The 114,374-nt window shown below is 73.6% G+C and carries 97 protein-coding genes and 2 pseudogenes (2 of these 99 only partly in view); 44 read left to right on the forward strand and 55 right to left on the reverse strand.

The genetic code is table 11. From position 1 onward, the window contains the following. The 4 genes from OHB09_RS29835 to fxsT all read left to right on the forward strand — a co-directional run. Positions 1–882: the final stretch of an FxsB family cyclophane-forming radical SAM/SPASM peptide maturase gene (locus tag OHB09_RS29835; RefSeq protein ID WP_328922830.1), read on the forward strand. Its footprint begins 1,503 nt before the window's first position; only the last 882 of its 2,385 coding nucleotides appear in the window; its start codon lies beyond the left edge, outside the window; its stop codon occupies positions 880–882. A 176-nt stretch (positions 883–1,058) separates the two neighbouring features. Further along, on the forward strand, positions 1,059–1,718 hold the full coding sequence (locus OHB09_RS29840) for a TIR-like protein FxsC (protein ID WP_006138608.1): 660 nt from the start codon (positions 1,059–1,061) through the stop codon (positions 1,716–1,718). 1 nt (position 1,719) lies between these two features. Then, the gene (gene fsxC / locus OHB09_RS29845) at positions 1,720–2,934 is read left to right on the forward strand and encodes an FxsC protein (protein ID WP_328922831.1); all 1,215 of its coding nucleotides are present in this window, start codon (positions 1,720–1,722) and stop codon (positions 2,932–2,934) included. Then, positions 2,931–6,968 carry an FxSxx-COOH system tetratricopeptide repeat protein gene (gene fxsT / locus OHB09_RS29850; protein ID WP_328922832.1) on the forward strand — a complete coding sequence of 1,346 codons (4,038 nt, stop codon included), beginning with the start codon at positions 2,931–2,933 and terminating at the stop codon, positions 6,966–6,968. Before fsxC ends, fxsT begins: the two co-directional genes overlap by 4 nt. On the opposite strand, the gene OHB09_RS29855 is transcribed toward fxsT, so the two are convergent. Beyond that, positions 6,934–7,932, reverse strand: a complete 999-nt coding sequence (locus OHB09_RS29855; RefSeq protein ID WP_006138611.1) for an alpha/beta fold hydrolase — start codon at positions 7,930–7,932, stop codon at positions 6,934–6,936. The two genes, fxsT and OHB09_RS29855, sit on opposite strands and share 35 nt — an antisense overlap. A 433-nt stretch (positions 7,933–8,365) precedes the next feature. Here OHB09_RS29855 and OHB09_RS29860 point away from each other — a divergent pair, with 433 nt between their 5' ends. The 3 genes from OHB09_RS29860 (at position 8,366) to OHB09_RS29870 (ending at position 15,281) form a co-directional block, all read left to right on the forward strand. Beyond that, the gene (locus OHB09_RS29860; RefSeq protein ID WP_191853503.1) at positions 8,366–11,461 is read left to right on the forward strand and encodes an FAD-binding and (Fe-S)-binding domain-containing protein; all 3,096 of its coding nucleotides are present in this window, start codon (positions 8,366–8,368) and stop codon (positions 11,459–11,461) included. A gap of 123 nt (positions 11,462–11,584) precedes the next feature. Then, on the forward strand, positions 11,585–13,411 hold the full coding sequence (locus OHB09_RS29865; protein WP_006138615.1) for a thiamine pyrophosphate-requiring protein: 1,827 nt from the start codon (positions 11,585–11,587) through the stop codon (positions 13,409–13,411). A gap of 52 nt (positions 13,412–13,463) precedes the next feature. Further along, the gene (locus tag OHB09_RS29870; protein ID WP_328922833.1) at positions 13,464–15,281 is read left to right on the forward strand and encodes a glycoside hydrolase family 15 protein; all 1,818 of its coding nucleotides are present in this window, start codon (positions 13,464–13,466) and stop codon (positions 15,279–15,281) included. 54 nt (positions 15,282–15,335) lie between these two features. Here OHB09_RS29870 and OHB09_RS29875 read toward each other — a convergent pair whose 3' ends face one another. The 3 genes from OHB09_RS29875 to OHB09_RS29885 form a co-directional block, all read right to left on the reverse strand. After that, complete coding sequence (locus OHB09_RS29875) at positions 15,336–16,163, reverse strand: esterase/lipase family protein (protein ID WP_050811099.1); 828 nt, start codon at positions 16,161–16,163, stop codon at positions 15,336–15,338. Between the two features lie 113 nt (positions 16,164–16,276). Beyond that, positions 16,277–17,062 (reverse strand): hypothetical protein, encoded by a 786-nt coding sequence (locus tag OHB09_RS29880; RefSeq protein WP_006138618.1) that lies wholly within the window; start codon positions 17,060–17,062, stop codon positions 16,277–16,279. Positions 17,063–17,225: 163 nt separating this feature from the next. Then, the gene (locus tag OHB09_RS29885) at positions 17,226–17,729 is read right to left on the reverse strand and encodes a hypothetical protein (protein WP_006138619.1); all 504 of its coding nucleotides are present in this window, start codon (positions 17,727–17,729) and stop codon (positions 17,226–17,228) included. Positions 17,730–18,152: 423 nt separating this feature from the next. Between OHB09_RS29885 and OHB09_RS29890 the strand changes: the two genes are divergently transcribed. From OHB09_RS29890 to glgB, 5 genes are all read left to right on the forward strand, one after another. Continuing rightward, positions 18,153–18,545 carry a DUF5133 domain-containing protein gene (locus OHB09_RS29890; protein WP_191853506.1) on the forward strand — a complete coding sequence of 131 codons (393 nt, stop codon included), beginning with the start codon at positions 18,153–18,155 and terminating at the stop codon, positions 18,543–18,545. A gap of 66 nt (positions 18,546–18,611) precedes the next feature. Further along, a complete protein-coding gene (locus OHB09_RS29895) occupies positions 18,612–20,612 on the forward strand; it encodes an alpha-1,4-glucan--maltose-1-phosphate maltosyltransferase (RefSeq protein ID WP_328922834.1) in 2,001 nt (666 codons plus the stop codon). Next, positions 20,609–22,342 (forward strand): maltose alpha-D-glucosyltransferase, encoded by a 1,734-nt coding sequence (treS, locus tag OHB09_RS29900; protein WP_328922835.1) that lies wholly within the window; start codon positions 20,609–20,611, stop codon positions 22,340–22,342. The genes OHB09_RS29895 and treS overlap by 4 nt, the downstream gene beginning before the upstream one ends. A 57-nt stretch (positions 22,343–22,399) precedes the next feature. Next, on the forward strand, positions 22,400–23,785 hold the full coding sequence (locus OHB09_RS29905) for a maltokinase N-terminal cap-like domain-containing protein (RefSeq protein WP_006139332.1): 1,386 nt from the start codon (positions 22,400–22,402) through the stop codon (positions 23,783–23,785). Continuing rightward, complete coding sequence (gene glgB, locus OHB09_RS29910; protein ID WP_191892401.1) at positions 23,782–25,986, forward strand: 1,4-alpha-glucan branching enzyme; 2,205 nt, start codon at positions 23,782–23,784, stop codon at positions 25,984–25,986. The genes OHB09_RS29905 and glgB overlap by 4 nt, the downstream gene beginning before the upstream one ends. 78 nt (positions 25,987–26,064) lie before the next feature. Here the strand turns inward: glgB and OHB09_RS29915 are convergent, their stop codons facing one another. After that, positions 26,065–26,562 (reverse strand): ANTAR domain-containing protein, encoded by a 498-nt coding sequence (locus OHB09_RS29915; RefSeq protein ID WP_308117237.1) that lies wholly within the window; start codon positions 26,560–26,562, stop codon positions 26,065–26,067. Between the two features lie 54 nt (positions 26,563–26,616). Between OHB09_RS29915 and OHB09_RS29920 the strand changes: the two genes are divergently transcribed. Both OHB09_RS29920 and OHB09_RS29925 read left to right on the forward strand, forming a co-directional pair. Next, positions 26,617–26,862, forward strand: coding sequence for a hypothetical protein (locus tag OHB09_RS29920; RefSeq protein WP_006139329.1), 246 nt, complete (start codon positions 26,617–26,619; stop codon positions 26,860–26,862). Between the two features lie 143 nt (positions 26,863–27,005). Next, positions 27,006–27,926 (forward strand): LysR family transcriptional regulator, encoded by a 921-nt coding sequence (locus OHB09_RS29925; protein WP_040894609.1) that lies wholly within the window; start codon positions 27,006–27,008, stop codon positions 27,924–27,926. A 22-nt stretch (positions 27,927–27,948) separates the two neighbouring features. Here the strand turns inward: OHB09_RS29925 and OHB09_RS29930 are convergent, their stop codons facing one another. From OHB09_RS29930 to rhaI, 6 genes are all read right to left on the reverse strand, one after another. Next, a complete protein-coding gene (locus tag OHB09_RS29930; RefSeq protein ID WP_328922836.1) occupies positions 27,949–28,605 on the reverse strand; it encodes a LutC/YkgG family protein in 657 nt (218 codons plus the stop codon). Continuing rightward, positions 28,602–30,101: a LutB/LldF family L-lactate oxidation iron-sulfur protein gene (locus tag OHB09_RS29935; RefSeq protein WP_234527887.1), complete on the reverse strand. Its 1,500-nt coding sequence runs from the start codon at positions 30,099–30,101 to the stop codon at positions 28,602–28,604. Before OHB09_RS29935 ends, OHB09_RS29930 begins: the two co-directional genes overlap by 4 nt. Then, a complete protein-coding gene (locus OHB09_RS29940) occupies positions 30,098–30,853 on the reverse strand; it encodes a (Fe-S)-binding protein (RefSeq protein ID WP_191853510.1) in 756 nt (251 codons plus the stop codon). The genes OHB09_RS29935 and OHB09_RS29940 overlap by 4 nt, the downstream gene beginning before the upstream one ends. Positions 30,854–30,916: 63 nt before the next feature. After that, positions 30,917–32,404, reverse strand: coding sequence for a rhamnulokinase (locus tag OHB09_RS29945; protein ID WP_191892213.1), 1,488 nt, complete (start codon positions 32,402–32,404; stop codon positions 30,917–30,919). An 8-nt stretch (positions 32,405–32,412) separates the two neighbouring features. Beyond that, complete coding sequence (locus OHB09_RS29950; protein WP_328922837.1) at positions 32,413–34,452, reverse strand: bifunctional aldolase/short-chain dehydrogenase; 2,040 nt, start codon at positions 34,450–34,452, stop codon at positions 32,413–32,415. Between the two features lie 180 nt (positions 34,453–34,632). After that, positions 34,633–35,793, reverse strand: coding sequence for an L-rhamnose isomerase (gene rhaI, locus OHB09_RS29955; RefSeq protein WP_006139321.1), 1,161 nt, complete (start codon positions 35,791–35,793; stop codon positions 34,633–34,635). A 293-nt stretch (positions 35,794–36,086) separates the two neighbouring features. Between rhaI and OHB09_RS29960 the strand changes: the two genes are divergently transcribed. From OHB09_RS29960 to OHB09_RS29985, 6 genes are all read left to right on the forward strand, one after another. After that, positions 36,087–37,604, forward strand: coding sequence for a sugar ABC transporter ATP-binding protein (locus tag OHB09_RS29960; protein WP_191892210.1), 1,518 nt, complete (start codon positions 36,087–36,089; stop codon positions 37,602–37,604). Next, entirely contained in the window at positions 37,601–38,638 is a 1,038-nt protein-coding gene (locus OHB09_RS29965) for an ABC transporter permease (RefSeq protein ID WP_006139319.1), read from the forward strand. The genes OHB09_RS29960 and OHB09_RS29965 overlap by 4 nt, the downstream gene beginning before the upstream one ends. Then, positions 38,631–39,671: an ABC transporter permease gene (locus OHB09_RS29970; RefSeq protein ID WP_328922838.1), complete on the forward strand. Its 1,041-nt coding sequence runs from the start codon at positions 38,631–38,633 to the stop codon at positions 39,669–39,671. Before OHB09_RS29965 ends, OHB09_RS29970 begins: the two co-directional genes overlap by 8 nt. A 47-nt stretch (positions 39,672–39,718) precedes the next feature. Next, entirely contained in the window at positions 39,719–40,801 is a 1,083-nt protein-coding gene (gene rhaS, locus OHB09_RS29975) for a rhamnose ABC transporter substrate-binding protein (RefSeq protein ID WP_093598048.1), read from the forward strand. 156 nt (positions 40,802–40,957) lie between these two features. After that, positions 40,958–41,278, forward strand: coding sequence for an L-rhamnose mutarotase (locus tag OHB09_RS29980; protein ID WP_328727847.1), 321 nt, complete (start codon positions 40,958–40,960; stop codon positions 41,276–41,278). Positions 41,279–41,380: 102 nt separating this feature from the next. Then, positions 41,381–42,424: a LacI family DNA-binding transcriptional regulator gene (locus OHB09_RS29985; RefSeq protein ID WP_328922839.1), complete on the forward strand. Its 1,044-nt coding sequence runs from the start codon at positions 41,381–41,383 to the stop codon at positions 42,422–42,424. Between the two features lie 30 nt (positions 42,425–42,454). On the opposite strand, the gene OHB09_RS29990 is transcribed toward OHB09_RS29985, so the two are convergent. From OHB09_RS29990 to OHB09_RS30000, 3 genes and pseudogenes are all read right to left on the reverse strand, one after another. After that, positions 42,455–43,177: a DUF2470 domain-containing protein gene (locus OHB09_RS29990; protein ID WP_328922840.1), complete on the reverse strand. Its 723-nt coding sequence runs from the start codon at positions 43,175–43,177 to the stop codon at positions 42,455–42,457. 100 nt (positions 43,178–43,277) lie between these two features. Next, entirely contained in the window at positions 43,278–43,883 is a 606-nt protein-coding gene (locus tag OHB09_RS29995; RefSeq protein WP_328922841.1) for a TetR/AcrR family transcriptional regulator, read from the reverse strand. A gap of 50 nt (positions 43,884–43,933) precedes the next feature. Continuing rightward, positions 43,934–44,635: pseudogene (locus OHB09_RS30000) on the reverse strand (FAD-dependent monooxygenase); the annotation flags it as partial. A 128-nt stretch (positions 44,636–44,763) separates the two neighbouring features. Here OHB09_RS30000 and OHB09_RS30005 point away from each other — a divergent pair. Beyond that, positions 44,764–46,317: a cytochrome P450 gene (locus OHB09_RS30005; protein WP_191892206.1), complete on the forward strand. Its 1,554-nt coding sequence runs from the start codon at positions 44,764–44,766 to the stop codon at positions 46,315–46,317. Here the strand turns inward: OHB09_RS30005 and OHB09_RS30010 are convergent. From OHB09_RS30010 to OHB09_RS30065, 12 genes are all read right to left on the reverse strand, one after another. Then, positions 46,279–47,106: a pentapeptide repeat-containing protein gene (locus tag OHB09_RS30010; RefSeq protein ID WP_006139305.1), complete on the reverse strand. Its 828-nt coding sequence runs from the start codon at positions 47,104–47,106 to the stop codon at positions 46,279–46,281. The two genes, OHB09_RS30005 and OHB09_RS30010, sit on opposite strands and share 39 nt — an antisense overlap. Positions 47,107–47,169: 63 nt before the next feature. Then, positions 47,170–48,474, reverse strand: a complete 1,305-nt coding sequence (locus OHB09_RS30015) for an alpha/beta fold hydrolase (protein ID WP_328922842.1) — start codon at positions 48,472–48,474, stop codon at positions 47,170–47,172. 123 nt (positions 48,475–48,597) lie between these two features. After that, positions 48,598–49,515, reverse strand: a complete 918-nt coding sequence (locus tag OHB09_RS30020) for an AraC family transcriptional regulator (RefSeq protein WP_234527890.1) — start codon at positions 49,513–49,515, stop codon at positions 48,598–48,600. A 97-nt stretch (positions 49,516–49,612) separates the two neighbouring features. Further along, a complete protein-coding gene (locus tag OHB09_RS30025; protein ID WP_006139302.1) occupies positions 49,613–50,521 on the reverse strand; it encodes a zinc-binding dehydrogenase in 909 nt (302 codons plus the stop codon). A gap of 320 nt (positions 50,522–50,841) precedes the next feature. Next, positions 50,842–51,048: a hypothetical protein gene (locus OHB09_RS30030; protein WP_328922843.1), complete on the reverse strand. Its 207-nt coding sequence runs from the start codon at positions 51,046–51,048 to the stop codon at positions 50,842–50,844. Positions 51,049–51,552: 504 nt separating this feature from the next. Then, positions 51,553–52,593: a hypothetical protein gene (locus tag OHB09_RS30035; protein ID WP_191891643.1), complete on the reverse strand. Its 1,041-nt coding sequence runs from the start codon at positions 52,591–52,593 to the stop codon at positions 51,553–51,555. A 174-nt stretch (positions 52,594–52,767) separates the two neighbouring features. Next, a complete protein-coding gene (locus OHB09_RS30040) occupies positions 52,768–54,042 on the reverse strand; it encodes an FUSC family protein (protein WP_093598075.1) in 1,275 nt (424 codons plus the stop codon). 89 nt (positions 54,043–54,131) lie between these two features. Then, positions 54,132–54,638 (reverse strand): FBP domain-containing protein, encoded by a 507-nt coding sequence (locus OHB09_RS30045; protein WP_191853519.1) that lies wholly within the window; start codon positions 54,636–54,638, stop codon positions 54,132–54,134. Positions 54,639–54,898: 260 nt separating this feature from the next. Beyond that, positions 54,899–56,248 carry a GH1 family beta-glucosidase gene (locus tag OHB09_RS30050; protein WP_093598081.1) on the reverse strand — a complete coding sequence of 450 codons (1,350 nt, stop codon included), beginning with the start codon at positions 56,246–56,248 and terminating at the stop codon, positions 54,899–54,901. Positions 56,249–56,292: 44 nt separating this feature from the next. Next, positions 56,293–57,228, reverse strand: coding sequence for a carbohydrate ABC transporter permease (locus OHB09_RS30055; protein WP_374111836.1), 936 nt, complete (start codon positions 57,226–57,228; stop codon positions 56,293–56,295). Further along, on the reverse strand, positions 57,221–58,252 hold the full coding sequence (locus tag OHB09_RS30060; protein WP_191853521.1) for a carbohydrate ABC transporter permease: 1,032 nt from the start codon (positions 58,250–58,252) through the stop codon (positions 57,221–57,223). Before OHB09_RS30060 ends, OHB09_RS30055 begins: the two co-directional genes overlap by 8 nt. A gap of 5 nt (positions 58,253–58,257) precedes the next feature. Next, positions 58,258–59,574 (reverse strand): ABC transporter substrate-binding protein, encoded by a 1,317-nt coding sequence (locus OHB09_RS30065; RefSeq protein ID WP_328922844.1) that lies wholly within the window; start codon positions 59,572–59,574, stop codon positions 58,258–58,260. A gap of 191 nt (positions 59,575–59,765) precedes the next feature. Here OHB09_RS30065 and OHB09_RS30070 point away from each other — a divergent pair, with 191 nt between their 5' ends. The 3 genes from OHB09_RS30070 to OHB09_RS30080 all read left to right on the forward strand — a co-directional run bounded on the left by OHB09_RS30070 (position 59,766) and on the right by OHB09_RS30080 (position 62,684). Beyond that, positions 59,766–61,094 (forward strand): ROK family transcriptional regulator, encoded by a 1,329-nt coding sequence (locus OHB09_RS30070; protein WP_006139290.1) that lies wholly within the window; start codon positions 59,766–59,768, stop codon positions 61,092–61,094. A gap of 171 nt (positions 61,095–61,265) precedes the next feature. Next, the gene (locus OHB09_RS30075; protein ID WP_328922845.1) at positions 61,266–61,832 is read left to right on the forward strand and encodes a GNAT family N-acetyltransferase; all 567 of its coding nucleotides are present in this window, start codon (positions 61,266–61,268) and stop codon (positions 61,830–61,832) included. 189 nt (positions 61,833–62,021) lie between these two features. Continuing rightward, entirely contained in the window at positions 62,022–62,684 is a 663-nt protein-coding gene (locus OHB09_RS30080) for a formylglycine-generating enzyme family protein (RefSeq protein WP_234527317.1), read from the forward strand. Between the two features lie 217 nt (positions 62,685–62,901). Here OHB09_RS30080 and OHB09_RS30085 read toward each other — a convergent pair whose 3' ends face one another. Together OHB09_RS30085 and OHB09_RS30090 are read right to left on the reverse strand one after the other, a co-directional pair. Continuing rightward, the gene (locus OHB09_RS30085; RefSeq protein WP_328918217.1) at positions 62,902–64,338 is read right to left on the reverse strand and encodes a M1 family metallopeptidase; all 1,437 of its coding nucleotides are present in this window, start codon (positions 64,336–64,338) and stop codon (positions 62,902–62,904) included. Positions 64,339–64,472: 134 nt separating this feature from the next. Beyond that, entirely contained in the window at positions 64,473–65,411 is a 939-nt protein-coding gene (locus OHB09_RS30090; protein WP_006139286.1) for a M20/M25/M40 family metallo-hydrolase, read from the reverse strand. 351 nt (positions 65,412–65,762) lie between these two features. Between OHB09_RS30090 and OHB09_RS30095 the strand changes: the two genes are divergently transcribed. The 4 genes from OHB09_RS30095 to nrfD all read left to right on the forward strand — a co-directional run bounded on the left by OHB09_RS30095 (position 65,763) and on the right by nrfD (position 71,318). Beyond that, on the forward strand, positions 65,763–65,987 hold the full coding sequence (locus OHB09_RS30095; protein ID WP_191853527.1) for a hypothetical protein: 225 nt from the start codon (positions 65,763–65,765) through the stop codon (positions 65,985–65,987). 26 nt (positions 65,988–66,013) lie between these two features. Then, on the forward strand, positions 66,014–69,265 hold the full coding sequence (fdh, locus tag OHB09_RS30100; RefSeq protein ID WP_191891647.1) for a formate dehydrogenase: 3,252 nt from the start codon (positions 66,014–66,016) through the stop codon (positions 69,263–69,265). A gap of 77 nt (positions 69,266–69,342) precedes the next feature. After that, complete coding sequence (locus OHB09_RS30105) at positions 69,343–70,284, forward strand: 4Fe-4S dicluster domain-containing protein (protein WP_328923074.1); 942 nt, start codon at positions 69,343–69,345, stop codon at positions 70,282–70,284. After that, positions 70,281–71,318 (forward strand): NrfD/PsrC family molybdoenzyme membrane anchor subunit, encoded by a 1,038-nt coding sequence (gene nrfD, locus OHB09_RS30110; protein ID WP_328922846.1) that lies wholly within the window; start codon positions 70,281–70,283, stop codon positions 71,316–71,318. Before OHB09_RS30105 ends, nrfD begins: the two co-directional genes overlap by 4 nt. Before the next feature lie 170 nt (positions 71,319–71,488). On the opposite strand, the gene OHB09_RS30115 is transcribed toward nrfD, so the two are convergent. The 4 genes from OHB09_RS30115 to OHB09_RS30130 all read right to left on the reverse strand — a co-directional run bounded on the left by OHB09_RS30115 (position 71,489) and on the right by OHB09_RS30130 (position 75,485). Then, positions 71,489–72,520 (reverse strand): SDR family oxidoreductase, encoded by a 1,032-nt coding sequence (locus tag OHB09_RS30115; RefSeq protein ID WP_191853529.1) that lies wholly within the window; start codon positions 72,518–72,520, stop codon positions 71,489–71,491. Positions 72,521–72,610: 90 nt separating this feature from the next. Continuing rightward, a complete protein-coding gene (locus tag OHB09_RS30120; protein WP_328922847.1) occupies positions 72,611–73,585 on the reverse strand; it encodes an SDR family NAD(P)-dependent oxidoreductase in 975 nt (324 codons plus the stop codon). 55 nt (positions 73,586–73,640) lie between these two features. Beyond that, positions 73,641–74,324, reverse strand: coding sequence for an HAD family hydrolase (locus tag OHB09_RS30125; protein ID WP_006139277.1), 684 nt, complete (start codon positions 74,322–74,324; stop codon positions 73,641–73,643). Between the two features lie 147 nt (positions 74,325–74,471). Continuing rightward, on the reverse strand, positions 74,472–75,485 hold the full coding sequence (locus OHB09_RS30130) for a PHP domain-containing protein (RefSeq protein ID WP_191853808.1): 1,014 nt from the start codon (positions 75,483–75,485) through the stop codon (positions 74,472–74,474). A gap of 197 nt (positions 75,486–75,682) precedes the next feature. On the opposite strand from OHB09_RS30130, the gene OHB09_RS30135 reads away from it, so the two are divergent. The 3 genes and pseudogenes from OHB09_RS30135 to OHB09_RS30145 all read left to right on the forward strand — a co-directional run bounded on the left by OHB09_RS30135 (position 75,683) and on the right by OHB09_RS30145 (position 77,798). Then, positions 75,683–76,501, forward strand: a complete 819-nt coding sequence (locus OHB09_RS30135; RefSeq protein ID WP_191853531.1) for an SDR family oxidoreductase — start codon at positions 75,683–75,685, stop codon at positions 76,499–76,501. Positions 76,502–76,515: 14 nt separating this feature from the next. Further along, positions 76,516–77,534: pseudogene (locus tag OHB09_RS30140) on the forward strand (DNA topoisomerase IB). Between the two features lie 21 nt (positions 77,535–77,555). Continuing rightward, positions 77,556–77,798 carry a hypothetical protein gene (locus OHB09_RS30145; protein ID WP_006139273.1) on the forward strand — a complete coding sequence of 81 codons (243 nt, stop codon included), beginning with the start codon at positions 77,556–77,558 and terminating at the stop codon, positions 77,796–77,798. 18 nt (positions 77,799–77,816) lie between these two features. Here the strand turns inward: OHB09_RS30145 and OHB09_RS30150 are convergent, their stop codons facing one another. The 3 genes from OHB09_RS30150 to OHB09_RS30160 all read right to left on the reverse strand — a co-directional run bounded on the left by OHB09_RS30150 (position 77,817) and on the right by OHB09_RS30160 (position 79,768). Then, positions 77,817–78,458, reverse strand: a complete 642-nt coding sequence (locus tag OHB09_RS30150; protein ID WP_006139272.1) for a VanZ family protein — start codon at positions 78,456–78,458, stop codon at positions 77,817–77,819. A gap of 119 nt (positions 78,459–78,577) precedes the next feature. Beyond that, positions 78,578–79,267, reverse strand: coding sequence for a DUF4230 domain-containing protein (locus OHB09_RS30155; RefSeq protein WP_006139271.1), 690 nt, complete (start codon positions 79,265–79,267; stop codon positions 78,578–78,580). Between the two features lie 120 nt (positions 79,268–79,387). Further along, positions 79,388–79,768 (reverse strand): anti-sigma factor antagonist, encoded by a 381-nt coding sequence (locus tag OHB09_RS30160; protein WP_234527323.1) that lies wholly within the window; start codon positions 79,766–79,768, stop codon positions 79,388–79,390. Positions 79,769–79,954: 186 nt separating this feature from the next. Between OHB09_RS30160 and OHB09_RS30165 the strand changes: the two genes are divergently transcribed. After that, positions 79,955–80,347, forward strand: a complete 393-nt coding sequence (locus tag OHB09_RS30165; RefSeq protein ID WP_006139269.1) for a VOC family protein — start codon at positions 79,955–79,957, stop codon at positions 80,345–80,347. Positions 80,348–80,410: 63 nt separating this feature from the next. Here OHB09_RS30165 and OHB09_RS30170 read toward each other — a convergent pair whose 3' ends face one another. After that, positions 80,411–80,713, reverse strand: coding sequence for a DUF4235 domain-containing protein (locus tag OHB09_RS30170; RefSeq protein WP_006139268.1), 303 nt, complete (start codon positions 80,711–80,713; stop codon positions 80,411–80,413). Positions 80,714–80,745: 32 nt separating this feature from the next. Next, the gene (locus OHB09_RS30175; RefSeq protein WP_093598120.1) at positions 80,746–81,768 is read right to left on the reverse strand and encodes a glutathione S-transferase family protein; all 1,023 of its coding nucleotides are present in this window, start codon (positions 81,766–81,768) and stop codon (positions 80,746–80,748) included. Between the two features lie 134 nt (positions 81,769–81,902). On the opposite strand from OHB09_RS30175, the gene OHB09_RS30180 reads away from it, so the two are divergent. Continuing rightward, positions 81,903–82,889 carry a cation diffusion facilitator family transporter gene (locus OHB09_RS30180; protein WP_234527324.1) on the forward strand — a complete coding sequence of 329 codons (987 nt, stop codon included), beginning with the start codon at positions 81,903–81,905 and terminating at the stop codon, positions 82,887–82,889. A 129-nt stretch (positions 82,890–83,018) separates the two neighbouring features. On the opposite strand, the gene OHB09_RS30185 is transcribed toward OHB09_RS30180, so the two are convergent. The 4 genes from OHB09_RS30185 to OHB09_RS30200 all read right to left on the reverse strand — a co-directional run bounded on the left by OHB09_RS30185 (position 83,019) and on the right by OHB09_RS30200 (position 85,621). Continuing rightward, positions 83,019–83,474, reverse strand: coding sequence for a Crp/Fnr family transcriptional regulator (locus tag OHB09_RS30185; RefSeq protein WP_191891654.1), 456 nt, complete (start codon positions 83,472–83,474; stop codon positions 83,019–83,021). A gap of 88 nt (positions 83,475–83,562) precedes the next feature. Next, positions 83,563–84,372 (reverse strand): SAM-dependent methyltransferase, encoded by an 810-nt coding sequence (locus OHB09_RS30190; protein WP_006139264.1) that lies wholly within the window; start codon positions 84,370–84,372, stop codon positions 83,563–83,565. A 134-nt stretch (positions 84,373–84,506) separates the two neighbouring features. Continuing rightward, positions 84,507–84,752 (reverse strand): DUF397 domain-containing protein, encoded by a 246-nt coding sequence (locus OHB09_RS30195; protein ID WP_040894566.1) that lies wholly within the window; start codon positions 84,750–84,752, stop codon positions 84,507–84,509. A 2-nt stretch (positions 84,753–84,754) separates the two neighbouring features. Continuing rightward, positions 84,755–85,621, reverse strand: a complete 867-nt coding sequence (locus OHB09_RS30200; RefSeq protein WP_006139253.1) for a helix-turn-helix domain-containing protein — start codon at positions 85,619–85,621, stop codon at positions 84,755–84,757. Between the two features lie 502 nt (positions 85,622–86,123). Here OHB09_RS30200 and OHB09_RS30205 point away from each other — a divergent pair. After that, complete coding sequence (locus OHB09_RS30205) at positions 86,124–86,570, forward strand: ATP-binding protein (protein WP_191853544.1); 447 nt, start codon at positions 86,124–86,126, stop codon at positions 86,568–86,570. Continuing rightward, positions 86,567–87,091, forward strand: a complete 525-nt coding sequence (locus OHB09_RS30210; protein ID WP_191853546.1) for a DUF6624 domain-containing protein — start codon at positions 86,567–86,569, stop codon at positions 87,089–87,091. The genes OHB09_RS30205 and OHB09_RS30210 overlap by 4 nt, the downstream gene beginning before the upstream one ends. A gap of 28 nt (positions 87,092–87,119) precedes the next feature. On the opposite strand, the gene OHB09_RS30215 is transcribed toward OHB09_RS30210, so the two are convergent. Together OHB09_RS30215 and OHB09_RS30220 are read right to left on the reverse strand one after the other, a co-directional pair. After that, entirely contained in the window at positions 87,120–87,569 is a 450-nt protein-coding gene (locus tag OHB09_RS30215) for a nitroreductase family deazaflavin-dependent oxidoreductase (protein ID WP_006139250.1), read from the reverse strand. A 22-nt stretch (positions 87,570–87,591) separates the two neighbouring features. Then, positions 87,592–88,743, reverse strand: coding sequence for a GDSL-type esterase/lipase family protein (locus OHB09_RS30220; protein WP_191853548.1), 1,152 nt, complete (start codon positions 88,741–88,743; stop codon positions 87,592–87,594). Between the two features lie 220 nt (positions 88,744–88,963). On the opposite strand from OHB09_RS30220, the gene OHB09_RS30225 reads away from it, so the two are divergent. The 4 genes from OHB09_RS30225 (at position 88,964) to OHB09_RS30240 (ending at position 93,397) form a co-directional block, all read left to right on the forward strand. After that, complete coding sequence (locus tag OHB09_RS30225; protein WP_006139248.1) at positions 88,964–90,199, forward strand: cytochrome P450; 1,236 nt, start codon at positions 88,964–88,966, stop codon at positions 90,197–90,199. 10 nt (positions 90,200–90,209) lie between these two features. Beyond that, positions 90,210–90,440 (forward strand): ferredoxin, encoded by a 231-nt coding sequence (locus OHB09_RS30230; RefSeq protein ID WP_371787810.1) that lies wholly within the window; start codon positions 90,210–90,212, stop codon positions 90,438–90,440. A gap of 32 nt (positions 90,441–90,472) precedes the next feature. Next, positions 90,473–91,036: a flavoprotein gene (locus tag OHB09_RS30235; RefSeq protein WP_328922848.1), complete on the forward strand. Its 564-nt coding sequence runs from the start codon at positions 90,473–90,475 to the stop codon at positions 91,034–91,036. Positions 91,037–91,513: 477 nt separating this feature from the next. Further along, a complete protein-coding gene (locus tag OHB09_RS30240) occupies positions 91,514–93,397 on the forward strand; it encodes an RICIN domain-containing protein (RefSeq protein WP_328922849.1) in 1,884 nt (627 codons plus the stop codon). A gap of 9 nt (positions 93,398–93,406) precedes the next feature. On the opposite strand, the gene OHB09_RS30245 is transcribed toward OHB09_RS30240, so the two are convergent. Together OHB09_RS30245 and OHB09_RS30250 are read right to left on the reverse strand one after the other, a co-directional pair. Next, entirely contained in the window at positions 93,407–94,666 is a 1,260-nt protein-coding gene (locus OHB09_RS30245) for an arsenic transporter (RefSeq protein WP_093598147.1), read from the reverse strand. A gap of 167 nt (positions 94,667–94,833) precedes the next feature. Next, positions 94,834–97,257 (reverse strand): ATP-binding SpoIIE family protein phosphatase, encoded by a 2,424-nt coding sequence (locus OHB09_RS30250; protein WP_006139243.1) that lies wholly within the window; start codon positions 97,255–97,257, stop codon positions 94,834–94,836. Positions 97,258–97,618: 361 nt separating this feature from the next. Here OHB09_RS30250 and OHB09_RS30255 point away from each other — a divergent pair, with 361 nt between their 5' ends. After that, positions 97,619–97,864: a hypothetical protein gene (locus tag OHB09_RS30255; RefSeq protein WP_040894565.1), complete on the forward strand. Its 246-nt coding sequence runs from the start codon at positions 97,619–97,621 to the stop codon at positions 97,862–97,864. Between the two features lie 3 nt (positions 97,865–97,867). Then, the gene (locus OHB09_RS30260; protein ID WP_093598153.1) at positions 97,868–98,245 is read left to right on the forward strand and encodes a toxin Doc; all 378 of its coding nucleotides are present in this window, start codon (positions 97,868–97,870) and stop codon (positions 98,243–98,245) included. Positions 98,246–98,363: 118 nt separating this feature from the next. On the opposite strand, the gene OHB09_RS30265 is transcribed toward OHB09_RS30260, so the two are convergent. Further along, positions 98,364–99,533, reverse strand: a complete 1,170-nt coding sequence (locus OHB09_RS30265; RefSeq protein WP_191853552.1) for a lactate 2-monooxygenase — start codon at positions 99,531–99,533, stop codon at positions 98,364–98,366. 315 nt (positions 99,534–99,848) lie between these two features. Between OHB09_RS30265 and OHB09_RS30270 the strand changes: the two genes are divergently transcribed. Continuing rightward, positions 99,849–100,289, forward strand: coding sequence for a subtilase-type protease inhibitor (locus tag OHB09_RS30270; protein ID WP_006139239.1), 441 nt, complete (start codon positions 99,849–99,851; stop codon positions 100,287–100,289). A gap of 249 nt (positions 100,290–100,538) precedes the next feature. Here OHB09_RS30270 and OHB09_RS30275 read toward each other — a convergent pair whose 3' ends face one another. The 8 genes from OHB09_RS30275 to OHB09_RS30310 all read right to left on the reverse strand — a co-directional run bounded on the left by OHB09_RS30275 (position 100,539) and on the right by OHB09_RS30310 (position 109,896). Beyond that, positions 100,539–100,709 (reverse strand): CDGSH iron-sulfur domain-containing protein, encoded by a 171-nt coding sequence (locus tag OHB09_RS30275; RefSeq protein WP_093598255.1) that lies wholly within the window; start codon positions 100,707–100,709, stop codon positions 100,539–100,541. A gap of 58 nt (positions 100,710–100,767) precedes the next feature. After that, a complete protein-coding gene (locus tag OHB09_RS30280) occupies positions 100,768–101,430 on the reverse strand; it encodes a HemK2/MTQ2 family protein methyltransferase (RefSeq protein ID WP_328922850.1) in 663 nt (220 codons plus the stop codon). Positions 101,431–101,454: 24 nt separating this feature from the next. After that, positions 101,455–102,534, reverse strand: coding sequence for an iron-containing redox enzyme family protein (locus OHB09_RS30285; protein ID WP_328922851.1), 1,080 nt, complete (start codon positions 102,532–102,534; stop codon positions 101,455–101,457). A gap of 42 nt (positions 102,535–102,576) precedes the next feature. Continuing rightward, a complete protein-coding gene (locus OHB09_RS30290) occupies positions 102,577–103,593 on the reverse strand; it encodes a Ppx/GppA phosphatase family protein (protein ID WP_093598163.1) in 1,017 nt (338 codons plus the stop codon). Positions 103,594–103,651: 58 nt separating this feature from the next. Further along, complete coding sequence (locus OHB09_RS30295) at positions 103,652–106,507, reverse strand: NHLP bacteriocin export ABC transporter permease/ATPase subunit (RefSeq protein WP_328922852.1); 2,856 nt, start codon at positions 106,505–106,507, stop codon at positions 103,652–103,654. A 1-nt stretch (position 106,508) separates the two neighbouring features. Next, positions 106,509–108,761 (reverse strand): NHLP family bacteriocin export ABC transporter peptidase/permease/ATPase subunit, encoded by a 2,253-nt coding sequence (locus OHB09_RS30300; RefSeq protein ID WP_234526452.1) that lies wholly within the window; start codon positions 108,759–108,761, stop codon positions 106,509–106,511. Continuing rightward, a complete protein-coding gene (locus OHB09_RS30305; protein ID WP_234526451.1) occupies positions 108,758–109,564 on the reverse strand; it encodes an HlyD family efflux transporter periplasmic adaptor subunit in 807 nt (268 codons plus the stop codon). Before OHB09_RS30305 ends, OHB09_RS30300 begins: the two co-directional genes overlap by 4 nt. A gap of 116 nt (positions 109,565–109,680) precedes the next feature. Further along, positions 109,681–109,896: a hypothetical protein gene (locus tag OHB09_RS30310; protein ID WP_006139231.1), complete on the reverse strand. Its 216-nt coding sequence runs from the start codon at positions 109,894–109,896 to the stop codon at positions 109,681–109,683. 630 nt (positions 109,897–110,526) lie between these two features. Here OHB09_RS30310 and OHB09_RS30315 point away from each other — a divergent pair. Beyond that, a complete protein-coding gene (locus OHB09_RS30315) occupies positions 110,527–111,831 on the forward strand; it encodes a S1 family peptidase (RefSeq protein ID WP_328922853.1) in 1,305 nt (434 codons plus the stop codon). Between the two features lie 130 nt (positions 111,832–111,961). Here OHB09_RS30315 and OHB09_RS30320 read toward each other — a convergent pair whose 3' ends face one another. Then, positions 111,962–114,115: a SpoIIE family protein phosphatase gene (locus tag OHB09_RS30320; protein ID WP_371787805.1), complete on the reverse strand. Its 2,154-nt coding sequence runs from the start codon at positions 114,113–114,115 to the stop codon at positions 111,962–111,964. Positions 114,116–114,304: 189 nt separating this feature from the next. On the opposite strand from OHB09_RS30320, the gene OHB09_RS30325 reads away from it, so the two are divergent. Beyond that, positions 114,305–114,374: the 5' end (the start) of a SpoIIE family protein phosphatase gene (locus OHB09_RS30325; RefSeq protein WP_319118956.1), read on the forward strand. 2,456 nt of this gene lie beyond the right edge of the window; the window shows 70 of its 2,526 coding nt (coding positions 1–70); the start codon lies at positions 114,305–114,307; the stop codon falls past the right edge of the window.

Consider the following 114,374-nt stretch of genomic DNA (forward strand, 5'->3'; position numbering starts at 1 on the left):
CTCCCCGTGCCGCTCCGTCGGGGGCCGGAGGGCACCGGCATCCACCTCCCCGGCCTCGGCCGGCTGCTGCTCCCCGAGGACGGCCCCGCGCCGGGCGCGGGTGGCACGGTGACCGTCGAGGCCGCGGACGGCCGGATCGCCCTCGCCGGACGGGTGCCCGGAGTGGATCCGCTGCCCGGCGGCATGCGCTGGCAGCCCCTGCGCCACCTCGCCGCGGACGGCCTGAGGGTCGCCCTGGACGACCTCGATCCCGGGCGCGACCGCTACGGCGAGGACCGTCGTGCCCATCCCCGTCTGACGGAGGAGCAGGCCGGGCAGTGGCAGGACCGTTTCGCCGAGGGCTGGCGGCTGATCCGGGAGGCCTACCCGGTCTACGCGGCCGGCATCGCCGAGGGGCTCACCACACTGGTTCCCCTGACACCCCGGCCCGGGAAGGACATCAGCGCCACCTCGGGGCCCGCCTTCGGCGCGATCGGTCTCGCCTTGCCCCGGACCGCCGAGGACCTCGCCATGCTCCTGATCCACGAGTTCCAGCACACCAAACTGTGGGCGCTGTACGACATGTACGACCTCTTCGACCCGGCGGACACCCGCCTCCTGCCGGTTCCCTGGCGTCCCGATCCGCGTCCGCCGCCCGCCGCGCTGCAGGGCGCCTACGCCCACCTCGCCGTCGCCGACGTGTGGCGTCTACGGGCCGTGCGCACCCGGACAGGGCCGGGCCGGGACGCCACGGGGGCCCGGCAGGCGCGGGCCGCGGCCGCCGCCTGGCGGCAGGGAGTGCTGGAGGTGCTCGACGCCCTGCTGGACACCGGCTCCCTCACACCGTACGGACTTCGCCTGGTCCGGAGCCTGCGCGAGGCGGCCGCCGCACTCGAACCCTGACGCCGCCGCCGGAGGCCACCCGGTGCGCGTGCGCCGTCCGTGCGCCCCCCGGCACAAGCGGAACGCGTCAACCCCTGGCATCCGCGGGGGACTTCGCGCTCCAATGGTGCATTCAGGGACCGGCCGCACGGTCCGTACCACGCGTGCGGCGAGGACCGGGGGACGAGGGACACGCCATGACTGATCCGGCTCCCGAGCCGGCCGGGGCGGCCGGTGCGCCGGACCCGTACGTCTTCTTCCTCAGCTACGCCCGGGTGCCGCCCACCGAGGACGGGGCGAAGGCCCCCGACCCCGACGAGGACCTGGTCGCCTTCCACCGCCAACTGTGCGGGCACATCATGCAGTTGACGGACCACGACGGGGTGCGCCCGCCCGGCTTCCTGGACCGCAGGATGGGCGTCGGCGCCGACTGGGAACGGCGGCTGAAGGAGACCCTCGCCGACTGCCAGGTCTTCGTCCCCGTCTACGCCAAGCGGTACTTCACCCGGGAATGGTGCGGCCGTGAGTGGGACGCCTTCGCGCGCCGCCAGGAGGAGCACGGCCGCAGCCGCCCCTACACCGGCAATGCCATCGTCCCCGTGCTGTGGGTCGGCCCCGGGCACCTGAGACTGCCCCCGGTCGCCCGGCGCGTGCAGTACGAGCACCCCGACCTCGGCGCGGAGTACCTCGCCTCGGGCCTGTACGGGCTGCGTGCGAAGGGCTACCACGCCAAGTACCACAGGGCCGTGTGGGGCATCGCGCAGACGATCGTCAAGGTGGCCGAGCAGACCCGGCTCGCGCCCTGCGACATCGAACTGTTCAAGGAACTCAGGAACGTCTTCGAGGAGGAACAGTAGGATGCCGCTCTTCTTCCTCAGCTACTCGCACGTCCCGGCGCACCGCGCGGGCCGCAGCCCCGACTTCGACCGGCTCGTCTTCCGCTTCTTCGAGGACCTGTGCGGCCACCTCGCCGCCGCCGGCGGCCCGGAGGGGAACGCGGCCGGCTTCGTCGAGCGCCCCGGGACACCGGCCGAGGAGACCCTGCGGGCCCTCGCCGACTGCCGGGTCTTCGTCCCCCTGTACGCCAAGCGGTACTTCACCGACCCCAAGTGCGGCCGGCACTGGACCGCGGCCACCACCGGCCCCGCCGACACCCGCCCGGCCGTCGTCCCCGTGCTCTGGACGCCGTACCCGCCCGCCGCGCTGCCCCGCGCCGCCCAGTACGACCTGCCCGCGATGCCCGGGGACGGCGACGAGGCGGAGGAGGAGTACGCCGCCACGGGCCTGCACCAGATGCTCCAGCTCGGCGAGGAACTCGGCGACGGGCGGGCCGGGGACCGGGCCGGGCGGATCACCGCCTGGCTCGCCCGGCGCGTCCTGTACGCCGCCGCCACCGTGCCCGCGCCCCCCGGGGACCGGCACGTCCCCGGGCCGCTGACCGCGCTGGACAACGCCTTCACCGCCCCGCTGCCCGCCCCGCCGACGCTGCGCATCACCGTCCTCGCCCCCACCGAGGAGCAACTGCCCATCGGCCGCGACGAATCGCGCTACGGCCCGGCGGCGGAGGACTGGCGGCCCTACGGTCCCGCCCTCGGCCCGCTCGCCGACCAGGTGCGGGCGCTGGCACGCAACCTCGGCTTCACCCCGGACCTCGTGGCCTTCGACAAACCCCGCGCCGAACTGCGCGGCACGGCCGTCCCGGACGCCCCCTGGGTCCTCGTGGTCGACCCGTGGGCCCTGGAGAACCCCCGAGTCGCCGCCCAGGTACGGGAGTTCGACGCCGTCCGGCGGCCGTGGACGGCCGTGCTGAGCGTGCTGCCCGAGGACGACCCGCAGACCAAGGAGCGTTCCGAGCGGTTGACCCGGCTGCTGCAGACCTGCTTTCCCCGTTTCCTGCGCGAGGGCCGCGCGGGGGAGCAGAATGCCGTGCGGGGTCTGCCCGACGCCGACGTGTTCGCTCTGTGGTTCAGCGAACTGGCCGAGTCCGCCAGGATGCGGTACTTGCGATACATTCACTCGCAATTGTCCGCCGGGGGAGACGGTACCGGGGACCGCACGGAGGGCAGGCCATGACCGGCGACGAGGGCAGGATCATCACGTTCTACTCGTACAAGGGCGGTACGGGACGGACGATGGCGCTCGCCAACGCCGCCTGGATCCTCGCCTCCGCGGGCCACCGCGTGCTCGCCGTCGACTGGGACCTGGACGCCCCCGGCCTCGACCGCTTCCTCCACCCCTTCCTGGACGAGGAGAAGCTGCGCACCACCCCCGGCGTGCTGGAACTCGTCTCCCGCTTCAGCGAGTCCCTGACCCGGGTGCGGCACACCACCGCCGCGGAGGCGTACGGCGAGGGGCACGGCTCCGTCGAGACCGTCACCCTCCCCGGCGGCGAATGGGGCGCCGAGATGCTCCCGCTGGACAGCTGCGTGCTCCCCGTCTCCTGGCACTTCCCCGCGGGCGGCTGGCTCGACTACCTCCCGGCCGGGACCAAGAACAAGGGATATCTGACCGCCTTCTCGCAGTTCGACTGGAAGCCGTTCATGGACGGCCCCCTCGCCACCCGCTTCCTGGAACGCCTCAAGCGCGAGTTCGGCGACCGCTACGACTACGTCCTCGTCGACAGCCGTACCGGCCTCAACGACATCTCCGACATCTGCACCGTCAACCTGCCGCACGTCCTCGTCACCTGCTTCACCCCCAGCAGCCAGAGCATCGACGGCGCGGTCGCCGTCGCCGAGCGCATCGAGGAGATGCACCGCGACCGCCGCATCCGCATCCTCCCCGTCCCGATGCGCGTCGAGAACGCCGAGGCCGACCGCCTCGAAGCCGCCCGCGGCCAGTTCCAGTACCGCTTCGACCGCATCCTGCGCCGCCACCTCGCCCCCGGCACGGAACCCGACGACTACTGGGGCCGGGTGGAGATCCCCTACCGGCCCATCTACTCCTACGAGGAGACCCTCGCCCCCTTCCGTGAGGCACCCGGCGACCCCAAGAGCCTGCTGGCCGCCTACGAGCGGCTCGCCGAGGTCCTCTCCGACGGCCGGGTGACCCGGATGGCGCGGATCGACGAGGGACTGCGCCGGCGCACCCTGGAGCGCTACACCCGGCACCGGCCGCCCCGCGTCTCCGACGTGTACATCAGCTTCGTGCCGCAGGACCGGAGCTGGGCGATGTGGGCGGGCGCGGTCCTGGAGGACGCCGGCTTCAAGGTCCACCTCGCGCAGGAGGGCACCGCCGAGGGCGGCCGGCACCGCCAGGAGATCGAACGCGTCGTCGAGTCCGCCCCGCACACCCTCGTCGTCCTTTCCGAGGCGTATCTGCGCTCCTCCCGCTTCCGCACCACATGGGAGGCCGTGTACGCGGCCGGCGGCATGGACGAGGACCGCCGCCTGGTGTCCATGAGCGTCGAACGGCTGTCCCTGGGCAGCCCGTTCACCGACCGGCTCGCCGACCTGACCCGCTGCGACACCGGGGAGGCCGCCCGCGACACCCTGCTGGCCTGTTTCGGCCGCACCTTCGCCCCCGCCTCCCGCGAGCACTACACCGGCGGCGAACGCCGGATGCCGCGCTACCCCGGCGCCGAACCTCCGGTCTGGTCCGTCCCGCTGCGCACCGCCTCCTTCACCGGTCGCACCTCCCTGCTGGAGCGGATCCGCGAACGCCTCTGCGAGGGCGACGGCAGGGCGCTGCTCCTCAAGGGCCTCGGCGGAGTCGGCAAGACCCTGCTCGCCCGCGAGTTCGCGCACCGCTACAAGAGCGACTACGACATCGCCTGGCACATCCAGGCCGAGCAGCGCAACCTCGCCGTCGAGCAGTTCGCGGCCATGGCCGGACCGCTGGGCGTGGCCGAGCGGAAGAACCCCACCGACACCGCCAAGGCCGTCCGCGAGGCACTCGACCGCGGGGAGCCGTACGGCAGTTGGCTGCTGATCCTGGACAACGCGGTCGAGGCGGGCAACCTGCCCGACTTCATGGTCACCGGCCGCAGCGGACACGTCCTGATCACCAGCCAGCGCTCCGAGGGCTGGGGGCGCTGGGCCGACACCCTCGAAGTCGGCGTGTTCGAACGCGAGGAGAGCATCACCCACCTGCGCGGCCGGCTGCCCGACTGCGGGCGGGCCGACGCCGACCAGATCGCCGAGGCGCTCGGCGACCTCCCCATCGCGGTGGAACAGGCGGCCGCCGGCATCGAGCAGTCCAAAGTCGGCGCCCGCGCCTACCTGCGTGAGCTGCAGGCCCCGGCCACCGGCGCCGCCCGCACCCGCGGCTCCGGCGAGGACAAGGTCGGCGATGTCACCCGGGTCAGCGGCGCCACCTGGGAGTTCGCCCTCGGGCAGCTGCGCCGCAAGTTCCCGCAGGCCGTCCAGCTGCTGCAGATCTGCGCCTACTTCGGACCCGAGCCGATCTCCATGGACCTGCTGGAGGGCGCCGAGGTCTCCCGCGCCCTCGGGGACTCCCGCACCGTGGCCCGCGCCTACCAGGAACTCAGCCGCTTCTCCCTGGTCACCGTCGACCGCAAGATCTGGGGCGTCCAGGTGCACCGCCTGGTGCAGCGCGCCATGCGGGAGAGCATGACCGAACAGGAGCGGCAGGCCGCCCGGGACGTCGTCTACCGCACCCTGATCGCGGCCCGGCCCAGCAAGGACGACCCCGAGGACCCCAACACCTGGGAGAGCTACCGGGTCATCTGGTCCCACCTCGGCACCCCCTGGGCGCTCGGCGCCACCGAGGGCGGCATCCGCGAACTCCTCGTCGACCGGGTGCGGCAACTGCGCCGCCGGGGCGAACTCGCCCAGGCCATGGAGCTGAGCACCCGCTGCGTGACGACCTGGACGGAGAACGGCCCGCCCGACGACCGCTGGACCCTGCACATGCGCTTCCAGATCGCCAACATCCTGCGCGCGCAAGGCCGTTACGAGGAGTCGCTGGCCCTGGACGAGGAGGTCCGCGCACGCCAGCTCGCGACCCTGCCCGACGACGACCAGCACGTGCTGATGACCACCAGCAGCATCGCCGCCGACCTGCGGGGCCTCGGCCGGCTGTCCGAGGCCCTCGACCACGACCGCCGCACCCACCGGCGTTACGCGGAGATCTACGGCGAGGACCACCCCCGCACCCTCGGTGCCGCCAACAACCTCGCCGTCTCCCTGCGGCTGTCCGGGGACTACTACGGGGCCCGTGCCCTGGACAGCCGGACCCTCGCCCTGCGCGAGGAGATCCTCCTGCACGACCACCCGCTGACCATCGAGTCCGCGGTCAACCTCGGACGGGACCACCGCGACTGCGGGGACTACGCGGCCTCCGTCAGCCTGCTGCGCCGCGCCTACGACCGCTGCCTGCAGAACACCCGGCTCACCCAGGGCTCACCGACGGTGCTGAACACCGCCAAGGGGCTGGCCGGCGCGCTGCGCCGGACGGGCAGGCCGGCCGAGGCCCAGGAACTCGTCGAGCATGTGCTCAAGCACGGGCCGGAGGGGGAGAAGGGCGCCTCCCCGGAGCGGCTCCTGGTGGAGATGAGCCTGGCCGGCGACCTGGCCGCGCAGGACCGCAGGGACGAGGGGCTGCGGCTGATCCGCAGGGTCCTGGACGACCTCCGGGACAGCCTCGGCGAGGACCATCCGCAGACGGTCGCGTGCTCGGCGAACTACGCGGTCCTGCTGCTGGGCGACATCGACACGGCCGCGCACCCGCCCGCCGGGGACACGGCGACCGTGGAGGAGGCGGCCCGGGCGCGGACGCTGCTGCTGCGAGCGCTGGAGGCGTTCACCGAACTGAGCGGCGAGCACCACCCCTACACCCTGGTCTGCCGGGTCAACCTCGCCGCCGCCGACGCGGCCCTCGGCGACCGGGAGGAGGCCCGCAGGGGCTGCCAGGAGGCGTACGACCTGCTGCGCGAGGCCCTGGAACCCACCCACCCCTCGACCCTGACCTGCGCGGGCAACCTGGGACTGATCCTCGGACTGCTCGGCCGGCCGCAGGAGGCCCGCAGCACCCTGCAGGCCGCGCTGTCCGCCCTGGCCAAGCGGCTGGGCGAGGACCACCCGCGGGTGCGGGCCCTGCGGGAGGAGCGGATCACCTGCCTGGAACTGGAGCCGTCCCCGATCTGACCTCCCGGGCCCGGTCCCGCACCCAGGCGAGTACCTGCGGCATGGCCGGCAGCGCCGCGAAGTGCGCCACCGAGGGCTGGAGCACCGCCCGGGCGGAGGGGATGTGCCGTTCGAGGTAGCGGAAGTGGGACAGCGGCGCGAACACGTCGTGCTCGCCGTGCCAGAGCAGTACCGGCAGCGCGGGGTCGATCTCCGCCAGCTTGAACTCCCACGGCGTACGGAAGGCGACCAGGTCGTCCACCCAGCCCAGCGGGGCGCGCGGATCCATCCGCGCGGGCCCGGCACCGGGGGAGCGGGCGTGCCCCACCGCCGACAGATAGTTGACCAGCAGCATCCGCCGCACCCCGGCGTCCGTGACGACCACCCGGTCCACCGCGGGCAGCTCCTCGTCGAGTGACCGCAGCAGCGAGGCCGGATCGCTGCGGATGGCCTCGGCGTTGCGGGCCAGCAGGGACCCCAGCTCCGTCACGTCGGGCGCGCACCGGTCCAGCAGTCGGTACGTGGCGACGTTGGAGGGCGACATGTCCTCGAACCAGTCCAGCTCCGCGCCGTCCGCGTCCGGCGGGGCGGTCGAGACCAGGGCGGCCGCGCTCGCCACCCGGCCGCCGGGGTTGATCGCGGCCGCCGCCAGCGCGTGCGGACCGCCGCCGGACCGGCCCACCACCGAGTAGCGCTCCAGCCCCAGCCGCCGGGCGATCGCGTCGACGTCCGCGGCGGCGTCCGCGACCGTACGGCCCGGGTCCCGGTCGGAGTCGCCGTAACCGGGCCGGTCGTAGGCGATCAGACGGACGCCGAGCTTGTGCAGGTCGAAGGTGCGGGGCCGGGGGCCGAGCCGGCTGCCGGGGGTGCCGTGCAGCAGGAAGACGGGATGGGCGTGCTCGTCGCCCCACGTCTGGTAGACGAGGGTCCGGGTCCGCCCCGGAACGCCCGGCCCACGGACCGGTACCTCGACTCTTCCGACCACCCGGTGTCCTCCCGTCGCCAGCGGCTGTACTGGAGCGGGCCCTCCCAGGATTCTCCACGGGGGCGACCGCGCCAAGGGGTGGTTCAGCCGTTCTGACGCGGCGGAATCCGCGCCCACGCTAGTGCACCCGGGGGCGCTCCCGCGGGCGGATCGCCCGGTGACTCGGGGTGCGTACGGGTGTGCGGAGGGCGGGGCCGTGGCGGTGCGGCGCGCACGGTCCGGGGACCCCCGGTGCCGCCCCGCCCCGGGCACCGGGCGGCCACCCGCCCGGCCGCGCCCGCGACGGGACGAAGGGGCGCCCGGCGCGGACGCGGGGGAGGCTGGGGAACGTGCGGCGGACCAGCCCGGACGCCTGGGCCGAAGCAGGACCTTTGCACACTGCAATCCTGGGTACCCGTACCGCCGTACGGCACCCACACCCGCAGGAGCGAACATGGCTGATGTCCCGGTCGACCGGCTCGAAGCCGCCCTGCGCGCCGAGACGGACGCCGAGGTCCGCTTCGACGCCGGCAGCCGCGGCGCCTACGCCACCGACGGCTCCAACTACCGGCAGGTCCCCCTCGGCGTCGTCGTCCCCCGGAGTGTCGAGGACGGCGCCCGAGCGGTGGAGGTGTGCGCCCGCTTCGGCGCCCCCGTCCTCTCCCGCGGCGGCGGCACCAGCCTCGCCGGCCAGTCCACCAACGAGGCCGTCGTCCTCGACTGGACCAAGTACTGCGACGCCCTCGTCTCCGTCGACCCCGAGGCCCGCACGTGTGTCGTCGAACCCGGCATCGTCCTGGACGAACTGAACCGCCGGCTCGCCGGCCACGGGCTGCAGTTCGGGCCGAAGCCGTCCACGCACAGCCACTGCGCGCTCGGCGGCATGATCGGCAACAACTCCTGCGGTGCCTCCGCGCAGGCGTACGGCAAGACCGTCGACAACGTGCGCCGCCTGGAGGTCCTCACCTACGACGGCGTCCGCATGTGGGTCGGCCCCACCTCGCCCGAGGAGCGCGCCGCGATCGCCGCCGCAGGCGGCCGCCGCGCCGAGATCTACGAGGGCCTGGACCGCATCGTCGCCGAGTACCTCGCCGACATCCGCACCGGCTACCCGAAGATCCCGCGCCGCGTCTCCGGCTACAACCTCGACTCGCTGCTCCCCGAGAACGGGTTCGACGTGGCCCGTGCCCTCGTCGGCAGCGAGGGCACCCTGGTGACCGTACTGCGCGCCGAACTCGACCTGGTGCCGGTGCCCGCGTACCAGTCGCTGCTCGTCCTCGGCTACGAGGACATCTGCCACGCCGCGGACGACGTCACCCATCTGCTGGAGCACTGCCGGCCCGCCCAGCTCGAGGCGCTTGACGACCGTATGGCGCAGCTCATGCGCGAGGAGCACGCCCACGAGGAGTCCCTGGATTCCCTCCCCGAGGGGAACAGCTGGCTGCTCCTGCAGTTCGCCGGCGACAGCCAGGAGGACGTGGACGGGCAGGCGCACGCCCTGCTGCGCGCCCTCGGCCGCGAGGAGAAGGACCCCCGGGTCGCCTTCTCCGACGACCCCGAGCGTGAGCAGCGCATGCTCAAGGCCCGCGAGGCCGGGCTCGGTGTCACCGCCCGCCCGCCGGACGACCGGGAGACCTGGGAGGGCTGGGAGGACTCCGCCGTCCCGCCCGAACGCCTCGGCGACTACCTGCGCGACCTGAAGGGGCTCTTCGAGGAGTTCGACTACGACCACCCGTCTCTGTACGGGCACTTCGGGCAGGGTTGTGTGCACACCCGCATCCCCTTCGAACTGCGGACCGCCGAGGGCGTCGCCGTCTTCCGGCGGTTCCTGGAGCGCGCCGCCGACCTCGTCGCCTCCTACGGCGGCTCGCTGTCCGGCGAGCACGGCGACGGCCAGTCCCGCGGCGAACTGCTCACCCGCATGTTCGGCGAGCGGCTGGTCGGCGCCTTCGGCGAGCTCAAGGCACTGTTCGATCCCGACGACCGGATGAACCCCGGCAAGGTCGTCCACCCCCGGCCGGTCGACGGGCAACTCCGCCTCGGCGCCTCCTGGACACCGATGACCCCCGAGACCCACTTCGGCTATCCGCAGGACGAGCACTCCTTCACCCGCGCCGTGCTGCGCTGCGTCGGCATCGGCAACTGCCGCAGCCACCAGGGAGGCGTGATGTGCCCCTCCTACCGGGCCACCAAGGAGGAGGAGCACTCCACCCGCGGCCGCTCCCGGCTGCTCTTCGAGATGCTCGACGGGCACGCCGACTCCGCCGTCCAGGACGGCTGGCGCTCCACCGAGGTCAAGGACGCCCTCGACCTCTGCCTGGCCTGCAAGGGCTGCAAGTCGGACTGCCCCACCGGGGTGGACATGGCCACCTACAAGGCCGAGTTCCTCGCCCACCACTACGAGGGGCGGCTCCGCCCGCCCGCCCACTACTCGATGGGCTGGCTGCCGGTGTGGGCCCGCCTCTCCCGGATCGCGCCCACCCTCGTCAACACCGTGCTGCACGCTCCCGTCCTGGACCGGGCGGGCCGCCGGGTGGCCGGGGTGGACAAGGCGCGACAGGCCCCGGTCTTCGCCGAGCGGTCCTTCCTCCAGTGGTGGCGGGAGGAGGGGGCGCACACCGGCTCGGCAGCCTTCGCGGGCTACGGCGCCGACGCGCCGGATCCGGCCGACCCCCGGACAGTGGTGCTGTGGCCCGACACCTTCAGCACCTACTTCCACCCGGCGATCGCGATCTCCGCCGTACGGGTCCTGCGCGACGCGGGCTTCCGGGTCGCCGTCCCCGAGCGGCCGGTGTGCTGCGGGCTGACCTGGATCTCCACCGGTCAGCTCACCGTGGCCAAGAAGGTGCTGCGCCGCACCCTGGACACCCTGAAGCCGTATCTGGAGGCCGGGACCCCGATCGTCGGGCTGGAGCCCTCCTGCACCGCCGTCTTCCGCTCCGACGCCCCCGAGCTGCTGCCCGCCGACCAGGACGTGCGGCGGCTCGCCGGACAGGTGCGCACCTTCGCCGAGCAGCTCGTCCACCACGCTCCCGAGGGCTGGGAGCCGCCCCGGCTGTCCCGGCGGGCGACGGTGCAGACGCACTGCCACCAGCACGCGGTCATGAAGTTCGAGGCCGACCGCGAGCTGATGCGCCGCGCCCACCTGGAGGCCGAGGTCCTCGACGAGGGCTGCTGCGGACTCGCCGGCAACTTCGGCTTCGAAAGCGGTCACCACGAGGTCTCCATGGCCGTCGCCGAGCAGGGTGTGCTGCCCGCCGTCCGCGCGGCGGCCCCCGGCGACGTCCTGCTCGCCGACGGCTTCAGCTGCCGCACCCAGATCGAACAGGGCGGCACGGGACGCCGCGCGATGCACCTGGCCGAGGCGCTCGCCCTCGGCCTCGACCAGCAGACCCTGCCCAGCGAGCACCCCGAGCGGCTGACCGTCCGCCCGGCCGGCCCCTCCCGCACCGCCCGCTGGGCGGCCACCGCGGGCGCCGCCGCCCTCACCGCGACGGCCGCCGCGGCGTTGGGCCGCGGTGCCGTACGCCGGTTCACCGGCGGCGGGTGAGGACCGCGCCACCGGCCCGGCACACGTGACAGCGCCGGGCAGCGGGGTAACCGGGTGCGGACCGGCCCCCAAAAACAACCGCCCCGTCCACCCGAAGCTCTTCTCCACGGAAAGGTCCCGAACATGTCGTCGAAGAAGGTTTCCGACTACGTCCTCGAGCGGCTGCGCGAGTGGGAGGTCGAACACGTCTTCGCCTACCCGGGGGACGGCATCAACGGCCTCCTCGCCGCCTGGGGCCGCGCCGACAACCACCCGCAGTTCGTGCAGGCCCGGCACGAGGAGATGGCCGCCTTCGAGGCGGTCGGTTACGCCAAGTTCTCCGGCAAGGTCGGTGTCTGCGCCGCCACCTCGGGCCCCGGCGCCATCCACCTGCTCAACGGGCTGTACGACGCCAAGCTCGACCACGTTCCCGTCGTCGCCCTCGTCGGGCAGACCAACCGCAGCGCCATGGGCGGCTCCTACCAGCAGGAGGTGGACCTGCTCAGCCTCTACAAGGACGTCGCCTCCGACTTCTGCGAGATGGTCACCGTCCCCGAGCAGCTCCCCAACGTGCTCGACCGGGCGATGCGCACCGCCATGGCCCGCCGCTCCGTCACCGCCGTCATCATCCCCGCCGACGTGCAGGAACTGGACTACTCGCCGCCGGAGCACGCCTTCAAGATGGTGCCCTCCAGCCTGGGCATGACCCACTACGCGCCGGTGCCCGCCGAGGCCGACCTCGCGCGCGCCGCCGAGGTGCTCAACGCGGGCAGCAAGGTCGCCCTCCTGATCGGCCAGGGCGCCCGCGGCGCCCGCCAGGAGGTCATGGAGGTCGCCGAACGGCTCGGCGCGGGCGTCGCCAAGGCGCTGCTCGGCAAGGACGCCCTCGACGACGACCTGCCCTACGTCACCGGCTCCATCGGACTGCTCGGCACCCGGCCCTCCTACGAGCTGATGCAGGAGTGCGACACGCTCCTCGTCATCGGCTCCAGCTTCCCGTACACCCAGTTCATGCCCGAGTTCGGGCAGGCCCGGGCCGTGCAGATCGACATCGACCCGCACATGATCGGCCTGCGCTACCCCTTCGAGGTCAACCTCGTCGGCGACGCCCGCGAGACCCTGCGCCGGCTCCTGCCGCTGCTGGAGGGCTCCGCGGACAAGGCCTGGCGCAAGAAGATCGAGAAGGGCACCGCCCGCTGGTGGGAGGTGATGCAGCGGCGTGCCGCCGTGGACGCCGAACCGATCAACCCCGAGTACGTGGTCCACGCCCTGAACGAACTGCTGCCCGAGAACGTCGTCCTGGCCGCCGACTCCGGCTCCGCCGCCAACTGGTACGCCCGCCACCTGCGTCTGCGCGGGGAGATGCGCGGCTCGCTCTCCGGCACCCTGGCCACCATGGGGCCCGGCGTCCCGTACGTCATCGGCGCCAAGTTCGCGCACGGCGACCGGCCCGCGATCGCGCTGGTCGGCGACGGCGCGATGCAGATGAACGGCATGGCCGAGCTGATCACCGTCGCGAAGTACTGGGAGCAGTGGGAGGATCCGCGGCTGGTCGTCGCCGTCCTCAACAACCAGGACCTCAACCAGGTCACCTGGGAGATGCGGGCCATGTCCGGCGCCCCGCAGTTCCTGGCCTCGCAGTCCCTCCCGGACGTGGCTTACGCCGACTTCGCCCGCTCCCTCGGCCTGAACGGCATGCGGGTGGAGAAGCCCGGCGACGTCCAGGCCGCGTGGCACGCGGCGCTCGCCTCCGACCGGCCCTTCGTCCTGGACTTCGTCACGGACCCCGCCGTGCCGCCGATCCCGCCGCACGCCTCCCTCGACCAGATCGAGGCCGCCGCCACGGCCGTCCTCAAGGGCGACAGCGACCGCGCCGGAATGGTCCGCCAGGGCCTCAAGGCCAAGGTGCAGGAGATGCTGCCCGGCGGCCGGGACCGTGCGGACCGGCCCGGCGCGGAGAACGGCAAGTGAGGCGCACGTGCCCCACCCGCACGCCCACCCCGCCACAGGAGGAAAGGACCGCATGAGCACGAGCGGCTCCGGGCCGGCCGGTCCGGGCGGGCCCTTCCCGCCGCACGCGCTGCACGACTACGCGCTCCTCGCCGACGGGGAACGGGGCGCGCTCATCGGACCGGACGGCGCCATCGGCTGGCTGTGCGCGCCCTCCTGGCACGACGGCGCCGTCCTCGCCGACCTCATCGGCGGCCGGGGCGTCTACGCCGTCACCCCGCGCGAGCCCTACGTGCCCGGCGGCTACTACGAGGAGGGCACCCTCGTCCGTCGCAGCCGCTGGGTGACCGTCGACGGCATCGTCGAGTGCCGCGAGGCCCTCGCCTTCCCCGGCGACCCCCACCGGCTCGTGCTGCTGCGCCGGCTCCGGGCCGTGGACGGGCCGGCCCGGCTCTCCGTCGTCCTCGACCCGCACGCCGACTACGGCCGCGCCCCGCTGGAGCCGCCCCGCCGGACCGGGCGCGGGGTGTGGGAGCTGCGCACCGGCGGCCTCCGACTGCGCTGGCAGGGCCCGGAGTCGGCCGTGCCCGGCGCGGACGGCCTCACCGCCGAGGTGGACCTCGCGGAGGGGGAGGGGCTGGACCTGGTCCTGGAGTGCTCGGACGTGGCGCTGCCCCGGGAGGCGCCCCGCGCGCAGGACCTGTGGCGTGCCACCGAGGACGCCTGGCGACGGGCCGTGCCGACACTGGACGACACCGTCGCCCCCGGTGACGCCCGCCGCGCCCACGCCGTGCTGCGCGGGCTGACCGCACGGGGCGGCGGCATGGTCGCCGCGGCCACCACCAGTCTGCCGGAGCGGGCCGAGGAGGGCCGCAACTACGACTACCGGTACGTGTGGATCCGCGACCAGAGCTATGCGGGGCAGGCCGCGGCCGCCGTCGGGACGCACGAACTCCTGGACGACGCCGTCCGGTTCGTCGCCGAGCGCCTCCACGAGGACGGGCCGCGCCTCGCCCCCGCCTACACCGTGCACGGCGCCCCCGTCCCCGACCAGCAGGAGCTTCGGCTCCCCGGCTACCCGGGCGGGTTCGACCGGATCGGCAACCATGTGCGCACCCAGTTCCAGCTCGACGGGTTCGGCGAGGCGCTGCTGCTGTTCGCCGCCGCCGCCCGGCTGGGACGGCTCGACGACACCGGGTGGAAGGCGGCCGCCCTCGCCGTCCGCGCGGTCGCCGAGCGGTGGCGGGAACCCGACGCGGGCATCTGGGAACTGGCGAACAGGCGGTGGACCCACTCCCGGCTCACCTGCGTCGCCGGCCTGCGGGCCCTCGCCGACGCGGCCCCGCGCCACCCGATGGCCGGGACCTGCGCCCGTCTCGCCGACACCGTCCTCGCCGCCACCGAGGCGAGCTGTGTCCACCCCGACGGTCACTGGCAGCGGGCCCCCGAGGACAAGAAGGTCGACGCCGCGCTGCTGCTGCCCGCCGTGCGCGGGGCGCTGCCGCCCGGGGACCCGCGCACCCGCGCCACCCTGGAGGCCTGCCGCCGCGACCTGGCCGAGGACCACTTCCTCTACCGCTTCCGGCACGACGACAGACCCCTGGAGGATGCCGAGGGCGCCTTCCTGCTGTGCGGCTTCGCCATGGCACTGGCCGAACACCGGGAGGGCGACCCCGTCGCGGCGTACCGCTGGTTCGAACGCAACCGGGGTGCCTGCGGTGCCTCCGGTCTGTACGCCGAGGAGTTCGACCTCGCCCAGCGCCAGCTGCGGGGCAACCTGCCCCAGGCCTTCGTGCACGCCCTGCTGCTGGAAACGGCGGCCCGGCTGAACGGACCGCCGGGAGGAGCACCCGACGGGGGCGTCCGTGCGGGTGACCGGCCGTCCGGGTGAAACCCGGGCCGGATGGGCGGGGCCGGGCGCGCGGCCGCGGGCCCGGCCGCCGGCTCACCCCGCGAGCGGCACCTCCGCGGTGCCCTCGGCGAGCACCGCGCGGACCTCCTCGATCACCGTGCCGTCCACCGGCAGCATCAGATGGCCCACCCCGTGCACCTGCACATTGCGCACCCGCAGGTCGGGGTGGTCGAGCCGGCCCCGGCTGGTGGGGATGACGGCCTCGTCCAGATCGCTGTAGAAGGACACGAACCGGGTACGGCAGCCCGGGCACGGCTCGTCCAGCTCGGCCAGCAGCTCACTGCCCGGCCGCAGCTGGCGCAGGAAGGGGTGCGGAATGCCCCACAGCGCCATCGCGGTGCCGCCGTGCGGGGTGCCGAGGGTGATCGCGAGCGGGACATGGGCGTCGCCGCCGAGCCGCTGCACGTAGTAGCGGACCACCAGGCCGCCCAGGCTGTGCCCGACCAGGCACACCGGCCGCCCGCCCGTCTGCCGCCGCACCCGCTCCACCTGCTCGCCCAGCAGCCGGGCGGCCTCGGGGATGTCGGGATTGAAGGCGTTGTACGTGGCCATGAAGCACGGCCCGGCACCACTGTCGCGCAGGGCCCGGCGCAGTCGGGTGAAGATCGAGGAGCGGTCGGCCAGCCCGTGCACGAACAGCACGGGCAGACCGTCCTCGTCGGCGCAGTCCAGTTCCTCCAGCCGTGCGTCCGCGCCCCCCAGCCAGGAGGCGAGGCCCCTCACCCCCTGGAGGGTCAGCTCCCACGGCAGTCCGGCCAGCCGCACGTACGCCCATCCGGTCTCCAGTGCGGCACCGCGCAACGCCATCAGTGAGGCGACGACGACACGCGGTCTCATCAGATCCAGGCCCGTGATGCTCATGTGCGGGTCGACCTCCGTCCGGCGCGTCGCCCGGTCTCCCGAAAACCCGCGCCCTCGGCCGATACCAGACCCCGCGAGTACCCCGGCCGCCCCGCACGAACCCAGGGCGCCGATCATGGGGTGCCGCGCGTGCGCCAGGAGGCCGGCCCCTCCCACACCATCCGCCCGAACAGGGCGCCCCCGTACACCACGAATCCCACCCCCGCGAACCACGACTCCACCACCAGCACGGTCCCCACCGCCCCGTAGCTGAGCGCGTTGGTCACCACGAGCGGTGTGAACACCAGGAAGGAGAACACCCGCAGCCCGGCCAGGCAGGCCACCGTCACCAGGGCCCCCGGCAGCAGCTCCCGCCAGCGCACCTGGTGTCCCAGCAGGAACCGGGGCCCCCACCAGAAGAACAGCAGGCCCGTGCCGGCGCTGAGCGCGATGCGGTACGAGCCGTCCAGCACCGTCCGCGACTGCACCTGGAGGTACAGGTACGCCATCAGCGCCACCAGCCAGACGAGCTGCCGCCACACCCGGTGCCAGGGCCCCGAGGACAGCCCCCAGATCCGCTCGTAGCCGTTCTGCACGCTGGCCGCGAACGACAGCCCGAACACGGCGAGCAGCACGCCACCCCACAGGCTGGTCGTGCCCACGACCCGGCTCGGCGGGGAGAACACGCGGTCGACCGCCTCGGCGGACCGGCCGGACAGCCCCATGCCGTCCACCAGCCACAGCGCGAACCCCTCGTGCCGCAGCGGATCGGCGGCGGCCACCACGATCAGCAGGGGAGCGAGGGTGACGAGGGCGAGGGTGGCGAACCCCATGGCCCGGTGCAGCAGCTCCAGGTCCTTGGCACGCCGGTACAGCTCACCGAGCCACGACCGCTCGCGCGGTTCCCCGGACGGCTCCATGCTCGACGGCTCCTTCTGCCCGCTCCTCCCGGTGGTCACGCCGGTGAGTTCCCCGGGACGCACGGACGGTAACCATGACGTCAGGTCCACCGCGCCCCTCACACACGCGAGCGGGCCGCCGGACGTCGGTCCGGCGGCCCGGGCACGGCCGGGTGGCCGCGGGTCAGGCGTGCACCGAGGCCGCCACCTCCTCCGAGTGCGCCAGCGCGGGCACCGGCAGGGCGCGCGGCACACCCAGCGCCGTGCTGATCCCGGGGGTCGGGGCGGGCGCCCTCAGCGGGGCCCGTTCCGCCGCCCGTGCGCGGCGCGAGAACCAGATGATCTTGCCGCCGCCGGCGGTGGCGCAACAGCCCCAGCCGTCGCTCAGCGCGGCGATCTGCGCGAGACAGCCGCTCGGCGCGTAGTGCGGCCGGATGTCACGGTCGCTGTCCTGGACGGCGGTGATCAGGTGCTGGCCGTTCCACCACATCTCGAGCGTGGTGTTCTTGTCCACCGCGTGCCGGGCGATGGTGTGCAGCAGCACGTCGGTGCAGTGGCAGACGGTCTCGGCGTGCGCCTCCAGGTTCCAGTACCGGAGATGGGCGGTCAGGATCCGGCGGATCTGGTCGATCCGGTCCGGGGTGACGTCCACCTCGAGGTGGTAGTAACAGGGTGCTGCGGTCTTCATCGTCGTTGGCTCCTCACCGGCGAAGCTCGCGCTCCTCCTCGCCCTTGTGGGCCGAGCCCCGATCACGAAGCGTGAGCGGTCATCGCTCCTGAGTCACTCCCAGGGTGGGATCGCTACTCCATCCGCGCAACTCGAAGCCGCGTGCCCCGCCCGTTCCGGGCCGGTGGGGCCCCTGGGGCGTGCGCGGGGGCGCGTGTGGGGCGCGCGGAGGGTCGGCCGTGAGGTCGGGTGGTTGAAATCCGAACAGGACGCTTCGTGATGTTGCGTGCACCATGAGTGAAAGCTGTCGAGGGCCGTGGCCGGGCGATGTGTCCGTGTGCACGGCCCTCACCCGACGCCGGACGCCCCGGGCCGCCCCGCGCGGCACCGCGGGGACCGGCGGAACCCAGCGGCATTCCAGAGGAGAAGGAGGTGACCGGTGCGATGCCGAAGCCTGCCAGGGCCGAGATCGCCCGCCATCTCGAGCGGTACCGCGAATGGGAACGCCGGATGCTCGCGGCCCCCGACGACCCGCGGGTGCGGGACGGCTTCGAGAACGAGGGCCGGATCCTCCGCACCCTCATGGGCAAGCGCTGCGCGCGGGAGGCCGCCCAGGCGGCCGAACGCCGGCTGCGCGCCGCCGACGTCGCCCCCACCCCCCGCATCGCCCCCGCGCGGACGCTGCCGCTGACCGCGGAGCGGTCACGGGCGGCGACGGCGCCGCAGCATGCCTCCCCACGGACGAAGACCGCCGGCCGCGCGACGGCCGCATCCCGCCGCGGCACCCGCGCGCCCTCCGGCGCGACCCACCACGGAGAACCCGCCCCGGCGGGCTAGCACAGTCACCCGACCACCCACACCCACCGCGGCCGGTACTGGACGGCGGAGGAGGAGGCGACACCGATGAACCCCGACCCCGCCATCGGCCGCATTCCGGTCCTGGACGTCCGGCCGCTCGTCCAGGGCGGCCGGCGTCCGGCGAAGGCCGTCGAGGGGGAGACCTTCCAGGTCACCGCCACGCTCTTCGCGGAGGGCCACGACGCGATCGCCGCCAACGTCGTGCTGACGGATCCGGAGGGCCGTCCGGGGCCCTGGACGCCGATGCGGGAGCTGGCCCCCGGCACCGACCGCTGGGGCGCCGAGGTCACCCCGACGGCGGTCGGCGACTGGACCTACCGGGTGGAGGCGTGGAGCGACCCCGTCACCACCTGGCGGCACCACGCCGGAATCAAGATCCCGGCCGGCCAGGACGTCGAGCTGATGCTGGAGGAGGGTGCGCGACTGCACGAGCGGGCCGCCGACGGGGTGCCCGACGCGGCGGCCCGCGCCGCGCTCCTCGCCACCGCCGAGGCACTGCGCGACGGGACCCGTTCCCCGCAGGCCCGGCACGGGGCCGCGCTCGCCCCCCGCATCCGGGCGATCCTGGCCGCCCACCCCCTGCGCGAACTCGTCACCACCTCGGCCGCGCTCCCGCTCCGGGTGGAGCGGGAGCGGGCGTTGTTCGGCTCGTGGTACGAGTTCTTCCCGCGCAGCGAGAGCGGGCAACTGGACCCGTCGGTGCACGGCACCTTCCGGACCGCCGCGGAACGACTTCCGGCCATCGCGGAGATGGGTTTCGACGTCGTCTACCTGCCGCCCGTCCACCCCATCGGGACGGCCTTCCGCAAGGGGCCCAACAACACGCTCTCCGCGAGCGAGTCCGATGTCGGCTGCCCCTGGGCGATCGGCTCGCCCGAGGGCGGACACGACGCGGTCCATCCGGCGCTGGGGACGCTGGAGGACTTCGACGCCTTCGTCGCCCGCGCCCGGCGGCTCAACATGGAGATCGCGCTCGATTTCGCCCTGCAGTGCTCGCCGGACCATCCGTGGGTGGAGAAGCATCCGGAGTGGTTCCACCACCGCAGCGACGGGTCGATCGCGTACGCGGAGAACCCGCCGAAGAAGTACCAGGACATCTATCCCATCGCGTTCGACGCGGACATGGACGGGATCGTCGCCGAGACGGTGCGGGTGCTGCGGCACTGGATGGACCACGGGGTGCGGATCTTCCGGGTGGACAATCCGCACACCAAGCCGGTGGTGTTCTGGGAGCGGGTGATCGGGGAGATCAACGGCCGGGACCCGGACGTGCTCTTCCTGGCGGAGGCGTTCACGCGGCCGGCGATGATGCACACCCTGGGCGCGGTCGGTTTCCAGCAGTCGTACACCTATTTCACCTGGCGGACGACGAAGGAGGAGCTGACGGAGTACCTCACCGAGCTCTCCGGTGAGGCGGCCGCGTACATGCGGCCGAACTTCTTCGCCAACACCCCCGACATCCTGCACGCCTACCTCCAGCACGGCGGCCGCCCCGCCTTCGCCGTCCGCGCGATCCTCGCCGCGACCCTGTCCCCCACCTGGGGCATCTACAGCGGCTACGAACTGTGCGAGAACACCCCCCTGCGCCCCGGCAGCGAGGAGTACCTCGACAGCGAGAAATACCAGCTGCGCCCCCGCGACTGGGCCGCCGCCGCACGCGAGGGCCGCACGCTGGCCCCTCTGTTCACCACGCTCAACGCCGTCCGGCGCCGGCACCCCGCCCTGCGCCGGCTCCGCAATCTCCACTTCCATCACACCGACAACGACTCCGTGCTCGCGTACAGCAAGCGCACCGGCACGGACACCGTGGTGACCGTCGTGAACCTCGACCCGCATCGCACGCAGGAGGCGACGGTGTCGTTGGACATGCCGCACCTCGGCCTCGACTGGCACGAGGTGGTGCCGGTGCGTGACGAGCTCACCGGTGACACCTATTCCTGGGGCAGGGCCAATTACGTGCGGCTGGAGCCGGGCGACAGGCCGGCACACGTGCTGACCGTCCTGCGACCGTCCTCACCGCAGATCGGAGGGTCACCCACACCATGATCGTCAACGAGCCCGTCCCGGACACCTTCGAGGACACCCCCGCCAAGGACCGGGACCCGGACTGGTTCAAACGAGCCGTCTTCTACGAGGTCCTGGTCCGCTCCTTCCAGGACAGCGACGGCGACGGCGTAGGGGACCTCAAGGGACTGACCGCCAAACTCGACTACCTGCAGTGGCTCGGTGTCGACTGCCTGTGGCTGCCGCCCTTCTTCAAGTCGCCGCTGCGGGACGGCGGCTACGACGTCTCCGACTACACGGCCGTGCTGCCGGAGTTCGGGGACCTGGCCGACTTCGTCGAGTTCGCCGATGCCGCCCACCAGCGGGGCATGCGGGTCATCATCGACTTCGTCATGAACCACACCAGTGACCAGCACCCGTGGTTCCAGGAGTCCCGCAAGGACCCCGACGGCCCCTACGGCGACTACTACGTCTGGGCCGACGACGACGAGGGCTATCCCGAGGCGCGCATCATCTTCGTCGACACGGAAGCGTCGAACTGGACCTACGACCCCGAGCGCAAGCAGTACTACTTCCACCGGTTCTTCTCCCACCAGCCGGACCTCAACTACGAGAACCCGGCCGTGCAGGAGGAGATCCTCGCGGCCCTCCGCTTCTGGCTGGACCTCGGCATCGACGGCTTCCGGCTCGACGCCGTCCCCTATCTGTATGCCGAAGAGGGCACCAACTGCGAGAACCTGCCCGCCTCCCACGAGTTCCTGAAGCGGGTGCGCAAGGAGATCGACACGCACTACCCGGACACCGTGCTGCTGGCGGAGGCGAACCAGTGGCCGGAGGACGTGGTCGACTACTTCGGGGACTACAGCACCGGCGGCGACGAGTGCCACATGGCCTTCCACTTCCCGGTCATGCCCCGCATCTTCATGGCCGTGCGGCGGGAGTCCCGGTACCCGGTCTCGGAGATCCTGGCGAAGACCCCCGCGATTCCCGCCAACTGCCAGTGGGGGATCTTCCTGCGCAACCACGACGAGCTGACCCTGGAGATGGTCACCGACGAGGAACGCGACTACATGTGGGCCGAGTACGCCAAGGACCCCCGCATGCGCGCCAACATCGGCATCCGGCGCCGGCTCGCACCCCTGCTGGACAACGACCGCAACCAGATCGAGCTGTTCACCGCGCTGCTGCTGTCCCTTCCCGGCTCGCCGATCCTCTACTACGGCGACGAGATCGGCATGGGCGACAACATCTGGCTCGGCGACCGCGACGCCGTGCGCACCCCCATGCAGTGGACCCCCGACCGCAACGCGGGCTTCTCCTCCTGCGACCCCGGCCGGCTCTTCCTGCCCACGATCATGGACCCCGTCTACGGCTACCAGGTCACCAACGTCGAGGCCTCGATGTCCTCGCCCTCCTCGCTGCTGCACTGGACCCGGCGGATGATCGAGATCCGCAAGCAGAACCCCGCCTTCGGCCTCGGCTCCTACACCGAACTGTCCTCCTCCAACCCGGCCGTGCTGGCCTTCCTGCGGGAACACGGCGACGACCTCGTCCTGTGCGTCCACAACTTCTCCCGCTTCGCCCAGCCCACCGAACTGGACCTCCAGGCCTTCCAAGGACGCCACCCCGTCGAACTCATCGGCGGCGTGCGCTTCCCGGCCATCGGGCAACTTCCGTATTTGTTGACGCTCGCGGGGCACGGCTTCTACTGGTTCCGGCTCCGCAGGGAAGCGGCCCCGGCCACCAAGGTGAGCCTGATCGCCAGCGCGTGACCCGAAGCACCCTCCTCCCGTGGATTCCGCCGCGTGGCCCGGAAAGGACGCGACGCCATGCCGAACACCGCAACGCTCCGCCCGAGTGGCCTGGGCGCGGGCTCGCTGCTGACCTCACTGGCCGACCTCCTGCACGGCTGGCTGCCCCGGCAGCGCTGGTTCGCGGGCAAGGGCCGTCCCGTCACGGAGCTCGCCCTGCTCAGCGTGACCGAACTGCACCCCGGCTGCCTTCACCTGCTGGTGCACGCAGGACATGCCGAACCGCCCTCCGGGGAGCACCCCCTGCACGACTGCTACCAACTACTCCTCGGCGCCCACGAGACGCTTCCCCCGCACCTCGCGCCCGCCGCCATCGGCCGCCCCACCGAGGGCCCGCTGGCCGGCCTGATGGTCTACGACGCCCTCCAGGACCCCCGCTCTGCCGCCCTGCTCCTGGAGCGGCTGCGCACCCCGGGCACCGCGGGCGCCCTCGCCTTCGAACGCGACGCCAAGGTGCTGCTGCCCTCCGGCCTCACCCCCCGGCTGCTCGACGCCGAGCAGTCCAACTCCTCGGTGGTATACGGCGACACCTACATCCTCAAGGTGTTCCGCCGCGTCCAGCCCGGCATCAACCCCGACCTGGAGGTGCCGGGCGCGCTCGCCCGGCAGGGCTGCACCCGGGTCCCGGCGCCCGTCGCCTGGGTCCGCACCTCGCTGCCCTGGGACGCCACCCTCGCCGTCCTCCAGCCCTATCTGCGCGGTGCCGAGGACGGCTGGGCCCAGGCCCTGGGCACCCTCGCCTCCGGGGCCGACTTCACCGACGAGGCCTACGAACTGGGCCGCGCCACCGCCGAGGTCCACCTGGCGCTCGCCGCCGCGTTCCCGCTGGAGTACCCCGACCGGCGGCAGCACCGCGAGCTGGCGAGCGCCATGCGCGACCGCATCGACGCCGTCGCCCGGGCCGTGCCCCAGCTCCAGCCGTACGCCCCCGCGCTCGGCTCGGCGGTCGGGGCGCTCGCCGGACTGGACGCCGCCCGCCCCGCGCAACGCATCCACGGCGACCTGCACCTCGGCCAGGTGCTGCGCACGGGGGGCCGCTGGCACCTCATCGACTTCGAGGGCGAACCGGCCCGCCCGCTGCCCGAACGCCGCCGCGCCCAGTCGCCGATACGGGATGTGGCGGGGATGCTGCGGTCCTTCGACTACGCGGCGCGCACGGGCAGACCCTGGCGCCCCGAATGGTCCCAGCGCTGCCGCGAGGCCTACTGCGCGGGATACGCCGCCGCGGCCGGCTGGGACCCCCGGCAGGAACCCGAACTGCTGCGCGCCCACGAGACGGACCGGGCCGTGTACGAGGTCCTCTACGAGGCCCGGCACCGCCCCGACTGGCTACCCGTGCCGATGGCGGCGATCACCCGTCTCGCCGAACGTCCACCGGCCGGATCGAGGAGGCCCACACCATGACCGCACGCACACGAACCCGCCCGGCCCCGCCGGCGCGGCCCGCGCCGCCCACCGCGGAGGACAGGGAGCGGCTGCTGGCCGGCACCCACCACGACCCGCACGCCGTCCTGGGCGCACACCCCGTGCCCGGCGGCGTCGCGGTACGGGCGCTGCGTCCCTACGCCACGGCGGTCACGGTGGTGACGGACGACGGGGAGACCGCGCTGCACGAGGACGGCGAGGGCTTCTTCTCCGCGCTGCTGCCCCGGCCCGAACTCCCCGCCCACCGGCTGCGCGTCGCCTACGGGGACACGGTGTCGGAGACGGAGGACCCGTACCGCTTCCTGCCCGCGCTCGGCGAGTTCGACCTGCACCTCGTCCACGAGGGGCGGCACGAGCGGCTGTGGACCGCGCTGGGCGCCGAGCCGATGGTCCACCAGGGCGTCGAGGGCACCCGCTTCACGGTGTGGGCACCGCACGCGCGCGGAGTCCGGGTGTGCGGCGAGTTCTGCCACTGGGACGGCACCGCCTGGCCCATGCGCTCGCTCGGCCACAGCGGGGTGTGGGAGCTGTTCGTGCCCGGTCTCGGGGAGGGCACCCTCTACAAGTTCGACATCACCCGCCCCGACGGCAGCCACACCCTGCGCGCCGACCCGATGGCCCGGCGCGCGGAGGTCCCCCCGGCCACCGCCTCGATCGTCACCGCCCCGCACCACGAGTGGAACGACGCCGAGTGGATGTCCCGGCGCGGCGAACGCCCGGTGCACGAGGCCCCGTTCTCCGTCTACGAGGTCCACCTCGCCTCCTGGCGGCCCGGCCTCACCTACCGCGAACTCGCCGAGCAGCTTCCCGCGTACGTCCGCGAACTGGGCTTCACCCATGTCGAGCTGATGCCGGTCGCCGAGCACCCCTTCGGCGGTTCCTGGGGCTACCAGGTCACCGGCTTCTACGCCCCCACCTCCCGCCTCGGCACCCCCGACGACTTCAAGTACCTGATCGACGCGCTGCACCGGGCCGGCATCGGCGTCCTCATGGACTGGGTGCCCGCCCACTTCCCGCGCGACGACTGGGCACTGGCCCAGTTCGACGGGGCCAACCTCTACGAGCACGCCGACCCGCAACGCGCCTCGCACCCCGACTGGGGCACCCTGGAGTTCGACTACGGGCGCAACGAGGTGCGCAATTTCCTCGTCGCCAACGCCGTGTACTGGTGCGAGGAGTTCCACATCGACGGCCTGCGCGTGGACGCCGTCGCCTCCATGCTCTACCTCGACTACTCCCGCGAGGACGGGCAGTGGGTGCCCAACATGTACGGCGGGCGCGAGGACCTCGCCGCCGTCGCCTTCCTGCAGGAGATGAACGCCACCGTGTACCGGCGCTGCCCCGGCGTCGTCACCATCGCCGAGGAGTCCACCGCCTGGGACGGCGTCACCCGGCCCACCGACATCGTGGGCGCCGGCGGCTTCGGCGGACTCGGCTTCGGGCTGAAGTGGAACATGGGCTGGATGCACGACTCGCTGGAGTACATCCAGCACGAGCCGGTGCACCGCAAGTACCACCACAACGAGATGACCTTCTCGATGGTCTACGCCTACAGCGAGAACTACGTCCTGCCCATCTCCCACGACGAGGTCGTGCACGGCAAGCAGGCGCTGGTCAGCAAGATGCCCGGCGACTGGTGGCAGCGCCGCGCCAACCACCGCGCCTACCTGGGCTTCATGTGGGCCCACCCCGGCAAGCAACTCCTCTTCATGGGACAGGAGTTCGCCCAGGGCGCCGAGTGGTCGGCGGACGCGGGGCCGGAGTGGTGGCTGATGGACGAGGGGTACTGCGCGGCCGGCGACCACCGCGGCATCCGGGACCTGGTGCGCGATCTGAACCTGCGGTACCGGGAGACGCCCGCCCTGTGGGAGCGGGACACCTCGCCGGAGGGCTTCGCGTGGATCGACGCGAACGCGGGCGAGGACAACGTCCTGTCGTTCGTGCGGTACGACGCGAAGGGCGCCCCGCTCGTCGTCGTGTGCAACTTCTCGCCGGTCGTCCGGCACGACTACCGGGTGGCGGTGCCGGAGCGCATCGGGGTGCTGCGGGAAGTGCTGAACACGGACGCGGAGCAGTACGGCGGGAGCGGGGTGAGCGGCGGCGAGCTGGTCAAGCCGGAGGCGGACGGACTGCGCATGACGCTGCCGCCGCTGGCCACGGTGTGGCTGAGGCCCGCATAGCCCCCGGCCCCGCGAGAGGCGCGTGGTGCCCGGCACCCCCCGAGGGGTGCCGGGCACCACGCGCCTCTCCGCGACGGCCTACCCGGGTTCCTCCGCGCCCTCCCGCCCCGAGGACGCGGCGGCGCTCTCGCGGGGGTCCGGCAGGCGGGTCGGCCCGTGGCGGTCCAGCGCGTCCTCCAGGGCGGCCCGCACCCCGGGCGGAAGCACCCCCGTGCCGCCCCAGTGGACGAGCGTCTCCGCCAGGAGGCGCAGCTTGGTGTTGGTGTGCTGGGAGACCTCCACCAGCACCCGCCACCCCGCCTCCGGCGTCACCCGCGCCAGCCCGACGACGATGCCGATCGCCTGGTCCACCACCGCGTGCGAGCTGACGGCCTCCTTGAGCTGGCAGATCTCCTCCTGCATGGCGAAGATCCGCGCCGCGTCCGCCGCCGCCCCCTCGCGGTCCTGCGGTTCCTGCCCAGCCCGGGCACTCGAGGTCATCGTCCCTCCGGGTTCCTGTTCGGGGCCCACCGTGCGGGGCGTTGCCTCCATGGTCGCGGCGCGGGCCGCCGTGTGCGAGCCGGGACGGAGTGTCACGGTCACCACCTCGCGCCACCGGCTGGACGGCGCAACCCCGGGTACTCGGGTGCCATGCACGAGAACACCGCACGACACGAGGCGCACAGGACGGACGACACGGGCGGCAAGCCGGCCGGCACCGCGGCCGAGGAGGTCCTGGAGGAGCTGAAGGAGCTCGGCGAGGAGGAGGACACCGACACCTCCGCCGGCACCCCCGGCGGCTCCGGCGACCCCCTCACCACCAGCCGCCACGCCAACCGCGAGGCCGCCGAGGGCCACCCCGAGGGCGAACCCGGCCGGACCGGCCACCGCGACTGACCGCGGCGGTCCCGCGGCCCGGGTCCGGGTCGGGGCCCGGGCTCCCGGGACCGATGCGCACCACGTGTTGCGCTTCGGGCATCACCACAGCTCAGCCCGGTGGGATGTGGCAGCTTCCCCCTCCGGGTGAGTACGCTGTGGGCATGACCGAATCGGCCTCCGCGCCCGATCTCGACCTGCGGCTGGTCCGCTACTTCGTGGCGGTCGCCGAGCACCGGCACTTCGGCCGGGCCGCCACGCACCTCCACCTCACCCAGCCCTCGCTCAGCCGCCAGGTTCACCGGCTGGAGCAGCAGCTCGGAGCCCGGCTCCTGGACCGCACTCCGCAGGGCAACGTCCTCACCGCGGCCGGGGAGGTCTTCCTGCCGCGGGCCCGCTCCCTGCTGCGGTCCGCGGACCAGACCGTGGCCGCCACCCGGGCCGCCGCCGAACCCAGCAGGCTCCTCGTCGGCTACACCCGCGGCCTCATCGTCACCCCCGCCGTCCGCGCCCTGCGGCGCCGGCACCCGGACGCCGAGGTGCAGGCGGTGTTCGTGGAGTTCGGCGACTCGGCCGCGGCACTGCGGGAGCACCGCGTCGACGCGATGGTGACCCGGCTGCCCCTCCCCACCGAGGGGCTGCGGGTGACGGTGCTGCGGGAGGAGATCCGCATGCTGCTGATGCCGGCCGACCACCCGCTGGCCGGCAAGGAGTCCCTCGGCCTCGAGGACATCGCGAACGAGCCGCTGCTCCGTGTGCCCGACCCGGAATGGAACGCCTACTGGCGGATGGACCCCCGGCCCGACGGGAGCCCCGTGCCTGACGGGCCGCTGGCCGAGTCCTACGAGGACAAGTTCGAGCTCGTGGCGAGCGGGGAGGCGGTGGCCATCGTCCCCGCCGCCCGTGACGGAGGCGTGCCGCGCCCCGACCTGACCGTCGTGCCGCTGCGCGACGTCCCGCCCAGCCACGTCGTCCTCGCCACGCGCGCGGGGGACCGCAGCCGCCTGGTGGCCGCGTTCAGCAAGGCGGCGGAGGCGTACCTCACCGCACCGGACGACCACGCGCCCACCGGCCCCCTGTCCTGAGGCCGCGCCGACCGGCTCCGCCTCACGCGTCGCCCAGCAGGACCACTTCGAGGGTGCGCGGTCCGTGCACCCCCTCCACCCGGTTCAGTTCGATGTCGCTCGTCGCCGAGGGGCCGGAGATCCAGGTGAGCGGGCGGCGCGGGTCCAGCCGTGCCACGGCCTGCGGGACGGAGCCCACCACCTGCTCCGGCACCCGCACCACGCAGATGTGGTGGTCCGGGATCAGCGTGATCCGGCGGCGGCCCTGGTCCGGGCTCCCGTCGAGGACGAGCGTGCCCGTCTCGGCGACCGCCACCGCGCAGCCGGTGACCACGGAGTCCACCCGGTCGAGCTCCGCCGCGGTGCTCGCCGCCTCGTCCGCGACCCGGGTCACCTCCGCGCCGGTGTCGGCCAGCCACGCCCCGTCGAGCCCCGGCGGGACCAGCACCGACCGTGCGCCCCGGCCCGCGAGCAGCACGGCGATCAGCGCGGACAGCTCCGGCACGCCGGCGCACCGGTGCACGAGGGCCCGGTAGTCCGCCAGGTTCTCGGCGAGCAGCTCCACCGTCCGTGCGAGCGACCGCTCCCCGTGCTCGCGCAGATAGTCGCGGGGGAGGGCCGCCTCGTAGGGCGTCCCGTCCGGTGTCACGTCGGCCAGCGCGCGCCGCACCCGGCCCAGAATGACGTCCCTGTCGCTCATTTCGCCCCGTCCTCTCCGCCGTTCGTCCGCCGCCACCAGTCCCGGAAGGGTTCCGCCGGCACCGGCGGCAGGTCCCGGCTCTCGCTCCACGCCCGGCCGGGACCGGGCAGCGTACGGGGGTGCAGGCGGCGGGTGCGGGAGGCGAGCCGCTGGCCGGCGCGCAGGGCGCCGGGGCGGCCGAAGGCCCAGCGGGCGGCCCGCATCGCCGCGCGTTCGGCGGCGTGCCCCTTGGCCGGCCGCAGCACCACCTTGGCGCCCTCACGGGTCGCCGTGCCGCCCTGCGCGACCCGCTCGCGCAGATGCACCAGCACCTCGGGGATGTCGATGGCGACCGGGCACACCTCGTAGCAGGCCCCGCACAGCGAGGAGGCGTACGGCAGCGAGGCGTCGATCTCGCTTCCGGTGCCCCTGAGTTGCGGGCTCAGGATGGCGCCGATCGGGCCCGGGTAGACGGAGCCGTAGGCGTGCCCGCCGGCCCGCTCGTACACCGGGCACACGTTCAGGCAGGCGGAGCAGCGGATGCAGCGCAGCGCCTGCCGGCCGACCTCGTCGGCGAGGGTGTCGGTGCGCCCGTTGTCCAGCAGCACCAGGTGGAAGGTTCTCGGCCCGTCGGCGCGGTCGGAGTCCGACGTCCCGGTCCACATCGAGGTGTACGGGTTCATCCGTTCAGCCGTCGAGGAGCGCGGGAGCGTCTGCAGGAACACCTCCAGGTCCCGCCAGGTCGGCACGATCTTCTCGATGCCGACCACCGAGATCAGCGTCTCCGGCAGGGTCAGGCACATCCGCCCGTTGCCCTCGGACTCCACGACGACGAGCGTGCCGGTCTCGGCGACCACGAAGTTGGCGCCCGAGATGCCGACCTTGGCGCGCAGGAACTTCTCCCGCAGGTGCAGCCGGGCCGCCTCGGCGAGTTCGGCGGGGGAGTCGGTGAGCCCCTCGGGCGCGGGCCTGCCCCACTCGCTCATCTCCCGCGCGAAGATCTCCCGGATCTCACCCCGGTTGCGGTGGATGGCGGGCACGAGGATGTGCGAGGGCCGGTCCTTGCCCAACTGCACGATCAGCTCGGCGAGGTCGGTCTCGTAGGCGCGGATGCCCTCGGCCTCCAGCGCCTCGTTGAGCCCGATCTCCTGCGTGGCCATCGACTTGACCTTGACGACCTCCGACTCGCCGGTCTCCCGGACGAGTCCGGCGACGATCCGGTTGGCCTCCTCGGCGTCGGCCGCCCAGTGCACGGTGCCGCCCGCCGCCGTCACCGTCTCCTCCACCTGCACCAGGTAGCGGTCCAGATGGCGCAGCGTGTGGTCCTTGATCCGCTTCCCCGCCTCGCGCAGTTCGGCCCAGTCGGACACCTCGGCGACCGCGTGGGCGCGCTTGGCGCGGATGGTGTGGGTGGCGTGCCGCAGGTTGCCGCGCAGGGTGGTGTCGCGGACCGCGTCGTGTGCCGCCTCGGGGAACGCGGGCATCCCGAGGTACGTGCCGCCGCTCGTCCCGCTCATACCAGGGGCTCCTCTTCCGTGCTCGCCAGGATCTCCGCCAGGTGCACCGGCCGCATGTCCACCTTCAGCCGGCTCATCGTGCCGCCCAGGTGCATCAGGCAGGAGTTGTCCGCCGCGCACAGCGCGTCCGCGCCGGTGGCCTCCGCGTTGCGCACCTTGTCGACGCCCATTGCGGTGGACACGTCGGCGTTCTTCACCGCGAACGTGCCGCCGAAGCCGCAGCACTCCTCGGCGCCCGGCAGTTCGACCAGCTCCAGCCCCTTCACCGCCCGCAGCAGCCGCAGCGGCCGGTCCCCGAGGCCCAGGGCGCGCAGCCCGTGGCAGGTGGGGTGGTAGGTCACCGTGTGCGGGTAGAAGGCGCCGACGTCGCTCACGCCCAGGACGTCGACCAGGAACTCGCTCAGCTCGTACGTCCTCGGCACGACCGGCGCGAGTGTGCGGGCCAGGGTGTCGCCCCGGCCCTCCGCCCGCGCGCGCTCGCCCATCCGCGGGTACAGCTCCCGCACCATCGCCCCGCAGGACCCGGAGGGCGTCACGATCGCGTCGTAGTCCGCGAAGACCTCGGCGTACCGCCGGGCCAGCGGTTCGGCCTCGTGCCGGTAGCCGGTGTTGTAGTGCGCCTGCCCGCAGCAGGTCTGGCCGGCGGGGAAGTCCACCTCGACGCCGAGCCGTCTCAGCAGCTTCACCACGGCACGGCCGGTGTCGGGATAGAGCGTGTCGTTGACGCAGGTCAGGAAGAGGGCGACACGCATGGTGGCTCCTTGCTGTCGATCATCTGAGAGGTACGGCGTACGACGCGACGGCGGTAGGGGACCTTACCCCGTGCCACCCGCCGCATCCCGTCGTCGTACGGGGGCGGACCCTGCCGCCCGCGCGGCGAGCCGGGCCCCGGCCGCCCGCCAGGCGGCGGTGCCGCCGCGCGGCTCGTAGCGCGTGAGCGGCTGGGTGCGGGCCAGCAGCCGGCGCATCCCGGCCCGGTCGCCGACCAGCCCGTGGGCGCGCGCCTGCACCAGGACGTTGCCGAGTGCCGCCGCCTCGGCGGGCCCCGCCACCACCGGCAGCCCGCAGGCGTCGGCCGTGAGCTGGCACAGCAGGGTGTTGCGGGCGCCGCCGCCGACGATGTGCACCACGTCGACCGGACGGTCCGCGAGCGACCGCGCCTCGGCGATCGCCCCGCGGTGGGCCAGCGCGAGCGAGTCGAGGATGACCCGGGTGGTCTCTGCGGGGGAGTCCGGCACCGGCTGCCCGGTGGCCCGGCACGCCTCCGCGATCCGCTCGGGCATGCGCCCCGGCGCGAGGAACGCGGCGTCCCCGGCGTCCACCACCGACCGCAGCGCGGGCACCTCGGCCGCCGCCCGCAGCAGCGCGGCCAGGTCCGGCTCGCCCCAGTCCCGCAGGCACTCCTGGAGCAGCCACAGGCCCATGATGTTGCGCAGGTACCGGACGGTGCCGTCCAGGCCCAGCTCGTTGGTGAAGTTGGCCTTCCGGCTCGTCTCCGTCAGCACCGGCGCGTCCAGCTCCAGGCCCGCCAGCGACCAGGTCCCGGTGCAGATGTACGCGAACCGCTCGCCCTCGGCCGGGACCGCGGCCACCGCCGAGGCGGTGTCGTGCGAGCCCACCGTCGTCACCGGCACCGGGCCGGTCAGCCCGGTCTCCTCCAGCACCCCGGGCCGCAGTAGTCCCGCCGGATCGCCCGGCCGCCGCAGCGGCGCGAACAGGTCCAGGTCGATGCCGAGGCGGGCGGCGAGGCCGTGCGCCCAGTCCCGGGTACGGGGGTCGAGGAGCTGGGTGGTGGAGGCGTTGGTCAGCTCGGTGCCCTGCTCGCCGGTGAGCCAGTACGCCAGCAGGTCCGGTATCAGCAACAGCCGCTCGGCACGCGCCAGTTGGGCGGTGCCGCGGGCGGCCACGAGTTGGTACAGGGTGTTGAAGGGCGCGTACTGCAGGCCGGTCGCCGCGTACAGCTCGGCGGCCGGCACCGTCTCCCACACCTTCTCCGCGACCCCCTCGGTGCGGGCGTCGCGGTAGTGCACCGGGTTGCCGAGCAGTGCCCCGTCCGCGTCGAGCAGCCCGTAGTCCACGGCCCAGCTGTCGATGCCGACGGAGTCCACCGGGCCGGCCGCCCGCAGCCCCGCGAGGACACCCCCGTACAGCCCCAGCACGTCCCAGCGCAGCCCCTCGGGCAGGCGCACCGGACGGTTGGGGAAGCGGTGCGCCTCGGACAGCTCCAGGGTGCCGGGGCCGACGCGGCCGACCATGACGCGCCCGCTGGAGGCGCCCAGGTCGACCGCGGCGTAGGACTTCACGGGCTCGCTCACCGCAGGAACGCGGCGGCGACGCCGGCGTCGACCGGGACGTGCAGCCCGGTGGTGTGCGTCAGGTCCCCGCCGGTCAGCGCGAACACCGCGTTCGCGACGTGCTCCGGCAGCACCTCGCGCTTGAGCAGGGTCCGCTGGGCGTAGAACTCGCCGAGCTTCTCCTCCTCGATGCCGTACGTCGCCGCCCGCTGGGCCCCCCAGCCGCCCGCGAAGATGCCCGAACCGCGCACCACGCCGTCCGGGTTGACGCCGTTGACGCGGATGCCGTGCCCGCCCAGCTCGGCCGCGAGCAGCCGCACCTGGTGGGCCTGGTCGGCCTTGGTCGCCGAGTAGGCGACGTTGTTCGGGCCGGCGAACACCGCGTTCTTCGAGGCGATGTAGACGAGGTCGCCGCCCAGCCCCTGCGCGATCATCACCCGGGCCGCCTCGCGGGAGACGAGGAAGGAACCGCGGGCCATGACGTCGTGCTGAAGATCCCAGTCCTTCGCGGTGGTCTCCAGGAGCGGCTTGGAGATGGAGATGCCGGCGTTGTTGACGACCAGGTCGACCCCGCCGAAGGCGAGCACGGCGGCCCTGAACGCCTCCGCGATCTGCTCTTCGTCCGTCACGTCCACGGTGACCGCCACGGCCCGGTCCGCTCCGCCCAGCTCCTCGGCGACGGCGGCGGCGTTCTCCGCGTTCAGGTCGGCGACGACGACGCAGGCGCCCTCGGCCACCAGCCGGTGCGCGATCGCCTTCCCGATGCCGCTGCCCGCGCCGGTCACCAGCGCCACCCGGGTCGCCAGCGGTTTCGGCCTCGGCATCCGCCGCAGCTTGGCCTCCTCCAGCGCCCAGTACTCGATGCGGAACTTCTCCGACTCCTCGATCGGCGCGTACGTCGAGACGGCCTCCGCCCCCCGCATCACGTTGATCGCGTTGACGTAGAACTCGCCGGCCACCCGCGCCGTCTGCTTGTCCTTGCCGAAGGAGAACATGCCCACGCCCGGCACCAGCACGATCGCCGGGTCGGCGCCGCGCATCGCGGGGGAGTCGGGTCCGGCGTGCCGCCGGTAGTAGGCGGCGTACTCCTCGCGGTACTCCGCGTGCAGCTCCTTCAGCCGGGCGACGGCCTCCTCCAGCGGTGCGGTGGGAGCCACGTCGAGGACGAGCGGGCGGACCTTGGTGCGCAGGAAGTGGTCGGGGCAGGAGGTGCCGAGTGCCGCGAGCCGGGGGTGCTCGGCCCGGGACAGGAAGTCCAGGACGACGTCCGCGTCCTCGAAGTGCCCCACCTGCGGCTTGTCCCTGGAGGCGAGCGCCCGCACGTGGGGCGCCAGCGCCGCCGCCCGCTCCCGCCGCTCGGCCCCGGGCAGCGGCGCGTAGCCGTCGAGCACCGGGCCGAAGGGTTCGGGCCTGCCCTTCTCGGCCAGGAAGGCCTCGGCGGTGCGGATGATGTGCAGCGAATTGCGCGCGCACTCCTCGGAGGTGTCGCCCCACGCGGTGATGCCGTGCCCGCCGAGGACGCAGCCGACGGCTTCCGGGTGGGCCGCCTTGACGGCCGCGATGTCCAGTCCGAGCTGGAAGCCGGGGCGCCGCCAGGGCACCCACACCACGCTGTCGCCGAAACACTCGGCGGTCAGCTTCTCCCCGTCGGCCGCGCAGGCCAGCGCGATGCCGGAGTCGGGGTGCAGGTGGTCCACGTGGGCGGCGTCCACCAGGCCGTGCATGGCGGTGTCGATGGAGGGCGCGGCGCCGCCCCTGCCGTGCAGGCAGTAGTCGAAGGCGGCGACCATCTCGTCCTCGCGCTCGACGCCCGGGTAGACGTCCCTGAGCGCCCGCAGCCGGTCGAAGCGCAGCACTGCGAGGCCGTCCCCGGTCAGGGTGCCGAGGTCGCCGCCGGACCCCTTGACCCACATCAGGTCCACGTCACCGCCGGTGACGGGGTCGGTCGCGGTGCCCTTGGCGGAGGTGTTGCCGCCGGCGTAGTTGGTGTTGCGGGGGTCGGCGCCGAGCCGGTGCGAGCGGGCGAGCAGGTCCTCGGCGGCGGGATGCAGTGCCATGTGCGTCTTCCGTCCTTGTGTGACGTGGGCGGCAGGGGGAGGGGAGCGGCCCGGGGGGGCGCGGGGTTGTCGTCTCTCACGGCTCCGTAGCGGAGCGCGTCCGGCCCCGGACCGGCCCGCGGCCGGCCGAGCCGGACGAGCCGGACGAGCCGGACGGAGCCGGTCGATGACCTTCGGTGCCTACGCGCCCCACCCCGCCTGCTCGCCGCCCACCCGCTCGGCGACGATCCGCTCCTGCCACCCGTCGGCGCGGTACGCCGCCATCGGGTCCGGGGCCAGCCCCGACTCCTCGCGCAGTTCACGGAGCAACGGGCGCACATCGGTGTTGTACGCGTCCATCAGCACCGCGTTGGCCTCCAGCACGTCCCCGGCGCGCTGCGCCGCCGCGAGCGCCTCGCCGTCCACGAGCAGCGCCTTCGCCGTGGCCTCCTGGACGTTCATCACCGAGCGGATGATCGCCGGGATCTTCGCCTCGATGTTGTGGCACTGGTCGAGCATGAAGGCGGTCTCGGAGGTGTAGCCGCCGCCCCGGATCACCTCGTACATGATCCGGAAGAGCTGGAAGGGGTCGGCCGCGCCCACCATCAGGTCGTCGTCGGCGTAGAAGCGGGAGTTGAAGTCGAAGCCGCCGAGCTTCTCCTCGCGCAGCAGGGTGGCCACGATGAACTCGATGTTGGTGCCGGGCGCGTGATGGCCGGTGTCGACGACGACCTGCGCCTTCTCGCCCAGCTTGAGGCAGTGCGCGTAGGCGGTGCCCCAGTCCGGGACGTCCGTGGCGTAGAAGGCCGGCTCGAAGAACTTGTACTCCAGCAGCATCCGCTGCCCCTCGCCGAGGCGTTCGTAGACCTCGGCGAGGCCCTCGGCCAGGCGGTCCTGACGGGAGCGGAGGTCGTCCTGACCGGGGTAGTTGGTGCCGTCGGCGAACCAGAGCTTCAGGTCGCGGGAGCCGGTGGCGTCCATGATGTCGACGCATTCGAGCAGGTGGTCGACCGCCTTGCGGCGCACACCGGCCTCGGGATGGCAGATGCTGCCCAGCCGGTAGTCGTCGTCCTGGAAGGTGTTCGAATTGATCGCGCCGATCCTCACTCCGCGTTCCTCGGCGTGCGCGGCCAGCGCGGCGTAGTCGTCGACCCTGTCCCAGGGGATGTGCAGGGCGACCGTCGGGGCCGCGCCCGTGAACTCGTGGACCTTGGCCGCGTCGTCCAGTTTCTCGCGGGGGTCACGGGGCACGCCCTGCTGGGCGAAGACCTTGAACCGGGTTCCCGAGTTGCCGTACGCCCACGACGGCGTCTCGATGGCCTGGGTCTTGAGGGCGGCCTTCACCGCGGCGAGCTCGGTCACTTCGTGACTCCCGTGACGTCGGAACGATCCTCACGGCCGGGCACTGGCGCGTCCGTGCCGCGAAGCAGCAGGTTGTGAAACGATTCAGGAGGGAAGCTAAGGCGACCCGACAGGGGTGTCAACCCTTCGGGGAAGGACCGTTACGCGTGACGGTCTTGTGACCTACGGCGGACGAGAATTGTGTCCGGAACCCATTGACGCCGACTGTGCGGAACTTCTAACGTCCCGGCCATCCAGTTGAAACCTTTCACGACGTGGTGAGGGCCTCCTCCGTACGTCGTCGAGGAGCCCTCATGACCCAGCCGGCCGACAAGGGCCCGGTCCCCGTGCTCGCACTGAGGGGCGTGTCGAAGTCCTTCGGGGCCGTGCGTGCCCTGAGGGACGTGTCCCTGGAGCTGTTCCCAGGCGAGGTGCACGCCCTCGCCGGAGAGAACGGCGCGGGCAAGTCGACCCTCATCAAGGCACTCGCGGGAGTGCACCGGCCCGACTCCGGGCAGCTCCTGCTCGACGGCGCCCCGGCCGTCTTCCACGGGCCCGGCGACGCGCGGGACGCCGGCATCGCGGTGATCTACCAGGAGCCGACCCTCTTCCCCGACCTGTCGATCGCCGAGAACATCTTCATGGGCCGGCAGCCGCGGCGCGCCCTCGGCCGCATCGACCACCGGGCCACCCGCGCGGCCACGGCGGCCCTCATGGCGCGGCTCGGCGTCGACCTCGACCCCGAGCGCCCGGCGAGCGGACTGTCCATCGCCGACCAGCAGATCGTGGAGATCGCCAAGGCGCTCTCCTTCGACGCCCGCGTCCTGATCATGGACGAACCGACCGCCGCCCTCACCGGCAGCGAGGTCGCCCGCCTCTTCGGCGTGGTGCGCACCCTGCGCGAGCAGGGCGCCGCGGTGCTGTTCATCTCGCACCGCCTCGAGGAGATCTTCGAGATCTGCGAGCGGGTCACGACACTGCGCGACGGCGCCCGGATCGCGAGCGAACCGCTGGCCGGAATGACCGAGGACGACCTGGTCCGCCGCATGGTCGGCCGCGAACTCGACGAGCTCTACCCCAAACAGGACGTCAAGGCCGGCCAGGTCGCCCTGAGCGTCCGCCGGCTGACCCGCGAGGGCGTCTTCACCGACGTCTCCTTCGAGGTGCGGCGCGGCGAGATCGTCGGCCTGGCCGGACTCGTCGGCGCCGGGCGCACCGAGGTGGCCCGCGCGGTCTTCGGCATCGATCGCTGGGACGCCGGGGAGGTCGAACTCGACGGGCGCGGGCTCACCAACGGCGCACCCTCCACCGCGATGGCCGCCGGGCTCGCCCTGGTCCCCGAGGACCGCCGCGCCCAGGGCCTGGTGATGGACATGTCCATCGAGCGCAACATCGGACTCACCGGGCTGCGCACCACGGTGCGGGCCGGGCTGATGGACCGCGGCGCCGAACGCAGCCGCTCCCTGGACTGGGCCGTCAAACTCCAGGTCAAGTACGCCCGCATCGCCGACACCGTCAACACCTTGTCCGGCGGCAACCAGCAGAAGGTCGTCCTCGCCAAGTGGCTGGCCACCGGCCCCAAGGTGCTCATCGTCGACGAGCCCACCCGCGGCATCGACGTCGGCACCAAGGCCGAGGTGCACCGCCTGCTCGGCGAGCTGGCCGCCGACGGCGTCGCCATTTTGATGATCTCCTCCGACCTGCCCGAGATCCTCGGCATGGCCGACCGGGTCCTCGTCATGCACGAGGGCCGGCTCACCGCCGAGATCCCCCGCTCCGAAGCCACCGAGGAATCCGTGATGGCCGCTGCCACCGGGAGGGCCGCCGCATGACGGTGACCACTCCGCACCCCGCCGCCACCGAGGTGCCCAAGTCCAGCGGCACCCGGCTCGTCGACCGCGTCTTCAGGATGCGCGAACTCGCCATCCTCCTCGTCTTCCTGGTGATGATCGCCCTCACCCAGGCGGGCAACAGCGAGTTCCTGTCCGAACAGGGCATCAAGGACCTGCTGCTGAACGCGACCATCCTGGTGCTGGTCGCCACCGGCCAGTCCCTCGTCGTCCTCACCCGCAACGTCGACCTGTCGGTGGGCTCCACCCTCGGCATCAGCGCCTTCGCCGCGGGCCTCTACCTCCACGGCGGCGGCAACCCCGCCGTGGCGATCCTGCTCGCCGTGCTGCTCGGCATCGGCTTCGGCCTCCTCAACGGGCTGCTCGTCAGCCTCGGCCAGGTGCCCGCGCTCGTCGTCACCCTCGGCACGCTCTACATCATCCGCGGCATCGACTCCATCTGGGTCGGCTCCCGGCAGATCACCGCGGCCGACCTGCCCGGCGGCTTCGTCGACTTCGGCTCCGGCGGCCTCTCCGCCGTGCCGTGGCTCGCGATGATCGCGGCGGTGGTGCTCGTCGGCACCGCCTACTACCTCAAACACTTCGGCAGCGGCCGGGAGCTGTACGCGCTCGGCTCCAACCCGGAGGCCGCCCGCCTCGCCGGCATCCCCGTGCGCAAGCGCATCCTGCTGGCCTACACCTTCTGCGGCGCCCTCGCGGGCCTGGCCGGCGCGCTCTACCTCGCCCGCTTCGGCAACGTCGACTCCGGCACCGGCAACGGCTACGAACTCACCGTCGTCAGCGCCGTCGTCGTCGGCGGCGTCGTCTTCACCGGCGGCTCCGGCAGCGTGTACGGGGCCGCCCTCGGGGCCCTGCTGCTGACCTCCATCAACAGCGTGCTGCCCGCCCTCGGCGTCAGCTCCGTCTGGGTGCTCGCCATCAACGGTGTGCTGCTCATCCTGGCCATCGCGGTCGACCGGATCGTCGCCCTGCGGGTGGCCGACGCACTGAAGAAGAGGAACGCCCGCCATGCCTGACTCCCTGACGCGCCTCGTCCGCCGGCCCGGCCTGGGAAGGTGGGACTCGGCGGTGGGTGCCCTGCTCCTCGTCCTGCTGCTGCTCTCCTTCGCCTTCGTCGACGGCTTCGGCAACGCGCTGAACCTGTCCTTCCTCATCGGCAACACCCTGCCCATCGCGCTGATCGCGCTGCCGATGACCCTGCTCGTGGTCTCCGGCGAGATCGACCTGTCCGTCGCCTCCACCGCGGGCCTGTCCGGCTCCGTCATGGGCGCCCTGTGGAACCAGGGCATGAGCATCGAGACGATCATTCCGCTGTGCCTGCTGCTCGGCGCGGTGTGCGGACTGGTCAACGGGCTCCTGGTCACCCGGCTCGGACTGCCCTCCCTCGCCGTCACCATCGGCACCCTCGCCGCCTACCGGGGCATCGCGCAGATCGTGCTCGGCTCCGACGCGGTCACCGACTTCCCCACCCGGTACCTGGACTTCGCCGCCGGCCGCCTCGGCGACACCTTCCTGCCGCAGGCCTTCCTCCCGTTCCTGGTGCTGCTCGCGATCGCCGTGGTCGTCCTGCACGCCACCCCGTTCGGACGCTCGCTCTTCGCGATCGGCGCCAGCGAGGAGGCCGCCCGGTTCGCCGGCATCCGGGTCAAGCGGCACAAGCTGATCCTCTTCGTCGCCACCGGCTTCATGGCCTCCCTCACCGGAATCTTCTGGGCCCTGCACTACGCCAGCGCCCGTTACGACAACGCCACCGGCCTCGAACTCTCCGTCGTCGCCGCGGTCCTGCTCGGCGGGATCGACTTCGACGGCGGCAAGGGCACCCTCGGCGGCGCGATCGCCGGTGTCTTCCTGCTCGGCGCGCTGCAGAACGCGATGAGCCTGCTCAACGTCTCCGCCCAGTCGCAGATCGTCGTCACCGGCGTCCTGCTGGTCGTCTCCGTGCTCGGCCCCCGGGTGGCACGGCAGATCTCCGTCGCGCGGGCGGGCCGCAGGGCCGCGCCACCGGCGAACCCCACGAGCCGCGAACCGACGGCCGCCCCGACTCCGTAAGCCCCCGCCCCGTCCCTCGTTGGTACACCCGTAAAGGAATCGACGTCATGCGCTCGCCGAACATCCGCCGTACCTGTGCCGCCCTCGCCGCCGCCACCTCCCTCGCGCTCGCCCTGACCGCGTGCGGGGGCACCACCAAGAACGACGTCAAGGACGAGGGCGGCACGAACAAGTCGGCCGGCAAGGCCGACCCGAACGCCGCGACGAAGAAGGGCCTGACGGTCGCCTTCCTGCCCAAGCAGGTCAACAACCCCTACTTCACCAGCGCCGACAAGGGCGGCGAGAAGGCGCTGAAGGAACTCGGCTCCAGCTACAAGGAGGTCGGCCCGAACAGCGCCACCGACACCTCCGGCCAGGTCTCCTACGTCAACACGTTGACCCAGCAGCAGGTCGACGCGATGGCCGTCTCGGCGCAGGACCCGGGCGCGCTGTGCACCGCGCTCAAGCAGGCGATGAACAACAAGATCAAGGTCGTCACCTACGACTCCGACACCAAGACCGACTGCCGCAACGCCTTCATCTCCCAGGCCTCCGCCGAGGACCTCGGCCGCACCGAGGTGCAGCTCCTCGCCGAGCAGATCGGCTACAAGGGCGAGATCGCGATCCTGTCCGCCGCGCAGACCGCGACGAACCAGAACACCTGGATCGACTTCATGAAGGACGAGCTGAAGAAGGACAAGTACAAGGACATCAAGCTCGTCAAGACGGCCTACGGCAACGACGACGCCCAGCAGTCCTTCCAGCAGACCCAGGGCCTGCTCCAGGAGCACCCCGGGCTGAAGGGGATCATCTCGCCCACCACCGTCGGCATCAAGGCGGCCGCCCAGTACCTGTCCGGCTCCAAGTACAAGGGCAAGGTCAAGCTGACCGGCCTCGGGACCCCGAACGACATGCGCAAGTACGTCAAGAACGGCACCGTCGAGGCGTTCGAGCTGTGGGACCCGGCGAAGCTCGGCGAGCTCGCCGCCCGCACAGCCGTCGCGCTGTCCTCCGGACAGATCTCCGGCAAGGAGGGCGAGACCTTCAAGGCCGGTGACCTCGGCGAGTACACGATCGGCAAGGACGGCGTGATCGCGCTCGGCAAGCCCACCGTGTTCGACAAGAAGAACATCGACCGGTTCAACTTCTGAGCGACGGCCGAACGGTGCCTTATGGTGCCTTATTCTTCACTGATCGTTCGATCTCGCCGGGGGTCCCGGCGAGCGCGGGCCGGTCGCGGTACCGGTGGCCCTCGGGTCACCGGCCCCCCGGGCGGCCCGCTCCACCCCCTCAGGGAGCGGTAGTCCATGCAGCGCGTCTGTTTCCTCCTCAAGGTCCGCGAGGACCGCGTCGCCGAGTACCGCGAGCGGCACGCCTCCGTGTGGCCGGAGATGCGCGAGGCACTGTCGTCCACGGGCTGGCACAACTACTCGCTCTTCCTGCGTGAGGACGGCCTGCTCGTCGGCTACCTGGAGACCGAGGACTTCGAGGCGGCCAGGGCCGGCATGGAGACCACCGAGGTCAACGGCCGCTGGCAGGCCGAGATGGGCCCGCTCTTCGAGACGCTCGACGGAAGCCGCCCCGACGAGGCGATGAAACCGCTCACCGAGGTGTTCCACCTCGCCTGAGCCCCGCGGCCGGCCGTCCCGCGCGGACCGCCCGGCCGCCCGCTCCTCCCGCCCGCCCCGTCCGACCATCTCACCCGAGCCCTCACTGGAGGTCCCTGCGCCATGGCCCGTTCAGTGGGTATCAAGGACGTCGCCCGTGCCGCCGGAGTCTCGGTGGGCACCGTCTCCAACGTCATCAACCGGCCCGACACGGTCGCCTCCGAGACCCGTGCCCGGGTGCTCTCCGCGATCGACCGGCTCGGCTACGTCCGCAGCGAGTCCGCCCGCCAGCTCCGGGCCGGACGCAGCCGGATCATGGGGCTGCTCGTGCTCGACATGGGCAACCCCTTCTTCGTCGACGTCACCCGCGGCGCCGAACGGGCCGCCCGGGACGCCGGGCTCGGGGTGATGGTCTGCAACAGCGCCCAGAGCAGCGGCGAGGAGGCCGAGTACCTCGCCCTCTTCGCCGAACAGCGGGTGCGGGGCGTGCTGTTGACGCCCACCGACGCCAGTGGCCGCAACATCGACGCCTTCCGCCGCCACCGGATCCCGTTCGTCCTCGTCGACCGGGTCGCCGAGGGCACCACCGAGTGCTCCGTCTCCGTCGACGACGTCGCGGGCGGGGCGCTCGCGGTGCGGCACCTGGTCGACGCCGGGCACCGCTCGCTGGCGTACGTCAGCGGGCCGCCCGGGCTCAACCAGGTGCGGGACCGGCGCACGGGTGCGCTCAACGCGCTCGCCGAGGCGGGACTCGACGCGGACGTGCTGCGCGAACTGCCCACCGAACGGCTCGACGTGGCCGCGGGCCGTGACGCGGGCGCGCGGCTCCTCGGTCTGGCCGAGCGGCCCACCGCCGTGTTCTGCGCGAACGACCTGCTGGCGCTGGGGGTGCTGCAGGCGATGTTCGCGGCGGGGGTGCGGGTGCCGGAGGACCTGGCGATCGTCGGCTACGACGACATCGAGTTCGCGGCGGCCGCCGCCGTGCCGCTCACCTCGGTGCGGCAGCCGGCGGTCACGATGGGCGCGCTGGCGGCGGAGCTGCTGCTGGAGGAGACGGAGGCGGAGGCCGAGGCGAAGACGGGGCCGGCGGGCCGCCCGCACGAGCACCGCAGGGTCGTGCTCCAGCCCGAACTGGTCGTCCGCCGCTCCAGCCTGTCCCCGCGCTGAGCGCGAGCTCCGGGCCGGAGGAGGGGGTGTTCAGCCGCCGTTGCCCTTGAGGTGCGGCAGGGCCCTCGCCCCGCAGGCCCGCGCCGCCTGCGCGAGCAGCACATGGATGCGCTCCGTCAACTGGACCACGTCGTCCGCGGGGCGATGGAAGGTCAGCCGCACGTCACCGTGCCCCCGGGCCCGTTCGACCCGCAGCGTCAGCCCGTGCCGGTCCACCGCGAGCGGCCGCACCCGCACCGCGCCCTGCAGATGCCCGTGCTCCATCAGCCGGCTCAGCCGCTCCACGGCGTCGGGGTGGCAGTCCGCGAGGTGGGTCAGCAGTCGCGCCTCCGCCTCCGCCAGCGGGTCCGGCGCGGCGGCGGCGTACTCGTCGAGGTCGACCAGCACCGCGCCGGAGGCCCGCCGCAGCACCATCCGCGTCGGGCGGAAGAGGAGGTGCTCCTCCCGTGCCGTGAACCAGCCGGCCAGCCACAGCCGGGCGCGGATCCGTGCCCGCACCGGCACGGGGGCGACGTCGGCGAACTCCAGCACGGCCGCCGGTTCGCCGCGCGGCGCGCAGAGGGCGGCGGTGCGCAGGCCGCTGTCCTCGGGCACGGTCAGCAGGATCCCGCCGTCGGCCCCGACACGGTGGGCGCCGAGGAACTCCTCCTTGCCGCCCTCCGAGGTCACCGCGCAGCTCCACGCGGCGGCCGTCACCGACCGGGCGTGCTCCGCCGCGGTGGGCGCCGCCGTCCAGGTGTGGGAGTCACCCATGCCCAAGCCTCCTTAGGTAAGCCTCGCCTAACCTATCGGAGTTCGCGGGGTACGCCAACCGCACACCCCCGCGACGGCCGGCCCGCGCCGGGACCCGTCCTCAGGCCGAGACCGCTCCCCACAGCGCCCGCACGCACAGGTCCCGCACCTGTTCCCGGCTCAGCTCCCCGTGCCGCAGCCACTCCAGGCACACCGCCGTGGTGAAGGCCAGCCACCCGCGCACCGCCATCCGCAGTTCCGGCCCCTCCCCGGCGGGCCCGAACTCGGGGTCGGCCGCGAGCGCCGCGAGGATCTGCCGCTCCTGGGCGGCGAGCGAGCGCCGGTACACCTGACGCACCGCCCGGTCGCCGGCCGCGTCGGCGCGGTGGAAGGCGCGGAAGCCGTGCGCGTGCTCCGCCACGTAGCCGAGGAAGGTGTCGAGCCCGGCGGGCAACTGGGCGCGTACGGAAACCCCCGGCACGGCCGCCGTCATCCGCAGCATCCGCTCGCTCTCGCGCGCGACGACGGCGGCGAAGAAGTCCCGCTTGGTGGGGAAGTAGTGGTAGAGCAGTCCGCGCGACACCCCGGCGAGTTCGGCGACCCGCTCGATCCGCACGTCCTCGTAGGGGTCGTCCGAGAACAGCCGTGCCCCGACCGACAGCAACTGCTCCCGGCGCTCCTCCGTGCTCAACCGCCGCCGCACCCGCACCCTGCCCCCGTCGGTCATGGCCGCACTGTACTGGGGCCGCGCGCCGTCCCACGCCGCGCGCGGGGCGGTCAGGAGGCCGGGGCCTCCTGGTGGACCTCCTCGAACAGGGCGAGGGCCTCGGCGGGGTCGGGGCTCACCAGGCGTTCCAGTCCGGCCGCCGTGATCCGCGCCCAGCGGCCGGCCCGCTCCCACATCCGCTCCTCGAAGGCGCGGACGGCCTCGTCGGGGTCGGCGGGTCCGGCGGGTCCGGCGGGTCCGGCGGCGAGCGCCTCGGCGAGTTCGGCACCGTCCAGCATCGCGAGGTTCGCCCCCGCTCCCAGGGGCGGCATCAGATGCGCGGCGTCACCCAGCAGGGTCACCCCCGGAACATGGGTCCAGGTGTGCGACGCCGGGAGGGCGTACAGGGGTCGGCGGGTGAAGGAGGTGCCCTGCCGCAGGAGGTCGAGGACGGGGGAGGCCCAGCCCTCGAACAGGGTGAGCAGTGAGGCCCGCACGGCCTCCCCGTCGGCCTGGTCCGGGTGCGCGGGACGGTCGAGGGGTGCGCGGAACTGGGCGTACACCTTCACATGGCCGCCCCTGTTGCGCGGGGCGACGATCCCCCGGTTCACGCCGTACACCGCGACGGAACCGTCGCCGATCAGCCGGGCCAGGCCGGGGTGCCGCGTGTCGATGTCGTCGAGGGAGGTCTCGACCGTGGTGACGCCGGTGTAGCGCGGGCTCGCGGACGAGACCGCCGGGCGGACCCGCGACCGGGCGCCCCCGGCCCCGAGTCCGCAGGCCTCGCGGACGCTTGACGGGGCCTCGGGCGGGGACCACACTGGCCGCGTTATTGAACCCACGTACAACACGAGGTGCGCCGGGGGCGTGACCCGGCCGCCGCGCCGAGGGGAAGGGTGTCATGGCCCGGACGAGGACGGAGGCCGCCGCCCGGACGGCGCCCGGCACACCGGAAGGACTGCCCAAGGGGTTCCGCGGCGCGGAGGCGGGCTGGCCCGCACTGCACCGCATACCCCACCCCCCGCGCCGGCTGCCGCTGGCCGGGGACGTGCTCGGCGCCGACGTGCGCCGCCCGCTGCAGGACGCGATGCGCCACGGCCGCCTCCTCGGCCCGATATACCGGCGCAAGGTCTTCCGGCGGGAGTTCGTCTTCGTCTGGGGCGGCCGGTACGCCGCCGACCTGGCCGACGAGTCCAGGTTCGCCAAGCACGTCGGCCTCGGTGTGGCCAATCTGCGCCCCGTCGCCGGAGACGGGCTGTTCACCGCCTACAACCACGAGCCGAACTGGCAGCTCGCCCACGACGTGCTCGCGCCCGGCTTCAGCCGCGAGGCGATGAGCGGCTACCACCCGATGATGCTGGACGTCGCCGAACGGCTGCTCGACCGCTGGGACGCGGAGGAGAGGGCGGGCCGCCCCGTGGACGTACCCGCCGACATGACGAAACTGACCCTGGAGACGATCGCCCGCACCGGCTTCGGACACGACTTCGGCTCCTTCGAACGCCCCCGCCCGCACCCCTTCGTCACCGCGATGATCGGCACCCTCACCCACGCCCAGCGCCGCAACGCCGTCCCCGGGCCCCTCGCCCCGCTCCTCCTGCGGGCCGCCGCCCGCCGTAACGAGGACGACATCGCGCTGCTCAACCGCACGGTCGACGCGGTCGTCGCCGCCCGCCGCGAGGCCGACGGCTCCGGGAGCACCGGGGACCTGCTCGACCGGATGCTGGAGACCGCGCACCCCGAGACCGGCGAGCGGCTCGCCCCGGACAACGTGCGCCGGCAGGTCATCACCTTCCTCGTCGCCGGACACGAGACCACCTCGGGCGCGCTCTCCTTCGCCCTGTACCACCTCTCCCGCCACCCGGAGATCGCCGCCCGCGCCCGGGCCGAGGTCGACGAGGTCTGGGGCGAGGACCCCCGGCCCGGCTACGACCGGGTCGCCCGGCTCCGCCTGGTGCGCCGGATACTCGACGAGTCGCTGCGCCTGTGGCCCACCGCGCCCGCGTTCGCCCGCGAGGCACGCGAGGACACCGTGCTCGCCGGGGAGCACCCGATGCGGCGCGGCGCCTGGACGCTCGTCCTCACCCCGCTGCTGCACCGGGACCCCGAGGTGTGGGGCCCCGACGCGGAGCGCTTCGACCCCGGCCGCTTCGAGGCCGCCGCCGTACGGGCCCGCCCCGCGCACACCTTCAAGCCCTTCGGCACCGGCGCCCGCGCCTGCATCGGACGGCAGTTCGCCCTGCACGAGGCCACGCTCGTCCTGGGACTGCTCCTGCGCCGCTACACCGTGAAGCCGGACCCCGCCTACCGGCTCCGGATCGCCGAACGGCTCACGCTCATGCCCGAAGGACTGCGACTGGGACTGGAACGGCGCGAGGCCCCCGAACCGGTGCGGGCGTCACCGCCGGAGGACTCCTCAGCCCCGGGCCGTCCAGTGCGCGGGGCGGGGGAGTGAGGCCGGCAGCCTGGTGCCCGCGCCGCCGCGCGCGGCGGTGAGCTGCGGCCGGGTCAGGAACAGGGCGCCGGTGAGGTCGGCGTCCGTGAGGTCGGCATCGCGCAGATCGGTGCCGAGGAGATCCGCGCCGCGCAGATCCGCGCCGGTGAGGTCGGCCGCGATCAGACAGGCGCCGCGCAGGCTGACGCCCCGCAGGTCGGCTCCTCTGAGGCGGGCACCGGCCAGGTCGGCGCCCCGGCGGTCCTTGCGGCGGCCGCGCAGGCCCGCCCGGGCGAGCTCGCCGGCCCGCTGCAGCAGGGCGCCCACCTCCCGCCGGTGCGGTCCGACGTCCAGCCCGGCCAGTTCGTCCGGGGTGCCGAGGCTGAGCCGCTCCACGCGTTCCCGGGCGCGGCGCAGCTCGGCGTGGACAGGGCGGGCGGCGGGCAGGGCGAGGGCCTCGTCCAGGTGGTGGAGCAGCTCGTGCAACTGCTCGACGACCGGGAAGACGGCGAACATCAGCCGGGCGTGCTCCCGGCCGCCGGTCCGCCAGTCCCGCCCGCCAAAGGTGACCTGCGAGACCTTCTGTCCGGCGCCGAAGCAGTCGTAGACCGTGCAACCCGTGTATCCCTCGGGCCGCAGCCGGTCGTGGATGCCGCACCGGTGGTCGCCGCCGAGGTTCGGGCACGGCGTGCCCGCCGCCTTGTCCCGGGCGAAGTCGGCGGAGGCGCTGAACGGCAGGGCCACGCAGCAGAGCGCGAAACAGCGGGAGCAGTCCGCGCGCAGCTCGGGACCGGCGGGGGAGACGGGCATGTGCCTACCCTAGTCGGCGTTCGAACACCGGCCGGCGCTCGAACGCCGCTTGTTCGGGTGGCCTCAGACCTCGTCCCTGACCAGCGCCAGCAGCCGGTCCAGGACGCGGGGACCGCCGGCGCGCAGCCCGTCGTGCTCGAACTCGTCGGTGACCCAGGTGCGCAGGCCCCGGATCGCGCGGGCGGTCTCCAGCGCGTGCGCGGTGTCGACGTACATGTCCTCGTGGTAGACGGCGGCGGCCACCGGCACCTCGTTGGCCGCGAGGCGCTCGCGGTCGTACAGCGGCGCCCAGTCGGCGCGGGCCGCGAGCAGGTCCGCCGTCTCGCGCAGCGGGCGCAGCGCCGGATCGGACTCGAACATCCAGGGGTGCACGGACTCCCCGGTGAACAGCACCGGACCGTCCCCGGCCAGTGCCTTCGCCGCGTCGAACTGCGGGAACTCGGCGCGCACCCGCTCCGCGGACCAGGCGGTGGGGCGGCCCTGTCGGGTGTAGATCAGCTCGTGCATGAGCGCGTACAGAGGGTGCCCGGCGTACGAGAGCTGCGCCTGCGCCTCCTCCAGGAAGGCGTCGGAGAGCGCGGGCCCCTCGGGGGTGGTGACGAAGGCGTCCTCCAGGAGGTAGTGCAGCCGGTGGCTGCCCTCGGAGCCGCCGAGGAGGATGCCGAGGGACTGGAATGCCTCGACGGTGAGCCGGTAGCCGCCCGGCAGCACGACGGGTTCGTGGGCGAGGAGGTGCTCGGCGATGCGCCGGGCGCGCTCGACGTCCTGGGGGTAGCGGTCGTAGTGCGCGGCCACCTTGCGCTCGATGCGGGGGTACGCGGCGCGGTAGACGTCGTCCGCGTGGGCGCTCAGCGAGGGCAGACCGCCCGTGATCAGCGCGGCGCTCAGGCCCTCGGGCGCGGTGGACAGGTACCGCACGGTGCAGAAGCCGCCGAAGCTCTGGCCGAGGACGGTCCAGGGGGCGCCGCCGGTGAGCCGGGGGCGGATGGCCTCGCAGTCGCGGACGATGGCGTCGGCGCGGAAGTGGGCGAGGTAGTCGGCCTGCGCCGCGGGGCCGCCGCGCAGCGGCAGGGTCTGCCGGTTGGCGGGGGTGGAGGCGCCGGTGCCGCGCTGATCGAGCAGGAGGACGCGGTACTCCTCCAGTGCCCGGCCGAGCCAGGCCTGCTTCCCGCTGAAACGGTTCGCTCCGAAGCCGGGGCCGCCCTGCAGGTACAGCAGCCAGGGGAGGTCCTCCCCGGCCTTGTCACCGGCCACGGCCTCGCGGGCGTACAACTCGATCCGCTCGCCCTCGGGGTCGTCGTGGTCGAGGGGCACCGTGAACCTGTGATCGGTGAGGACGACGCCGGGTTGGCGGTAGGTGGGGCTCAAGGGGGTCTCCCTGGGGCGTGCGAACGGTGGGGCGGGTGGTGATCAGTCCAGCACATGACAGGGGAGCACGCGGACGGGGGTGGGGGAATCCCTGTGCGCGGCGCCCGGCCGGGCCGTCCGCCCTCATGCGCGCAGCCGGGAACGGTACTCGCCCGGGGGCATGCCCCGGGCGCGCCGGAAGGCTCGGCTGAACGCGTGCGGCGAGCCGTAGCCGACCGCACCGGCGATCGACTCCACCGGTTCCTCGGTGTCGCGGAGCCGCAGCGAGGCCAGGTCCATGCGCCACTGCTCCACGTACGCGCCGGGCGTCTGCCCGAGGGCCGACCGGAAGTGCCGGGACAGCGTCGCCCGCGAGACGCGCGTCGCGGCGGCCAGGGACTCGGTGGTCCAGGGGTGCTCCGGCCGGGCGTGGACGCACGCCAGGGCGTCGCGCACGACCGGGTCGCGCATCGCGCCCAGCCAGGAACCGGACCGCTCCTCGGGGTGGCGGTCGAGCCAGGCCCGGACGAACTGGACGAGCAGGAGGTCGACGATGCTGTTGACGGCGGCGGTGGCGCCGAACCCCGGTTGGGCGAGTTCCGCCGTGAGGAGTTCGACGGTCCGGCCGAGCTGTGCGTTCTCCCCGGCCGCGACGTGCATCGGCCGCGCGAGGGAGGACAGCACCGGCGTGCTCACCTCGGGGTCCTGCTCGTAGTGAAGGGTGATCACCTCGGTCGTGGCCGGTGCCGACCCCAGACGCAGGGCGCTTCCCCGGTCGATGGCCCGGACGGCCGCCTCCCGGTCGCAGGTGCCCATCGTCACGCCGGGGCCGCCGGCCATCCCGTGCGCGGTGCCGGGGGAGACCAGGACCGCGTCCCCGGCCCGGACCTCCAGGGGCTTGTCACCCGTGACGTGGAGCCACATCGTGCCGCGGGACACCACGTGCAGCGCCGCCCCCGGGTAGGAGTCCAGCCACTGGCCCCACAGCCCGCCGGCCTTCACCACCACCCCGAGCGCGCCGCGCGCCCCCGACACCCGCAAGACCTCCGCCAGCACGTCCATGGGGGCCATTGTCCCCGGCCGCCGGACACCGCGAGCGCGCGAGGGCGGCCGCACACGGCCCGCGCACGGCCCGCGGCCGGGGCGGCCCCTTCGCGGCTCAGACCACGTCGAGGACGATCTTGCCCCGCACCGTCCGGTCGAACAGCGCCTGGGCGGCCTCGGCGACCTCCTTCCAGTCGCCCCGCCGTCCGACCGGCACCGTGAGCCGCCCGGCCGCCACGAGGCCCAGAAGATCCGTCAGCTCCGCGCCGGGCGGCGTCAGATCGCCGTAGGTGGCGATCCGGCGCGGCTCGCCGAAGCCGAACAGGGCGCCCGAGGGGAACGTGGTGTCCTCGCCCGAGGCGGTGCCGACCAGGTGGAGGGTGCCGCCCTCGGCGAGGGAGCCCCACGCCCGGGCCGTCAGCGAACCGCCGACCGTGTCCAGCACGAGGTCGAAACGGCCCTCGGTCCCCGCCAGGTCGGTCAGCACCTCGCCGGCGCCGAGCCCGCGCAGGCCGTCGCCCCGGCCGGGCCCGCCGACGAGCGCCGTCACCCGGGCGCCCGCCAGCGCCGCCAACTGCACGGCGAAGCGTCCCACGCCGCCACTGGCACCGGTGACCAGCACGTTCCGCGCCAGCATGGACCGGGTGCGCAGCACGCGGAGCGCGGTGACACCGGCGATCCCCAGAGCGGCGGCGTCGGCCAGGTCCACACCCTCGGGGACGGTGCCGAGCCAGCCGGATCCGACGGCCACCCGCTCCGCCCACGCGTAGGGCGCCATCCCCAGCGCCACGCGCGCCCCCTCGGGCGGCCCCGAACCGTCGGAGGCGGCACGCAGCACGACACCGGACGCGTCGTGCCCGTGCACCGCGCCGGACGGCCACTGCTCCACGTACTTCAGCTCGCCGAAATTGAGACCGATGTGCCGTATCTCCACCAGCGCCTCACCGTCGGACGGCACGGGCTCGTCGACATCGGCGAACCGCACCGGTCCGGCCTCGGTGTGATCGACCACAAGGGCACGCATAGGGATCGTCCTTCTTCCGCAGGGGCGCCGGAACACCCGGCGCCGGCGCCGCTTCGTCTCCGCGGAGAACCGCGCCGGCGCCTGCTGGAAACCCTTTCGCGCCGCCGGACCGGCGACCATGCCCGTCCGGATCGATCAGTTGACGATCTGTGTCAGCGCGCCGGCCGGGACGCCGGACGCCGGACGAACCAGCGGCGGCCGCGGGCCTCGCGTGGCGCCTCGCGCGGCCCGGGATCCGCGGGTCCCGTCAGCCGGGCCGGCAGAGGCCGGTACGAGGCCGGGTCCGCGCGAAGTCCGTCGCCGCCGCCAGGGCGGCCCGCTCACCGTCCCGCCCCCCGGAGCAGGTCGACCGCGGTCTGGGCGGAGCGCCCGGGCACGCCCTCGCGTTCCGCGACGGTCCGCGCCGCACGCATTTCGCTGACCGCCCGTGCCGCGTGCGCGCGGGCCACCGGTCCGGCCCGCAGCATGCCGCCCAGCCCGGTCGCGGGGGCCGCGTCCTTCAGCGGCCCGTCGAGCGGCTCGGCCAACTCGCGCCCGTGGGCCGCCGTCGCGGGCCCGCGGGGGCCCGGGTGGTGCTGCCGTCCCCGATGAGACCGAGATCGCCGCCGTCGCGGGCCCGCGGGAACCCGCCTCGCGCAGCACCCAGAGCGCGGTGAGCAGCGGGGAGCCGACCCCGGGGTCGTACCACTGGACCCCGCACGAGCCGTAGGGCCTCTCGTCGAGCACCGTCGGATCGACCTGCCGCGTCTCGGGCCGGTGCGTCCCGGCGGCGTACAGCCCGACGGCACAGGCGAAGAGCATGAACCCCAGCGTCAGCACCCACCGGAAGAACGGCACATGTCCCATCTCGCTCCCCCTCCCCCCGAAGGGCCCCCAGCATCCCGGGGCGGCGCCGCGGGGGTGAGGGGCGGGCCCGGCAGCGCCCGGAGGGGCGGAACCGCTGGGCCCGGCAGGTGGCGGGGCCGGGCCCGTCCGGAGCCCGAAAGGCGGCCGGGCCGGGCCCTCTCCGGAGCCCGGCAGGCGCCCCCGGCTCACCAGTCGCCGTCGGCCACCGGCTTCCCCGGGGCGTCCCCCAGCGGCTTGATCTGGCCCGGGGCCGGGGACTGCCAGGGTTCGTGGTCCTCACCCAGCCACTCGCCCACCGGCTGCACCGACGTCAGCTCCTCCGCCGGCGCCACGTCCGTCCCGTCCTCGTCGAAGTAGTCGAACCAGGGCAGCCCCGCACGGGTGTACGCCGCCCTGTCCACCGGCGAGGGCGGCGGTGCCTCGCCGGTGATGCGGCGCCACTCCGGCGGTGTGACCAGGTGCACGAAGACCCGCGCCCCCGGCTCCGAGGACCAGTCGGCCGCGGGACGCTCGTCCCGGTAGATCTCCTGCCGCATGGTGCCGCCCACCCCCAGCCCCATCGCGGCGGCCCGGCGCTTGGGCGCGGACCCCGGCGCCGCCCCCGGTGCGGCCATGGCCATCGGCGCCGGCGGAGCGCCGTAGCCGCCGGCCGCGCCCGCCGTGCGGGACGCCCGTGCCAGCCGCCGCTGGTCCGCCCGCCACCGCTCCAGCTTCTCGGGACTCAGCGGGAAGGACTGCAACTGGATGCCGCCCCACACCTCCTCGCCGGTCACCTGGCCCTCCACCGTCGCCCCCAGCCCGAGCGGCACCGCCACGAACTGGCGCACGGTCCCCTTCCCGGAATTGATGCCGTCGAGCCAGGGCTGGCGCGGCAGCACCACGTAGTTCTGCGGGTCCCGGTCCAGCCGGGCGCTCCACGGCCTGCCCGAGACCGCGCACACCTTGCCCACCCCGACCTGCAACGCGGCCGGCTCCGTGGAACCGCCGAAGGCGAGCCACATCGCCTCCCGCAGGTACACCGGCAGCATCACCCCGCCGCGCTCGCGCCACTCGGCCGGAACGGTCTCCGCGTAGTCCTCCACGCGCCGGACGGGGAACTCGCCGAGCCCCGGCGGCAGCGCGTGCGTGCCCTTCTCCGGCAGCCGCAGCGTGCGGATGAAGCGCACCCGCACACCGCCCGGCAGCAGCAGTGTGTTCCCGTCGATCCGTACCGTGTCCTCGGGCATGTGCCGTCCCCCTGTCCGCCTTCCGGGCCCCGAGGCCCCGTCGGCCTCATGACCTCGTCGGTCTCGTCGTCTCCTCGGCCTTGCTTCGGCCGGGTGTCCGTGTCCGGCCCTCCGGCCGCGGCGGCTCGCGCGCCGGCCGGTCCGGCGCGTTCTCCGTCCACTCACTGAACGCCGTCAGGGGGCCGGCCGGTTCCGGCCGCGGCGGGGGAGCGGGAAGCGTTCGCGGAGGCGGGCCGGGCGGGCGGTGCCCAGGGCGTCCCGCAGCCGGGTCAGCCACCGGGCGCGTTCCCGCTGCTCACGGGTGTAACGGTCCAGCTCCTCCAGCAGGCGGCGCGAGCGGTGCTCGGTGTCCATCTCGTCCAGGATGCGGTTGACCTCGGTCAGCACCGCCCCCTGCAACTGCCACTGGCCGGGGTCGCGCTGCACCTCCTCCAGCATCAGCCGGGCCAGCCGGTCGCGGGTGGCCGCCGCGGTGGCCAGCTCGTTGGCGAGCCGTTCCTCCGCCGACTCGGCGTTGCTGCTGACGTGCGTGGTGACCAGCACCGCGTAGCTGACGACGGCGTCGGCGACCTGGGACAGCAGCTCCTCCACCACCACCCCGATCCCGGGCCGGAACAGCGGCCCGGGATCGCGGGCCTTGGCGAGGTCGGCGAAGGAGCGCGCCAGCACCCGCAGCACCACCGTGCAGATCTCCAGCGTGTCCAGGCCGGTGCGCAGCACCACCCGGTGCAGCAGTCCCTCCCGCACGCGCGGGTTGAGTTTCAGGCTCTCCTCGGCCTGCCGCAGGGAGGCGTCCACCCCGACGATGTCGTGGTCGAGGCGGCGCGCCTCGTAGAGCCGGGCGGTGGCCCGCTCCACCTCCGTGCGACCGGCCGCCTCCTCGCCCATGCGCAGCATGAGCTGCCGCATCCCGCGCGCCAGTTCCTCGATCGACTCCCCGGCGGTGCCCACCCACACCGGGGGTGCGAACAGCAGGTTGGTGGCCATGCCGACCACGGCCCCGATCAGGGTGTCGAGCACCCGCACCCACGCGGTGGAGCCGACCTGGGTCACGCCGAGGACCAGCATGGCGCTGATCGCCACCTCGACCACGAACTCCTCGACCCGCACCAGTTGCCCGACCCCCAGTGCGGCCAGGATCAGCAGGGCCAGGCTCCACCAGGTCAGGCCGACCAGCACGCTGAACCCGATGGCCACGACCACCCCGGCCACCACCGCGTTGACGCGCCGGATGCCGGTCGTCAGCGTCGAGTACAGGGTGACCTGGACGACCAGCAGGGCGGTCAGGGGCGCGGTGAGCGGCAGGTGCTCGGGACTCAGCCGGAGGGCGACGATGTACGCGACGGTCGCGGCGGCGGTGGAACGCACCGACTGCACGATCACGGGATCGCGGTGCCACTTCGCCACCTGACCGGTGATCACGGACCAGGGCCTACGTACCTCTCGCATCCCTGGACCATTGCCCCCTCACCGGCGCATCGAACGCATCCGCCCCTCCGCTCACCTGGGTGCACCGGCCCGGGCGGGCATGAAGCGCGTCACTCGGCGCCGGGGACGTCCAGTTTGCCCAGGAACGCCGAGAGGTTGCCCAGGGTGCGCTCGATCTGCTCCTCGGTGGTCAGGCTCTCCTGGAACCTGCCGCCGCCCTCCGGGACCTTCTTGCCGCGCACGTAGAGCGAGCAGGCCAGGTCGGTGCACATGTACAGACCGACCGAGTTGCCCTCACGGCCCGCCGCGCCCGCCTTGCGCGCGGTCATCAGGGAGACGCCGCTGCCCGGGTGGGTGGTCAGGCACAGCGAGCACATGCTCCGGTGCAGGAAGCCGCGCTGCGCGGAGGCCAGGCGAAGGGTGACGCCGACGAGCCGGCTCCCGCGTTCGGTGACCAGGTAGCTGCGGTCGGGGGCGCCCGGGTCGCGCCAGCCGAGGAAGTCGAGCGCCTCCCAGTCCCGCTCGCCGAGGTCCCGGGGCACGGAGAGCCGCTGCGCCTCACCTTTCGAACAGTTGACGAACGAGCCGCGGATGTCGCGCTCGGTGAGGGATCGCATGGCGTGCTCCTGAAGTGTTTGCGTGTGAGCCTAGGGTTCCTAGGTTTCTAGGATCACACATACGGTAGGGAGCGAATGCCGGAGGGCGCCACGGGTTTTCTCGGGGCGAGCGGCGCGGAAAGGGAGAGGACCCTCCGCGCGCCTTCGCGACGGAGGGTCCTCGGGGGCACTCTGCCGAACCCCATGCCGCACGGGTGGCCCGTCCCGTGCGGCTCATGCGCCCCGGCGGCACCGCCCTACCCGTGTGGCGCAGTACCGCCTCACACCTTTGGCTCCCGGTGGGCGCGGATCAGCTCCGCGTAGCGGTGGCCGCTGCCCTTGATCGTGCGCCGCTGCGTCGCGTAGTCGACGTGGACCAGGCCGAAGCGCTTCTCGTAGCCGTAGGCCCACTCGAAGTTGTCCAGCAGCGACCAGGCGAAGTACCCGGCCAGCGGCACGCCCTTGCGGACGGCCGAGGCGCAGGCCGCCAGGTGCTCCTCCAGGTAGGCGGTGCGCTCGGGATCGTCGACCGTGCCGTCGGGGCCCACCACGTCGGGGTAGGCGGAGCCGTTCTCCGTGATGTACAGCCGCCGGGCGCCGTAGTCCTCGGTGAGGCGCAGCAGCAGTCGCTCGATGCCGTGCGCGTCGACCTCCCAGTCCATGCCGGTGCGCGGCAGTCCGGGCCGCCGCACCGCGCGGGCCCGGGGCGCCGGCCCGGTGGGGTCGTCCTCCACGACGGAGGGGAAGTAGTAGTTCAGGCCCAGCCAGTCCAGCGGTTCGGCCATCGCCGCCAGATCGCCCGCCCGCTCGGGCAGCTCGACGCCGTACACCTCGCGCATGTCCTCGGGGAAGCCGCGGCCGTGCACCGGGTCCAGCCACCAGCGGTTGGAATGGCCGTCCATCCGCCGGGCCGCCGCCACGTCCTCGGGCCGGTCGGTGGCCGGCTCGACCCAGGCCAGATTGTTGACGATCCCGACCTTCGCGTCCGGCACCGCCGCGCGCACCGCGCGGACGGCGAGTCCGTGCCCGAGCAGCAGATGGTACGAGGCCCGCACGGCCGCCGTCAGATCGGTCAGGCCCGGCGCCATCAGGCCCTCCAGATGGCCGATCCACGCCGAGCACAGCGGCTCGTTCAGCGTCGTCCACATCTTCACGCGGTCGCCGAGCCGCTCGGCGACGACACCGGCGTAGGAGGCGAAGGCGAGCGCGGTGTCGCGCTCGGGCCAGCCGCCCCGGTCCTGGAGCACCTGGGGCAGGTCCCAGTGGTAGAGCGTGACGGAGGGGGTGATGCCGGCCGCGAGGAGGGCGTCGATCAGCCGGTCGTAGAAGTCGAGCCCCTTGGCGTTGACCTCGCCGGTGCCGCCCGGCACCACACGCGGCCAGGCCACCGACAGCCGGTAGGCGTTGGTCCCGAGGCGGCGCATCAGCTCGATGTCCTCCTCCCACCGGTGGTAGTGGTCGCAGGCCACGTCCCCGTGGTCGCCGCCTGCCACCTTGCCGGGGGTGTGGGAGTAGGTGTCCCAGATCGAGGGGGAGCGGCCGTCCTCGGCGGCGGCCCCCTCGATCTGGTACGCCGCGGTGGCCGTGCCCCACAGGAAGTCGCGCGGGAAGGCGCCGAGGTCGATGGTCACGGGGGTCCTTTCGGGAAGGCGGTGCGTGGGGGCGGGGGGTGCGGTCACTTGACGGCTCCCGCGGTGAGGCCGGCCACGAGGTAGCGCTGGAGCAGCAGGAACCCGGCGACCACGGGCACGCTCACCACGAGCGAGGCGGCCATGATCTGGTTCCAGTACACGTCGTACTGCGTGGAGTAGCCCTGGAGCCCGACGGCGAGCGTGCGGGTGGTGTCGTTGGTCATGACGGAGGCGAACAGCACCTCGCCCCACGCGGTCATGAAGGCGTAGACGGCGACCGCGACGATGCCGGGGATCGCGGCCGGCACGACGACGCGGAACAGCGCGCCGAGCGGACCGCAGCCGTCGACCAGCGCCGCCTCGTCCAGGTCGCGCGGCACCGAGTCGAAGTAGCCGATCAGCATCCAGATCGAGAAGGGCAGGGAGAAGGTCAGATACGTCAGGATCAGCCCGCCGCGCGAACCGAACAGCGCGATCCCGGTGGCGTTGCCGATGTTGACGTACAGCAGGAACAGCGGCAGCAGGAAGAGGATGCCGGGGAACATCTGCGTGGACAGCACGGTCACCGTGAAGACCCGCTTGCCGCGGAAGCTGTAGCGGCTCACCGCGTAGGCGGAGAACACGGCGATGACGACGGAGCAGACGGTCGCCGCGCCCGCGACGATCAGCGAGTTCACGAAGTACTTCGCGAGCGGCACCGTCGACCAGATGTCGATGTACGGACGGATCGTCAGCTCGCTGGGCAGCCAGTGGAACGTACCGGTGACGTCCGCGAGCGGCTTCAGGGAACTGGAGACCATCACGTACACCGGCACCAGCACGAAGCCGGCCAGCAGGGTGAGGAAGATCCGCCGGGTCCACAGGAAGGCGCGCGGCGGCGCCATCGGGGAGCGGGGCGGCCTGGCGGTGCGGGGTGCCTTGGTCGTGCGGGGTGCCCGGGCGGTGCGGGGTGCCCCGGCGGTGCGTACGGTCTCAGACATCGGCCCTCTCCTCGGTGCGGCGGGGCCCGGTGCGGGCACGGCGGCCGGTCCGCTCGCGCGAGGTCAGCGCCAGGTAGACGCCCGTGACCACCAGCAGGAACAGCAGCAGCAGGACCGACATCGCCGAGCCGGTACCGAAGTTCCAGGTGACGAACGAGGCCTCGTAGATGTGGACCGAGATGAGGTCGGCGGCCCGCGGGGCGCCCCTGCCGAACAGCACGAACGGCGTGTTGAAGTCGTTGAACGTCCACAGGAACAGCACCAGCACCAGCACCTGGTTGACCGGGCGCAGGGAGGGCAGCGTGATGCGGCGGACGCGCTGCCACATCCCGGCGCCGTCCAGGGCCGCGGCCTCGTACAGCTCCTTGGGGATGTTCTGCAGTCCGGCCATCACGATGAGGAAGGCGAAGGGCCAGCCCTTCCACACCGACACCGTCAGCAGCGCGAAGAAGCTGTTGTCGCCGATGAGCCAGAAGGAGCGCCCTTCGGTGAGGTGGAGCTGGTCGTGCAGGACGTGGTTCACCAGGCCGTTGTCGTGCTGGAACATGAACACCCAGGTGATCACGGCCGCGTAGACCGGCAGCGCGTACGGCACCAGGAACAGGGCGCGCAGCAGACCGCGGCCGCGGAAGGTGTCCTGCATGCAGAGCGCGGCCGCCGTGCCGATGAGCCAGCACAGGGCGACCGACAGCAGGGTGAACACGACGGTGACGAGGAAGGAGTGCAGCAGCGCCTCGCCGACCGGGGCGTCGAAGTCCACCGACACCTTGTAGTTGTCGAGTCCGGACCAGGGCGCGGTGCCCCAGTCGCGGATGTAGAACTGGGTGAGCTCCTTGAAGCTCATCACGACGCCGATCACCATCGGCACCAGATGGACCAGGAGTTCGAGGATCAGGGCGGGCAGCAGGAGCAGGTAGGGCAGGGTGACGCGGCGGAGCCGCCCGGGGCGGCGGCGGGGGCCGCGCGCCGCACCGGGCGGGTCCTTGCGCACCGCCGGCTCCCGTGCCGGGGCGGTGGTGGTCATGCGGCTCACTTCTTGGGCATCTGCTGCTGGGCCTTGTCGAGCTTCGCCTTCACCGAGGCGGTGGTCACCGACCGGCCGCCGGCGGCGTCGGCGAACAGCTCCTTGACGGCCGTGCCGACCGTCGTCTCGAACTGCGACTCGTCGGCGACCTGCGGCAGCGCGGCGGCACTGGTGGCGAGGGTCTGCTTGAGGACGGCGGTGGCACCGGAGTTGAACGCCGGGTCCGACTGCGCCGCCTTCACCGGCGGGATCGAGCTGTACGCCTTGTTCAGCACCTTCTGCTCGGCGTCGCTGGTCATGAACTTCACGAAGCTGGTGGCGCCGTCGAGGTTGTGGGTGTTCTTGAAGACGGCCATGTTGATGCCGGCGACCATCGAGTTGACCTGGGTGCCGGTGCCGGGGGTGCCCGACTGCACGGGCACCGGCGCGACGCCGTAGGCGTCCTCGGCCATGCCCTGGGACTTCAGGTTGGCGGCGGCCGACTGCCACAGCAGCATCGCCGTCTTCCCCTTGGCGAAGTCGCTCACCGACTGGTTCTGCGCGTACTCGGCGTTGCCCGCCGGGATGGCCTTGTCCTTCGCCATCAGGTCGACGTACTGCTTGACCGCCGCCACGGCCTTGTCGTTGGTGAAGTCGGGCTTGCCGTCGGCGGTGAAGAAGTCGGCGCCGTGCTGCTTGGCGAAGACGAACACGTGGTGGATGTTCTCGGACAGGTTGGCGCCCTCGGCGCCGAGCGGGTTCTTGCCCTCGGCCTTGATCTTCTTGCCGTCGGCGACCAGTTCCTCCCACGTGGCGGGCGGCTGGGAGATCCCGGCGTCGGCGAAGATCTGCTTGTTGTAGTACAGCGCGTACGACATCGAGTACAGCGGGACCGCGGCCGGGTCCTTGCCCTCGGCGCCGGTCGAGCCGAGCGCGGAGTCGACGAAGCGGTCCTTGCCGCCGATCTTCGCGAGGTTCTTCGCGTCCCACGGCAGCAGTGCCCCGGTGGCCTGCAGGGAGGCGCTCCAGGTGTTGCCGATGTTCAGCACGTCGGGGCCCTGACCGGAGGTGGCGGCGGTCAGGATCCGGTTGAGCAGGTCCGACCAGGGCACGACCTCCAGCTTGACCTTGATGCCGGTCTGCTTCTCGAACTTGTCGAGCTCCGGCTGGAGGACCTTCTTGTCCACCTGGATGCTGGCGCCCTGGTTGGAGGCCCAGTACGTGAGCGTCTTCGGCGAGTCGTCGGACCCGCCGCTCGTCGACGAGCCGCCGCCGCAGGCGGTCACGGCGGTCAGCAGGGAGACGGTGACCGCGGCGGTGGCCGCGACTCGGGTTCTGCGCATGGCTCAGGCGTCCCTTTCCTCAGGGCGAGCGCGAGGACCGGTACGGGCGGGCCGGTACGGACCCGGACCCGATCGTTCCCCGAACGATCCTCATGGCTTAACTTAGGGCGTGAGTTAAGACCCCGCGGAAAGTCGCGTCAAGATGTCGCGCAAAGGTATCTTGCGTGGAGGGGAAGGCCGGGAGGAGCCACATGGCGGGGCGGAACGGGCGAACGGTGCGTGACCTGCGGCGCGGCAATCGCGCCGAGGTACTGCAACGGTTGTATTTCGACGGCCCGCTGAGCCGCTTCGAACTGGGTCCGGTGACCGGGCTCAGCTCCGGCTCGGTCAGCAACGTGGTTGCCGAACTCGTGGCCGACGGCCTGGTCGAGGAGGCCGGCTCCGTCGACTCCGACGGCGGCCGCCCGCGCACCCTGCTGCGGGTGGCCCCCACCGCCGGGTACATGATCGGCGTCGACGTCGGCGAGACCCGCGTCCGGGTCGAGCTGTTCGACCTCGCCCTCACCGAACTCGCCCGCACCGAACACCCCCTGGAGCACCACCGGTACGACGTCGACGTCGTCGTCGGCCACATCCTCGAGGGCATCGCCGAGGTCCTGGACACCACCGGACTCGCCCCCGAGCGCCTGCTCGGCGTCGGCATCGGCGTCCCCGGCATCGTGGCCCGCGAGGAGGACCGCGGCGCCGTCGTGCACGGCCAGACCATCGGCTGGGACGCCGTCCCGCTGGAGGCGCTGCTGCGCTCCGCGCGCCTGCTGCCCGACTCCGTGCCCTACTTCGCCGACAACGGCGCCCGCACCCTCGGCCAGGCCGAGATGTGGTTCGGCGCCGGACGAGGCGCCCGGGACGCGGTGGTCGTCCTCTTCGGCTCGGGCGTCGGCGCCTGCGTCGTCACCGGCGACATGACCGGCGGCCGGGCGGTCGAGTACGGCCACCTCACGGTACGGGTAGGGGGGCGCCGCTGCCGGTGCGGGGCGCTGGGCTGCCTGGAGGCGTACGCGGGCGCCGAGGCGCTGCTCGCACGCTGGCGCGAGGCCGGGGGAGAGGTGCCCGAGGAGGCCGACGAGGAGACCGCGCTCACCGCCCTGCTCGCGGCGGCCCACCCCGATGAAGGCGCCGCGGACGCTGAGGGCGCCGGAACCCCCGACCCGGTGGCCTCGGCGGTGCTGGAGGAGACGGCGGAGTACCTCGGCGCCGGCCTCTCCGACCTCATCAACCTCTTCCGCCCCGAACGCATCCTCATCGGCGGCTGGGCAGGCCTCCAGCTCGGCGCCCGCTTCCTCCCCGCGGTCCGTCGCCACGCGGCGGCGTACTCCCTGCGGTACCCCGCCGAAAGGGTCTCCATCGAACTGGGCCGACTGGGCCCGGACGCGGTGACGGTGGGCGCCGCGATCCTCCCCCTGGCCGACTTCTTCGCGGCCGGCGGACGCCGTACGGGCACCCCCGCCACCCCCGAACGCCGGCCACCGGGCTGGCGCGAGGCGCTGGAGGACCGGGCGTCGGGGGGCGGGGCGCGGTAGCCCCCCTCGCTCCCGTCCAGAGGCATCTCACCTCTTGTCACGGCACGTCCAGGCAGGCGCCCGCGGGCCGGAGCCCTGGCCGACCCCTCGGCGCCCCGGTCGGCGGACGGTCTCCGCGTCCGACGACCACGTCCGCAGCGGCGGTGGAACACTGCCGCATACGATCGGCAGGTGAACGACATCGTCATCCTGCATGAGGGCGCGACACCGTCCGCTCCCGACCTCGTCCTTCGTCCCTGGTGCACGGAGGACGTCGCCGCTCTTGTCGAGGTGTTCCGGGACCCCGCGCTGCGCCGCTGGACCGACTCGGTCGTGGAGAACGAGGGCGATGCGATCCGGTGGGTGCGGAACCAGGAGCAGGGCTGGGCAGCGCGGGAGCGGTTCGGGTTCGCGGTCCTCGACGCACGACCCGGTGCGCGCCACGGACGGTTGGCGGGCCATGTGGTCCTCAAGGAGGTGGCCTCCGGCAAACCGTCTGCCGAGGTGGGTTACTGGACCGCGGCACATGCCCGCGGGCGGGGTGTGGCCCCGCGCGCGGTGGAGGCCCTCACCGACTGGGCCTTCGACGTCCTGGCGGCCGACGGGCTGGAGCACCTGGAACTGCTGCACCAGGTGGACAACCGTGCCTCGTGCCGCGTGGCGCACAAGAGCCGGTACGTCCTCGACACCGTCCTGCCCGCGGCACCGCCCTCCTATCCCGGCGAGGGGCATCGGCACGTACGGCGCCGAGAGGCCTGAGATCTCACGGCTGCGGCGTACCGGGAACTCGGCCCCGTACCCCCTTGCCGGCCTCCCCTCCTCGTCCGGGACGCCCGGCTGCTAGCGTCCGGCACCATGTGGGCTCAAGTGATCGTGGCAGGACGCCCGGCGTGGCGGCACAGCCCTTCCGGAGTGGTCTTCCGGGCTGTTCCGGGTGGGACGTTCCGGATGGGTTTGTCCGACGAGGAACTGGACGCGGTTCGTGCGATCGAGCGGGCCGACGGTGCCGATGACGACCTCGGGGCGTTCTTCGTGGAGGCCGGCCGGGCCCGGCCGGTCCGGGAAGTACGGGTCGAGCCGTTCCTGATCGCCCGGCATCCGTTGACGGTGGCACAAGTGCGGCACTGGTTGCCCGAGTACGAGGACAGCTTCAGCGACTCGGCTTCGAGCACGGCCCGGCTGGAGGACGACCTGGACGACCTGCTCGGGGTGTTGCCCTTCCGATTGCCCAGCGAGGCGCAGTGGGAGTACGCGGCCCGGGCCGGTACGACCACTCTGACCTTCCGCGGGGACGGGAGGCCGGACGAGGACCAGGTGCTCGGCGACTTCGCGGACGAGGAACGCACCGCTGCCGCTGAGAACGCTTTCGGGCTGGCGGCGATGGGATCGGCGAACGAGATCTGCGCAGACGTGTGGATCCCGCATTTCGAGGACGCGCCGGAGGACGCCCGCCCTCGCAGCGGCGACGGACCGCGGACGGTGCGCGGAGGCGCCGCCGACCTCCACCCGTGGCAGGGCTGCGACGAGTGGCTGCTGTTGCTCTCGGCCATCCGCTACGAGTTCCGGCAGTTCACCGCGGTCCGCCCGGTCGCACCCGTGCCCTCCCGGTAGGACGGAACCCGGATGTCGGTGGTCCGTGCGCGCATGCCGGACCTGGTCCCGGCCCTGGACCGCCCGGCCGTCCGGCCGACTCGACCGGCCGGAGGCGGGAGCCTTCCGGACACGCGCACCTCCGCACGGGTGGGCCCTCCTGCCCCGCGGTGGAGGGCCCGCCCAGCCCTCGGTGTCCCCGTCGGCGGGCGGGTCTTCGCGTCCGGCGGGGCGGGGTTCAGGCTGCCGGGTCGGCGGACGGGTCGAGGGACCCCAGGGAACCCGGGAAGAGGTACTCCTTCGGTGGGGCGGTGGTGCTGTGGGCCCAGGCGTCGAAGAAGCCGGTCAGGTCCTTGCCGGAGACCTTCTGGGCGAGCGCCTCGAACTGGGGCCAGGACGCGTTGCCGTAGCGGTGGTCGCGCTGCCAGCGCTTGAGGGTGCCGAAGAACGCGTCGTCGCCGACCGTGCGGCGCAGGGCGTGCAGCATCATGGACCCCTTGCTGTACAGGGCGCCGTCCAGTTCGCGGCCCTGGCCGGGGTCGTACAGTCTCGTCGTCCAGAAGTCGGGGTCCTCCGCGCTCTCCTCCACCATGGCGGCGTAGAAGCCCTCGTCGAGGTCGGCCCCGGACTTCTCGTCCCACAGTTGGCCGGCGTACTGGGCGAAGCACTCGGCCAGGCAGCCGTCGCGCCAGTCGGTGAAGGAGACGCTGTTGCCGAACCACTGGTGGGCGTTCTCGTGGACCATGGAGAGGTCGAAGAGGCTTCCGTGGTAGGTCGGGCGGCTCTGTGTCTCCAGGGCGAGGGGGCCCTCGTCGTCGTTGCCGCTGATGACGATCGCCCCGGCCGAGGAGAAGGGGTACGGACCGAACTTCGAGGCCAGGAAGTCGAGGATCTCCGGGAGTTGTGCCTCCGCCTCGGGGTCGATGCGTGATCCCGGGCTGTAGGCGTTGACGACGGGTGTGCCGTCGGAGAGCTTCGAGGTGCGCATCGTGAACGTGTCGATGGCGATCGTGCTGAGGTACGTGGCCATCGGGCGGTCCTCGTACCAGCGGAACGTGCTCGTGTCCCGCTCGGTGGTGGTGGCGCCGGGCCGGCCGTTGCCGACCACCGTCCAGCCGGTGGGGACCGTGGCCGTGAGCCGGAAGGTGGCCTTGTCCGAGGGGTGGTCGTTGGCCGGGTACCAGGCCGTGGCGGAGTGCGGCTCCTCCGAGGCGTTCGCGCCGCCGTCGGCCAGGGTGTGCCAGCCCTTGCCGACGGGTTCTCCCGAGTAGCGGACGCGTACGGAGAACCGCGTGTTCTTCGCGACGGGTCGCGCGGGGGTGATGACGAGTTCGTGCGCGCCCTCGCGGGAGACCGTGCGGGCGGGTGTGCCGTTCACGGTGACGCCGGTGACCGTGAAGCCCTCCAGATCGAGGTGTAAGACGTCCAGGTCCTGCGTCGCGACGGCCTCCACCGTGGTGTCGCCCTCCAGGTACCGGGGGTGGGCCGGGTCGTAGTGCACGTGGACGTCGTACTCCGAGACGTCGTAGCCGGAGTTCCCGTCCTCGGGGAAGTAGGGGTCACCGAGCCCGCCTTCGCCGGAGGCGCCGGCGGCGGGCAGGGTGGTGAGGACGATGCCGGCGGCCACGGCCGTGGCGAGGGCGGTGGCGCGGCGGCGATGCCGGGGGGTCGGCATGTGTCGGCTCCTTCGGGGGTGTGGGGCGTTGCGTGCGGTGGTGTCGCACGCCGGGTGCCGGGTGCGAACCGTGGGGCGCGCCGCGAAGGGCGCGGAGCGAGCGGCGGGGACGCCAGGAGGGGCTTGTCCGGGCCTCAGTGGTGCGCGGCGAGTTTCCAGACGGCGCTGAGGAGCGCGTTGGTACTGGTGGTCTCGGTCTCCGGGTCCACGTTGTCCACGCGGTCGCACGCCGCGTGCGTGCAGTCGTCGATGCCCGTGGCGAAACCCCCCACGGGGATGCCCGCGTCACCGAAGGACACGTGGTCGCTGCCGCCGATGCCGATGGAGAAGGTGGGCAGGTTCCGGGCCGCGAAGTAGCTCTCGAACGCCTCGTTCGCCGCGGTGTCGTCCTCGACGACGAGCCACTGCCGGATGCTCTTGGTGCCGGCCATGTCCACGTTCACGTAGAGGTCGATCCGCTTGCGTTCGGCGGCGGACAGATCCTTCAGGTAGGCACTGGAGCCCACCATGCCGAGCTCCTCGGCGCCCCACCAGGCGAAGCGCAGATGACGGTCGGGCCGCAGACCCGACCTGGACACTTCGAGGGCGGTGGCGAGCAGGGCCGCGGAGCCGGAGCCGTTGTCGTTGATGCCGGGGCCGGTCTCCACGCTGTCGAGGTGCGCTCCGGCGAACAGGATGTGCTCGGGGTCGCCCCCGGGCCAGTCCGCGACGAGGTTGTAGCCGGTGGCGCCGTCGTGGGTGAAGCGGTGCAGGGTGGTGCGGAAGCCGGCCGAGTCCAGCGCGGCCTTCACATAGGCGACCGACTCGCGGTACCCCTCGGTGCCGTGGGCGCGGTTGCCCCCGGTTCGGTCCGCGATCCGCTCCAGGGCGGTGAGGTGCGGCATGACCTGGTTCGCGGTGACGACGGGCGGGTTGGGGGCCGCGGCGGGTTGGGCGGCGGCGGCCGGGGCCGCCACGAGGGCGGCGCACAGGCAGAGGACGGCGGCCACCCCGCCGAGGCGGAAGGACGTGCGACGGTCGTCCGGACGGCGGGGGGATGCGCTGATCGGGTGCGGCAGGTGCGTCGGGTGCATGGGTAGGGGTCTCTCCGGGAGGTCGGGCGAGGGGGCGTCGGCCGGACCGCGGGGAGCGTGCCCCGGGGGCCGGTACGGGAGCTCTTGGGCGCGGCACTGCGCGCTGTCCTGAGCCCGGTGGGAGAGACGGGACTGCGGTGACGTCAGTTGCAAAGAGAACGCAAAGTGTTGCGCGGTGGAGGAGTGCCGGACTACCGGAAGGCGGCGGGCCTCCTGACGCGGCGTCCGCGCCCGCCCGGGTGACGCCCGCCCTCCGCCGCTTCCCGTGCGTTTCGGCCGTGGCCGCCCGGGTACTTGCGCGTCGCTCCCGCGGGCCGCCGTGCCCGGGGGAGGGAAAGGGAGGACGACGACGTGAGCGACCACCGCCTCGAAGGGCCTGGAGAGAACGGCGATCCCGTACCGCGCGACATGCCCGACCAGCAGGCCGGCGCGGGCGAGGACCCCTGGGAGGCCGCCCCGGCCGCCGGACGGGAGGCGGGTGACGGCGAGGACGACGCCGCCGACGGCGGGGACACCGGCGCCGACGACACCACCGGCACCGAGGACGAGCCCACCCCCGACGAGCCCACCGGCTGACCGCCGGCCGGAGAACGGACGACCCCATGCGCATTCCGGACCGGCTCCGCGACTGGCCCGTCTACCGTCAGCTCACCGGCGAGGCCGGGGACCGCTCCGGCCGCGGTGGTGCCGCCACGTCACCCACCACCGCCCGCCTGCGCCCCCGCACCCACAGCGCCGACCGGGTGGTGAAGTCGGTCTGCCCGTACTGCGCCGTCGGCTGCGGCCAGGACGTGTACGTCAAGGACGAGAAGGTCGTGCAGATCGAGGGCGACCCCGACTCGCCCGTCAGCCGCGGCCGGCTCTGCCCGAAGGGCTCCGCCACCCTCCAGCTCACCACCGGGCCCTCCCGTGAACACCAGGTCCTCTACCGGCGCCCGCACGGCACCGACTGGGAGACCCTCGACCTGGACACCGCGATGGACATGGTCGCCGAGCGGGTGATCCGCACCCGCCGCGAGACCTGGGAGTGGGAGAAGGACGGCGCCCGCACCGCCCGCACCATGGGCATCGCCAGCCTCGGCGGCGCGACGCTGGACAACGAGGAGAACTACCTCATCAAGAAGCTGCTGACCGGCCTCGGCGTGGTGCAGGTGGAGAACCAGGCCCGGGTCTGCCACAGTGCCACCGTCGCCGGTCTCGGCACCTCCTTCGGGCGGGGCGGCGCCACCACCTTCATGCAGGACCTGCAGCACTCCGACTGCATCGTCATCCAGGGCTCCAACTTCGCCGAGGCCCACCCCGTCGGATTCCAGTGGGTCATGGAGGCCAAGGCGCGCGGCGCCCGCATCATCCACGTCGACCCCCGCTACACCCGCACCAGCGCACTCGCCGACCTGCACGTCCCGCTGCGGGCGGGCACCGACATCGCCTTCCTCGGCGGCATCATCAACCACGTCCTCACCGAGGAGAAGGACTTCCGCGAGTACGTCCTGAACTACACCAACGCGGCCACCCTGGTCGGCGAGGACTACAAGGACACCGAGGACCTCGGCGGCGTCTTCTCCGGACTCGACGAGGACGGGCACGTCTACGACCCGCACAGCTGGCAGTACGAGGGCACCGAGGTCCAGCAGCCCACCGGCGACCCCGACGAGCAGTACGAGGAGCGGACCGGCGGCTACGGCGGCTCCGAGACCCACGGCTCCGGCGGCGCCCGCACCGGCCCCTGGCCGCCCCGCGACGAGACCCTCCGACACCCGCGCTGCGTCTACCAGGTGCTCAAGCGGCACTACGCCCGCTACACCCCCGAACTCGTCGAGGAGATCTGCGGCGTCCCCAAGGAGACCTTCCTGGAGGTCTGCGAGGCGCTCACCGCGAACTCCGGGCCCGAGCGCACCAGCGCCTTCTGCTACGCCGTCGGCTGGACCCAGCACACGGTCGGCTCCCAGTACATCCGCGCCGCCAGCGTGCTCCAACTCCTGCTCGGCAACATCGGCCGCCCCGGCGGCGGCATCCAGGCCCTGCGCGGCCACGCCAGCATCCAGGGCTCCAGCGACATCCCCACCCTCTACAACCTCCTCCCCGGGTACCTGCCGATGCCGCACGCCCACGCCCACGAGACGCTCGACGACTTCATCGAGGCCAGCCGCACCAAGAAGGGCTTCTGGGCCGAGATGCGGTCCTACTTCGTCAGCCTCCTCAAGGCGTACTACGGCGAGGCGGCCACCCCCGAGAACGACTTCTGCTTCGACCACCTGCCGCGCCTGACCGGCGACCACTCCACCTACCAGACCGTCGCCGCCCAGCTCGACGGCACCTGCAAGGGCTACTTCCTGATGGGGGAGAACCCGGCCGTCGGCTCCGCCAACACCCGGCTGCAACGGCTCGGCATGGCCAACCTGGAGTGGCTGGTCGTCCGCGACTTCTCCCTCATCGAGTCCGCGACCTGGTGGAAGGACGGTCCCGAGATCGAGACCGGGGAACTGCGCACCGAGGACATCGGCACCGAGGTGTTCTTCTTCCCCGCCGCCGCGCACACCGAGAAGTCCGGCTCCTTCACCAACACCAACCGCTGGGTGCAGTGGCACCACACCGCCGTCGAACCCGAGGGCGACGCGCGCAGCGACCTGTGGTTCATGTACCACCTCGGCCGCCGCATCCGGGAGAAGCTGGCCGGCTCCACCGACCCGATGGACCGCCCGGTCCTCGACCTCGCCTGGGACTACCCGGTCACCGGCCCGCTGGAGGAGCCCGTCGCCGACGCGGTCCTCGCCGAGATCAGCGGACACGGCCCGGACGGCGGCCCACTGAGCGCCTACACCGAACTCAAGGACGACGGCTCCACCCGCTGCGGCTGCTGGATCTACTGCGGGGTCTACGCCGACGGCGTCAACCAGGCCGCCCGCAAGAAGCCGCACACCGAACAGGACTGGGTGGCCGCCGAGTGGGCCTGGGCCTGGCCCGCCAACCGCCGCATCCTCTACAACCGCGCCTCCGCCGCCCCCGACGGCACCCCCTGGAGCGAACGCAAGAGCTATGTGTGGTGGGACGCGGAGTCCGGCACCTGGACAGGCCACGACGTGCCCGACTTCGTCCCCGACCTCGCCCCGGACCACGTGCCCGAGGACGGCGCCGAGGGCGTGGCCGCCCTGCGCGGCGACGACCCGTTCATCATGCAGGCCGACGGCAAGGGCTGGCTGTTCACCCCGGCCGGGCTCGAGGACGGGCCGCTGCCCACCCACTACGAGCCGCAGGACTCGCCCTTCCCCAACGCCCTGTACCCCACCACCCCGCGCTCGCCCGTCCGGCAGACGATGGCGCGCGAGGGCAACCGCTACCACCCGAGCGGCGACGAGCCGGGTGCCGAGGTCTTCCCGTACGTGGTCACCACGCACCGGCTCACCGAGCACTTCACCGCGGGCGGCATGAGCCGCTGGTCGGGCTACCTCGCCGAACTCCAGCCGGAGTTCTTCTGCGAGATCTCCCCGCAGCTCGCCGCCGAACGCGGCCTCGAACACGGCGGCTGGGCCACCATCGTCACCGCCCGCAACGCCGTCGAGGCACGCGTCCTGGTGACCGAGCGGATCCGCCCGCTGCGGGTGCAGGGCCGCACCGTCCACCAGATCGGACTGCCCTTCCACTGGGGCCCCAACGGCGTGGTGACGGGGGACGCGGCCAACGAACTCGTCGCCATCTCCCTCGACCCCAACGCCCACATCCAGGAGGACAAGGCGCTCACCGCCGACATCCGCCCCGGCCGCCGGCCGCGCGGACCGGACCTGCCGAAACTGGTCGCCGAGTACCGGCGGCGCGCGGGCATCACCGAGCGGACCGGGACGGAGGTCAGGAAATGACGGACGTGACGGACGGGACCGGCCCCGCCGGCCCGCCGAGCACCCTCGCGAGCGGTGGCCGCGGCGTGCCGGACGGCATGGACCCGCACTCCGGTCGGGAACGCGTCGGCTTCTTCACCGACACCTCGGTGTGCATCGGCTGCAAGGCCTGCGAGGTGGCCTGCAAGGAGTGGAACGCCATCCCCGAGGACGGCATGTCCCTCACCGGGATGTCCTACGACAACACGGGCGCACTCGGCGCCTCCACCTGGCGCCACGTCGCCTTCGTCGAGCAGACCCGGCCCGCCCCCGAGGGGCGCACCGAACTCCCGCTGCTCGGCGGGCGGTCGGAGGCGGGCACGGCCTCCGGGGGCGGGGAGCCGCAGGGCGCGGGCGTGCCAGGCGGCGCCACCGCGCAGGAGACGGTGGAGGGCGGCAGCGGCGGCGACATCCGCTGGCTGATGTCCTCCGACGTGTGCAAGCACTGCACCCACGCCGCCTGCCTCGACGTCTGCCCCACCGGCGCGCTGTTCCGCACCGAGTTCGGCACCGTCGTCGTCCAGGAGGACGTCTGCAACGGCTGCGGCTACTGCGTCCCCGCCTGCCCCTACGGCGTCATCGAGCAACGCCCGGACGACGGACGGGCGTTCAAGTGCACCATGTGCTACGACCGCCTCGGCGCCGGCCAGGAACCCGCCTGCGCCAAGGCCTGCCCCACCGAGTCCATCCAGTTCGGCCCGCTGGACGAACTGCGCGCCCGCGCCGCCCTGCGCGTGGACCAACTGCACGAGGCCGGCGTCACCGAGGCCCGGCTCTACGGCGAGGACCCGGAGGACGGGGTCGGCGGCGACGGCGCCTTCTTCCTCCTCCTCGACGAACCCGAGGTGTACGGGCTGCCGCCGGACCCCGTCGTCACCACACGCGACCTCCCGGCGATGTGGAAACACGCGGGGGTGGCGGCGCTCTCCCTGCTGGGCGCGTGCGGCGCCGCCTTCGCGGCGGCGGCGGTGACCGGAAACACCGGAAGGGGCCGAGGATGACCAGCGCGGAGAGCTCCCTGCCCAGGCGGGCGGACGAGGGCGGACGGCACGGCAGGCACCGGCGCGGCGGACGCCGCAGGGGCGAGCAGCTCATGGTGCCGAAGGCCGAGTTCCAGTCGTACTACGGCCGCCCCGTCATCAAGGCGCCCTCCTGGGAGGCGCGGGACATCGCCGGGTACTTCTTCCTCGGCGGACTCGCCGGGGGCGGCTCCGTGCTCGCCGCCGGTGCACACCTCACCGGGCGGGCGAGCACGGCGAAGGCGATGAAGGTGTCCTCCCTCGCCGCCGTCTCGCTCTCGGCGGCGGCCCTCGTGCACGACCTGGGCGTGCCGAGCCGCTTCTACAACATGCTGCGCGTCGCCAAGCCGACCTCGCCGATGAGCGTCGGGTCCTGGCTGCTGGCGGCCTACGGTCCGGCGGCCGGTGCGGCCGCCGCCACCGCCGTCACCGGACGGCTGCCGAGGACGGGGGCGCTCGCGACGGGTGCCGCCGCGCTGCTCGGCCCCGCCCTCGCCTCCTACACCGCGGTCCTCGCCGCCGACACGGCCGTCCCCGCCTGGCACGGGGTCCACCGCGAACTGCCGTACCTGTTCGTGGCCTCGGCGACGGCGGCCTCGGCGGGCATGGCGCTGGCCGTGGGCCCGACCCGGGAGAACGCGCCGGCCCGCTGGGCGGCGGGCCTCGCGGCCGTCGCCGACGTGGCCGTCTCCCAGGCGGCCGAGCGGCGCCTCGGCATGGTCGCGCAGACGTGGCGGGAGGGACGGGCGGGGACGCTGCTGAAGACGGCGAAGGCCCTCACGGTCGGCGGGGCGGTGACGGCGGCCGTGCTGGGCCGCCGCTCCCGGATCGCCGCCGTCGCCGCGGGTGCCGCCCTGCTGGCCGGCTCCGCCTGCACCCGCTTCGGCGTCTTCGCCGCGGGCACCGCCTCCGCCGAGGACCCCAAGTACACGGTGGTCCCGCAACGGGAGCGCCTCGAGGCGGCGAAGGCGAAGGCGGAGACGGCGGCGACGGCGGCGGAGACGGAGAAGGGCTGACGGGAGGGGGGCGACGGCGGCGAAGACACGGCGAAGGCTGACGGGAGCCGGCGACGGCGGCGGCGAAGCGCTGATGCGCTGACGGCCCGGGCGAGGGCCCGGAGCCCACGGGTCGGGCGAGGGCCCCGAGCGGAGTCGCCCGCCCCCGCCGCCCCGTCCCCCCTACCGCCTCACCCCACCTTGCGCCCCCGCAAGGGCTCCGTGCCCGCCCCCGCGCCCTCCCGGAACCCCTGGAGGAACTCCTCCAGCACCTCCGTCGCCGGCTTCGTCGGCCGCCAGCCCAGCTCCACCCGCGCCCGTGTGCAGTCCATCAAGGGCAACCGCAGCACCGCGTCGAACAGGTGCGGGGAGGCCGGCAGCAGCCGCAGCCCCCAGGCCGCCGCCACCGCGGAGCGCACCGCCGTCCGCGGCAGCCGCACCTGCCGCCGCACCCCCAGCAGCTCCCCGAGCACCCCCGCGTCCACCGCCGGCTCCGCCGCGAGGTTGAACGCCCCCCGCACCTGCGTCCGCACCGCCAGCCGGTAGGCGTGCGCCGCGTCGTCCGTGTGCAGCGCCTGCACCCGCAGCCCCGGCACGTCCGGCAGGAACGGCAGCGTCTCCGGCTTCGCCAGCGGTCCCGGCAGGAACTTCCCGCCGAAGATCCGCCGCTGCTCGCTCGCCGACTCCCGCTTGAACAGGAACGCCGGCCGCATCCGTACCACCCGCACCTCCGGGTGCCGGTACTCGAAAGCGTCCAGCGTGCGCTCCAGGTACGCCTTCTCCCGGGTGTACGCGGCGTCCGGCCAGCCGTGCGTGGGCCAGGACTCGTCCACGGCCCGGTCCTTCGGCCCCGGCGAGTACGCGCCGACCGAGGAGGCGTGCACCAGCGCGGGCACCCCGGCCGCCGCCACCGCCTCGAAGACGCGGATGCTGCCGAGGACGTTGGTGCGCCAGGTGGTGGCCGGGTCGTGCGTCGGCTGGAACGCCCAGGCCAGATGTACGACCGCGTCCGCACCCTCGAACTCCCGCACGAGGTCGGTCTGCTCGGAGGCCAGGTCCACCGCGGACCACTGTGTGCCCGGCGGCCGCTCCTCGGGGAGGCGGCGCGCCAGACCGACGACCGACGCGATGTCCGGGTCCTCGGCGAGCAGGCGCATCACACTCGTGCCCACATTGCCGGTGGCCCCCGTGACGACGACCCTGCTGCCCGCTGTGCTGCTCACCCTCGGCTCCTCTCGCCGCTGCGACAACGAGGCGCCGGGTACCCGGCAGGCGGCGCCCCTACCGCCCGCACGGGGGAGGCCGGGACCGGCTCAGGCGCCGGGGCGGCCGCCGAACGCGTCCACCCCGGTCAGCCGTGCCGACAGCTCCCACAGCCGGGCCGCCTGCTCCGGGTCGCGCGCCCAGTCCTTCACGCCCTTGCGTGCGCCGTCCGCGGGGCCGGGTTCGGCGATGTCGCAGTCCTCGAGGTAGACCCCGCCCCGCTCGGCGAGCATCGGCGAGGTCGCGGCCCACACCTGGGTGGCCGCGCCCTGCTCGGGGCTCTTGAAGCCCGCCGGGTCGAGCGGCCGGCCCTCCTCGTCGACCCAGCCGCGCGCGACCATCTCCTCCCTCGGCAGATGCCGCTGCAGCGGGGTGAGGATGCCGCCCGGGTGCAGGGAGAACGCCCGGACGCCGCGGTCGCGGCCGAGCCGGTCGAGGTGGACGGCGAACAGCGCGTTCGCGGTCTTCGCCTGGCCGTATGCCCCCCACTTGTCGTAGCCGGTCCGCCAGTGCGGGTCCTCCCAGCGGATCGGGGAGGCGTGGTGGCCGACGGAGGAGACGGAGACGACACGCGCCCCGCCCGGCTCCAGGGCCGGCCACAGCCGGTTCACCAGGGCGAAGTGGCCCAGGTGGTTGGTGGCGAACTGCGCCTCCCAGCCCGGGCCGACCCGGGTCTCCGGGCAGGCCATGACGGCGGCGCTGTCGATGACGAGGTCGAGGGGGCGGCCGGTGGCGAGGAACCGCTCGGCGAAGCCGCGCACGCTGTCGAGGTCCCCGAGGTCGAGCTCGTCGACCTCCACGCCGCCGATCCCTTCCAGCGCCTCGGCGGCGGCGGAGGGCCGCCGGGCCGGCACGACCACCCGGGCGCCCGCTTTCGCCAGCGCCCGGGTGGTCTCCAGGCCGAGCCCGGAGTAGCCGCCGGTCACGACGGCCAGCCTGCCCGTGAGGTCGATGCCGCGCAGGACGTCGTCCGCCGTGCTGTGCGCGCCGAAACCGCTTCCGATGCCGTGCTGTGCAGTGGTCATGCGAGCACGCTACGGACTGGAGCGCGCTCGAAGGCAAGCGCGGGCACGGCGGACGTCACTCCGCCGGGGGCGCCGGCCTGCCCAGCGGGCCGCTGCCCTCCTCCAGCGAGGTGAGCAGGTGCACCGGGTCCCGGTAGACCGTGTCCGCCCCCGCGTCCTCCAGGGAAGCCCGCGGGATGCCCCCGCACAGGACGCCCACGCAGGTGACCCCGGCGCGGGTGCCCGCCCGCATGTCCCACACCGTGTCGCCGACGAACACCGCCCGCTCGGGCGGGATGCCGACGAGGTCGAGTGCGTGGTGGACGGGCTCCGGCGCGGGCTTGCCCGCCTCCACGTCGTCCGCGCTCGCCGTCGCGCGGATCGCGTCGTCGGCGTCGATCGCCCTGCGCAGGGCGGACAGTTCGGAACCGCCGGCGGAGGTGGCGAGCACCACCGTCCAGCCGGCCGCGTCCAGCCGCTTCAGCAGCCGGCCCGCGTCCTCGAAGGCGGGCAGCCGGTCGAAGTAGGCGCCGTACAGCGCCTTGTGGGCGGCACTGAGCGCCGCGACCTCCTCGTCCTCCAGGTTGTCGCCGAGAAGGTGGGCGATCAGATCGGTGGAGCCCAGGCCGACGGAGCGGTGGATGGCGTGCATGGACACGTGGTGCCCGGCCTGCCGGAAGGCCTCCCACCAGGTGGTGACGTGCAGATGATTGGTGTCGACGAGGGTCCCGTCGACGTCGAACACGGCGGCTCGCTCCATTGATTTCCCTTCTCTCTCGTGGAGGACGGGTACCACGGGAGAGCCCGGTCCACGCCGGGCGGGGGCGCGGGGAACCGCGCGTCTTCCCGGGGGCCGGAGGAGGAGCGCCGGGGTGGGGACGGACAGGGGCGGCGGGGGCGGCGGGACCTACGCGCCCCCGCCCGTCCACTTCAGCAGCCGCTCCACCGGCCATGTCGTGATCACGCGGTCGGCCGGGACCCCGCACTCCTCCGCCCGCGCGCAGCCGTACGCCTGCCAGTCGAGCTGCCCCGGCGCGTGCGCGTCGGTGTCCACCGAGAACAGCACCCCCGCCTCCACCGCCCGCCGCAGCAGCCGCCGGGGCGGGTCGAGGCGCTCGGGGCGGCTGTTGATCTCCACGGCCGTCCCCGACTCCGCGCACGCCGCGAACACCTCGTCCGCGTCGAAACGCGACTCCGGCCGTTCCCTGCCGGCCACCAGGCGGCCCGTGCAGTGCCCGAGCACGTCGGCGTGCGGATTGCGCACGGCGGCCACCATCCGCCGGGTCATCGGCCGCTCCTCCATCCGCAGTTTGGAGTGCACGGAGACGACGACCACGTCGAGCCGCTCCAGCAGTTCCGGCTCCTGGTCTAGCGAGCCGTCGTCGAGGATGTCGCACTCGATGCCGGTGAGCAGCCGGAACGGCGCCCACCGCTCATTCAGCTCCGCCACCACGTCGAGCTGTTCGCGCAGCCGGTCCGGGGACAGACCCCGGGCCACCGTGAGCCGGGGGGAGTGGTCGGTCAGCACCGCCCACTCGTGTCCCAGCCGTGCCGCGGTGCGCCCCATCTCCTCGACGGTGCTGCCGCCGTCGGACCAGTCGGAGTGCAGATGGCAGTCACCGCGCAGCCGCGCCCGCAGCTCCTCACCTCCTTGCACCAGCGGCCCGCCGACCTCGGCCTCCAGCTTCTCCAGATAGCCCGGCGTGCCGCCGTCCAGCGCCTCGCGCACCACCTGCGCGGTCTTCGGGCCGATGCCCTTGAGCCGCTCCAGCGAGCCCGTGCGGGCCCGCTCGGCCACGTCCCGCGCGGAGAGCGGGGCGAGGACGCCGGCCGCGGTGCGGAACGCGCGGACACGGTAGGTCGGCGCCTGGCTCCGCTCCAGCAGGAACGCGATCCGGTCCAGTGCCTCCAGCGGGTCCATCGGTGCCTCCTCGCCTGCCGGGCCGTCCTCGCCACCCTCGCTCACGGGGTGCCCCTCCGCACGGCGCTCACCCCTGCCGGACCGCGCCCGCCCCGGCCCCTGCCGGGTTTGCCCGTACCCCGCCCGGGTACTGCGAGCAGTCCCCGAACACCCCGAACCGCCCCGTGAGGAACACCCGCACCACGAAGGAGACCCCCATGACCGCGTCCGGCGCCTCCCCGGCAGCAGCGGCCCGCGTGGCCCTCGTCACCGGTTCGGACTCGGGGATCGGCCGCGCCACCGCCGTACGCCTCGCCGAGGCGGGGCTCGACGTGGGCATCACCTGGCACCGCGACGAGAAGGGCGCCGAGGACACCGCCGAGGAGGTCCGCGCGCTGGGCCGCCGCGCCGAGACGGCCCGCCTCGACCTGACCCGGCTGCCGGAGGCCGCCGACGTCGTCGACGACCTCGCCGACCGCCTCGGCCGCCTCGACGTCCTGGTGAACAACGCGGGCACCGGAACGGCCACCCCCTTCGTCGACCTCGCCCTCGAGGACGTCCGCGAGGTCCTCGAGGTGGACCTGCTCGGCCCGTTCCTGTGCGGGCAGCGGGCCGCCCGCCGGATGATCGCGCAGGGCGAGGGCGGCCGGATCGTCAACGTGACCTCCGTGCACGAGCACGCGCCCCGCGTCGGCGCCGCGCCCTACTGCGCCGCCAAGGGCGGCCTCGGACTGCTCACCCAGGTCATGGCGCTGGAACTCGCCGAGCACGGCATCACCGTCAACGCGGTGGCGCCCGGCGAGATCGCCACCCCCATGACCGGGCAGGAGGACACCGACCCGCACACCGAGCGACGGCCCGGCATCCCGCTCGGTCGGCCGGGCGACGCCCGGGAGATCGCCGCCGTCATCGCCTTCCTCGCGAGCCCCGACGCGTCCTACGTCACCGGCTCCTCCTGGGCGGCCGACGGCGGCATGCTCCGCATGGGCCCGATGGCCGGTTCCCACCTGGACGCCGACGACTGGCGCCGGCCCTGAGCCCGCGCGCGGCGATGAGACTGCGCACCGCCTCCTGCGAGGGCCCCGGCTACACCCGCGTCCGGTGCGGTCGCGGCTTCCGCTACCTGGACTGCCGCGGCGAACGCCTCGGCGACGCGGAGGCCCTCGCCCGCATCCGCGCCCTGGTCATCCCGCCCGCCTGGCGCGAGGTGTGGATCTGCCCCTGGCCCAACGGCCACCTCCAGGCGGTCGGCACCGACGACGCCGGACGCCGCCAGTACCTGTACCACGAGGAGTTCCGGGCCCGGCAGGACGAGACCAAGCACGCGCACGTCCGCGAGGTCGCCCGCGCCCTGCCCGAGCTGCGCGCGCACGTCCACGAGGACCTGCGCGGCCGCGGACTGACCCGCCCCCGGTCACCGCCTGTGCCGTGCGCCTGCTCGACCTGGGGTTCTTCCGCATCGGCAGCGACAGCCACGCCCGCAGGAGCGACACCTACGGCCTCACCACCATGCTCCGCGAGCACGTCACCTGCGGCCGGGGCGAGATCGCCTTCAACTCCCCCGCCAAGTCCGGGGTGCGCATGGTGCGGGCACTGGTCGACGAGGACGCCGAGAGGGTCGTACGGTCCCTGCTGCGCCGGCCGCACGGCGGGGACCGGCTGCTGGCCTACCGGGACGGCCGGACCTGGCACGAGCTGCGCGGAGCCGATCTGAACGAGGCGCTGCGCGCCCTCTCCGGCACCGACGTCACCGCCAAGGACTTCCGCACCTGGCACGCCACCGTGCCGGCGGCCGTCGCGGTGTCCGTGACCGTCGAGGCGGGCCGTGAGTCCGGGACCGCCCGCAAGCGGCAGATGACCCGGGCGGTCAAGGAGGTCAGCCGCTACCTGGGGAACACCCCGGCCGTGTGCCGCTCCTCCTACATCGACCCGAAGGTCTTCGTCGAGATGTTCGAGCAGGGGCACACCGTCGCGCCCGCGCTGAGCCGGCTCGGCGAGCACGGCGACTTCGGGCGGCCCGCCACGCAGGGAGCGGTGGAGGCCGCCGTCCTTGACCTGCTCGACGGCTGAACACTCACTACCCTCGAAGACATGACCGAGAGTGCGAGCCCTCACATCTCCTGGCCCCGGATCCTGGTGCTGGGGGTCCAGCCGGGCACGCCGCCCTTCCGTATCGTGCAGATCGACGGCGAGGTCGTCGGTGAGGCCGTGGGCCCCATCGACGTCCTCACGGTCGCCGCGGCGGCCGGCATCTCCGTGCACGACCTCGACGACCCCGAGGTGGTCCGCTGGGTCGGCGGCGACAAGTTCACCTGGACGGTGCGCACGCGGTGACCGCCGACGCCCGGAGGGTCAGCCGGCCGGCTTCGGGCGGGGCCTGCGGGCGTGCACCGCGCGGCCCATGCGGCGGCCCAGCAGCAGGTGGCCGATCAGCGCGCCGGACGTGTTCAGGATGACGTCGTCGATGTCGAAGGCCCGGCCGGTGATCAGCGCGCCCTGCACGAGCTCAACGGCCAGCATCACCAGCGCGGTCACCAGGCAGACCCGCAGCAGGCCGCGGGTGCCGGGGGAGAGCACCGGGAGCAGGAGGCCGAACGGCACGCCGAGCAGGACGTTCCCTCCGATCTGCTTCACGGCGTCGCGCAGGCCCGGCTGCTCGAGGTAGGCGCGCAGGGAGCGGCCCGGGTGCAGATTGCTGTGCGTCAGCGAGACGGAGGCGGGGGAGGGCTCCAGGGTCAGCCGGGCCAGGACGGCGGCGAAGGCGACCATCGCGGTGAAGGCGAGGAGCATCGCGAGCAACCGGAGGGGGAGGGGCAGCGGACGCGGACTCAGGTCCCGGGGGGCGGCGTCCCGGCCCCGGGGCGCGCGGCGCCGGGGTGTGCGTTCCCGGGGCGCGCGGTCCCCGGGCGCCCGGTCCCGGGGCGCGGACGCCGGCTTCCTCGTCAGGCGCCGGGTGCGGGTGGCGTGTCGTAGGCGCTGCGCCATGGTCGTCATTGAGATGCCGTCCCCTCTGCGGTCAACTGCCGCGCTTTCCGGGCCGGTTACCCGGGGTTGGAAGGGTGATGCGGGGGCCGCGCGGCCACTTCCGGCCGTCGGCGGCGCCCCGCCCCCGGTCACTTCCCGTACGTCACGCCGACGTCCTCGAAGCCCAGGGAGTGCAGCAGGCCGTCGAGCATGGCGGTGGTGTTCTCCTCGGCGCGGGCGGTCAGTTCGCTCTCCTTCGCGGCCTCGCCGATGTGCTTGACCGCCAGCTTCTGCACCGCGCGCTCGCTGTTGGGATTGTCGGAGAACAGGTCGCCGAGCCGGTCGAGCAGGCCCCGCTGCTTGGAGACGGCGTACGAGCGGTCGGGGTCGAGGGACGGCTTGCCGAGGGCGGCGTGCGGCAGCCGCAGCGTCGCGGAGGTGCGGTCCTCGTCGACCTTCACGTCACCCTCGCCGAGGCGCCCGAGATCGACGTAGGCGTCGACGGTGCCGGCGCCCACGTACAGCGTGCGGCTGCCGCGGACCGCGTCGGGCAGGAATTTCGCGTCCTTCTCCAGGTCCACGACGACCTGGAAGTTGCCGGACGCGGCCTCGTACCGGCTGAGGTCCTGGATGGACTTGAGCAGGGCGGGGCCGGAGCGGTCGTGGGTCTCCTCGCCGAACAGGTCCCGCAGCCCCGGCAGCACGGCCAGCCGCAGTCCGGCGAAGAGCACGGCGAGCACGGCGACCACGGCGATCAGCGCCCTGGCCCAGCCGGGCATCCGGCGGGCAGGGGCCCGGGCGGGGGAGCGTTCGGAGGTTTCCTTGCTGGACGTCGTCATGTCGACAGTCCTCCCTTCCCCTGCCGGATGCCCGCCAAATGCCTTGGCACAACGCCCGGTTGCCGATCGTCGGGAGGAGCCCCGGCGCATCCGGCCCCAGGAACGGCCGGAGGTCCGGCCTCAGGAACGGCCGGAGGCCGCCCCCGGGGACCCGAGGGCCTCCGCCATGCCGGCGCGCGGCGGCAGCACCTCGGCGACGCCGGTGATCCGCAGCACCCGCAGCGTCAGCGGGTGCGTGCACACCAGGTGGATCCGTCCGCCGTGGTCGAGGACCCGCGACCGGGCGCGGGTGAGCAGCCGCAGCCCGGAGCAGTCGAAGAAGTCCACCTGCCGCAGGTCGATCACGATCCGCGGGGCGGGCCGCTGCGTCACGGCGTCGAGCAGCGGCGTCAGTTCGACGGCCGCCGCGATGTCGATGTCACCGCGGAACTCGAGCACCGTGTACCCGTGTTCCGTGCGGACACGGAGATGCCGGCTCAACGGCGGGGGGTCCTGCTGCACGACGACATCTCCTTCTGGCTGCTCCTGCCCCGCTCTGCAAGTTACCCCGAAGGAGTGAAGTCCAGCATGTTCGATTGACATATGTCGGCCATTTAGCAAGGGAGTTGGCGGGTATCGACGGGGTAGCCGCATCGGGAGGCAGGGCGGACGGCGCGGAGCCCACGCCCGATCCCGTACGGAGGAGACATGGGACAGGTAGTGGCAGGCGTCGTCGTCCTCGACTGCGCCGAACCCGAGAAACTCGCGGCGTTCTACAAGGAGTTCCTGGACGGCGAGGAGAGCGACGCGAGCGCGAACCGGGTCGAGGTGCGCGCCGCCGACGGACTGCGGCTGGCGTTCCGCCGGGACGCCAACGCCACCCCGCCGAGCTGGCCGCGTCCGGAGAACTCCCTCCAGGTCCACCTCGACTTCCTGGTCGAGGACCTGGACGAGGCGGAGCGCCGGGTCGTCGCCCTCGGCGGACGCCCGCTGGAGACCAGGGACGCGCCGGGCCCCTACGAGGAGCGCGGCTACTCCGACCCGGCCGGCCACTCCTTCACCCTGCGCCGCACACCGGACCCCGCGCCGAAGCAGGGCTGAGGAGCGCGCCACGCGCGAGGGGGCGGTTCCGCACCGGAACCGCCCCCTCGCGCGCTCGGTACGTCAGTCCCGGCCGCTCTTCTCCGCCGTCGGCCACACGCCCGTGGAGCGCTCGATCGCCTTCGCACCGGCGCGGTCCGCCGCGCTGCGCACCACCGCGAAGATGGCTCCCTGCACCGCCGCGGCGAGCAGCACCTCGCCCCAGCCGCGGTCCCGGTCCAGCGCGTCGGGCGCGTCGTCCTCGTCCCGGAAGGCCTTCCAGGCGAGCTGGAAGGCCTTCCCGGCCAGCGCACCGCTCACCCAGCCGAGCGCGAAGCCGACGGGCTTGTAGGCGAGCGACAACTGCTGCTTCTTCTTTTTCGCCATGTACTTCTCCTTGATCGGAAAACGGGGTGGTCTCAGGCCCCGGCCGCGGGGACCGCCGGCACTTCCTCGCCCGCGGGCACCGGCCCGGGAGGGGTGCCCTCCCCGAACGGACGGCCGCCCAGCCGCTCACGGTCGTGCGGGGTGTGCCAGCCGTCCAGGTCGGGGCCGAGCGGCACGATGCCGGTCGGGTTGATGCCGGTGTGCACCTGGTAGTAGTGCCGCTTGATGTGGTCGAAGTCGACCGTGTCGCCGAACCCGGGGGTCTGGAACAGATCCCGCGCGTACGCCCACAGCACCGCGTTCTCGGCCAGCTTCCAGCGGTTGCACTTGAAGTGGCCGTGGTACACGGGGTCGAAACGGACCAGTGTGGTGAAGAGCCGGATGTCCGCCTCGGTGATCGTGTCCCCGACGAGGTACCGCTGCCCCGCCAGCCGGTCGGCAAGCCGCTCCAGGCGCCGGAACACCCCGGCGCACGCCTCCTCGTACTCCGCCTGGCCGGTCGCGAAGCCCGCGCGGTACACACCGTTGTTCACGTCCCGGTAGACGCCCTCCATCACCTCGTCGATCTCCTCCCGCAGCGGCTCCGGGTACAGGTCCGGGGCCCCGGGACGGTGCAGGGCCGTCCACTCGGTGGCGAGGTCGAGGGTGAGCTGCTGGTAGTCGTTGGTGACCAGCTTGCCGCTGGGCACGTCCACCACCGCCGGGACGCTGACGCCGCCCGGATGACCCGGCTCGCGGGCCTCGTACGCCTGTGCGAGGTGGCTGATCCCCAGTACCGGGTCGCGGCCGTCGGGATCGAGGGTGAAGCGCCAGCTCCGGTCGTCCTGGAGGGGGTCGGCGACCGCGAGCGACAGGGCGCCCTCGAGGCCCAGCAGCCGGCGCGAGACCAGCGCGCGGCTCGCCCACGGGCAGGCGCGGCTGACCACCAGGCGGTAGCGGCCCGCCTCCACCGGCCATCCCTCCCGCCCGTCGGCCGTGATCCGGTCACTGAAGTGACTGCGGGACCGCTTGAACGGCTTGTGCCCGTAGGCGCGGTTGCCCTCGCCCTCACCCATGCCGTGCTCCCTCCTGCGGCGCGCCCACCGGGGCCCGTCCGCGATGCGTACCGGTACGAGTGCCCTGGCCGACACTGTCCGATTCCCGCCCGGCGCCCCGGTGTGAGACGCCCGCGCACGGGCATTCGGCCACCGTGACAGGGACATCCTCGGACCGTAGGACACGGATCACCGTCTGGGTGGCACTCGCCGCCAATCTTCTGATCGCGGCGGCCAAGGCCGTCGGGGGACTCGTGGCGCACTCCCCTGCGCTGCTCTCGGAGGCCGCGCACTCCGTCGCCGACACGCTGAACGAGGTCTTCCTCCTGGCCGCGCTGCGCCGCAGCCGCCGCCCCGCCGACCGGGAGCACCCCTTCGGCTACGGCAAGGAGCGGTTCTTCTGGTCGCTGCTCGCCGCCGTCGGCATCTTCGTCATGGGCGGCTGCTTCTCCTTCTTCCAGGGCTACGAGGCGCTGCGGAGCGGGGCGGAGGAGACCACGCGGGGCTATGTGACCGGCCTGGTCGTCCTCGCCCTCGCCTTCCTGTTCGAAGGCGCCTCGCTGCTGCGGGCCGTGCACCAGGTGCGCAAGGAGGGCGGCTTCAGCCGGGAGAAGCTGAAGGACCCGGCGCTGCGCACGGTCGTCGCCGAGGACGGCACCGCCGTGCTCGGCGTGACCCTGGCGATGATCGGCATGGCGCTGCACATGGTGACCGGCCAGGTGGCGTACGAGGCCTCGGCCTCCCTCGCCATCGGCGCCCTGCTGGTGTACGTCGCCTACCGGCTCGGCCGCGAGGCCCGCGAGCAGCTCATCGGACAGGCGGCCGACCCCGGGCAGAGCGACCGGATCAAGGAACTGCTGGCCGTGCAGCCCGAGATCGACAGCGTGGAGTCGCTGCTGACCATGCAGATGGGCCCCGACGCCACCCTGGTGGCGGCCCGCGTCGACCTGGTGCCCGGCATGGACAGCGAGGAGGTCGAGGAGGCCGCGGTCCGCATCAAGGGCGAGATCGCCCGGTTGGCCCCGGAGGCGGCCGGCCGGATCTACCTCGACGTCACGGACGCGGCCATGCATGCCGCCGAACGCCGCCGCGGCCGGGCAGCCGAAAGCCCCGCCGCGACGGGGGAGCGCGGCGGGGCCTGACCTACGCGTGCCCGGCCCTGCCCGGGCCATGCGTTCCCCGTACGGAAACATCGCGAGATTCTTCCGGACGGGAGGGGAACCCCGGGACGACGGAGCCCGGACCCGGCGCTTTTGGTGCGGCGGCAGCGCTCAGACCAGCCGGCCGCTGGGGTGCGCGTAGCGCTCGATCAGGGCGCTGCGGGTCATCTCCAGCCGGTGGGCGAGGATGGTGCCGACGGTGCGGGTCAGGGCGAGTTCCAGGGAGGGGTCCCGCTCCCCGAGGGCGGCCACCACCGAGGCGTCGAACTCGTACGCCCGTACGGGACTGAAGGCCTCGGCACCGAAGTCCCACCGGTGCGGAGGGAACAGCCAGGACCAGCCCAGCAGGTCACCGGGCCCGAGCGTGGCCACGGAGATGCGCCGCTCGGCGAGGACGTACTGGTAGAGCGAGACCGTGCCGGAGCGCAGGACCCAGAACCGGTCGGCGACCCCACCGGCCTCGAAGATCCTGGTGTCCTCGGCGAACGCGACCTCGCGCGCCACGGACAGCAGCAGCGCGCGGTGCTCCGGGGAAAGGGCGTGCAGCACCCGGGGCGGAGCGGACATCACGACCTCCGTCACGCAGACAGAACCCCGTCCCCTCCATTGCACACCCGCGCCCGGCGTGGGGCGCGCGGAGCGGCCGGTGCGCCGCTCATCCGCGCTTGAGGGCGACCCCTCCGAAGACGTCCGTCGGCTCCGTCGCGGCGCCCGGCTCGGGCCGCCACAGCGGGCACGAGACGATCCCCGGCTCCAGCAGCTCCAGCCCCTCGTAGAACGCGGCGATCTGCGCGGGGCTGCGCAGCACGTACGGCACCGCACCGGTGTCGTCGTAGCCCTGCTGGGCCTCCTGCAGTGCCGCGTCCGTGTCGGTGCTGTCGTAGTGCACGAAGTAGCTGCCGGGGCAGAGCGCCGCCTGCAGCCGGCGCACGATCGACTTGGCCTCCTCGTAGTCCTGGACGTGTCCGAGGATGCCCATGAGCATCAGCGCGACCGGCTTGTCGAAGTCGAGGATCTTGCCCGCACGCTCCAGGATGCGCTCCGGCTCGTGCAGATCCGCGTCGATGTAGTCGGTGACGCCCTCGGGCGTGCTGGTGAGCAGCGCCTGCGCGTGGCGCAGCACCAGCGGGTCGTTGTCGACGTAGACGATCCGTGACTCGGGAGCCGTGCGCTGTGCCACCTGGTGGGTGTTGTCGTACGTCGGCAGCCCGGTGCCGACGTCGAGGAACTGGCGGACGCCGAGTTCACCGGCCACGTGGGTCACCGTGCGGATCAGGTACTGACGGGAGGCGCGGGCCATCGTCTCGATGTTGGGGGCGGTCTCCCGGTAGGCGTCGCCCGCGATCCGGTCGACCTCGTAGTTGTCCTTGCCGCCCATCCAGTAGTTCCAGATGCGGGCCGAGTGCGGCACCGTGGTGTCGATCTTGGACCATGCCTCCGGGTCGGGGATCGGGCCGTCCGTCATGGGGGTCTCCTGCCGTGCGTCTCGGGTACGTTTCTCAACTTACCGTCAACAGCCTTGCGGGACAGGTGTGTTGACCATGCGGGGGGCGGGGCCGGATCCCGTCCGGCGCCCGGCCCCCGCGAGGTGAACAGGGGCTACGCGACCAGGAAGTCGGCCCGTCCGGACTTGGCGCCCTCGAGGAAGACGATCATCTCCTCCCGGGAGTAGACCAGCGCGGGTCCCTCCGGGTCCCTGGACTGACGGAAGGCGACGCTGCCGTCGGGCAGCCGCTTCGCCTCGACGCAACTGCCGCCGTTCGTACCGCTCCAGGGCTTCTCCCAGCCCTCGGTGCCCAGTTCGCCGGCCGGCATGCCGCTGTAGACGGAACCCTCGGTTGCCATGATCACAACTCCTTACGCAGTTCGGCCAGGATGCTCCTGGTGCGGCGGACCGGCTCCGCCTGCACGGCCATCCGGTCCAGTACCTCTAGGTAGCTGACGACGTCGGAGGGCCGGTCCACGTACGAGGCACCGGCGAGGCTCTCCGTGTAGACGACGTCGGGGAGTTCGGAGAAGCCGAAACGGAAGTGGTGGAAGGGGCCGAAGGCGCCCGGGTGGGCGCCCACTCCGAACCGCATGATCTGGACGCGGACCCTCGGCCGGTCCAGGGCCTCGTCGAGCCGGTCCAGTTGCGCGCGCATCACGTCCGCTCCGCCGACCGGGCGGCGCAGCACCGTCTCGTCCAGGATCGCCCACAGGATCGGCGACTTGGGCCGGTCGAGCAGGTCCTGCCGTCTGACGCGCAGATCGACGCGGCGCGCGATCGCCTCCTCGGAATCGTTGGGGAACCCGGTGCGCAGCAGCGCGGTGGCGTAGTCGTACGTCTGCAACAGGCCGGGCACGTAGTGGGGCTCGTACATGCGGATGACGCTGGCCTCGCTCTCCAGGCTGACGTAGGCCCTGAACCAGTCCGGCAGTACGTCGCGGTAGCCGTACCACCAGCCGGGCTTGTTGGCCTCCCTCGCCATGGTGACGAAGTCCTCGACCTCCTTCGCCGGGACCCCGTAGGCGCGCAGGAGTTCCTTGACGTAGGGGATGCGCAGTCCGACCTCGGCCTTCTCCATCCGGCGCACCGTCAGCGGCGTGACCTCGATGATCCTGGCCGCCTCGTCGAAGGAGAGTCCGGCGCGGTCGCGCAGGTGCCGCAGCCGCTTGCCGAGGACCATCCGCAGGACGGTGGGCGCGCTGCCGGCGGGGCGGTTGTCACTCACGCCTGCCTCCCCGGAACGGCCGTCACCGCGTGCAGTGTGGCACGCGGCGCGGAGGAGGGACAGAGTGATGCCGATAGATCTGAAATTATCAGAACGCAGGTTGCGTACTGAGCTCGTACGCCACCATAGTGACCGAGTGACCTGCCGCACACCGCGTGTGCGGAAGGCTCAACGGCGCCCGTTTCCCGCGGCTCTGACGTGCCGTCGGGGACCGGTGCGGCGCACGCGACCGTGAGGCGAGACCTGGATGGCCACCGTGACCGACGGACAACCGAGGAGCTCGGCCCGGACCTCCGCGGCGGCCGGCGAACAGCCGGCCCCCGCACCGGGAGCGCCCGACCGCGCCCGCGCCTTATTCGTGCCACGCGCGGGCGCACCGCGCGAGGCCCCCGACGGCGGCCCGGAGAAGCCCCGGCAACGGCGGCCCCTGCCGCCCCCGGCCCTGCCGGACGCGGCCGCCGCCCCGCTACGCGCCTCCGCCGCGTCGCCCCCCGTGAAACCCATGGCCCCCACGCGGCCGCACCCGCCCGGCGACAGCCCGCTGCGCTTCACGGTTCCCGCCCACGCCTCCCGTGCCGCGCAGGTACGCCGCAGGGTGACCGAACACCTCGCCCGGCTCGCCCTGCCCGAGGACCTGAGCGACTCCGTGGTCCTCGCCACCGATGAGCTCTTCGCCAACGCCGTCACCCACACGGGTATTCGCGTCCACGACACCGTCACCCTCACGGTGGAACTGATCCGCGGCGCCGTACGCGTCATGGTCGCCGACCCCTCGCCCGTGCCGCCCCTGCCGCGCACGGTCGACGACGGCGCCGAGTCCGGGCGGGGCCTGGCCATCGTCAGCGTGCTCGCCGACGCGTGGGGCATCGCCCCGGCCGAGCCGGGGAAGCCCGGCAAACGGGTCTGGTTCACCCTCGCGCGCCCCGCCGCGCCGGAGGGGACGCCATGACCAGTGCCGTGGCCTGGGCGCTCCCGGCGGCGACGGCCGCCGCGGGACGCGAGCTCCTGCGCCGTGCGGCGGAGGAGCGGGACCTGATGCGCCGGGCCCAGGGCGACCCCGGCGCCCTCGCCCGGCACCGGCTCGCCCGCTGCCGCGCCGAGAACACCGAGGCACTGCGGACGATCGTCGACCGGCACGGCTGGCCCACCGGGCGACTGGTCGGCGAACCCGCCTCGACCGCGGCCCTGATGATCCTGCTGCACGCCCCCGACCTGGCCTTCCAGCTCCGCTGCCGCGACCTGGTCGCCGAGGCCGCCGCCGACGGCCACTGCCCCGCCGTGCACCTCGCCTACATCGCCGACCACTGCGCGGTGGCCCGGGGCGAACCGCAGTTCTACGGGACCCGCGTCAACCCCGTGACGCTGCGGCCGTACCCGGTGCGCTGCCCCGAGACCGTCGACGAGCGCCGCACGGACGTGGGGCTCGCCCCGCTGGAACAGCAGATGGCGGCGCTCCGCCGGGGGGCGTAGCACCGCCGTCCGCGTGGCGACCGGAGAGTCAGTGGCCTCCGTCGCGCTCCAGCACGAACACCGGGATCTCCCGGTCCGTCTTCTTCTGGTAGTCGGCGTACGCGGGATACGCGGCGACCGCGCGCTCCCACCACTCGGCCTTCTCCTCGCCCGTGAGCTCCCGGGCCGTCATGTCCTGCCGGACCGGGCCGTCCTGCAGCGTCACACGGGGGTCCGCGAGGACGTTGTGGTACCAGACGGGATGCTTGGGGGCACCGCCGAGGGAGGCGACGACGGCGTAGCGGCCCTCGTGCTCCACGCGCATCAGCGGGGTCTTGCGGAGCTTGCCGCTGCGGGCGCCGCGGGTGGTCAGGATGATGACGGGCAGGCCCGTGTCCCCGAGCGTCGTGCCCTCGGTACCGCCGGAGCTCTCGTACAACTCGACCTGTTCGCGCACCCACTGCGTCGGACTGGGCTCGTACTCACCCTCAAGAGGCATGGGTCTCCGTTCCTCGTAGGTGTCACGATTCAACATGATCGCGGACGTGGTTGTTCCGCCCGCCACGCGGAGCGGCGGGGCCGGCCCCGGGGCACCGCCGGACGTGCGGGGCCACCGCGCGGGCGAGCGCGGCCATGCCGGCGTCGTTCGGGTGCAGACCGTCCCCGCTGTCGTACGCGGGGTGCAGCCGCCCCGTGTCCCGCGGGTCCCGCAGGGCCGTGTCCACGTCGGCCACGGCGTCGAACACCCCGCCCGCCCGCAGCCGTCCGTTCACCTCCCGGCGTACCGCGTCCCGTGCCCGGTCCAGCTCCCGCGTCGGCGGCAGGGTGCAGCCCACCACCCGTATCCGGGCCGCCCGGGCCGCCCGTGCCAACTGCCGGTACCCCTCCAGCAGCTCCTCGGCCGTCACCGCCGTGCCCTCCGGTTCCCGCCCGCCGAGCAGGTCGTTGACGCCGAGGAGGACGACCGCCGTGCGCACGCCCGGCTGCCCGAGCACGTCCCGCCCGAACCGCCGCACCCCCGCCGGGTCGGTCCAGTCGGAGAGCAGCCGGTTGCCCCCGATCCCGGCGTTGACGACCGCGAGCCCGTCCGGACGCAGCAGGTCGGGCCAGCGCCGGTTGGCGTCGACGGTGGAGTGCGCGCCGTCCGTGATCGAGTCGCCGAAGGCCACCAGGGTCCCCTCCGCCCCGGCGGGGACGACGGTCAGCCCGGCCAGCACGTACCAGGAGCGCAACCCCGGCTCGGTGAACCCGTCGAGCCCGGGCGCGAGGGTGAGATCGCCGGAGCGCGGCGGTGAGAGGTGCGTGGTGGCGAAGGCGTCCCGGTGGTGGGTCGTGGGCCCGGTGGCGTCCGGCAGATACAGGCTCACCGTCAGGTCCCGGCCGCCTTCCACCTCGACGGGCAGCACGTCGGTGAGCACTTCCCGGCCAGGGCCGAGCATCGCCTTCGGCGACCCGCCGACGGTGACGGGCCTCGGCCGGGCCCCCTCCACCGCCACGGAGAGCGCGCCCACGGTCAGTTCCCCGGTGCCGTACAGATGGGACAGCCGCAGCCGCGCCCGGCTCCCCGAGGCGGTGGGGCGGACGACCATGCGCAGGGTCTGATCGCGGAAGGACCGCCCGAAGGGCATCGGGGCGGCCCCCCACACGGCGACGGTCCGGGCGGTGCTGCTCATGACCCGGGACTACCCGGTATCGGCGGGTGAACGCGTCCGCCCGTTCGGCCCGCGCACCCGTCCGCCGTACGCCCTTTCACCCGTGCGGCTTCGGCCAGTTCCCGCCGGCCGGGTGGTCTGGCCGAACTTTCCGGTGACCTGATGGTCGCCTCAGGCATCCAATGAACGGGCGTCCCCCCGACGCACGGCAAGGGCGAGTCTTCGCATGCGAGGTTCCTTCATGACGCACTCCACTGCCCACGAGGCAGCACCCCTCGACGCTTCCCAGGACGTACGGGTCCGCTTCCCCCAGGACCGCACGTGCCCCTACCATCCGCCCGCCGGCTACGCCCCCCTGCGCGAGCAGCGGCCGCTGGCCCGCGTCACCCTCTACGACGGCCGCCCCGTCTGGCTGGTCACCGGCCACGCCACCGCGCGGGCCCTGCTCGCCGACCCCCGGCTCTCCGCCGACCGCACCCGGCCGGACTTCCCGATGCTCAACGCGCGCATCGCGACCGTCCGCCGCAGGCGCCGCTTCCCGCTCCTCGGCGTGGACGACCCCGAACACCGCACCCAGCGCCGCATGCTCCTCGCGCACTTCACCCTCAAACGGGCCACCGCGCTGCGCCCGCGCATCCAGGAGACCGTCGACCGGCTGCTCGACCGCATGGCGGCGGCCGGATCCCCCGTCGATCTGGTGAGCGCCTACGCGCTGCCACTGCCCTCGACCGTGATCTGCGCCCTGCTCGGCGTCCCCTACGCCGATCACGAGTTCTTCGAGGAGCAGTCCCGCAGACTGCTGCGCGGCCCCGCCGCGGCCGACGTCGAGGACGCCCGCGACCGGCTCGACGCCTACCTCGGCGCGCTCATCGACCGCAAGCGCGAGGAACCGGGCGAGGGCATCCTCGACGAACTCGTCGCCGAGCGGCTGGAGAGCGGCGAGATCGACCGGGAGGACCTCGTCTCGCTGTCGGTGCTGCTGCTCATCGCCGGGCACGAGACGACCGCCAACATGCTCTCCCTCGGGACGTTCACCCTGCTGCGGAACCCCGCCCGCCTGGCCGAGCTGCGCGCCGACCCCGGGCTCGTCCCCGCGGCCGTCGAGGAACTGCTGCGCTTCCTGTCCATCGTCGACGGGCTCACCCGGGTCGCCACCGAGGACGTCGAGGCCGCGGGGGAGACGATCCGGGCCGGCGAGGGCGTGGTGTTCTCCAACGCCGTCGTCAACCGGGACGCGGACGCCTTCCCCGGCGGCGACTCCCTCGACTGGCACCGCTCGGCCCGCGGCCACCTCGCCTTCGGTTTCGGCATCCATCAGTGCCTCGGGCAGAACCTCGCCCGCGCCGAACTGGAGATCGCCCTGCGCTCGCTCCTGGAGAGGTTCCCCGGGCTGCGGCTCGCCGCGCCCCCGGAGGAGATCCCGCACAAGCCGGGAGACACCATCCAGGGGATGGTCGAACTCCCCGTGGCCTGGTGAGGAGGCACCCATGACGAACGAGGGCACGCTGCACGTCAGCATCGACCACGACGTGTGCATCGGCGCCGGCCAGTGCGCGCTGACCGCGCCCCGCGTCTTCACCCAGGACGACGAGGGCTACGGCACCGTGCTGCCCGGCCGACGCGACGGCGGCGGCGACCCCCTGGTCCGGGAGGCCGCCCGGGCCTGCCCGGTCGGCGCCGTGGCGGTGCGCGGCGTCCCGGGCGGCGACGCGGGGTGAGCCGCGGCTGAGCGGATGAGTAGGGTTCCCGGGTGACTGCACAGGCCGCCGGCCCCGGGAAGCCCTTCCTCTACGTCGTCGTGTGCGCCGCCGGAGTCGCCTCCGGCGTGGCGGAGCTCATCGCCGCGGCGCAGGAGCGCGACTGGGAGGTCGGCGTCCTCGCGACCCCCCTCGCCCTGGGCTTCTTCGACACCGCCGCCGTCGAGGCGCGCACCGGACGCGTGATCCGGTCCGCCTGGCGGCTGCCGGGCGAACCGCGCCCCTTCCCGCCGCCGGACGCCGTGGCCGTCGCCCCGGCCACCTTCAACACGCTCAACAAATGGGCGGCCGGCATCTCCGACACCCTCGCCCTCGGCACGCTCAACGAGGCGTACGGGCTCGGCGTCCCCATCGGTGTGCTGCCCTGCGTGGGCGAGGCGCTGGCCGCCCACCCCGCCTACGCGGCAAGTCTGCGGCGGCTGCGCGGGATGGGGGTGCGGTTCGCCGACCCGTACGGCGCGACCGGCGGCACGGACCGGCCGGTCTTCGGCTGGGAAGGAGTGCTGGACCTGCTCCCGCAGCCGCCCGGGCGGGGGAGCACGGGAAGAAGCGGGTGAGAAGAGCGTGCGCACGGTCACAGGCGCACTCCTCGGGTCCACTTCGCGAGGACACCGGCGCCTTTTCGCGAAACGTTCCGGTGACGTTCCGCCGACTCCCTGAATTCCTGTCGACAAGGCACGATATGGCGCGTCCGATTCGGTCAATCGCCCCGTACGGACCGCGCTGTTGACAATAAGTCAACCAACTCGGAGTTCAGGGGGAGGGGCTCGGCCCCGGTAAAATGAGCCCCTGTCTTGTTACTGCTCGCCGCCGTGTGCGAAGGTGTGGGGCGCCGACGTGCGGACAATTCCCATTCCGCCGGACGCGCCCGGTACGCCGTTCCCTTCCCCCTCGGGAAAAGCGGTCGTGATCGCGCGTTCGAGAGGGCGAAAAACGCGGACGGATGCGAGCGCTCCCCGCGAGACGGTCGGCCGGGCGAAGCGTCATCGGTCCGTACCTGGTCTCGCGCCCAGGGGCTGTGGAGGAAAGTGAACGTGAACGACGGGGCCGTGCCGCATTCCCCCGGGCCCGGCGTGCCGCGCGAGGTGCCCGACGCGGAACTCGCCGCCGAGCTCAAGAAGTCCGGCGGTGAAGGTCCCGTCCACCGGCCGGTCGAGGAACTGCTCGCCCGGCACGGAGAGGCCGTGTACACCTACGCGCGCCTGTGCGTGACTGGGGCCCACCCCGCCGGAATGCTCACCACCGCCGCCTTCACCCGCCTGTTCGAGAACACGGGGCGGCAGGGCGGACCCTCGGCGGCGTGGCGGCCGGCCCTGCTGGTCACCGTCGGCCGGATCGCGGAGGAGTGGGCGGCCGACCACCGGCGCGACATGCTCCACCCCGACCTGCGCTCCGGGACCGGCGGTGCGGCGGCCCGGCTGCGGCCGCCCGGGAACAGGCGGCTCGTGTCCGCCGCCTTCCAGCGGCTCGCCGAACCCGCGCGGTGCCTGCTGTGGCACATGGAGGTGGAACGCGAGGAGGCCGAGGTGCCCGCCGCGCTCCTCGGTATCGACACGGGCGACGTCCCGGTGCGGCTCGCCCGGGCCAGGGCCCGGCTGCGGGACGCCTGCCTGGAGATCCACCGGGAGACCGCCCCCCGGGACGACTGCCGGCGCTTCGCCCGGCTGCTCGACGTCGCCCTGCGGCGCGGGGACCGGGTCCTCGACCCCGACCTGCTCTTCCACATGGACGGCTGCGCGCACTGCCGGGGCGCCGCGGAGCAGCTCGACGGCTTCGACCAACGGCTGCCCGTCCTGCTCACCGAGGGGGTCCTCGGCTGGGCCGCACGCGCCTACCTCGACACCCGGGGCCCCCGGGAACCCGAGCCGGCGCCCCCCAGGGTGCCGAGCGCGATCGACACGCGCATGGACTTCACGGCCCCCGAAGCGGTGCCGGGACCCACCGTTCCCCGCCCGCGTACACGGGCGCGCACGGCCGCCGCCACCGTGCGCGCCCTCGCCGACCGCCTCCGCACCACCGCACCCCGCCCCCGCCGCCCCGCCCGGCACACCCCCGCCGAACGGGACCCGGCGGAGGGCCCGCCGGGGGAGGGGACGGCCAACGGGGACACACCGGCGCCGCGGGCGCCCGCGGACGCCACGGCCGTGGCCGCGCCCGCCGTGGCCGCGCCCGCCCGGCACCGGTCGCGGCGCCGCGCTCCCGCCGGCGCGTGGCGCGGCCCGCTCGGCGTGGGGGCGCACCGTTTCGGGAAGACGCCGGCCGGACATCGCGAACCGCTCCTCGTGATCGGCCTGGTGGGGGCCTGCGTCCTCGTCCCGCTGCTCGCCTGGACGGTGCTGGGAACCGGCGGGGGAGCGGGCGGCACGACGGAGGAGTCCGGGGACACGGAGTCCTCCCCGCCGCCCTGGGCCGGGACGGCCGCCGACGCCTCCGGCGGCACCGGGGGCACCTTCCGGGGCCGGCTGCGCAACGCGGGCGACGGGCTCTGCCTCGACGTGCACGGCGGGAAGGCCGTGCCCGGCGCCGAGGCGGTCCTCGCCGACTGCGGCTCCGCCCGCACCCAGCGCTGGGCCTACGAGGACGACGGCCGCCTGCGCAGCCTCGCCGGACCCTCGCTCTGCCTCGACTCCCGCCTCGGCTACTCGGTCGTCCTCGCCCCGTGTCCCGACGGCTCCGCGCCCCGGGCCGGGGACGTCCGGTACGACTTCACCCCGCAGGGCGGCCTCGTGCCGCGCCGGGACCAGGACCTGGCCCTCGCCCCGGCCGCCCCCGGGGCCGCGCCCGGCCAGGGCACCGCTCTCGTGCTGAAGCCCCGCGCGAAGGGCGGGGCGGAGCAGCGCTGGCAGGCCGACCCCGAGGGCACCCCGCGCACGCAGTCCGTCAACTGGGGCGCCGAGGGCACGCCCGGGGACCGCTGAGCCCCGGCCTCAGCCGCCGAACCACCGGAGCGACAGCCACAGCGCCGTCGTCGCCGGCACCAGCGCCGCGGGCACGGTGAGCAGCCCGAGCCGGGTGAACTCGCCGAGGTCGACTCCGTGGTCGTGCTGGTGCAGGATGCGCCGCCACAACAGGGTCGCCAGCGAACCGGCGTAGGTGAGGTTCGGGCCGATGTTGACGCCGAGCAGCACGGCCAGCACGGGTCCGGTGCCGCCCGGGGCCACCAGCGGCAGCAGCACCAGGACCGCGGGCAGGTTGTTGATCACGTTGGCCAGCAGCGCGGCCAGGGCCGCCACACCGAGCAACGCCGCCCAGCCGGAGCCGTCCGGCAGCAGATGCCCCAGCGCGTCGGCGAGCCCGTTGTCGACCACGGCCCGTACGACCACGCCCAGCGCGAGCACGAAGGCGAGGAAACCCGGAGCCGCCGCCCGCACCACGGTGAGCGGGGTCGTGCGCCGGCGCACCAGCGCGCGCACGGACAACAGGAGCGCTCCCGCCAGTGCCGACCACGCCGGGTCGATGCCGAGGACGGACGCCACGACGAAGCCGGCCAGCGTGCCGGCCACGGTGAGCAGCGCGAACATCGGCATCGGCGGTGGCTCCCCGCCGTTCGCGCCGTCCGCGGCGGCCGTCCCGAGGTCCCGGCGGAAGAAGCGCCGGAAGACGGCGTACTCGGCGGCGATCGCCACCAACCAGGGCAGCGCCATCAGTGCGCCGAAGCGGACGAAGCCGATCCCGGCGGCGGTGAACGCGAGCAGGTTGGTGAGGTTGGAGACCGGCAGCAGCAGCGAGGCCGTGTTGGACAGATGGGTGCAGGCGTAGACGTGCGGTTTGGGGCGCACACCCATGTGGGCGGCGGTAGCGAAGACCACGGGGGTGAGCAGCACCACGGTGGCGTCCAGGCTCAGCGCCGCGGTGATCGCGGAGGCGAGCGCGAAGACGGCCGTGAGCAGCCGGCCGGGCCGGCCCGCCGCCCAGCGCGCGGTCCACGCGCCGCAGGCGCGGAACAGGCCCTCCTCGTCGCAGAAGCGGGCGAGGACGAGGACGGCGGCGAGGAAGCCGACGACGGGCGCGAGGTGGGAGATCTCGTCCGCGGCGTGCCGCGGGGAGAGGGCCCCGGTGGCGACGGCCAGGGCGGCGGCGGGTACGGCGACGACCGCCTCCGGCCAGTTGAACGGCCTGGCCACCGCACAGGCGAGGACGGCGGCGAGAAGGAGGACGGACAGCGTTTCGGCGAGCGGGGTGTTCAGGGACGGCCTCCGGCGGCGGTGGGGCGCGGGTCTGCCCGCACGCCCCCCATTTTCCCGCTTCGGGCGCCCTCATCCGTCACGCGGCACCGTGTGACCTGCCACGACCCGTCCGCCCCGGCGCGGCCCGCGGGCGGGCCCGCCGGCGCCTCACCCTCTCGGCGGAGGGGTCACCACCCTTCCAGCAGTGCCATCTCCGCCCAGATCGTCTTGCCGTCCGGGGTGTGCCGGGTGCCCCAGCGCTGGGTGAGCTGGGCCACCAGGAGCAACCCCCGCCCGCCCTCGTCGTAGGTCTTGGCGCGCCGCAGATGCGGTGCCGTCGGACTGGCGTCCGAGACCTCGCAGATCAGGATGGCGGCGTCGTGGATCAGCCGCAGCCGGATCGGCCGCTCCCCGTAGCGGATCGCGTTGGTGACGAGTTCGCTCACCACCAGTTCCGCCGTGAACGCCGTCTCCGTCAGCCGCCAGCGTTCGAGCTGCCCCACCACCTGCTTGCGGATCGCCGCGACCAGCGAGGGGTCCGCCGGGATGTCCCAGGTGGCGACCTGCGCGGCGGGCAGCCCCCGGGTGCGGGCCAGCAGCAGCGCCACGTCGTCGGCGGCCCCGCCGGCCGGCAGGAGCGCGTGCAGCACCCGGTCGCACGCCGCGTCGAGCGAGTCGGCCACGGCGTCGGGGGACGCCGCCTCGGGCCCCGGCGGCGGGGGCAGCGCCTCGCACAGCAGCCGCTGACTCGTCTCCGGGTCCCGCTCCCGGCTCTCCACCAGGCCGTCGGTGTACAGCCCCAGCACCGTGCCCTCGGGCAGCTCGACCTGGACCGCCTCGAAGGGCAGTCCGCCGAGACCCAGCGGTGGCCCGGCCGGCAGGTCGATGCTGCGGGCGGGCCCGCCCCCGGGCGGCACCATCACCGGTGGCGGATGCCCGGCGCGGGCCATCGTGCACCGCCGCGAGACCGGGTCGTACACCGCGTACAGACAGGTCGCCCCGACCTCCCCGGTCGTGCCGTCCTGTCCGCTCTCCACGGACAGCCGCAGCACCAGGTCGTCGAGGTGGGTCAGCAGCTCGTCGGGGGCCAGGTCGATGTCCGCCAGGGTGCGGACCGCGGTGCGCAGCCGGCCCATCGTGGCCGAGGCGCGGATGCCGTGCCCGACGACATCGCCGACGACCATGGCGACCCGCATCCCGGACAGCGGGATCACGTCGAACCAGTCGCCGCCGACCCCGGCCCGGGCGGCCGGGAGATAGCGGGAGGCCGCCTCCACCGCCGCCGTCCGGGGCAGCCGCTGGGGCAGCAGACTGCGCTGCAGGGCCAGGGCGGTCTCCCGCTCCCTGGAGTACCGGCGGGCGTTGTCGATGCACACGGCGGCCCGCGCGGTGACCTCCTCGGCCAGCAGCACGTCGTCCGGGGTGAACGCCTCGGGCCGGTGGAAGCGGCTGAGGACGGCGACCCCGAGGGTGCTGCCGCGGGCCTGGATCGGCACCGACATCGAGGAGTGGATGCCGAGCGCGCGGACCCACTCCGCCCGCTCCCGGCTCTCGCCGAGCCACTCGGTGAGGGTGGCCGTGGGGTCCCCGGCCAGGACGGTGTCCCCGGTGGTCAGGCACGTGGCCTGCGGGGAGGAGGGCGGATAGCGCCGGGTGCCGCCGGGGGTCGCGACCACCTCCGGCACGTCCGGCGTCACCGAGCGGTGCGCGACGCGGCGCAGCACGACCGGCAGGGTGAGGGAGACGGGGGAGGGGTCGCTGCCGTCCTCCGGTGGGTCCAGCAGGTCGATGCTGACGAAGTCGGCGAGCGTCGGCACGCAGACCTCCGCCAGTTCCTGGGCGGTGCGGGCCACGTCGAGGGTGGTGCCGATGCGCACGCTCGCCTCGTTGACGAGCTGCAGCCGCTTGCGGGCCAGGTGCTCCTCGGTGAAGTCGTGCATCGTCAGGCACACGCCCCGCACGAGGCCCCCGTCGTCGGTCACCGGGGCCACCCGGAAGAGCCAGGCGCTGTCCCGCCCGGCCACGTCGGGGGAGACGAGGGTGCGGATGTCCTCGGCGCGGCCGGTGGTGAGGACGCGGAACATGTCCCGCTCGATCTGGTCGCTCTCCCGGCGGCCGCCGATCTCGGAGGGGCGCAGTCCCCGCACACGGTCCTCCGGCACGCCCATCGTCCGGGACATCGCCGGGTTGAACCGGCGCAGCCGCAGCCGTTCGTCGTAGACGGCGGTGGCGCACGGGGACTGGGCCAGCGCCGTCCGGGCCAGCGGGTCGTCCTCGGGGAGCGGCGCGGTGTCCTCGAGCGGTGTCACCACCAGCCAGTGGCCGGGGCCGTCCTCGCCGGCCGGGCGGTGGTGGGCGAGGACCCACACGGAGACGGTGTGCCCGTCCCGGTGGCGCAGCTCCAGGACGCCGTCGAGGCGGTGGGGGAGGGGCGCGGGGAGGAGCGGGGCGGCGGGGTCGGCCAGGAGGGCGGCGGCGGGGCGTCCCACGACCTCCTCGGCCGTGTGGCCGAGCAGGCGCCGTGCGCCCTCGTTCCATTCCCGCAGCGTGCCGGCGTCGTCGACGACCGCCCGCGCCGTGGCGGCGTCGTCGTGCGGGTACTCCGGGCTCATCCTCGCCACTTCCTTGCGCACACTCCGAGTGAACAGGGGCGTCACACGTCGTACCCAGGTTAGAGCCTGTGCTGTGGATCAGCCTTGCAGGGCCCTTGACGGGGGCATGGCAGACCTGCGCGCACCCCGTTCGTCCATGATCGGCGGCTCCTCCCTCTCCGGGCTTCGCAGGGCTTCGCAGGGCTTCTCCGGGCTTCTTCTGGCTCTCCACCGGTGGCGGCCGCCCCGGCCGCACGCCTCCGTACCCGGTCGACCGGTCCGAGGGCTTCGCGGGGGTGGGCGCCGGGCACCGGGTACCGGGATGCACCCGCTCCTACCAGCGGATATTTACGGGTAAGTACCTTCGGAGTACCGTAAGCGCATGCCAGCGTTGAATGTGGAGTTCAGCGAGCGTGAGCTCGAGGACCTCCGGCAGATCGCCAAGGAGCGCGGTACGTCGATGAAGGCACTCGTGCGCGAGGCGGCAGCCGCCGACATCGCCCGGCACCGGGCACTGCAGGAGGGCGCGGAGGCGTTCCGCCGCTTCTTCACCGCCCACGCCGCGGAGTTCGCCGCCGCCTTCCCCGAGGACGAGTCACCCAGCGGAAGCGAGGGGCGGGACGCCTGACCGATGCCACCGGACCTCCATATCGATGTGCCCTGGCTGCTCCAGCGCCATGAAGAGGTGCTGCCGGACCAACCCCTCGTCAACGACTTCTCGGCGCTGGTCGCCGCGGTCGCGCGGCACCGCGTCGACCCGCCACGGCTCGGTGTGGACTCCGACCCGGCGTGGCGGGCGGCGGCCCTGCTGCACACGCTGGCCCTGCTCAAGCCCCTGCCGTCCGCGAACGCGCGCTTCGCCTGCGCGACGGCCGTGGCGTACATGTTCGCCAGCGGGGTCGGCATCGATCCGCCCTACGGGGCGCTGGTGGATCTCGTACGGGAACTGATAGCGGGCAAGGCCGACGTGTACGCGGCGGCGGACCGGCTGCGCTCCTGGCAGATCTGAGGCCGGTCCCGGCGGAGCGGGGGCCGGTAGCGAGGGGTGCGGGGGGGCGGTGGTCCCCGCGGGACAGGCCGGGGCCGAAGGGGGCCGGGCCGGTCGCGCCCGCCTCGCCCCCCGTGCCCTACAGCGGCGCCTGGGTCAGCACCTCGCGGGTCAGCGTGCCGACACCGGCGTGGCCCGACAGGGCCAGTGTCAGGTCCAGTTCCGCCAGCACGCAGCGCAGGACGTGCTCGACCCCGGCCTGGCCGTCCAGACCCAGTCCGTACGCGTACGGGCGGCCCAGCAGCACCGCCTCGGCGCCCAGGGCCAGGGCCTTGACCACGTCGTCCCCCGTGCGGATCCCGCTGTCGAACAGGACCGTCAGCCGGTCCCCGACCGCGGCGGCCACGGCCGGCAGCGCGTCGGCCGCCGCCAGGGACCCGGCCACCTGCCGGCCGCCGTGGTTGGAGACGACCACGCCGTCCATCCCGGCCTCGGCCGCGAGACGGGCGTCGTCCGGGTGCAGCACGCCCTTGAGGACGATCGGGCCGTCCCAGTTCTCCCGCAGGAAGGCCAGGTCCGGCCAGGTCTTGCCCGGGTCGGCGAACATGTTCACGAAGTGCAGCACGGCCGCGTCGGGGTCCTCGTGCACCGGCTTGGCGAGCCCCGCCGCGAACGCCGGGTCGGTGAAGTAGTTGGCGGTGCCCACGCCGCGCAGGAACGGCAGGTACGCCTGGTCCAGGTCGCGGGGCCGCCAGGCCAGCAGCGGGGTGTCCAGCGTGACGAACAGCGCCGTGAAGCCCGCGGCCTTCGCCCGCCGGAGGAAACTCCGGGTGACCTCGCGGTCCTTGGCCCAGTAGAGCTGGAACCAGCGCTCGCCCTCCCCGGAGGCCTTCGCGACCTCCTCCAGCGGGGTGCTGGAGGCCGAGGACAGCGTGAACGGCACCCCGAGGGCCGTGGCGGCGCGGGCGGCCGCGGACTCCGCCTCCGGGTGCATGATCGACAGCACGCCGACGGGGGCCAGCGCGAGCGGAGCGGGCAGCGGGCGGCCCAGCACCTCGACCGAGAGATCCCGTTCGTGCACGTCCCGCAGCATCCGGGGCACGATCCGGTGGCGCTCCAGCGCCGCGCGGTTGGCCCGCGCCGTGCTGCCGTCCCCGGCGCTGCCCGCCACGTAGCCGACCGGACCGGGGCCGAGCCGCCGCTCGGCCATCTCCTCCAGCCGCGTGAGATCGGTGGGCAGCCGGGGCACGGCTCCCGTCATCCCGTTGAGGTAGATCTCGTACTGGAAGTCCGCCCAGTGCCGCGTCATCCGTACCTCTCGCCTCTCTTTCCGCCGTCGAAGCGGAATGTTTCAGGCCGATTGACCAACCGCCGCAATCTCGCCACCTTGGCGATCCCGACACCCTACGGCGGCTCTGTTGAGGGGGACACGTGTGCGAGCAGCGTGACTTCGCGCCACTGATTCAATACTCAAAGTTACTGAAAAGTGTGGGGCCGATGTGTGTTTTCGATGGGCGTTCGACAGACTCACGCTCGCCGAACCGGCACCCGGCCGGCCGGCTCCGAGGCCCACACGCTCCCGGAGCCGCACCCGGTCGTCCGATCGAGCGGAAGGATGCACACGATGCCGAGCCCCGCACGCTGGACAGCGGCCCTGACCCTGAGCGCGGCCGCGGTCTGCGGGCCCCTGGCGCTGCCCGCCGCGGCGGCCCACGCCGCGCCCGCCGGCCCCGCCTCGCTCTACGCGCCCACGGCGCTGGTGCTGAGCGTGGGCCACGGCGAGCGGGCGGCCGACGCCACCGCCGAGCGCGCCGTCACCCTGAGTTGCGCGCCCACCCCCTCGGGCACGCACCCGGCTCCGGCGGAGGCCTGCGCCGAACTGAGAACCGTCGACGGCGATCCGGCGTCTCTCAGCCCGGGGGACGGTGTCCTCTGTACGAAGGAGTACGACCCGGTGGTGGTCACCGTGGAGGGGGTATGGCGCGGCAAGCGGCTCTCCTACGAGCGGAGCTTCGCCAATCCGTGTGTGAAGAACGCGTACGGCCCCGCCGTCTTCGCGTTCTAGTCCCTTGAGCCGGTGTCCGCCTCGGAGACTGTTCCGTCGCGCAGGACACCGCGGAGCTCGGGACCGTGTGACCCCGTGAGCGTGGTTCGGGGGTTCGTGACTGGGGAGTAACGCACCTCCGTCACGGTGTCACGCGGTCCCGTACGGGGGCCGGTCGGGCAATGTGGGGTTGCCGGCCGGCCCCCGCATTCATGCGCGGGGGACAGTGGGCCCCTCCGCCGCATGGGGGGACTGTCCGCGCGGGCGGGCTCACTCCGGCGTGCGGGCGCGGCGGCGGTGGCTGGTGTCGCACCAGGGGAAGCGCCTGCTCCGCCGGCAGGTGCACAGGGCGACCCGGAAGCGGTCCGAGGACACCACCGTGCCGTCCTCCGTCTCGACCTCCACCGGGCCCTCCATCAGGATCGGCCCGGTGCGGCCCATGGTGATGCGGCGCGGGGCGCCGGACGCGGTGCCCCCGCCGTCCTGCGGGCACGGCCCGTCAGCGCTGTCGTACGGCACGGATCACCACCAGCTCCTCCTTCTCGCCCATGGCCGGGTCATCGGCCAGCAGGCCGCGCTCGCGCAGCCAGGCCCGCCGCTCCCTGAGCACCGGCCCGAAGGCCACCCAGCGGCGGTCCGCGACCTCCGGCGCCAGGCCGGCGGCGCGCAGTTGCTCCAGGGTCCGCTCGGGGCCGCTGAGCACCGAGTGCACCAGGAGCAGCACGCCACCGGGCCGCAGCAGCTTCGGTGCCTGCCCGCAGATGCGGTCCAGGACCAGACGCCCGTCGTGGCCCGCGTCCCAGGCCCGCGCCCGGCCCCGGGGTTCCTGGTGGCCGTGCGGGGTGGGGACGTACGGGGGATTGGCCAGGACCAGGTCGAAGGTCTCGCCGGCCACCGGCGTGAACAGGTTGCCGCGCAGCGCGCGGATCCTCAGACCGGCCCGCCAGGCGTTGAGACGGGCCGCGTACACCGCGCGACGCGACACGTCCACCGCCGTCACACGGGCGCCCCGGCGTGCGGCGACCAGGGCGAGGGCGCCCGAGCCGGTGCCCACGTCGAGTACGAGGGCGTCCGGTGCGAGCGGCTCGTCGGACAAGGCACCGGCCAGGAGGGCCGTGTCGTCTTGCGGGGCGTAGACACCCGGGAGAACCAGAGGTTTCACGGATGCCGGGTACCCGCGATCTCCTCAAATATCTTGACCTGTCCGCGAGGCCCCGACGAGGGCCTCGGGGGCCGGTGGGAGAGGGGTGCGCAGGGAGGAACGGCCGGCCCGCCAGGCCGCCAGGAGGCGCTCACCGAAGCGGCCCTCCAGGTACTCCGTCGCGTCGATGCCGAAGGTGACGTCCTCCTCCAGCTCCGGTTCCTGCTCCAGCAGGCCGCCGATGACGTCCCGGCGGACGATCTGCTCGTGCACGGCGTCCGCCTCGACGTGCTCGTCGTAGAAGAACCGGGCGGCCGGCCCGGCGCCCGCGCGCCGCATCGCCTCCGCCAGGCGGCGGGAGCCGGGGGAGGAGGTGATCTCGACGGTGGCGAAGTGCCCGACGAGGGCGCCGCGCAGGCCGCGGTGCAGCCCGAACAGGGACATGAGGTTCACATTGGCGAGCATCTCGGCGCACGTGGCGTCGAGGTAGTGGCCGTAACCCGTGTCCAGGCCCAGGTCCGTCATGAGGTCGGCGAACAGCCGGGCGTGCACGCGCTCGGGGCGGCCGCCGCCGTACTCGTCGAACTCCACGGCCGCCATCGCCGCCTTGGCGCGGCCCCACAGGCGGGGCAGCACCCACGCGTGCGGGTCGGCCTCCTTGAGGTGGTACAGCGAGCGGTGGGCCGCGTACTCGCGCAGGTGCTCCGGGGCACCCTCGTCGCGCAGGAAGTGGGAGACGCCGGTCGCGGTGGGCGCGCCCGGGGTGTCCACGGGCTCGACGAGGAGGTCCTCCAGCGCGTCGGAGAGGGTCTTGTGGGCCGGAGTGTCGGCGCGCAGGGCGGTGAGGAATCGCTCCTCGAGGGCGGCGCGCAGGCCGAGCAGGGCGGGATCCCACTCCAGGTCGGCGTCCACGCCCTCGAAGCCCCGGTAGTGCAGCTCGTAGCAGGTGTACAGGGCGAGCTGGAGGTCCTCGCCGTAGGGGTCCGCGGTGGCGGTGTCGGGCGCGGGGTGCGGCACGCCGGGGTGGCGCAGGCGGTGCAGGACGGCGGTGGAGAGAGGGCCGCGGGGTGCGGGGAGGGTGGGGCCTTCCTGGACGGTGCGGGAAGTGCGCGGGCGGTTGCTCATGAGGTGCGGGTACCCTGTTTCGCCCCCGCCGCGCCCTGTCTCCTACGGCGCGCCGCGCGCGGCCATGCGCAGGGGGGTCCGGGGCGCGGGGCAGCTTCCGCCGGCCGGGGTGCGGGTGAGGTCGGCCCACCAGGCGGGGCCGTCCTCGATATGACGCAGGAGGATGCCCTCGCGGATCGCCCAGGGGGACACCGTGAGGGTCTTGATGCCGGTCAGCTTCATCGTCGTGTGGCCGATCACCGCGCCCGCCAGACTCTGCCGGGCGCGCGGCGCCGAGATGCCGGGCAGATGGGCGCGTTCCGCCGCCGGGAGGACGGCCAGGCGGTCGAGCTGACGGCGCAGCTCGCCGCGGCGCAGCTCCCGCTCCACGAAGGGGCCGTGCCGGCCCGGCGCGGCTCCGCAGAGCCGGGCGAGCTGCTGGAAGGTGCGCGAGGTCGCGACCGCCGTGCGCGGGCCCTCCCAGCGGATCCGCGCGGCCACGTCCCGCAGCCGGTGGCGGATCGCGCGCCGCATCGCCCGCACGCTCTCCGGGGACGGCGGGTCCTCCTCGTCCTCGAAGAACTCGTGGGTCAGCCGGCGTGCCCCCAACGGCAGCGAGGCCACGAAGTCGGGCAGCCGGCCCCGGCCGAACGCCACCTCCAGGGTGCCGCCGCCGATGTCGAGGAGCGCCAGCGGACCCGACCGCCAGCCCATCCACCGCCGCGCCGCGAGGAAGGTCAACTCGCCCTCCACCTCGCCGGGCAGCGTGCACAGCGGCACCCCGGTGCCGGCGCGCACGGCGTCCAGGACCTCCTGGCGGTTCGGCGCGCTCCGGACGACGGCGGTCGCGAAGGCCAGCGGTTCGGGGGCGCCCCACCGCCGTGCCGTCGCGTCGGCCGCGGCGACCGCCCCGACCAGCCGCCGCACGGCCTCCTCGGGCAGGGGGCCGCCCGGTTCGGCGTGCTGGGACAGCCGCAGCCGCCATTTCGCGGTGTGCACGGGCAGCGGAATGCCGCCGACCGCGTCCGCGACCACCAGCCGCACCGTGTTCGACCCGACATCCAGCACACTCACCCGCATGGGGTGCGACCTACCCGGATCACGGCCCCGCACGCCCGGGCGCCGGGGGCGCGAGGGGTCACGTCAGTTGCCGGCGTACCAGTTCCCGCAGCCGGCCGTCCTCCTGGGCCAGCAGGACCGCGGGCGGCCCCTCCTGGACCACCTTGCCGTCCTCCATGACCACCACCCGGTCCGCGTCCAGCACCGTGGTCAGACGGTGGGCGATGACCACGCGGGTGGCGTCGAGCGCGCGGGTGCTCTCGATCACCGTGCGCTGCGTGGCGTTGTCCAGCGCGCTCGTCGCCTCGTCGAGGAAGAGGACGCGGGGGCGACGCAGCAGCGCCGCCGCGATCATCAGGCGCTGGCGCTGACCGCCCGAGAGCGAGCCGCTGCCCTGCACGATGGTGTGCAGGCCCATCGGCATCGCGCGGATGTCCTCGCCGAGCCCGGCCAGTTCGGCCGCCGCCATCGCCTCCTCGGGGGTGCACGGCTCCGTGCCCCGGATGACGTCCAGGATCGAGCCCGTCATGGGCTGCGCGTGCTGCAGCACCACCCCGCACTGCCGCCGGACCGCCGAGTGGTCCAGCGCCGACAGGTCCTGACCGTCGTACAGGACGCTGCCGGACACCGGCCGCTCGAAGCCGATCAGCAGCCGCAGCAGCGTCGACTTGCCGCAGCCGCTCGGCCCGACGACCGCCACGAACTCGCCCGGCCGGACGGCGAAGGACACGTCGTCCAGGACGAGGGGGCCGTCCTCGCCGTACCGGAAGGAGACCCGCCGGGCCTCCAGGGCGCCGCTCAGCTCGCCCGGGGGCGTGCTGCCGGAGCCGGCCTCGGGCGGGGTGTCCAGCACCGGGCGGATCTCCTCCAGGAGCGGCAGCGCCGCCACCGCCGAGACGAAGGCGCCGGTCAGCTGGGTCACCGAGGTCAGCACCATGGTGACCGCGGTGCTGAAGGTGAGGAACTCCGCCGCCGACAGGGAGCCGCGGGCCGGACCGGCCAGCAGCATGAACATCAGCAGCGAGCACAGCGGCAGATAGACGGCGCCCAGCACGGTGTTGAGGTTCTTGATGGCGCCCACCCCGCGCTGCAGCTCCCGGCTGCGCGCGAACTGCCGTGCCCAGGCCGCGTAGGCGTAGTTCTCGGCCGCCGCCACCCGCAGCTTCGGCAGGCCGCGCAGGGTCTGGTAGGCCTGGTTGTTCAGCTTGTTGGTGAGCACGTTGAGCCGCCGCTGCCCGCGCACCTGCCACAGCCCGAGCGCCAGGAACACCGCGGCGATCACCACCAGCATGGCGAGGGCGGCCAGCGCCAGCGGCACGCTGTACCACAGCAGCAGGCCCAGGTTCATCGCGCCGACGGTCACCGACTGCACGAACACCGGCGCGACCCCCGCGAGCAGCCGGCGGATCGCGCTCACCCCCATCGCGGCGCTGGCCAGTTCGCCCGTGGACCGCCCGGCGAAGAACGCCGTGGGCAGCCGGAGCAGCCTGTCCCACACGGCCGGCTGGAGCGTCGCCTCGATCCGGCCCTCCAGCCGCAGCAGCGTCATGTTCTGCAGCAGCGTGAACGCCGCCGAGACGAGGCCCGCCACGATCACCGCGAGGCACACCTGGGCGATCAGGTCCTCGCGGGCCCGCGGTACGAAGGAGCCGAGCACCTTGCCGGTGGCGACCGGCACCAGCGCGCCGATCGCGAGCGTCACCAGGGTGCTCAGCAGCAGCCGGCCGAGGTCGCGGCGGCTGCCGCGCAGCACGAACCGGGCGAGCCGCGGCAGGGACAGCCGCCGCTCGGGCAGCGGACGGTAGAACATCACCGCCCCCGGCTCGAACTCGCCCGCGTTGACCTTCTCCACCGGTGTCTCGCGGCCCGAGGCCGGATGCACCGCGACATAGCCGCCGCGCCGCCACAGCAGTGCCACCGGCGCCCCCGACAGGGCCCGGCGGCCCACCAGCGGGCCGACGTCCTCCCGCCACCAGCGCCCGGCCAGCCGCACGGTCCGGGTCCGCACCCGGGAGGCGAGCGCGATCCGCTCCACCGGGTCGAGCCGCTCGCCGCCGGCGCCGCCCCGCGCCGGGTCGGTGAGTTCCAGACCGGCCGCCTCGGCGACCAGCGCGCACGCGGCGTACGTGGCGTCCGCCTCGGCGGCCGTGGCCCGCCGGCCGGCCGCGCGGCCCGTGGGGCCCAGCGAGGCGAGCAGGGTCCGGTCGGCCTGCGCGCGCGCCGCCTCACCGGCCCGGATGCCCGCCGCCGCGCGGTCCTCGTGGCTGCGCTCCAGCTCCTCGATCCACCGGTCGAGCGTCGTCAGCAGCCGGTACTGCTGGTCCACCAGGCCCTGCCACAGCCCCGGGTCCATCAGCAGGTCGGCCGCCGCCTCGGCCCCGTACAGCGAGCCGTACGCCACGCTGCCCGGGGGCACCTGCATCCAGAACACGTCGTCGTCGGCGGGCGTGGCCGCGGCCTCGCCCGCCATCGGCGCCTGGAACAGCACGGACAGGCCGCGGCCGACGCCGAGCGCGAGGGCGTGCTCCAGCGGGCTGGTGGCCGGCGGCACGTACTGCGGGTTGCCGTAGGCGTCGTAGGACCAGCTCGCCGTCTCCTGCTGCCGGTACAGCTCGCGCAGCGCGATGCGGCGCACCGCGCAGTCCCGCACCGGGCGGGCGACAAGGGTGTGGCGAGGGCCGGCGACCGGGCCGAGCAGCAGCGCGCCCGGCTCGAGCCGGCCCAGGTGGTGCCAGTGACCCCGGGCGGCCGCGTCCACCGCGTACAGGTCCAGCGCTCCGGCGGTCACCAGCCACAGCACCTGGGGGCCGTCCAGGTCCAGGCGGCTCCCGTCCGCCACCCGGTCCAGGGGGGTGCCGAGCCCGCCGAGGGCGGACAGCACCAGGTCCTCGCCGGGTGCGGGGGCCTGGCTCCCGTCGGTCGGGGAAGGGATCACGTCACCGCTCCCCGACGAGGGCCGCGTACGTGCCGCCCGCCGCGAGGAGGTCCGTGTGCCGGCCGCGTTCGACCACCGTGCCGCGCTCCAGGACGACGATCTCGTCGCTGTCGCGCACGGTGCTCAGCCGGTGCGCGATCACCACGCAGGCGCAGCCGCGCCGCCGCAGGTTGTCCATGACGATCTGCTCGGTCTCCGCGTCCAGCGCGCTGGTCACCTCGTCGAGGACCAGGATGCTCGGATCGCGCACCAGGGCCCGGGCGATCTCCAGGCGCTGGCGCTGCCCGCCGGAGAAGTTGCGTCCGTCCTGCTCGACCCTGCTGTGCACGCCCCCGGGGCGGCGCGCGACGACGTCGTACAGGGCGGCGTCCCTGAGCGCCGCCACCACCGCCTCGTCCGGCACCGAGGGGTCCCACAGCGCCACGTTGTCGCGGACCGACCCCTCGAAGAGGAAGACGTCCTGGTCGACGAAGGACACGGAGGCGGCCAGCGCGCCGCGCGGGATGTCCTCCAGCCGCCGCCCGTCGATCCGGATGACGCCCTCCCACGGCGCGTACAGGCCCGCGATCAGCCGGGACACCGTCGACTTGCCGCTGCCCGAGCCGCCCACCAGCGCCACCTGCCGGCCCGGCCCGACGCTCAGGTCGAAGCCGGTGAGCAGCGGCGCGTCGAGCGGGCTGTAGCCGAAGGAGACGTTCTCCAGCTCGACGTGCCCCTGGAGCCGGCGGGTGGACGCGCCGTCCGCGCCCCGGGTGTGCAGCGGGTCGGCGCGGAAGCTCTCCACGTCCTTCAGCCGCGCCACGTCGGCCGCGAAGTCCTGGACGCGGCCCGCCACCCCGTTGAGCCGGGTCAGCGGTGCCGTGAACCGGGCGACGAGCGCCTGGAAGGCGACCAGCAGGCCCACCGACAGATGCCCCTCGACGGCGCGCAGTCCGCCGATCCACAGGATCAGCGCGCTGTTCAGCGTGGCGAGCGTCGGCGCCACCACTCCCAGCCACGCGCTCGGCACCCCCAGGCGCTGCTGCTCCTCAAGGGTGGTGGCGTGCTGCCCTGCCCAGGTGCGGAAATAGCCGTCCTCGCCGCCGGTCGCCTTCATCGTCTCGATCAACTGCAGGCCCGTGTAAGCGGTGTTGGTGAGCCGGGCGGTGTCGGCGCGCAGCTTCGCCGTCCGGGTCGCGCGCAGCCGTACGACCACCCGCATCGCCACCACGTTCAGCAGCGCCACGCCGATGCCGACAGCGGTGAGCTGGGGGTCGTAGGTGTACAGCAGCAGCGCGTACAGCACGACGACCACCGCGTCCACGCCCGCCGCCGCCAGGTCCCGGGCCAGGGTCTCGGCGACGGCGTCGTTGGAGCCCAGCCGCTGGACCAGGTCGCCGGGGCTGCGCTGGGCGAAGAACGTGACCGGCAGCCGCAGCAGATGGCGCAGGAAGCGGGCGCTGGACAGGGTGGAGGAGATCAGCCGGCCGCGCAGCAGATTGGCCTGCTGCAGCCAGGTCAGGACCACCGTGAGCAGCACGCAGGCGGCCATCGACGTGAAGAGCACGCCGAGCGGGGAGGTCTGTCCGCCGATCAGGAAGGTGTCGATGTAGGCGCGGCTCAGCGCGGGCACGGCCGCCCCGACCACGACGAGGAGCAGACTGGCCAGGACGGCGGCGGGCAGGGTGCCCGCGGTGCCGCGCAGCCGGGCCGGGAGCGCGCCGAACACACCGGGGCGGCGGCCGCCCTTCCGGAAGTTCTCACCGGGTTCCATGACGAGGACGACGCCGGTGAAGCTGGTGTCGAAGTCCTCCCTCGGCACGAACCGGCGCCCCTTGCCGGGGTCGTTGACGAACACCCCGCGCCGACCGAAGCGGCGTCCGGTGCCGTCGTAGACGACGTAGTGGTTGAACTCCCAGAACAGGACGGCGGGGGCCGCCACCTCGGCGAGGGCGGCGGTGTCCATCTGCATGCCCTTGGCGGTCAGCCCGTAACTCCTGGCCGCCTTGAGGAGGTTGCTCGCCCGTGAGCCGTCGCGGGAGACACCGCAGGCGATGCGCAGCTCCTCCAGCGGCACGTGCCGGCCGTAGTGGCCGAGCACCATGGCCAGCGAGGCGGCCCCGCACTCCACCGCCTCCATCTGCAGCACGGTGGGGGTGCGCACGGTACGGCGCCCGGTACGCGAGGTGCTGGGCGCGGTGGCGCGTGCGGCACGCCGGGGCGGGGCGGCCCGGCGCCGGCCGCGCGGGGGGAGGGTCTGACGGGGTGCGGTCACGGCAGCAGCCAATCGAGGGGACGCCGGTCGGTCAGCCGGACGGAGGCGGTGGCCGTGGTCATCGAGGTCAGCCGGAACGGCGGTCCGTCCGCGGAGGACCAGCGGTAGCCGCTTCGCGTGCGGGAGGAGGGCAGCAGCCGTACCAGGACGGCCACCGGGGGGCCCTTCGCGGTGAACTGCTCGGCGAGCGCGCCGTCACCGAGGAACGCGGCGATGCGGGTACGGGTCTGGGCGGTGCGGTCGACCCGGACCACCGTGCCGCGCAGCACCCCGTACCGCTGGGCGGGCGCCGACTGGACGGTGAGGTCGACGGTGGCCTTCGCGGGCACCGAGGCGGCGTTCTGCGCGGGGACGTACACCGTCGCGTACAGCGGGTCGTCGGCGTGCGCGACCTTCTCCACGGCGGCGATGTCCGTACCGGCCTGCACGATGCGGCCGATGTCGGCGGCGAGCGCGGTGATCCGTCCGGCGGCCACCGTGCGCACCACCGTGTCCCCCTCGCGGGTGCGGACCTCGACGACCGGGGCGCCGGCGGACAGCCGTTCGCCCTCCTCGGCGAGGACCGCGGTCACCTGTCCGGCGACGGGGCTCTGCAGGAGGTAACTGCCCTCCGCGTGGGTGAGGACGGCGGGGGCGTCGACGGTGGAGGGCACCGAACCGGTGACCGCCCACACCGAGGCGGCCGCCATGACCAGGACGGTCACACAGAGCGCCGCCCAGCCCTGGGGGCGGGCCAGCCGCACCGGGAGGTCGAGTTCCTCGGGCGACTGCAGTTTGGCGAGGGCCTGCTGGCGGAACTGCAACGGGCTACTGCCTCATCTGGTGCGGGACGAACGGGAGTGCGTGGGGGAGGGCGTGCGGGCACCCGGACGTCCCGGAACCGGGGGGCGGTTCCGGGACGTCCACGAGCGGGTTCCGCTCAGAGACCGGCGACCAGGCCGGTGACCGGGGCGGTGTTCAGGCCGGTGACACCCTCGACGGTGTTGACGGCCGTGTTGACCAGGCCGGACACCGGGGCGACGCCGTCCACCAGGCCGGTGACGGTGCCGACGGCGTTGAGGGACAGCCCGCCCGAGACGGCGTCGAGGTCCGCGTCCGAGATCTCGGCGGTCTCGACCTGGGGGGTGGAGTTCATCAGGGAACTTCCCTTCGTAAGTGTGTGCAACAAGGGGGGAGCGGCCTCCGGCGCCGGCAGATGGCCTCTGCGGACAGCGGACCGGCCGCGACCGCGGGCGATCGGGCCCTGTGTGCGACAAGGCCGTGGGGGCGACCGCCGCGGTGCGAAGGATCAAAGCACGACCCCGCTCCGGGCTTCCACCCGATCGGGGCCCTCACCAGCGCGGTTGCCGGACGGAGGGCTCCTCGGGTGCAGACGCGGACACGTCGCGCCGGTCACTTCTTCACATGCTGCGCGGCTTCGTCGCGTCCCCTCCCTTGCGGAGCACCCGCCGCCGGGGGGTGGCTCCGCCCGCGGGCGCCGACCGGTGCGGAGGATGTGGACGCGCGCGGTGGCCGGTGCCCCCGTTGCGCATTCGATGTGCAGATTTGCTGAAGCCGACGTTCCGCTCCGGCGCAAATGCGGAGTGTGCCCCTCCGGTGACGTTCCGTCGGAGCCTCACCGTGTCGCGGAACCGGTCAAATCGGTCTGTCTGAAAGACACTTGAACACCCGGCAGCTCTTCTGCGTACCACCGGGCGACAAGGCGTCCCCAGCCCGCCGCCGTACGGCGGCGATCGCGCGACTCCGTTCCCCAGGAGGTCCAGAGTTGAGTCACAAACGCATACCCAAGCGCAAAGCCGCCATCGCGGTGGGTGGCGTCGCGGCACTCGGAGCGGCGGCATTCCTGCTGCCCAATGCCAACGCCTCGCAGACGGACTCGGACGACAGCACGCCCAGGACGTTCAAGGCGGCCGACGTACCCGGCCTCTCCGCCCAACTCCGGGCCCGGCTCGGTGACACCTTCGCGGGCTCCTACTACGACGCCGCCGGCCGGCGGATCGTCGTCAACGTCGTCGGTGACGACGAGAGCGCGATGAACGCAGTCAAGGAGGCGGGCGCGGTCCCGCACCAGGTGCGCAACAGCACCGGGGCGCTGGAGACCGCCGCGAGGACGCTGCGCACGGACGCCGCGATCCCCGGCACGGCCTGGTCGGTCGACCCCAGGACGAACGAGATCCGGGTCACCGCCGACAGCACCGTCACCGGCGCCGGGTGGGACCGGCTCGAGTCGACCGTCGAGGGACTCGGCTCCGGCATGGCCACCCTGAAGAAGTCCGAGGGCACCTTCAAGACCTTCGTCTCCGGCGGCGACGCCATCTTCGGCGGCAACGCCCGCTGCTCCCTCGGCTTCAACGTCACCGCGGGCGACGGCAGCCCCGCCTTCCTGACGGCCGGTCACTGCGGGGTCGCGGTCGACCAGTGGGCCGACGACGAGAACGGGCAGCCGATCGCCACCGTCGACCAGGCCACCTTCCCCGGCGAGGGCGACTTCTCCCTCGTCAAGTACGACGACCCGGCCACGCAGGCGCCCAGCGAGGTGAACGTGGGCGGCGGGAAGGTGGTCGCGATCGGCAAGGCCGCCGAGGCCGCCGTCGGACAGCAGGTGCTCCGCATGGGCAGCACCACGGGCCTGCACGACGGGACCGTGCTGGGCCTCGACGCCACGGTGAACTACCCCGAGGGCACGGTCACCGGGCTCATCCAGACCGACGTGTGCGCCGAGCCGGGCGACAGCGGGGGCTCGCTGTTCAGCGAGGACGGCAGCGCGATCGGCCTGACCTCCGGAGGCAGTGGTGACTGCGACGCGGGAGGCGAGACCTTCTTCCAGCCGGTGACGACGGCGCTGCAGGCGACGGGCGCGACGCTGGGCGAGGGCGGCGGGCAGGCGACGGGCGGTGACCAGGCGGGCGACCAGGGCGGCGGTCAGGCCGGCGACCAGGGCGCCGGCCAGGCGGGCGGCCAAGCCGGTGACCAGGCGGGCGGCCAGGCCGGTGACCAGACCGGTGGGGACGCGCAGGCCGGCGGCTCGGGGCTGGAGTCCTCCCGCCACGGCCAGCGTCGCGGTCACTGAGGGACACGGTGAGAGAGAACGGGTGAGGGTGAGGTGAGGGTGCCCGGGGCTGCCCCGCGCACCCTCACCCGCGTGCGCACCCTCACCCGCGTGCGCACCCTCACACACGCGCGCTCCGTCCCGGAGCGCCTCACACCGCACGCAGCAGCAACAGCGCCACGTCGTCCGGACGCTCGCCGTCCGCCGCCCCGCGGCCCAGCAAGCGGTCCGCCAGTGCGTCCAGCGGCTCGCCCGGATCTCCCGCGAGCCGCTCCGCCAGCTCCGCCAGCGCCTCGTCGAGGTCGGTCCCCGGCTTCTCGATCAGCCCGTCCGTGTACAGCACCAGCACCGACCCGCGCGGGAACGCCACCTCGACCGTCGGGTACACCGCCGCCTCCTGGATGCCCAGCAGCGGCCCCCCGGCCAGGTCCAGCACCCGCACCTGCCCGTCCGGCCGCCGGAGCAGGGGCGGCGGGTGCCCCGCCCGCGCCAGGACCATCCGCCCGCGCTCCCGGTCGACGCTCAGGTACACACAGCTGGCGAACAGGTCGGCACGCAGGTCGATCAGCAGCCGGTTGGTGCTGCGCATGACCTCCCCGGGGCCCTGCCCCACCGTGGTGTACGCGCGCACGGCGGTGCGGATCTGCCCCATCAGCCCGGCCGCCGTCACGTTGTGCCCCTGCACGTCCCCGATCGCCGCGACCGCCCTGTCGTGGGTGCGCACCACGTCGTAGAAGTCGCCGCCGATCTCCATGCCCTGGGTGGCGGGCAGATAGCGGGCCGCCGTCTCCAGGCCCGGCAGCGCCGGCAGCGAGGGCGGCAACAGGGCCTGCTGCAGCCCGTGCGCCAGGCGGTGCTTGGCGTCGTAGAGCAGTGCCCGCTCCAGCGCCTGCGCGATCAGACCGCTCAGACTGGTCAGCACCGCCCGTTCGTCGGCGGGGAACGCGTGCGGCTGCGCGTACGCCAGCACCCAGGTGCCCACCGGCCGCCCCGAGGCGATCAGCGGCAGGCACGCCCACGCGGCCATGCCGTCCGAGGTGGGCGTCGTCCGCAGCGGGTACAGCCGCTCGAGCTGCTCCGGCGACTCGAAGAACGCGGGCACGCCGGTGGCCAGCACGTGCGCGCTGGGGATCGGCGCGGTCAGCGGCGTACCGTTCCAGCGCTCGACGGCCTCGTCGTCGGGGAAGCCGCGGTGGCCCAGGATGTGCAGCCGGCCGCCGTGCGAGCCGAGCATCATCAGGCCCTGGCTGCCGACGGCCGGCGCGATCTCGTCCGCGACGAGCTGGACGACGTCCTCCACCCCCACCGCCTCGGTGAGCGCGCCCGCCAGGTTGAGCACGTGCCCGATGGTCACCAGACGTCTGCCTCCCACCTGCCGCGAGGGATCGACGGTCCCGGCCCGGCCGGGAGGGTCCTCGCGGGCGACCGCGCGGGAGGGGGCGATGCGCAGGCTGAGCCCGTCCTCGCCGGGATAGAGACGGAAGGAGAGCCACGTCCCCGGCGGCCGCAGTGCGACGAACGTGGTGACCTCCCGGGTGAGCAGCGCGGCCCGGTAGCGGTCCTCGTAGCCGGGGTCGTTGAGCCAGGGCGCCGCCGTCCACAGCAGGGCGCCCCTCAGGTCCGCCACGGGTATTCCGAGCAGCTCGCCCGCCGCCCGGTTGGCGAACGTGATCCGGCCGTGCAGGTCGAGCCCGCACAGCCCGTACGGCAGCCGGGCCACCGCGCGCAGTGCCGCCGCCGCGCCGGAGGGGGCGTCGGGGTCCGTCTCGGGGGGCGGCGGCAGGAGGTCGGGCTCGGGTCCGACCGGCCGGTGCTCGGTGGCGGCCCGCGCGAGCCGCTCCACCAGCCGTTCGCAGGCCGTGGTGAGACGGTGGCGCTCGTGGTCGGAGAGCTGCGGGGAGTGGGTGCCGGGCCAGGTCACGAACAGGGCGCCGTACGCGGTGTCCTCCGTCGCGAGCGGCAGCGCGGCCATGGAGAAGGGATACGGCAGGACGGTCGCGATGCGCGGGTAGTGGTGTGCCATCTCCACCTCACCGCTGACCCACACCAGCCGCCGCTCGCGGAGCGCGTCCGCGACCGGCACGGAGGAGCCGAGACCCAGGCGCTCCCAGGGAGAGGCGAAGACGCGGGGCAGGCCCGCCATGACCGCCATCTCCAGCACCGGTTCGGTGGGGGAGAGCAGGTAGATCGCGCCGGACAACGCGTGCAGATCGTCCAGCAGGGCCGCGAGGACCGGGGACAGCGAGGACCGGCCGGGCGTTTCGGACTCAGGCGGCGGGGGCGGTACGTCGGCCACGCCGACCACCTCCTCCCTTCCGGCTGCCCGCCCTCAAGCCTCCCGCACGGTCACCCGCCGCGCACGGCGAGCGGCACCCCCCGGCGGCACCGGCCCACCCGGCCGGAGGTGTCCGCCGCCCCGGAGGCGGCAGGGGCGGGAAACCGCGTATGTGTCACAGGGGCTGCACATCCGTCCCATACGCGCTGTAATGACGGCGTGGTCAGTGAGCGGCGCACCGCGGACAGCGGATCGAGGACACCGCGGGCCGAGCTTGCCCTCAAGACCC

It is taken from the genome of Streptomyces griseoaurantiacus (assembly GCF_036189845.1).
GTDB lineage: Bacteria > Actinomycetota > Actinomycetes > Streptomycetales > Streptomycetaceae > Streptomyces > Streptomyces griseoaurantiacus.

Bases quoted from the DNA above. Each gene is read 5' to 3' on its own strand.
- OHB09_RS30255 (WP_040894565.1), top strand. From the start codon at position 97,619: ATGCCAGCGTTGAATGTGGAGTTCAGCGAGCGTGAGCTCGAGGACCTC.
- OHB09_RS30130 (WP_191853808.1), bottom strand. From the start codon at position 75,485: ATGGACCCGCTGGAGGCACTGGACCGGATCGCGTTCCTGCTGGAGCGG.
- OHB09_RS30170 (WP_006139268.1), bottom strand. From the start codon at position 80,713: ATGGCGAAAAAGAAGAAGCAGCAGTTGTCGCTCGCCTACAAGCCCGTC.
- OHB09_RS29920 (WP_006139329.1), top strand. From the start codon at position 26,617: ATGCACGAGAACACCGCACGACACGAGGCGCACAGGACGGACGACACG.
- OHB09_RS30265 (WP_191853552.1), bottom strand. From the start codon at position 99,533: ATGACGCGGCACTGGGCGGACTTCCAGTACGAGATCTACCTCAACGGG.
- OHB09_RS29840 (WP_006138608.1), top strand. From the start codon at position 1,059: ATGACTGATCCGGCTCCCGAGCCGGCCGGGGCGGCCGGTGCGCCGGAC.
- OHB09_RS30035 (WP_191891643.1), bottom strand. From the start codon at position 52,593: ATGCCCGAGGACACGGTACGGATCGACGGGAACACACTGCTGCTGCCG.
- OHB09_RS30230 (WP_371787810.1), top strand. From the start codon at position 90,210: ATGACGAACGAGGGCACGCTGCACGTCAGCATCGACCACGACGTGTGC.
- fxsT (WP_328922832.1), top strand. From the start codon at position 2,931: ATGACCGGCGACGAGGGCAGGATCATCACGTTCTACTCGTACAAGGGC.
- OHB09_RS29870 (WP_328922833.1), top strand. From the start codon at position 13,464: ATGAGCACGAGCGGCTCCGGGCCGGCCGGTCCGGGCGGGCCCTTCCCG.
- fsxC (WP_328922831.1), top strand. From the start codon at position 1,720: ATGCCGCTCTTCTTCCTCAGCTACTCGCACGTCCCGGCGCACCGCGCG.
- OHB09_RS30065 (WP_328922844.1), bottom strand. From the start codon at position 59,574: ATGCGCAGAACCCGAGTCGCGGCCACCGCCGCGGTCACCGTCTCCCTG.
- OHB09_RS30060 (WP_191853521.1), bottom strand. From the start codon at position 58,252: ATGACCACCACCGCCCCGGCACGGGAGCCGGCGGTGCGCAAGGACCCG.
- OHB09_RS30105 (WP_328923074.1), top strand. From the start codon at position 69,343: ATGGACCCGCACTCCGGTCGGGAACGCGTCGGCTTCTTCACCGACACC.
- OHB09_RS29990 (WP_328922840.1), bottom strand. From the start codon at position 43,177: ATGGGTGACTCCCACACCTGGACGGCGGCGCCCACCGCGGCGGAGCAC.
- nrfD (WP_328922846.1), top strand. From the start codon at position 70,281: ATGACCAGCGCGGAGAGCTCCCTGCCCAGGCGGGCGGACGAGGGCGGA.
- OHB09_RS30205 (WP_191853544.1), top strand. From the start codon at position 86,124: ATGGCCCCCACGCGGCCGCACCCGCCCGGCGACAGCCCGCTGCGCTTC.
- OHB09_RS30145 (WP_006139273.1), top strand. From the start codon at position 77,556: ATGACCGAGAGTGCGAGCCCTCACATCTCCTGGCCCCGGATCCTGGTG.
- OHB09_RS30270 (WP_006139239.1), top strand. From the start codon at position 99,849: ATGCCGAGCCCCGCACGCTGGACAGCGGCCCTGACCCTGAGCGCGGCC.
- OHB09_RS30120 (WP_328922847.1), bottom strand. From the start codon at position 73,585: ATGACCACTGCACAGCACGGCATCGGAAGCGGTTTCGGCGCGCACAGC.
- OHB09_RS30225 (WP_006139248.1), top strand. From the start codon at position 88,964: ATGACGCACTCCACTGCCCACGAGGCAGCACCCCTCGACGCTTCCCAG.
- OHB09_RS30210 (WP_191853546.1), top strand. From the start codon at position 86,567: ATGACCAGTGCCGTGGCCTGGGCGCTCCCGGCGGCGACGGCCGCCGCG.
- glgB (WP_191892401.1), top strand. From the start codon at position 23,782: ATGACCGCACGCACACGAACCCGCCCGGCCCCGCCGGCGCGGCCCGCG.
- OHB09_RS30070 (WP_006139290.1), top strand. From the start codon at position 59,766: ATGGCGGGGCGGAACGGGCGAACGGTGCGTGACCTGCGGCGCGGCAAT.
- OHB09_RS30275 (WP_093598255.1), bottom strand. From the start codon at position 100,709: ATGGGCCGCACCGGGCCGATCCTGATGGAGGGCCCGGTGGAGGTCGAG.
- OHB09_RS29965 (WP_006139319.1), top strand. From the start codon at position 37,601: ATGACGGTGACCACTCCGCACCCCGCCGCCACCGAGGTGCCCAAGTCC.
- OHB09_RS29860 (WP_191853503.1), top strand. From the start codon at position 8,366: ATGGCTGATGTCCCGGTCGACCGGCTCGAAGCCGCCCTGCGCGCCGAG.
- OHB09_RS29875 (WP_050811099.1), bottom strand. From the start codon at position 16,163: ATGAGCATCACGGGCCTGGATCTGATGAGACCGCGTGTCGTCGTCGCC.
- OHB09_RS30220 (WP_191853548.1), bottom strand. From the start codon at position 88,743: ATGAGCAGCACCGCCCGGACCGTCGCCGTGTGGGGGGCCGCCCCGATG.
- OHB09_RS29885 (WP_006138619.1), bottom strand. From the start codon at position 17,729: ATGAAGACCGCAGCACCCTGTTACTACCACCTCGAGGTGGACGTCACC.
- OHB09_RS30085 (WP_328918217.1), bottom strand. From the start codon at position 64,338: ATGCCGACCCCCCGGCATCGCCGCCGCGCCACCGCCCTCGCCACGGCC.
- OHB09_RS30080 (WP_234527317.1), top strand. From the start codon at position 62,022: ATGGGTTTGTCCGACGAGGAACTGGACGCGGTTCGTGCGATCGAGCGG.
- fdh (WP_191891647.1), top strand. From the start codon at position 66,014: ATGCGCATTCCGGACCGGCTCCGCGACTGGCCCGTCTACCGTCAGCTC.
- OHB09_RS30260 (WP_093598153.1), top strand. From the start codon at position 97,868: ATGCCACCGGACCTCCATATCGATGTGCCCTGGCTGCTCCAGCGCCAT.
- OHB09_RS30310 (WP_006139231.1), bottom strand. From the start codon at position 109,896: ATGAACTCCACCCCCCAGGTCGAGACCGCCGAGATCTCGGACGCGGAC.
- OHB09_RS30125 (WP_006139277.1), bottom strand. From the start codon at position 74,324: ATGGAGCGAGCCGCCGTGTTCGACGTCGACGGGACCCTCGTCGACACC.
- OHB09_RS30185 (WP_191891654.1), bottom strand. From the start codon at position 83,474: ATGTCCGCTCCGCCCCGGGTGCTGCACGCCCTTTCCCCGGAGCACCGC.
- OHB09_RS29980 (WP_328727847.1), top strand. From the start codon at position 40,958: ATGCAGCGCGTCTGTTTCCTCCTCAAGGTCCGCGAGGACCGCGTCGCC.
- OHB09_RS29865 (WP_006138615.1), top strand. From the start codon at position 11,585: ATGTCGTCGAAGAAGGTTTCCGACTACGTCCTCGAGCGGCTGCGCGAG.
- OHB09_RS30150 (WP_006139272.1), bottom strand. From the start codon at position 78,458: ATGACGACCATGGCGCAGCGCCTACGACACGCCACCCGCACCCGGCGC.
- OHB09_RS29960 (WP_191892210.1), top strand. From the start codon at position 36,087: ATGACCCAGCCGGCCGACAAGGGCCCGGTCCCCGTGCTCGCACTGAGG.
- OHB09_RS30250 (WP_006139243.1), bottom strand. From the start codon at position 97,257: ATGAGCCCGGAGTACCCGCACGACGACGCCGCCACGGCGCGGGCGGTC.
- OHB09_RS29905 (WP_006139332.1), top strand. From the start codon at position 22,400: ATGCCGAACACCGCAACGCTCCGCCCGAGTGGCCTGGGCGCGGGCTCG.
- OHB09_RS30195 (WP_040894566.1), bottom strand. From the start codon at position 84,752: ATGGCAACCGAGGGTTCCGTCTACAGCGGCATGCCGGCCGGCGAACTG.
- OHB09_RS29940 (WP_191853510.1), bottom strand. From the start codon at position 30,853: ATGCGTGTCGCCCTCTTCCTGACCTGCGTCAACGACACGCTCTATCCC.
- OHB09_RS30215 (WP_006139250.1), bottom strand. From the start codon at position 87,569: ATGCCTCTTGAGGGTGAGTACGAGCCCAGTCCGACGCAGTGGGTGCGC.
- OHB09_RS29935 (WP_234527887.1), bottom strand. From the start codon at position 30,101: ATGAGCGGGACGAGCGGCGGCACGTACCTCGGGATGCCCGCGTTCCCC.
- OHB09_RS30190 (WP_006139264.1), bottom strand. From the start codon at position 84,372: ATGACGGACGGCCCGATCCCCGACCCGGAGGCATGGTCCAAGATCGAC.
- OHB09_RS30010 (WP_006139305.1), bottom strand. From the start codon at position 47,106: ATGCCCGTCTCCCCCGCCGGTCCCGAGCTGCGCGCGGACTGCTCCCGC.
- OHB09_RS30290 (WP_093598163.1), bottom strand. From the start codon at position 103,593: ATGCGGGTGAGTGTGCTGGATGTCGGGTCGAACACGGTGCGGCTGGTG.
- OHB09_RS30135 (WP_191853531.1), top strand. From the start codon at position 75,683: ATGACCGCGTCCGGCGCCTCCCCGGCAGCAGCGGCCCGCGTGGCCCTC.
- OHB09_RS30175 (WP_093598120.1), bottom strand. From the start codon at position 81,768: ATGGGTGAGGGCGAGGGCAACCGCGCCTACGGGCACAAGCCGTTCAAG.
- OHB09_RS30020 (WP_234527890.1), bottom strand. From the start codon at position 49,515: ATGGACGTGCTGGCGGAGGTCTTGCGGGTGTCGGGGGCGCGCGGCGCG.
- OHB09_RS29985 (WP_328922839.1), top strand. From the start codon at position 41,381: ATGGCCCGTTCAGTGGGTATCAAGGACGTCGCCCGTGCCGCCGGAGTC.
- rhaS (WP_093598048.1), top strand. From the start codon at position 39,719: ATGCGCTCGCCGAACATCCGCCGTACCTGTGCCGCCCTCGCCGCCGCC.
- OHB09_RS29995 (WP_328922841.1), bottom strand. From the start codon at position 43,883: ATGACCGACGGGGGCAGGGTGCGGGTGCGGCGGCGGTTGAGCACGGAG.
- OHB09_RS30025 (WP_006139302.1), bottom strand. From the start codon at position 50,521: ATGCGTGCCCTTGTGGTCGATCACACCGAGGCCGGACCGGTGCGGTTC.
- OHB09_RS29880 (WP_006138618.1), bottom strand. From the start codon at position 17,062: ATGGAGCCGTCCGGGGAACCGCGCGAGCGGTCGTGGCTCGGTGAGCTG.
- OHB09_RS30165 (WP_006139269.1), top strand. From the start codon at position 79,955: ATGGGACAGGTAGTGGCAGGCGTCGTCGTCCTCGACTGCGCCGAACCC.
- OHB09_RS30005 (WP_191892206.1), top strand. From the start codon at position 44,764: ATGGCCCGGACGAGGACGGAGGCCGCCGCCCGGACGGCGCCCGGCACA.
- OHB09_RS30285 (WP_328922851.1), bottom strand. From the start codon at position 102,534: ATGAGCAACCGCCCGCGCACTTCCCGCACCGTCCAGGAAGGCCCCACC.
- OHB09_RS29930 (WP_328922836.1), bottom strand. From the start codon at position 28,605: ATGAGCGACAGGGACGTCATTCTGGGCCGGGTGCGGCGCGCGCTGGCC.
- OHB09_RS29895 (WP_328922834.1), top strand. From the start codon at position 18,612: ATGAACCCCGACCCCGCCATCGGCCGCATTCCGGTCCTGGACGTCCGG.
- OHB09_RS29970 (WP_328922838.1), top strand. From the start codon at position 38,631: ATGCCTGACTCCCTGACGCGCCTCGTCCGCCGGCCCGGCCTGGGAAGG.
- OHB09_RS29890 (WP_191853506.1), top strand. From the start codon at position 18,153: ATGCCGAAGCCTGCCAGGGCCGAGATCGCCCGCCATCTCGAGCGGTAC.
- OHB09_RS30090 (WP_006139286.1), bottom strand. From the start codon at position 65,411: ATGCACCCGACGCACCTGCCGCACCCGATCAGCGCATCCCCCCGCCGT.
- OHB09_RS30045 (WP_191853519.1), bottom strand. From the start codon at position 54,638: ATGCGATCCCTCACCGAGCGCGACATCCGCGGCTCGTTCGTCAACTGT.
- treS (WP_328922835.1), top strand. From the start codon at position 20,609: ATGATCGTCAACGAGCCCGTCCCGGACACCTTCGAGGACACCCCCGCC.
- OHB09_RS30055 (WP_374111836.1), bottom strand. From the start codon at position 57,228: ATGTCTGAGACCGTACGCACCGCCGGGGCACCCCGCACCGCCCGGGCA.
- OHB09_RS29925 (WP_040894609.1), top strand. From the start codon at position 27,006: ATGACCGAATCGGCCTCCGCGCCCGATCTCGACCTGCGGCTGGTCCGC.
- OHB09_RS30040 (WP_093598075.1), bottom strand. From the start codon at position 54,042: ATGCGAGAGGTACGTAGGCCCTGGTCCGTGATCACCGGTCAGGTGGCG.
- OHB09_RS30155 (WP_006139271.1), bottom strand. From the start codon at position 79,267: ATGACGACGTCCAGCAAGGAAACCTCCGAACGCTCCCCCGCCCGGGCC.
- OHB09_RS29950 (WP_328922837.1), bottom strand. From the start codon at position 34,452: ATGGCACTGCATCCCGCCGCCGAGGACCTGCTCGCCCGCTCGCACCGG.